This window comes from Weissella cibaria (assembly GCF_004521965.1).
Lineage (GTDB): Bacteria > Bacillota > Bacilli > Lactobacillales > Lactobacillaceae > Weissella > Weissella cibaria_A.
Genome location: NZ_SDGK01000008.1, coordinates 1 through 81,268 on the forward strand (window position 1 = coordinate 1; position 81,268 = coordinate 81,268).

An 81,268-nucleotide genomic window follows, 5' to 3' on the forward strand; every position below is an offset into this window, starting at 1 on the left:
CAAATCGCGTTAATTTTCAAATTCATTGTCGACCAACGCTATTTGGCATAGAGCCATAAAAAAACAAAAAACACCGACCAACAAGTCGGTGTTTAAATTATTCAACTGACATCAAGATTGGGTAAAGTAGTTGGCCACCATTGTGGATTTCAAATTCCAAATCCTCATCAAGTGATAAACCAGCTTCTTCAAGCTTTTTGGCGTCATCTTCGCTCGCTTCTTGACCGTAGTAAACCGTCACAAGCTCTGAGTCATCGTCAATCATCTTGCCCAACAAGTCAACCGCAGCTTGATGGATATCAGCATCTGGTACTGCCACAACAATTTCACCATCGAACAAACCAATAGCATCACCAGCATGAATCTCTAAGCCATTCAGCGTCGTGTCACGAACTGACGTCGTCACGGCACCAGACTTAACATCCCCCAAAGCTGCTGTCATCGCTTCAGCGTTGTCGTCAAGCGTTCCTTCTGGGTTGTATCCCAAAACCAACGCCGTCAAACCTTGTTGAATCGTACGCGTACGAACAACCTTAACTGGCACGTCTGAGATTTCAACTGCTTGATCTGCAGCCATAAAGATATTGCTATCGTTTGGCAAGATCAACGCTTCCTTCGCACCACTATCCTTAACCGCATTAACCAAGTCTTGCGTTGAAGGCGCTTGCTCAGAATCAATCACAACCGTCGCTCCTGAAGAAGCAAACAATTCCTTAATTCCTGCACCAGCCGCCGTTGTGATAACTGCCAAATCTACAGCAAGCTTTTCAGCCGCCGCTGCAGCATCAGCTTCACGTTGGGCTTCAGCCGCCGCTGCAGCATCAGATTGTTGGTCGCGCATGTTATCAACCTTAACCTTGCGCAATGAACCGAAGTGCGTTCCCCAGTTAATTACTTCACCAGGGTCTTCAGTGTGCACGTGCACCTTAACAACTTCGTCATCGTTGATAACCAACAATGAGTCACCCATTTCAGCTAAGTGTTGGTAGAACGTGTCGTAATCAAATTCTTGATCATATGTCGTTCCCTTGGCGATATCCACCATGATTTCTGTGCAGTAACCATAAGTAATTTCTTCAGGATTCAAATCACCTTGTACACCGGCATTGTGCAAAGCCATTACCATGGCATCCAAAGCCGCATTATCAATTTCAGTCGTCACTTCTTCACCAGACAAAACGGTGTAGAAGGCTTCCAAAACAATCACAAGACCCTGCCCGCCTGAATCAACAACACCTACTTCTTTCAAAACAGGCAATAAGTCGGGTGTTGATGCCAGAGCCTTCTCTGCTGCCTCTAGTGTTGCCTTCATCACAACAACTGCATCGTCAGACTCCTTAGCAGTCCGATTGGCGGCCGCAGCGGCTTCACGGATAACAGTTAGGATAGTTCCTTCAGTTGGCTTCATAACGGCCTTATACGCTGTCTCAGCACCGCCCATCAAGGCATCAGCCAAATCACGGGCCGTCAAAGTTTCCTTATCAGCAATTTTTCCCGCAAAACCGCGGAAGATTTGAGACAAGATAACCCCTGAGTTACCACGAGCACCCATCAACAAGCCCTTTGACGTTGCTTGCGCCAAAGCACCCAAGTGGGTATCCGTTTCGTTACGTTCGTACTCGGCACCACTGGCCATTGACAACGTCATGTTGGATCCCGTATCACCATCAGGTACTGGGAACACATTTAATTTATTAATCTTTTCCGCGTTATTCTTCAGCGCATCGGCTGCCGCGTTGATCATCTTACCAAACTCGACGTTGGTAATCGTCGTTACAACTTCCACAGTTCTCAACTCCTTATAACTAGGTTTTAGTCGCCTAGCATGCGCACACCTTGTACCGTCACATTTACTTCACTAGCCACGATACCAAGCATGACATTCAAATCGTTTTTTACACGAGCTTGCACGCTCTTTGAAATTTCAGAAATCTTCATACCATACCCGACAATAATGTGCACATCAACTGCCACACCATTCTCTTGTTGGCGAACAACAACTCCCTTAGCGAAGTTATCGCCATTCAAAATTTGGTTAACCCCATCGCGAAGTGGGTTTTGACTGGCCATACCAACAACACCATAGTTATCAGTAGCTGCACCCCCAACAATTGTCGCAATGACATCATTTTCGATCTCAATCGCACCTTGCATTGTTTGAATCTTAACTGCCATCTGTATGACCTCCGTATAAAACTATTTCCATTTTACCATAGGATAGGCCAGAAACAGTTTTTTTGAAGAACTTGTTTACTTTTCAACAAGTCCCGTAAAAAGAAAAAAGCCACCGTAGACGGTAGCTTTATCTATTAAACACGCTCAATTGAACCGTTCTTCAAACCAGCCTTCAAAGTACGAGCTGACAAGTACACCTTCTTAGGTGCTGAACCGTTAATCTTAACCGTCACCTTTTGCAAGTTTGGCTTCCAGCTACGACGGCTTGAGTTAAGGGCGTGTGAACGTTGGTTACCGAAGCGAGTACGCTTTCCGTTGACTGCATCAACTGCCATATGTTTACCCTCCAATCTTAAGCTCTTTAATTCAGTGCTTTTATTTACTTGAACAATAATATCAAACCCTTACTAGTTGTGCAAGGGTTTTGTGTAAAGTATTTTTACTTTACACGAATATCACAAGGTAATATTTTGGCAAACCCGCGACTTAATCGCTTGTCTGCCCATTTAAGTCACGACTTTGGATCACTGCGACCATGCCTGAAGTAAATTCGAAATGATTCACTTCTCCCGCAAATTCGTTTGATGAAAATGAAAAAGGGGGCCCTGACCAATCAGTCAAACGATATTTTTCATCAACTAACGTTAGCCCTGTGACTGGCGTCAACGGCATAAACCCCAGATAGGTCATACCCGGCGTATGCGTAATTGTGTGCTTGCCTGGCAGACAAAACGAAATTTCATTTGTCCGATCAATGAGCACAATTTTGGTGGCTAACGTTTGAAACCGTGGTTGCGTAAAAATCCAAATGTTTGACAGTAACTGATCAATCCGACCACCAGTGGCACCGTATATCTCAATTCGGTCCGGCTGATAGTCTTGTTCAATCAGTGATAGTAACAGCTCCGTGTCCGTCTCATCCTTTTCAGGTTGTGCACTCACGACCCGTGGCAACTTCGCCAAGGTAGTTTCACGTTCAGTCGCTGTCATCGAATCAAAGTCCCCCACCGTTAATAGCGGCACTTGATTCATGGCTAATAATCGTAATGCGCCTCGGTCAGCCGCTGCCCATGGGCCGTCTAACTGACCTGCGTGCAACGCATCCGGCCACTCTGATAGCGGGCCCCCGACTAACACACGCATCCGTTTCATTAGTCTGACGTTACTTCCTTCAAACGGGCAATCTTAGCCGCTGGGTCAACCTTGTCAAAGACGTATGAACCCGCAACGGCTACTGTTGCACCAGCTTCATAAGCTAGCTTCGTCGTTTCGTCATTAGCGCCACCATCGATTTCAATATCGAAGTCGTAGCCCTTTTCACGCTTAATTTCAGCCAAACGGGCAATCTTCTCCAACGTCTCTGGCAAGAACTTTTGACCACCGAAACCGGGGTTAACCGTCATGACCAAAACTTGATCAACCATGTGCAAAACTGGCTCAATTGCCGCAACTGAAGTACCAGGGTTAATAACAACCTCAGCCTTAATACCGTGGTTCTTAATTTGTTGCAAAGCACGGTGAATGTGTGGTGTGGCCTCATAGTGGACACCAATAATGTCTGAACCAGCCTCTGCAAATACGTCAATGTAACGTTCTGGTTGTTCCACCATCAAGTGGACATCCAAAACCATGTCGGTCACTGGGCGCAAGGCCTTTACCCAAGCTGGCCCGTATGAGATAGATGGCACAAACATACCATCCATTACGTCGATGTGAACAAATTCCGCACCTGCAGCTTCAATCAACTCAATATCCTTTTGCAAGTTGATGTAATCTGCAGACAAAATTGAAGGTGCTACCTTAATCGTCATGTCTAAACCTCTTTTGTCTAATCTCAAAAATTAGTGTTTCTTATCATGCTTATTATAAACCGGGCGTCGGCCTTCAATCAAATCGTAAAATAGCTTGTAGTTATCATAACGAGATTGCATGATTGTACCGGCTTCCAAAGCATCCTTCACAGCGCAACCTGGCTCGTTTAAGTGCACGCACCCACGGAAGCGGCAGTTAGGGGCTAAGGTATTAAATTCACGGAAGTAATGCGTTAAATCACGGGCTTCCATATCAAAGACTTCAAAAGCTGAAAATCCTGGCGTATCTGCCACAAAACCACCAAATAGTTGCACAAGCCCAACCTGGCGCGTCGTGTGGCGACCACGACTCAAAGCTTGTGACACCTCACCAGTAGCTAAATCTAATTCTGGGGCCAAATGATTCAACAAAGTGCTTTTTCCAGCCCCGGTCTGTCCCATCACAACCGATAATTTATCAGCTAACAAGTCCTTCACTGTCAGCAAGCTGGGTTCATCAAACGCAACCGCCGGCAAAATTACTTGGTAGCCAGCCGCGCGGTACCCGTCTTCAACTTTAACCATATCAGCCATTTCTGTAGCACTTAACAAATCAGTTTTTGTGAAATAAATAACTGGTTCAATGTCTTTCTCTTCCAACGCAACCAATTGACGATCAAGCAAATTACTTGACCAATCGGGCATTTTGACCGCCGTCACTACAATTGCTTGATCTACGTTTGCAACTGGTGGCCGTACTAAACTGTTCTCACGTTCGTCGATATCTAAGATATAACCTTCATCCTTGGTCTCGGCACTGAACGTTACCCAATCACCAACAAGGGGTTTCATATCGCGCTTGCGGAAATTACCACGTGCACGAGTTCGAAATAGTTCACCCTCGTCAGTCAGGACATCATAAAAGCCAGCTAAGGCTAATTGAATTTGTCCATGATAATCTGCCATATTTTCTCCTATTTAATTTGAGCTATTCTTGCTACTTGTCGCTGATGATTTGCTACTTGTCGCTGATGATTTGCTACTTGAGCTGCTTATTGACGTACTCGTAGAGCTACTTGGCACACTATCGTCACCGTCAACTGATGTGGTTGGCGTATTAGTGGCATTCTTGGCAGCTTCCTTTGCGGCCTTTGAGGCGGCTTCAGAGGCTTCCTTTTCAGATAGTGAGGTGGCTTCAGAATTGGCTATCGATTCTGACTCAGCAATTGCAGCTGAAACACTTGATTCACGTGCTAATTCGCTAGCAGCCTTTGCTTCAGGATTTTCGCCCTTTGAAAGGGTTACCATCAGCATATCGTTCGTCGTAATCTTCGATCCTGGCGTGATCGATTGTGATACCACTTCATCTACCGCGATACTATCTGAATAAACTAAATTGTATGTCACAGAAATACCGTTTTCGGCAGCCCAAGAGGCCACTTCTGAACGATCCTTGCCACTAAAATCAGGTACATCATAGCGTTTTGGTCCAGTGGACACCTTAAAGCGAACTGTTGTCTCACCTGCAATAACCCGGTCTTCAGCATCTAGATTCTGCGAAATAATATATCCCGCTGGGATTGAACTATTAGCCGTTTCAGTCTGCTCAACCGTAAAGCCCTTTGCCTTTAACTTATCAGCCACTGTCGTGTACTTCTCATTGACGTAATCCCCAAAACGGACTTTCGCAGGCCCCTTGGAAACAATCAATTCTACTTCGGTACCTGCCTTGATACTTTTGCCACGGGCTGGCGTTGTTCGAACAACCTTACCGCGGTCAATTACGATCGAGCTAGTCGCTGTCACATCCCCGACTTCTAATTTAAGCCGTTCCAAAGCCTGCGAGGCATTGGCTTGTGTCATCCCACTAACATCTGGCACCCGTACCAAAGCTGGTCGCGTTGCGCCGTACACACCTAACCCGATAATTAGGGCTGCGGCAACACCCAAGACTGCCCAAATCCAACGCCATTTCGACTTAGGATTATCAGGCATTGCCACCGCTGGTTCGGTCGTGATCTCTGGTGTTAACGTCGCCTCGCTAGCTGATTCCGTACTTGCCAACTCATGAATCGGTGCTAACGGAATAACCTTTGTCGCTGTATCATCAACAGCTTCGTTCGGATCTTCCCACCGCGCTTCATTGACGCGATTGGGTGATAACACGGTTGCTAAGTCGGCTACCATCTCATGCGCCGAGGCATACCGACTCATCGGATTTTTTGCTGTCGCTTTCAAAATAACATTTTCAAGCGCTTGTGGCATGCGCGGATCGATATCCCGGATTGACGGCATTGGATCTTGCGTATGCTTAACCGCAACCGCAACCGCCGTTTCACCATCAAATGGCACATGCCCGGTCAGCATCTCAAACAACATAACTCCCAATGAATAAATATCACTCCGGACAGTTGCTACCTCGCCCTTAACTTGCTCCGGAGCCATGTAGTGAACAGAACCGATTGCTGTGTTCGTTTGCGTCATACCAAATGACGTTTGCGCGCGTGCGATCCCGAAATCGGTAATTTTAGCCTCACCACTTTGGTTAATCAAAATATTTTGTGGCTTTAAATCTCGGTGGACAATCCCAGCCTTATGCGCTTCAACAACACCAGCTAAAATTTCGCTCATGATGTCAATGACACGTGTCACCGGAATTGGTTGTCGTTCAGCAATATACCGCTTCAAATCCATCCCAGAAACATATTCACTTATCAAATATTGCGACCCACCATCTTCACCATAGTCATAAATCTGAATGATATTCGGGTGAATTAAAGCCGACGTCGCCGCAATTTCATTTTCAAAACGTCTGCGCACTGACTCGTTATCACGCATATCTAAGCGCATTAACTTCAATGACACATCACGGTCCAAAATAATATCGTGTGCCCGATACACATTGGCCATACCACCTTCACCCAGTGGTTCAATAATGCAGTAACGATCGCCAATTAGTTGATTAATCTGCATTTAGCGATCCTCACTTTCTTGTTGGCCAATTAAAACAGTCACATTATCAGACCCACCCGCGTCATTCGTTTGGGCAATAAGTGACGCCACTGCATCTGTCAAATTTTCAGATGCTAAAATTGTTGCCAATACTTTGGCATCCGAGACATGCTTCGGCATACCATCTGTTGTTAATACTAATAAATCGCCCGCCCGAGTCGCAAATTCAAATACATCTGGATTCGCTTCTTCAGTCACACCCAGTTGTCGTGTAATTACATGACGACCTGGGTGTGCAACCGCCTCATCGGCCGTAATGGCACCGCGTTGCAATAGTTCGCTAGCTAAGTTGTGATCAACCGTGAGTTGTCGCATTTCGTCGTCACGAATTAAGTAGGCACGTGAGTCACCTAAATTCGCAATCACAACTTGTTCAGCCAAGATAACGGCCACAACCAGTGTTGTGGCCATACCACGCAGTGTCCGATAACGATTAGCTTTTTTTAAAATTGTTTCATTCTCTTGTGCCGTTTGCTGGAGCATCCAATCTTTGGCCGCCCAAATATCGTGAACATCAGTTTGCTGCCATTCATTACCGATATGTGAAACCGCCATAGTCGCCGCAACATCTCCACCGTTTTCACCACCGACACCGTCTGCGACAATCGCTAATTGCGCCCCTGTTTGGTTAATGAAAACACCCACGTAATCCTGATTGTCGGCACGAACACGTCCAGTATCTGACGAATACGCAATTTTCATAGGGTTGCCTTCCTTTCAGTTGTTACCGTCTGATTCTTAAGATTTCTTTTGCAACGTTGCAATAAAGAAACCATCTGACTCGAAATCATCTGGGAACATGTGCACCATACCGCGATCATCTTGTACCTCAAGATTATACGCCGTGTATGTTGGTACTAACTCAAAGTCAGGGTGTTCAGCCAAGAATTGATCAACCACATCTTCGTTTTCTGATTGCAGAATTGTGCAAGTACCATAAATCATGCGACCGCCAGCCTTCAACTTAGGTGCGGCAGCTTCCAGGATACCCAATTGTATCTTTTGCAAGCTTAAACTATCGGCCATTGTTTTATCATAGCGAATTTCAGGTTTACGACGTAGCAAACCAAATCCTGAACAAGGCGCATCAACCAAAATGCGATCAAATTGTTCATCCATAAAGGCTTCATCCAGCTTGCGAGCATCCAATGTGCGCGCATGAACGCGGTCAGCTACGTGAAGTCGTTCTGCATTTTGGTTAATCAATCCAACCTTATGATCATGAATATCTAATGCCTCAACAATACCACCTTCAGCTGCGTTCAAGTATGTCGCAATTTGTGTTGTCTTACCACCAGGGGCTGCAGCGGCATCAAGCACTTGCATGTCAGGATGAATATCAAGACTTGGCGCCATCAGCATTGCTGATTCATCTTGTAAGGTAACCAAGCCGTCCTTAAATGCTTGCGAACTCGCAACATGACCGCCCGACAACAATAAGGCATCTGGCGTAACCTTAGATGGCATAACTGTAAAGCCGTCTTCCTCCAGAATGTCTGTGGCTTCAGCAACCGTTGTGACAGCCAAGTTAACCCGGGCGGATTGGGCTGGCGCATCGTTAATCGCCATCGCAATTCGTGATGCCTTTTCCCAGCCTAATTCCGTTGTTAATTGATTAATCAACCACTCTGGCAATGATGCCTCAATTGACAAACGTTCAACCTTATCAGTAATTTCATCAAATGAGCGGACACCTTCACGATCGATTGCGTGTAAGACACCTGTAACGAACTTACGGACGCCATCGTGCCCACGACGCTTAGCAATATTAATCGCCTCATCAAAGATTGCGTGTGTTGGGACCTTGTCCAAGAACTTCATTTGAAAAAGTGAGATGTATAGCAATTCACGTACCCAAGCATCCAACTTTTCAGGCTTTTTCACAAATGGTGTCAACCAGTATTCCAAAGTCATCCGGCGCTGAATTACCCCATAAACCATCGTGGTCATCAAGTGCACATCACGCTCATCTAATTCCGCTTGCTTGACCGTATTGTTTAATTGCAAATTTGAGTACGCACCATTGCGAATTTTTTCCAACGTGCGGACTGCCATGGCACGTGCATTATGTAGTTCCCACTCAGCAACCTTATTGCTAGTTCCCTTGCTCATCGGTAATCACCATCTCTCCTTCTTCAAACTTAGCATGTCCATTCAAGTATGCCGTAACTGCCATCTTAGGCTTACCCGCCGGTTGTAACTCATCAATCGCAATAACATGACCATCACCAGCTGCCAACCACAAATCATGCTTGCCCTTTTTAACAACTGTTCCAGCAGGCGCATCGGTTGTTTCATCAACCAAGTGTGTTTGTTGAATCTTTGTCCGGACCCCGTTAATCGTCGTGTGCGCGATTGGGAATGGATATAAACCACGCACGTGATTATGAATCTCACGCGCAGAACGGCTAAAGTCCAACACCTCTTGTTCTGGCGTAATGTTTGGTGAGAACGTCACATCATTTTCATTCTGTGGCTCAGGCGTCACGGTCCCCGCAATTAAGTCTGGCAACGTTTCCAACAACAAGTCACGTCCCAACAGGCTTAACTTATCGAACAACGTTCCAGTATTATCATCATCCAAAATTGGCAACGTTGCCCGTGAAATAACATCGCCGGCGTCCATGGCCTTAATCATATACATAATTGAGACACCCGTTTCAGCATCACCGTTCAAGACAGCGTAGTGAATTGGTGCGCCACCTCGATACTTTGGTAGCAATGATGCGTGCACATTGATGGCTGCGATTTGCGCTGCTTGCAGCAACTTGGTTGGCAAGAATTGCCCATAGGCTGCCGTAATCAACAAATCCGGCGCCATCGCAATAACCTCGGCCATTTCATCCGAACCAGATAACTTTTCGGGTTGCAACACGCGAATACCTGCAGCAACCGCAGCTTCCTTAACCGGTGTTGGCGTCAATATACGCTTGCGACCAACTGGTCGGTCGGGCTGTGTCATAACTGCCAAGACATCATAGTTATCGTCGGCAATCAACGCATTCAAAATTGGTACTGAAAAATTTGGTGTTCCCATAAATACAATTTTCGTTGTCATGTTCCTGCTCCTCTTTTGTGCCTATGTATGGTCGCTATCGCTAGCGACCGTTATTTTAGATAAAGTTGACTGGGTCACGATCAATTGTCAGCACAACTCCTTGTTTCTGCAAACGTTGGCCGGCTGAAACTAGCTCTGTTAAAGCCTCTTCCAACCCATCATCGTGCTTAAATTTTATGACCATTCGGTAATAGTACTTGTTTTTCAAACGGGTAATTGCACCCGTTGACGGTCCCAACAACACAGAATCATATGCAAGATGATTCTTCAACCAGTTAGCGGTTTGATAAGCAACTTTAGCAGCCTCATCTTGTCGTTCATGAGCGACTTTAATCTGAACCGTGTAATAATACGGGGCATATTGCCAGGTGTGGCGTAAGTTCATTTCTTGCCGGTAAAATGCTTCGTAGTCCTGGTTTTTCGCTAATTGAATAGCATAGTGATCCGGATTGAAGGTCTGAATCACCACTTCCCCTTCTTTATCAGCACGACCGGCACGACCAGCAACCTGCGTTAGCAACTGGAACGTTCGTTCAGAGGCACGATAATCTGGTAGACCCAAGGTTGTATCGGCATTCAGCACGCCAACCAACGTAACATCTGGAAAATCGAGCCCTTTCGCAATCATCTGCGTCCCCAGCAAGATATCAGCTTTTTTGTCACCAAAATCTGCCAACATCTTGTCCGTTGCCCCCTTACGACGAGTAGTATCAACATCCATACGAATAATGCGGGCATCGGGCATCATGCGTTGTAACTCTTGTTCAACTTTTTGCGTCCCCGTACCGTAAGGACGGACACGGTCAGAACCACAGTTTGCACAAGTTGTTGGAATTGGTTCGCTATATCCACAATAGTGGCACTCCAATCGTCCCGTATCCTTGTGAACTGTCATTGCCAAGTCACAGTTCACGCAATGTGGCACGTAGCCACAATTGCGACACATCATAAAATTAGCGAACCCACGGCGGTTAAGCATCAAGACACTTTGCTCGTTCTTATCGAGTCGATCACGCAATTGATCAAGCATCTGTGGTGAGAAAATATCATCACCACCCGCCTTCATCGCTTCGCGCATATCAACTATTTCCGCTTTAGGTAGTGGATTATGTAGTGCGCGCTCCGTCAAAGTTAATAGCGTATACACGCCTCGTTGTGCACGCGCACGACTTTCGAGTGACGGTGTGGCCGATCCCAACACAAGTGTTGCTCCATGACGCTCTGCCCGCCATTGTGCAACATCACGTGCGTGGTAACGTGGATTTTCATCCTGCTTGTAGGTCGCCTCGTGCTCCTCATCAATCACAATCAGGCCAATGTTTTCCAAGGGCGCAAAAATAGCTGACCGCGCCCCGACCACAACATTAACCTCATGTCGTTCAACGCGACGCCACTCATCATAACGTTCACCTTCTGACAAGCCTGAATGCATAACGGCAACATCATCCCCAAACCGGCCTTTAACGCGACGTACCATTTGTGGGGTTAAAGTAATTTCCGGTACCAGCATAATTGCTGTCTTCCCCTGTTGCAAGGTCCGCGCAATCGCTTGCAAATACACTTCTGTTTTACCAGACCCCGTAATACCTTCGAGCAAAAATGTCGTAGCCTGGGGCTCACCTAAACTAGCCGCAATTGCGGTATAAGCTGTTTCCTGTTCTGTATTCAACGTCAATGGTGATGTTGATTCAATCGGACTGCTCAATCGTGGCAATCGATATTCTTCAATCTCCGCCCGTTCAATCCAACCTTGTTCAGCAGCTTTTTTTATCGTTGGATAGTCCAATCCCTGGCTATCTAATACCGTTTTTATCGGGACAAACTCCTGAGGCGCTGTCATCAAATAAGTCAAAAAGCGAGCTTGTTTAACCGCTGTCTTCCGCAAATTTTGACGCAGTTCATCATACTCGCTAGCTAACAAAAGGGACTTCATCGCTAAAACAGTTTTGGCGGTCGCTCGATTATCAACAACGTATCCAACCTGTAAAATCCCTGCCCGTTGTAAGCGTTGCAATTTTGGCAACAATTCTGGTGCGATTTCCGTTTCGTTGAACGGTATCTCTGAGCGATCAGCAAACAATACTTGCACATCCGGTTCGTCAGCTAGGCCATCAGGTTCAACTAACTGGAATGTCTTTGAGTACTTAGCACGCATGACGTTTGGTAACATGGTTTGCAGGACACTGATGCGAAACGCAAAATTGGTTTCGGCCAACCACTGGCCTAAATCAAGTAATTCTTCGTTTAAAACCGGTTCAAGTTCGACAACACTTTCAATTGCCTTTAACTCAGTTGCTTCTTTAACAGACGTCACAAAGCCAACTACGAAGCCTTGAATCAAACGATTACCACGACCAAACGGTACAACCACACGCATTCCCACGGCTAAGACCTCAGTCAAGGCTTCTGGGACAGTATACGTATATGGTTGATTCGTTTGCATCGCCGGCACATCAACAATCACTTGTGCATACATTTAAACATTTCCTTTCGTTAGACTCTATGTTCAAAAAGTATAAATTCATCCACTTTATTTTACCAAACTTAGGCAAATACCCCTAATTATGCCAGTAACGTTTTAAAGTTCCTTTGTGATTGCCTCAGCCAACACCGATAAATAAAAAAAGTTACGTACGATTCCTCATACGTAACTTTTGTATCGCTTCATTTGTTTACTTGTTATTCTTCAACAATTCAACGTCGCGTGCAATCATAATTTCTTCGTCAGTTGCAACCTTCAAAACCTTAGCGGCTGAATCATCAGTAGAAATAATCATTTCATCATCACGTTGCTTGTTTTGTTCTTCATTCATCTTAATGCCCATGAAGTTCAAACGGCTGATGATTTCTGAACGCAAGTCATCGGCATTTTCACCGATACCAGCAGTAAAGACGATTGCATCAAGGCCTTCAAGTTCCATGTAGTATTGACCGATGTAACGAACAACACGATCAACGAACATTTGGATAGCTAATTCAGCGTGTTCGTTCGTCTCACGAACAGCCTTCAAGTCACGCATGTCAGTTGACAAAGTTGAAACACCAAGCAAGCCTGACTTCTTGTTCAAGATGTTCAACATCTCATCATTCGTCAAGCCTTCACGTTCTTGGATGTAGTAAACCAAAGATGGATCCACATCACCTGAACGAGTTGCCATCATAACACCAGCCAATGGTGTGAATCCCATTGACGTGTCGTATGACTTACCATTCTTGATGGCCGTAATTGAAGCACCGGCACCTAAATGAAGTGTAATAATCTTCAAGTCTTCAAGAGGCTTGTTCAAGATTTCTGCCGTGCGGGCAGCCACGTAACGGTGTGACGTTCCGTGGGCACCATACTTACGAGCACCGTACTTCGTGTAGTACTCGTATGGCAAACCGTACAAGTAGTTTTTGCGTGGCATTGTTTGGTGGAACGCTGTGTCAAACACAGCGACCGAAGTTGCGTTAGGCAACAACTTTTGGAACACACGGATTCCCATAGCATTAGCTGGGTTGTGCAAAGGCGCATAAGCTGCCAAACGGTCAATCTTTTCCAAAACATCATCGTCAACAACGACTGAGTGGTTAAACCATTCTCCACCCGCAACCACACGGTGACCAACACCTGTGATTTCGCTCAAGTCAGCAATAACGTTGTTTTCCTTCAATTGTTCCAACAACAAGTTAATGGCAGCCTCGTGGTTGTCGATGCCTTGAATCAACTCAATCTTCTCACCGTCGTACTTCAACGTAAAAATTGAGTCACTCAAACCGATTCGTTCAACTTGTCCCTTTGCAATTACCTGCTCAGCTGGCATCTCAATCAATTGAAACTTCAATGATGAAGAGCCGGCGTTAATCGCCATAGTCTTAGCCATGTATACTTGTCTCCTCTTTTCCAAAACTGGAATTTGCTCAATATCTTTAAATAGTATAGCACAAAATTTGCTAACTGAATTGTCAAATGTTTCACACACGTATCACGTGTGACACTATGCGTGGCGCAATGAATTAGCAGTCATCCAGGCCGTAATTTCTGACACAAAATTCTTATTTTCTGCCACATTTGTCAATTCAGGGGTCCGTGCTAACATAACTGGCGTTGCCTGGATAGCATCGCCTCCTGCTCGTTGCAAAACCACGATTGCCTTGGCGGCTTTCTCATTAATAAAGAGCTTTTCTGGGAATTGGAGTAGTGCTTGGAAGAAAACATCTGGGCCTTGCAAATACTTCAAGATATTAGCCGCTTGTTCTGATTCGAACAAATTAGCCGGTACAATCAACGCTGCCAAACCACCCGGGCGCAATGCCTTAATAGCTTGCTCAATTAGCAAATGATGCACGTATGTCATCCCTTCATCAGCTTGCGTCGTCAAATCATTTGGCACAGTTGATGGGTAATAGCCAACTGGCAGGTCTGCTATGACAACATCTTGATTCACAGCTGGTTGAGTTGCGACTGCATCCGCCAAAGTTAGTTGCCAATCTAAGCCAAGCAAAGCTGCCATTCCTGAGGCAATCGTCAGCATAGTGTCGTCATTTTCAACCCCACTCGCTGTCATTTCATTCTTTTGTTGTCCCAAAACTTGCGCCACCGTTGCGAGCAAATTACCTGAACCAACTGTCAAATCAGTGACCTTTACTAACGCACCTTCAGCGACAAATTGTTCAACGACAAAGCCTACCCACATACCAATGGCATCTGGTGTTACTTGATAGTTTGCTTGCAACCCGTCTTCACGCATTGTTGCTACAAGCAATAGTTGTAGTACCTGACGTTTTAACTCTGGGGTCATACCATCAAAATCAGCTGCTTGGATGTCAGCTAGGATATTTGCCTGATCCGTCGCTGAAAGCGTTACCCACTCATCATCATCTTGCCCGAGCATCAACTCAAAAACAATCACAAGCGCTTCAATTGCAGCCATATCCAATGTTTCAACAAGCTTATTTTGTGCGGCTTGTAGTTGCTTAACCGCCTTCTCAATTGTTTCAAACATGTCTTTACCTCGTTTTTTCTGCTCCTTCCAGTGTAGCTAGTTTTTTAGTAAGTGACAAGGAAAGAGGCCGTTGAATTCACTTCGGAATAATGACCTGCCGATTCCAGTCAACCAAGACATAATCATGGAACTTGGAGTTTGCAATAATTCGAGGATACGGTTGCGTTGACTTGCCTTGGTCTTCAGGCGTCTGGCGCACATAAGCCAATGCCTGGCATTTACCCTGCCAATAAAACAACTCAGCCCGACGCAACTGTTGGGCGTGTGACTGCATCACACACCAGCCAGACAGTGCCCCCAGCAACACCCCACTCATACCCAACGTGTGCCCCAAAATATGCGCTGATCGTGTATGTTTCAATACAAACTCACCTCCTCATATACTTTTTGACCCGTCGTACAGAAAATCGTAATCCCAATGCGTCGGTCGCTAAGACGTTGAAACTTTGCTTGTTTGACTTGATTCAACAACACAATTTGCCCGCTATGCATCGTCGTCACAACCAAACGTTGACGCTTAACTAGGAGTAGGTATTCCTGTTGTTTCGTTTGACTTCGTAGGCGAACCACATCTGAATGACACGTCACCAATTGATAGGCCGCATCTGGCGATTCTAAAATAATCAAAGCCCGTAAAACACGCTGCGTTGTCATTGTTTGCACTGCCTGCGTTTGTGTTTGACGCAGTATTCGAGTGCCCATCGTTATTAGAGAGCCAAACATGATAATAATGCTTAAGGCTACCAATGTTTCTGCTAAGGTGAATGCTTTTCTTTTAACCACGTTCGAAGTTCCTGCTTATACGCTTGTTTAACGGCCACGATTCGAGCCTCTTCTTGTTGTCGTTGCTTCTGATAGCAACTTACCGTCATCATAATTAAAGTTGTTGTACTGGTCAAAATCAGTGCAGCCACCAATGCCTCAGCAAGAATTGTTCCGTTACGTTTGCAGCTCATACGTACCTCCACCAAATTGAAACACTAAGCGCACTGGTTTGGCCCGGTCTGCATGCCATATCATGATTGTGGCTGGTTTCACGTAGTGACGTCGACACTCAACCATACGATATCGTGCTAACCATCCCGCCGGAAGTGGTACACGTTCATTATCCACAAATACGGCATCACCTTGCGCAATCACAGCAAATGCTTGTCCCATATACAATTGGCGTTGACGTGCCTTTTCATAGGCCAAATCAAACTGTTGTTCAAACGTCACCCAGGCGTCTGCTGACTTGCTAAGCAACAACTGTTGTCCTGATAGACCAACCACACTGACAATGCATAACACCACGACCGCTTCAATTAATGTGAAAGCGGCCCGCTTATTTTGCACGGAACACCTGACTATCTTTAATATCAATTCCTGCAGCTTTCGCCTGTTTTACCTGATCTGCGGACAAATACTGGTTCGTTTGTAAATCGCCAAAATTTACGACCTTGTCTGGATTTTCACTCAAGTAAAGATCTACCTGTGTTTGAATCGTTTGCACCAGAGCTGTTTGCTGCTTCTGTTCAGCGAACTTACGTACATTATTCACATTAGGCAAGACCAATAAGATTAATAGACCAATAATAAAAATTGTTGTCACCACTTCAATCAACGTAAACCCGCGACGCTTTGTGCACTTTACCATGTCATTAATTCCCCCATATTTCGATACATTGGTAACAGCATAATACCATACAACCCGATAACAATTAGACCAATCACCGCAAAGCATACCGGCTGAATAATCATTAAATAACGTTGTATTTGGCGTTCTAATAGTTCAAATTTACGTTGTGCCAAAATTTGAAAATCTTCGCCAATTGCCTGTTCTGATTTCCCTTTTGCAAAGAGATGCTGACATTCCGACGGTAATAATGGCATCGACTGAATAACTTGCCGTAAATCTTGCCCTTCTCGTAAGCCACGTTCTGCTTGCGTGCCTAGTAGTCGAATTAATTCTGGACTATCCGCGGTTGCACTCCGCTTGATGATTGTCGCCAAACCAATCCCACTCGTCAAAAGCAACCCCAATTGCAAGCTCATCTGATACCCAATAGAAAGTTGCACCAGTGAACCGATAAACGGTATCCGCTGTAATAGCTGTAGTCGCTCCAGCCAATTACGTCGCCGCCATATTCGTTCACTAAGCCAGCAGATAGTGCAAATCGTCAAGACACCCACACTTAAACCAACGCCCCAGTGGGACAGTTGTGGCATAGTTGCACCCATTTGCTGTAATTGAGGCAATAGATACGTACAAAACAGCACCATTAAACCCGCTAGCATCACCAGTAGCACAACTGGATAGAGTAGTAATTGTCGTAACTTCTGACTTTGTTTCAAACGACGATGTTCCCGTCGGCCAATTTCCATCACCAGCTGTGATAGTCGACCATGGACACTGGCAAAAGCCAATTCGCGCGCAATTTCATGACGCACATATGGTGCCAGTAACTGATGCAGTGGTTGACCTTGATGTAACCCGGCCACAATCGTCATTAAGGCCGACCTTTGTTTGGGTAAAACACCTTGCACGGTCATCAAAGCCCGTTCTAACGCATACCCGTTCGCAATCAGTTGACCAAGCAACTCAAAAAAATCAGCTTGCGTTTTCAACGGCCACTGTTGCTTCTTCATCCCTCACCTCCTGGAATAATGTCGCTAACTTGTTTCCCTGTGCAACTTGCAAATCAGCCATTGGACCGTGCGTGTCATGCACCATTGTTTGATATCCCAAGCCAATCAAAACTTGGCGAAGAATGGCCGCTGGTATACCGAACGCCCGCAGTCGGTACCAAATGCCAGCTATTGACATGGCATGAACAGTACTTAAGATTAAATGGCCACTCAAGGCCGCTTCGACGACGATATGTGCCGTTTCAGCATCCCGAATCTCACCAATAATCATCACATCAGGGTGGTGACGTAGCGCCAATCGTAGCATGGTCGCATAATCCATTTCCGCCTCACGATTAACCTGTAATTGTAAGTACTCGCTCTGCACAATTTCGACTGGATCTTCGATTGTCAAAATCATCTGATTCTGAAGTACCTGTCCCGCCAAGTAATGCAAAGTCGTCGTTTTACCGGCGCCCATTTGCCCGGCAATTAAGACCAACCCCTGTCTGCGCGCTAACGTGGCCGTCAGTTCAGCCACTGGTGCCGTCTCTACCCATCGAATTTGGCGGTCAGTGGCCGCGGCGATTAACCGGACGACCACTGACTCACGATTCAGGAAATCACCAACACTGGATACCCGCAAATGAAGCGGCCGGTCACCAACTTGATAAGTCCATCGCCCCAATTGTGGCCGACGCATTTCACTGATATCCATTTGTGCCTCGAATTTAATATGGCGAATTAACGCCGCCCCTACCGCCGCTGTTAACACATCCAGTGGGACTATCCCACCCGCCGTATAACAAGACACCTGATAGCCGTCTTGTTTTGGCATAATGTAAATATCGCTCGCTTGGTGTTGCGCTGCCTCGAAAATAGCGTTACTAAATACCGCCTGAATTGTCGTCATATCTTACCTCCTCACAACTAATAAAGAGGCACGGCTTGACGATTTTTCCAAAAGTCGATAAGCCAATTTTTCAATTCACAAAAAACGCTCTTGCAACCACGAAAACCAGTTGCAAGAGCGTTTCAAAAGTTTTTTAATTAACTGCCAACGAGATGAAGTTCAACAAGAACAAAATCGTCACAATCCACAAGATTGGACTAATTTCAGTAAACTTTCGCTTCGCACTCTTAATAACAACGAAGAAAATAAAGCCAGCCGCAATACCGTACGAAATTGAGTACGAGAAGGCCATGAATGCCGACGTGAAGAAAGCGGGAATGGCAATTTCAATATCATCCCACTCGATTGCCTTAAACTCGTTCATCATCATGATACCAACAACGATCAGAATTGGTGCAGTTGCTGCCGTTGGAATGACATTAACCAGCGGAGCCGCAATAATTGCAAGTAAGAAACCAATCGCAACAACGACTGATGTCAAACCAGTACGGCCACCCGCCTTGATGCCGGCTGAGGCTTCAATGAACGTCGTTGTATTTGAGGTACCAAAGATACCGGCAAACATTGTCGCAAATGTATCTGCAACCAACCCGCGGTCCATCTTTGACTTGAAGCCCTTACCTTCGTAGAACTCCTTCTGGTCAGCTTCCGAGAAAATACCTGTTGTCATACCAGTACCAATGAACGTTCCAATTGCATCAAACAAACCTGACAAGCCCATTGAGAACACTGTTAATACCACAATCAAAATGTGCTTTGGTGACGTGAACATTGACCAAAGACCGTCTGGGCCAAGCGCTTGACCAAAGATACCACCAAAGTCCTTAAACGTTGATGTAAATGAGGCCATTGCATCAATGTGCGTATTCGTGACGCCCATTGGAATACCGATAATCGTCGTAATGAAAACTGACAATAAGAAAGCCCCCGGCACGTTGGCGACCACCAACAATACCAAAACCACCAAGCCGATTAGTCCCAACAAGACAGCGGGCTGGCTAAATGTGGCAATTTCTGGCGTCGTGCTACCGTTTGCCGTAATATTTTCAATTATCTTAGCCCCGCCACCCGTAAATGGCTTATTATTCAAGGTTAAAATGTTTTGCGGGTCAACTAAGAAATTTAAGAAACCGGCATTCTTAAGCCCAATATAGGCAATAAACAGCCCAATACCTGCGGCGATGGCGTGCTTAAGTTGATCCGGAATTGCTTTAACAATGGCTGATCGAATTTTCGTCAACGTGATAATCACATCAACTAGACCAACCAGGAATACCATTCCCAACGCTTGCTTCCATGTATACCCCAAACCGAAGACAATCGTGTACGTAAACATGGCTTGCATACCAATTGACGGTGCCAACGCGTAAGGCAAGTTTGCAAACAATCCTGTGATTAAAGTACCAACAACAGCTGTCAAAATTGTTGCTAAGAATACCCCTTGACTTGGCATCCCCGTTAACGACAACACTGACGGATTCAAGAAAATAATATACCCCATTGCCACGAAAGTTGTAATTCCGGCAATGACTTCTGTCCGCACGTTTGTGTGATTGTCAGACAGTTTGAAGAATCGTTCTAACATGTACCCATTTCACTCCTATAAAAAATTCCGCATCATCGACAGTTTCGCACAATGATACGGAAAAACAAATGACGCCAAGATAGACAAATATCCCGGCGTCGTTAACGGTATCATCGCAATCGAAATGATACCCAATTCCGAGTCTGTGGCAAAACACGTTAACGACTCAAATATTAATAATTACTTACAACTTTATCGTTTTTTATTCACAACGTCAACAGTTATATTTGGTAACAAAAAAAGAGACTGGAAAATCCACATCCCTTTTTTAACGAAAACTACTCAGCAGTCGTAAAGACAGCTTGTACGTCATCGTTTTCTTCAAGTTCATCAACCAAGCTGGCCAATGATGCTTGCTTATCCTCAGGCACTGCCATTGGGTTTTGGGCAACCATCGTGACTTCATCGTTGACCAACGTGTAACCTTTTGCTTCCAAAGCGTCACGTACTTCAGGGAATGACTTTGCATCCGTGTAGATTTCGAATTGGTCATCGTAAGTCTTCATATCTTCAGCACCAGCCTCCAACATGTCTTCGAACAATTGATCCTCATCAATATCGTTATCTTCGTTACGCTCGATTTCGATGTATCCCTTACGATCGAATTGGAATGAAACTGATCCAGTCGTTCCCAATTCACCACCGAAGTGCTTGAACGTTGAACGAACTGAGGCAGCCGTACGGTTAATGTTATCAGTCAACGCTTGGACCAAAACAGCTACACCAGCTGGTCCGTAACCTTCGTACGTCAACTCTTGGTAGTTAGCGCCACCGGCACCAGAAGCCTTATCCAAGGCACGTTGGATGTTATCCTTGGGCATGTTAGCTGCCTTAGCCTTGTCGACAACCAAACGCAAACCTGCGTTTGAATCTGGATCTACACCACCGGCCTTAGCTGCCGTGTACAAATCGCGGGCAAGCTTTTGGAAGATCTTACCACGCTTTGCGTCTTGGGCGTTCTTACGTCCTTGAATGTTATGCCACTTACTGTGTCCTGACATTTCAGAAACCCCTTTTCATTCGAAAATTTATCGATTAATTTTATCACACATTGTCTGTGCTTGACTAGTAGAATTATAGCATATTCTCGGCTGACATAAAGTCATACGGCGTTAAATCAGCCATGCCAATATTGGGATCAATTGTTTCAGCGGTAATTTGTGCAATTGTTAGGATATCATCCTCGGTGTCGGCAACTGCCTGAACAATTTCATTGACTGCCGGCGAATCATCGACCGTATTCTCTTCATCACCCACTTCCGCCGTTGGATCAACTGCCAGTGGCTGTTGATTTAGAGTTGCTATTGAGGCGTGGTCATCTAGCGTTTCAGGTAGTTGTCCCGCTTCGGCTTGTTGCAACCGTTCCTGCAAAGTCGTCTGCCGATTAACGCCTTCCGTCACAGCCGCACGCTGATAGGCACTCACATCCCCAATCAGCACCAATGACTCACTTGCTCGTGTTAATCCCGTATACAACAAATTACGTTGTAACATGCGGGAGAAAGCATTAACCAAAGGCATAATGACCAGCTTATACTCGGCACCCTGTGCCTTGTGAATGGTCGTTGCATACGCCAACGTCAATTGGTTCCAGTCCTGGCGCGTATACTCAACTTCCCCCGTGTCAAAAGCCACCGTAATATTATCCGTATTATCTTCATTCGCCTTATCCTTGGCCAACATAATACTAGTAATATATCCAATGTCACCGTTAAAGACATTGTGTTCCGGATCATTTGCCGTCTGCATCACTTTATCACCGACGCGGAAACTAAACGATAAATCACCTAATTTAATGTTGATTTCCCGCTTTTTAGGGGTCATCGGATTGAAGATTTCTTGGGCAACTGCATTCAAATTATACACGCCCGCTGGTGTTTTATACATCGGTGCCAAAATCTGCATATCTGCGACCGAATTGCCTTTTTCTTTCCAGCTCGTTGCAATCTGCTCAATTAGTCGTGGTACTTGCGTCGTTTGCGCTGGAAAGAATGACCGATCTGGTTGTCGCACCGTAAAATCTTCTGGCAACTGACCGGCACGAATGGCACTCGCCAATGCAACGATTGTTGACCCTTTACCCTGCCGGTGAATCGTCTCCAACTCACGGTAATTCAACAAGCCACTCGCTAACAAGTCATAAAAGACGCGACCGGGGCCAACAGACGGCAGCTGGTCTTTGTCCCCAACCAAAATAACTTGCATGCCGCCTGGGATACCGCGTAATAGTAAATCAAACAGCTGCGTATCCACCATCGACATCTCGTCAATGACTAACAAACAACCTGACAATTCTTCGATATCAATCTCATCCAAATCTTCACGACCATTAATCCCCAATAATCGGTGAATCGTTGATGCAGGCATCCCGGTTGATTCCGAGAGACGCTTCGCTGCCCGACCAGTTGGCGCGGCCAGACGAATACTGGTCTCAATCTCATCCCATTTCATCCCTTCGGCTTGCAGTAACTTCTTTAAAGTTGCCACAACACCATTAATAATGGTTGTTTTACCAGTTCCTGGTCCACCCGTTAAAATAAACAAATTACTGGTTAACGCAGCAATCATCGCTTCTCGTTGGACATCATCATATGGAAATGGATTCTCTTCTTCCACTTCAGTTAAGTACTGCACGACATCTTTACGGGCATACTCACCCGCTTTACGTTGCGTCAGGCGCACTAGCTTCTGCGCAATTTCACGCTCTGCTTCGAACAACGCTTTTACATATAAATTTTGTCCATCGGCAATAACCACCCCGTCTGAAGTAAGGGTTAACAACGCTCGCTTAATTAAAGCCACATCTACACGAGCATTCTGTGCCCGTTCCAAAATTTGTTGTGTTGCCTGCAATAACGCTTCAACTTGCATGTACGTATCACCAGAGTCGAACGTCGCTTGATTAATTGCCGCAATAACGCCCGCCTGAATGCGACGGGCGTCCAAGGCATCGATACCTTGTTGGGTAGCCAAACGATCAATACGAGCAAATGATACACCATCAATATCAATCACCATTTGGTAGGGATCTGTCTTTAAAATTTGCAGCGTTTGTTGCTGATACTTTTGATAAATAGCCGTAGACAACGCCGAACCAAATCCATAATCATTTAGCGCGATAATCGCTCGTTCCATGCCATCAGATTGTTGTAACTGATTCACAATGACTTCTTGCAGCTTCGTTGAAATCCCAGTTTGTGTCAGCACCGCAGGATCTTCTAGAATCAAATCAACCGCTTGTATGCCGAGTTCATCCACAATCTTTGTGGCCGTTGATTTACCAACACCTGGAAATTGGTCACCTGACAAATAGGCGACTAACCCTGACGTCGTGCTGGCTGCTTGTCGCTGATAATTTTGCGCTGCGAACTGCGTGCCATAACGGGCATGGGTTGTTAAACGCCCTTTAAATTCATAACTGGCACCAATTTGAATATCACCAAAGCTACCAGTGACCGTAATTTCAGTATCATCATAGTCAAAATTCAGGTCAGTAACTTCGACAATCATCACTTTATAAAATGAATCCTGAGCTGCGAAAAGAATATTCTTAACTTGGCCAGAAACGGTAGGTTGCTCATCCGTTGGATTTGGCCCGTCGAACAAACTAGTCTGATTCTCCATCTAATCGGCTCCCTGATAGTAATTGAACGATTTCATCTAATCGTTGTGCTTGTGCCTGATAGCGTTGCAAATCAATCATTTGAGCCGTTGACAACCATTGATTGTCTTGATCACCTTTGGCGGTTGCAATAACCCCACGGCCAAAATTTGCCTCAAAATTCATTGGATCAACGTGGATTGCCGCATCAAAGGCTTCGGCTGCTTTCGATTCATGTTGCAAGCCTAGCCAGATGTTACCTAATAAGACTTGCGCACCGGTATCTTCTGGCTGTTGCTCAACGGCTGTCAAAGCATAAACTAATGCCTTTTGGAATTGGTTTTGGGCGTACCAACCTTGTGCCTGCATCACAGTTGCATCATGCAAAATAGCTAAATCAGTAATTTTGCCAAAGAAATCATTTGCCCGTTGATAATCACCCGCGACGTAATACACATTGCCTGTGGCGTACAACAAGTTTTGCAAAGCTTCATCATTCGCCTGGAAGAGCCCCAAGCTTTTGAGGGCCAAATCCTCGGCTTCAATCAGGTTTTCGGTTGCAACCAAAACAGCCACCAAGTCTGCATAGGCTTGCCAGTTATTTGGGTTAGCGTTAATTTCGGCGACCAAGCGTGCCATATCCGCTTGTGCTGCATTTTCTGGTTGCGTCATCTATCTAGTTCCTTCGTCTCTTAAATTGTATTTGAGGCATCACTGCTGACACCCAAATAACTTGTATCGTTGCGTGATAATTCGGTAAATGTTTTACCATCCGCCGTCTCTAAAATTGAGGTACTAGTGTTACCTAAGCCCCCACGCGCCCGTAAGTCGGCCAATGGAATCCCCGTCAAGCCACCCATACCGGTCGTTAAGGCCGCACCGTGACTAAAGAAAACCAGGTTAACCCCTTCACCACCATATTCAGTTACCGCTGCTTCGACTGCCTGGCGGAAACGCGCTTGCACACTTTCAAATGATTCCGCCCCTGGCACCTGCGCAGCGTCAAACTTTTCCGGGTGATTGCGCGAAGCATCATACATGTCATACCAGCCAGCTTGGACGTCCGCAAATGTCTTGCCTTCCCAGACACCAAACGAAAACTCCTTCAAGCCATCCATAAACGTTAGCTCGGGCCTTTCATCTAAAAGAGCTAGTGTTTCTTCAGCTGTAATACGCGCCCGCTTGATTGGACTAGCAAAAGCGTGCGCAAATTTTACATCATGTAAGTGGCGACCCAGCATCATAATTTGGTCGTATGATTCTGGCAATAGAGGTGAATCACCACCTGCTCCTTGAAAACGTCCTTCGGCATTCCATTCTGTTTTACCGTGGCGGATGAAGTATAGCTTCGTCATGCTTTGGTCTCCTTGTCTTGAATTCGTTATGTATGTTAATTAGTGTTGTGTGTCGACGCGTTTCGTCGAGTGGCTGGTTTTTCTTTTGTCACGCTAAACGAGGTGTGTCAAAATAGTGGCGGGCGAAGTCCACGACTTTGCCGCGTACACCTTTACCCCTGGTAGCACTAAACGGTAAAACCGCTAAGTGCTACTACCACATGTTAGCGTGCCTGAAGAAGGAGCCAATCACTCCGTTTACTGGGGAGAACACATACACACCAAACTATATACCCTCCATTATAGACGTAAAAACGCCGAGAGACAAAATCTCTCGGCGTTTTCTGTTATCGATATAATTTTTGTTTAATCGTGAATTACTCCAAACCTTCAGTCAAAGCCTCAGGGAAGTTTTCGCGAACGATTTGTGCTTCGTGTGCTGACAACATTGGGAAGTCAGGATCGGCACCCAAATCAGTGTGGTACATCCGATCGCGTGGTGACTCTTCACCTTCTGCGTGAGCAACCGCAATCTTGTAACCATCAAAGTCAGTTGCATCATCAGCTTCCTCAGCTAATGCTACATGCAATTGAGAAACAAGCAACAAGACACGAACATCTTGTTCCAATGAATCCAACCAAGCCTTTTGGTCGTCAGTCAAGAACAACGTTACCGCTGCTTCGGCTGGCTTACCAATCAACTTCGCGTCACGGGCAACTTCCAAAGCCTTGTTAACGGCATCGCGTAACGTCATGAATTCTGACCACTTAGCCATCAATTCATCAGCATTTGCAATGTCTGCAACAACTGGCATCTCAGTCAAGTAAGCAAAGTCGTCATCTTCGTGCTCAAGGTACTCGAAGATTTCTTCAGCCGTGTGTGGCAAGATTGGCAACAACAACTTGTCCAAGTCAACCAAGACCTTGTACAAGACTGTTTGCAATGAACGACGAGCGTGTCCCTTAGGTGCTTCAACATACAAGATGTCCTTAGCAAAGTCCAAGTAGAACGCTGACAGGTCGACGTTAATAAAGTTGATAACCAACTTGTTGACTGCTTGGAAGTCGTACACGTCGTAGGCAGCCTTGATGTCAGCAACCAACTTGTTAAAGCGGGCGTAGAAGTATTGGTCAGCTGCGACCAAATCATCAAAGGCAATTGTATCAGTCTTTGGATCAAAGTCAGCTGTGTTAGCCAACAAGAAACGCATCGTGTTACGAATCTTACGGTATGTTTCAGATGTTTGTGACAACAAGTCCATTGACACGCGTACATCGGCTGATGAGTCAACTGACGTTACCCACAGACGGATAATTTCAGCTCCCATTTCCTTCACCACTTCGTTGGGTGAAATGATGTTGCCCAATGACTTAGACATCTTCTCGCCATTTCCGTCCAAGACAAATCCTTGTGACAAGACTGACTTGTATGGTGCCTTACCTGTTACAGCAACGCCTGTAATCAATGATGAGTTGAACCAACCACGGTATTGGTCAGAACCTTCCAAAACCAAATCTTCTGGGAAGCTTAGGTTTGGACGTGTGGCCATGACACCTTGGTGTGAAGTTCCTGAATCGAACCAAACGTCCATGATGTCCGTTTCCTTGGTAAATTCGCCATTTGGTGAGTGCTCGTTTGAGTAACCTTCTGGCAACAAGTCCTTAGCCTCACGTTCGAACCAAACGTTTGAACCATGCTCGGCTACCAAGTCAGCGATGTGGTCGATGATTTCAGGGTCAACAATGGCCGTACCATCTTCAGCATAGAAGATTGGCAATGGCACACCCCAAACACGTTGACGTGAAATAACCCAGTCGCCACGGTCGCGGATCATGTTGTACAAACGCTTCTTACCCCATTCTGGCTGGAACTTAACATTGTCCAATGCATCCAAAATATCTTGACGGAAGCTATCGATTGAAGCAAACCATTGTGGCACCGCACGGAAGATAACTGGCTTCTTAGTACGCCAGTCAAATGGGTAGCTGTGCACAACTGGTTCGTACAAGATCAACGCATCAGCTTCTTCAAGCTTTTGCAATGATACCTTGTCAGCATCTTGGTAGAAGACCCCTTCAAAGTCAGAACCAGCTTCGGCCGTCATCTTACCTTGGTCATCAACGTTCATGATAACTGGCAGGTTGTAACGTTGACCGGTAGCAAAGTCATCTTCACCAAACCCTGGGGCCGTGTGAACCGCACCAGTACCGGCGTCAGCCGTCACATAATCAGCGTTAACAACCAAAATTTCGCGGTCCATGAATGGGTGCTCAGTTGTCACCATTTCAAGGTCCTTACCGGTAAAGGTTGCGACAACTTCGTACTCGTCCCAGCCGAACTTAGACGCAACGGCAGCCAACAAAGCTGAAGCAACGATGTACTTCTTATCTGAACCCTTTGGTTGAATTTGTGAGTATTCGAAATCAGCGTTCAAAGCCAAAGCTTGTGAAGCTGGTACCGTCCAAGGAGTCGTCGTCCAGGCGATGAAGTACGTGTCGTTATCCAACAAGCCCTTACCGTCCTTAACGCGCTCTGAGAAGAACGCCGTGTCTGACTCGATGTCGTGGTACTCAATTTCTGCCATTGCCAAAGCAGACTCTGATGACCATGACCAGAAAACAGGCTTCTTACCACGGTAAATCAAGTTCTTCTTAGCCATCTCACCGAATACACGCAATTGGGCAGCTTCAAATTCAGGCAACAACGTCAAGTATGGGTTATCCCAGTCTGCTGAAATTCCCAAACGCTTGAAGTCGGCCATTTGTGTCTTAACTTGCTTACGCGCAAATTCTTCGGCCATCTTACGCCAGATAACTGGGCCAACTGCCTTGCGATCCTTACCAGCCTTCGTCAATTGTTGTTCAATTGGCAACCCGTGCGTATCCCAACCAGGAACAAATGGGGCGTAGAAACCATTCATTGACTTGTAACGAACAATGATATCCTTAGAAATTTTGTTCATGGCGTGTCCAATGTGAATATTTCCGTTCGCATATGGCGGACCATCGTGAAGCATAAATGATGGCTTACCTTCGTTCATCTTTTGACGTTGCTCATAGACCTTGTTCTCGAACCAGATGTTTTCACGTTGTAACTCAGTTTGTGGTAGGTTACCACGCATTGGAAACTTTGTCTTTCCTAGGTTCAAGGTTTGCTTCATCTTCATAAAAGCGCAATCCTTTCTTTTTCAATCCAAGTGCTACCGCGTTGACATGCGGCTTATCCTGAAACTAAAAAATCCCGCACCGGCTATCACTAGCCAATGCGGGACGTCATGTCAACGTGGTACCACCCGAATTCACGGCAAACTGCCGCCTCTTCTGTGTATTTGATTAAAAAACTTTCTTGCTGATAAGCAAAGTGCGTCACCATCCTAGACTCTCACCGGGTTAATTCTAGGTCGCTGTTTGGAATACACCTTACCGTTTGGTCAAGAAACCATGTTTACATGATAACGAAAAATTAGTCCTTATTCAAGAAGTTTTCGTTGTTTTCTGCTGATTCAGGGAAGATAACAACCGTTTCTACTTCTGAACTATCAGCGGCTGCTGATGTTGGTGCAACCGGAGCAGATGATGCTGATGGCACTTGGTCCGCGGCTGGCTTTTGGAACGCAGCCCAATCATCAGTCTTAATCAAATCCATTTGTGCCTGCAATAGACCTTCAATCTTGGTCTTAAAGGCACCCATGTCCTTGTCCAAAGCATCCTTTTCAGCAACCAACTTTTCGTTCTTAGTTTGTGACTCAGTCAACAAAGCATTGGCCTTCGCGTTTGCTTCCATAACAATCTTTTGTGCTTCAGCTTGAGCTTGTTGCAACGTTGCTTCAGCTTCAGCCTCTGTTTGCTTCTTCAAACGATCAGCGGCTTCTTGCGCAATCAAAATTGATGAGTTAACAGATTGCTTCATCTCTTCAACTTGCTTAGCGTTGGCATCTGCTTCAGCCAATTGTGTCTTCAACGTTTGATTCTCTTGCATCATACCATCGTAATCAGTTACGATACGGTCCAAAAATTCTGAAACTTCGGCCTTATCGTACCATTTGTTACTTTTTGTTGTGAATTCCTTCGCGTGAATCTCTTGTGGGGTCAATGCCATGTGCTTTCTCCAATCTATTTCTTCATCACAGCGAGTGACACTCGCCATTTATCTTTTTTTGTCATGCCGTTCTCGGCAACTAATTTCAGTCGACCAAAGTGGCGGACGGAAACCAAATCATTTACCGCTAAGACAAAGTCTGGACGGTCCACGTCAGTCCAGTTTACACGAACTTGACCACGTTCAATCAACTCTTTTGCATGCGTCCTAGAGACATTATACCCATTAGCTACCAGTGTATCTAGTCGTAAGGACGAAACTGTTGTATCAATTTCAGTCCATTCCTCAATTGGGGCACTAATATCTGTCAGAGAGGCCGTCTCAAAACGCACCTTTGTTTTGCCAATATAATCCATAGTGGCTTGAATGTAGGTCGCCATTGGCACTGTCGTCAAAAAGTGCCACGCTCCCTCTTCACCACTAATAATATCACCGATACTGTCACGTGTAATGCCATTATTCATTAACGTGCCCAAAATAGTACTGTGATGTAATTCAGCAAATTTTTGCGGATAATTAATTGCAATTACGGCAAGTCCAAAATCACTTTGCTGAATATCATAATACGCAGGTGCGATAACTGTTCGAGCACTTTCAGCATCCGCATAACCACCTTCGTGCTGCCATTTTAAGTCGTCGTTCTGATTAACTAGCGTCTCAATAATATATCTCTGCCTCGGGTTTAAAAAATTCGTCAGGACTGGACGATACTCATCCAGAGCCTGACGAATTAAGCCTTGCGCTACATCAAGAAACGCGGCTTCACTCGGGCGGAAATGCTGTGCTACATTATCTGCCATATCGTTTCTTCTTTTATATCATTCGTGCAATTGCTTGCAATCCAACTTGAGCTGCTTGCAAAAGCAATAACCCGGCCAAAGGTGTGAAATCAATAAATCCCGTGCGTGGAATAAAACGACGTAGTGGATCTAAAATAACTCCGGCAATCATACCCAAAAATTGACCCAGCGCAGATTGTTGTGCACCTGGCAACCAAGACATCAAAACCCAGATAAGAATCACAAATTCCAAGGCTCGTAGAATCAAACTCAAAAGTAAAAAGATTGCAACCATATTATCACCTATTAATTGAACTGTTGTCCTAAGTTTTGTGAGATGGTACCAGAAATCTCAAAATTATGTGGTGTCGCAAGGAAAATGCGTTCACCAACACGTTCGATAATACCATCAACCGCAAATGCCGTTCCACCAAGGTAGTCCAACACACGCTTACCAGTATTCTCATCAATCGATCCAAGGTTAACAATCACTGCTTCACCTGCCAACAGTTGCGTAGCAATCGTTTGGGCATCTGCATATGTGCGTGGCTCGTACAGTGCGATTTTTGACGTTTCGCTTCGTGAGCCATCCATCTTCAAAACATTAGGACGACGGGCAGCAGTCGGACGGGTTGCATTTGAAGTCGCTGTTGGTGCAGCAGACCCTTGTGCCGTATCCTCAGAATATTGCTCTTCAGGTACCTCTTCTTCGTAGTAGTTATCCACCCCGAAAAATTCCTTGAACTTAAATGCCATTGTCAGTCTCCTTACTTATCGCCACGCTTCATCCAGTTAAAGTAAGCAGGACGCTCGATTTCCTCTTCTGCTGCCGTTTGTTCTGAGGCTGCTTGAGGTTGTACTGGTTCAGCAGATACAGCTTGTTGTTGCGCTGGCTGTTGTTGTACAGACTGTTCTGGCTTAACATTCCAATCCGCAAACGGATCTGTGTTAACTGGTTGTGGTTGTACTGGTGCCGTTTGTTGTGGCTGTACCGGCTGTTGCACTGGTTGTTCAGTCACTGCTTCAAAAGGGCTCGCAGTATTCACCGTACCCAGGTTAATTTCGGGACGTGGCGTTGCTGGGCGGTCAATACCAGTTGCAATAACTGTCACAACCAAGTCACCCTCCATCTCCATGTCAATCGTCGTTCCAAAGATGATGTCAACATCCGTTCCGGCAGCTTGGGCAATTGTCTCTGAAGCTTCTTGTGCTTCGAACAATGACATGTCAGCGCCACCCTTAACAGAAAGCAAGACATTCGTTGCACCTTCGATCTTAGCTTCCAACAAAGGTGAAGCAATGGCCTTTCGCGTCGCTTCAGCGGCACGATTTTCACCAGAAGCCGACCCGATACCCATCAAAGCCGTTCCTTGACCAGCCATGGCTGTCTTCACATCAGCAAAGTCCAAGTTGATGATACCAGGCTTGGTAATCAAATCTGAAATACCAGACACACCTTGCAACAACACATCATCAACCATCTTAAAGGCTTCCATAATCGGTGCCTTCTTATCCACGATTTGAAGCAAGTTATTGTTAGCGATCACGATCAACGTATCAACGTTTTCCTTCAACTTAGCTAATCCTTCAGCGGCTGACTTGCCACGCTTCGGACCTTCAAATGAGAACGGACGTGTTACAACACCGATCGTCAAAGCACCTGAGTCCTTGGCAATCTTAGCAATAACCGGCGCAGCACCAGTACCGGTACCGCCACCCATTCCTGCCGTAACAAAGACCATGTCTGCTCCAGCAAGCGCTTCAGCAAGTTCTTGTTCACTTTCCTTTGCGGCCGCTTCACCAACTTCTGGACGGGCACCAGCACCAAGTCCACGAGTTGCCTTTGTTCCGATTTGAATTTTATTTTCAGCTGCTGAACGCTCAAGTGCTTGGGCATCAGTGTTGGCGACGATGAATTCAACGCCTTCAACACCATCGCTCACCATTTGGTTAACGGCGTTTCCACCACCGCCACCGACACCGATGACCTTAATCGTTGCGCCGTATTCTTGGTTCATATCCATTTGGAATTCCATAACGAGCTCCTTTTTCTACTCTGTATTTCTTTTATAATTAGTCGAAAAATTCCTTGAAGAAATTCCGAATGGGATTTTGCTTCTTTGGACTTTCATCGTTTTCTACTGACGTTTGCTCGTATTCTGATGCATCATCTGGTTCTGTCGTTTGAGGTTGCACTGCTTTCATCGCTTGCCGTGGCTCAGGTTGTACCGGCGTTGACATAACCTGACGCCCAAGAGTTGGTTGACCTAACACCGTCAATGGCAAGTCATACAAAGCTTCCTTCACAATCAACTGTACAGGTGTTTGTTGCGCCGCATAGTGCACAACGGCCCATGCCCCTGCATAGCCGGGATGGCGCAAACCAATATCACTTGGTACAAATGACTTTACCTGAACCTGATAGGCTGCCTTAACAGCCTCTGGCGCACCTCGCAATGCGGCACCCCCACCGGTTACAACAACACCACCAGGCAAATCAAATGCGCCGACTAGGTTCAGCTTTTCACCAAGCTTATCCAGAATTTGCATCAAGCGTGCCTCGATTATTTGTGCAACCATTAATTCAGATACTTGTTCAGGTGTCTCAGCCCCAATTTTTTGAATAACAAGTTTGTTCTCTGAATTGGCCATTTCTGACAATGCCAAACCAGCGTCCAATTTCAACATGTCTGCATCGTGCAAGCCAATCTCCAATACAGCGCTAATATCGCGAGAAATATTCTCGCTTCCCGCTGGGAAAGTAGTCAAAAACTTTAGCTGATTATCATGGACAACCGTTGCTGTTGTTTGTCCAGCCCCCATGTCCATTAGAATCGTGCCAAATTCTTGTTGGCCCTCTGCGAGCACCGTTTTGCTATAAGCAAGCGGCGCTAACACAAAATCACGTAGTTGCAAACCAGCCTTGTCAACCGCCATCCGCAAATTCGCCAGGATGTTTCGGGGCGCTGTGTAGGCGACCCCCTTCATTTCCAAACGCATCCCGACCATATCATTAGGATCTTGAATGCCATCAAAGTCATCAACGATAAACTCCGTTGGCAACAACTCAACAACTTCTCGATCAGCCGGTAATTGAATTTTAATTGCCTGTTTCACAGCAGCAGCGACGTCAGCATATGAAATATGCTGACTATCTTTAACCGTTACCATGCCATTGACATGTTGAATCTGAATGTTATTTGCTGGCAAACTAGCAACAACTTCTGTCACAGGGACGTCAGTCTGCTCATTCACCTGTGCAATTGCTTGTCGAATGTCGTTAGCAGTCGCATCAATATCAACAACGATACCGCGCTTTACGCCATGAGCAACTGAACGACCAACTGCAACGATATTAGCTTGTTGGTCTCGAACATCTGCAGCTAACACTTTAATGGTGCTCGTCCCGACATCGAGACCAACAATCAAACCATGGTTGGCCATCTTAATTCCTCCTTTGACTGCCAAACGATGTTGTTTAAATAAAGTAGACTGGTCACGTGGGGGGCAAATAGCGCCCGACGTGACCAATTCCGCTCTATCCGGTCGCGCTTTGCGCAATATTTTTGACTGAAATCAAAAATCTTAGACTAATTACTACCGGGATAAACAATTCTTTAAAAATAATACCATACTTTCAGGTGTTTCTTCCATACTTTCAAGCAGTTTTTCTTACTGATATGGTTTGAAATATGCCCCCACTTGTAGGTCTGCTTGACCTGGTTTGTCTAATTGCGCAACCATGCCTGGATAGTACCGCAACTTTTTCGATAAATCATCAGCGCTAATTAAGACCTGATTACCGTCATTCATGTACAACTTCAGGCGTTGCGCATTCTGCGCATCTGGTGACCAGACAATCTCCGAAACCGCATGACGAAGTGGCGTTGATAACTTACCAAATTCTGCCAACGTCAGCTTTAATTGTTTACCTAACGTAAAGCCGTCATACAGTGGCAGTCCCCCGACTGGGTGCGAGGCAGACCCATGTTTAAGCATTGTCCCGTTCGCCAAAATTGGGTAATAACGACTACCTGCCTTCACGTAGCCAACCTGGACAATTTCTTTAACTTTCACTTCAACCGTATTCGTTCCAACCAACCGTAACTTTAAACTAGCAACCTGTGGATCGTTTTTCTGCGCTAATTTATTAAAATAACTACTTTGATGCACGGTAGAAAACAGTGGTTGCCCCAGTTGCAATCCGGCCGCCTTTAGGACCGCCTTGTCAGACAGATCTTGGGTACCAACAACATTGAACTTCCGAATCTGACCGAAAGGCGAGATGAGGTAGCCCAAGAATGCAGCTGCGACGCCAAGAACGGCAAGTGTTTTTAATGTACTTCGTTCGTGTTGATACAATCGACGCGTCGATGGATCTAATCGTGGCTTAGCCCGCAATAAATTCGCTTCAACGTCATCGTAATCATAACCATCTACCGAAAAATTAGCGGTATCGGTAACTTCATCGGCACCGCTTTTACCAGCGCGTCGTGTCGGTAACGATGACCAATCCTCCTCGGATAGCAACGCATCCAAATGCGCTTGAATATCTGACGAAGACTTATCATTTTGAGTTGTTTTATCGGCCATCATTACCTCCTTTCGCCACGTAATATCCTGGCTTTCTCAGCTACATTAGTTTTTAATAACCGACTTAATTAACTTGATAAATTGGTCAGCAGCATCTGGAACACCCAGTTTTGTCGCTGCTGTCGCCATCGCTTGGCGTTCGGCTTGATTCGTCATCAATTGATCAATTGTTCCAAACAACGTCGTACCTGTTAGCGATTCTTCGGTAATCATGTCCGCTGCGCCCGCTTCAACCAAGCTACGTGCGTTCTTGGTTTGGTGGTCATTCGTGACGTACGGACTTGGAATCAAAATCATTGGCTTACCCAATGCCGTTTGTTCAGCAAGGCTAGTCGCCCCAGCGCGGCCAACAACCAAATCAACTGCTGGCATCAACTGTGGCATGTTGCCAATATAAGGCACCACCGCAACATTCGCAGCCGCCGTCACGCCAGCCGTCTGCATGTCCGCTTGCACTTCATCAAAACGCTTGCCACCAGTCACAAAAATAACTTGGTACGGACGATTGGCAAACTTTGGTAAGGCTGCCACCATAGCTTTGTTCAGCTTCAGTGCACCTTGCGAACCACCAAAAATTAATACCGTTGGCACAGTTGCTGATAGGTTCAAGTCGACCCAATCGAAGCTACCTTCACCATCAACGACTTCTTGGGCGCGTGGATTACCAACTACCGTTGCCAATCCGGGCTTAAACGCTGGAATAGCTGCTGGAAAGGCAACTCCCACCTTGGTCACTTTACGTGCCAAAAACTTATTAGTGACACCAACAACTGAATTTTGTTCGTGAATGACCGTTGGAATCTGTAGTTGCTGAGCCGCGTACAACACTGGCCCCGATACGTATCCGCCCGTTCCGACAACGACGTCTGGCTTAAAGTCCAATAGCATCTGCTTAGCCTTACGCGTCGCACTTAAGAACAGGTAAATCGTTTTAAAATTATCCACTGACAGTGACCGCTTAAATCCCTGAACAGCCAATGCTTTAAAGGCAAAACCAGCATCAGGTACGATAGTCTTCTCTAACCCACGTTCGCCACCAATGTAGAGCACCTGGGTACTTGGATCTTGTTTTTTTAACTGCTTAACAGTGGCCAAGGCCGGATAAATGTGTCCACCAGTACCACCACCAGATACAACAATACGCATAATTGTTAATTCCTCTTTATTAGTCTTTCGTAGCGTGTGCTTGTACAGCCTCTACAAATAAATCACCACGGGTTTCGAAGTTTGGGAATTGATCCCACGACGCCGCCGCTGGTGATAGTAGGACGACATCACCAGTTTCACTAAGTTCAAAAGCTGGTTCAACCGCTGCTGGGGCGTCTGTGGCGTGGACGACGGGAATCGCCAACGCCTCCCCGACTGCCGCAACCTTGTCCGCTGTTTGACCAAACACAATCAATGCCTTGACGTGCGCCTTCATTGCTTGAAGTAAGCGCATCTGATCATCGCCACGGTCTAAACCACCCGCTAGCAATACAACAGGTGCTGTAAAGCCAGACAAAGCCATTTCAGTTGCTTCGATATCTGTCGCCTTAGAGTCATTATATACTTGACGTCCGTCAAACGTACCAACAAACTGCAAACGGTGTTCAACACCCGTAAAGCGTCGCAACGCCTCGGCAATATCGTTAGTTGGCACATGGCGTAACTTACCGACTGCGATTGCTACCAGCGCATTTTCTACGTTGTGATCACCCGGCACGCCAAGCTCGGTTGCAGCCATGACCAACTCGCCTTGATAGTATAACTGACCATCATGCTCGTAGGCGCCGTATTCACTGTTGTCCAATCGTGAGACTGGTATAACAGTTGCAGCGGTTTGTTGCGCCAATTCACGCCACTCAGCGCGATCGTAATTAATCACTAAATAGTCATCCGCCGTTTGATGTTTGGTAATCCCCATTTTAGCAGCCACGTAATTTTCACGTGAGCCATGGTAATCCAAGTGCGATGCAAAAATATTCGTAATAATCGCAATATTAGGCTTGGCTTCAGGCATCCCCATCAATTGGAATGATGATAATTCAGTGACTAAAGTATCTGTATCGCTCAAACTAGGTGCCACTTCACTTACCGGTGTCCCAATATTGCCAGCAACAACAACTTGATGGTCGGACTTCGCTTGCGTACGCAATACAGCTGCAATCATCTCAGTTGTCGTTGTCTTACCATTCGAACCAGTTAATGCAACCCATTCACCACGAATATATTTTTGCGCCACGGCAACTTCGACCACAATTGGAATACCTGCATCTTCGGCTGCCATAAGAACTGGAATCGTGTACGGAATACCTGGATTTTTAACAACTAAGTCAACACCCGCTAATAGTTCCTTGGTTTGTTCAGTTGTAAACGTTGCCCCACGCGCTTGTAGCGCCACAACGTCCTCGTTTGTCACATCCATCTTTGGGTCTGAAACCGTCACTTGCGCACCTTCGTTTAATAACAACGACGCAACGGCTGCTCCAGAACGTGCAAAGCCAATTACCAAAACATGCTTATTCATGATCAGATCCCCTTAAATAAAATATGTACACGGGCAAGCCCGCAGGGCATTTTGCTGTTAACAAAATGCGATATGTCAGTGTTTCCGCTTTAATTAAATAGTTATTTACTTAAACAAGATAAAATATAGAACGGCAACAATCGAACCAACCGCCCAGAAGAATAAGTCCACTTGCCATTCATTCCATGGCTTGTCAGTGTTTCCCATCAAGCCACCCTTTTCGAAGCTGTGGTGAATAGGCGTCATCAAGAATACGCGCTTCTTGAAAAAGTGATAACTGGTTACTTGAATCATAACGGTTAACGTCTCAACCATAAAGACAAAGCCAATCAAAATCAATGACCATTCCCGGTGAAGGACTAATGCGTTCATTGCCAGTCCAGCCCCTAACGCAAGGGATCCCGTATCGCCCATGAAGATTGTTGCTGGATAATGGTTAAAGACCAAGAATCCCAGTAAAGCGCCGATCATCAAAGCGTCTAACAAAACCATACTCATATCGCCTTGCATCAAGGCGATAATTAGATAGGCGACATAAGCGATAATGGCCGTCCCAGATGCTAAACCATCTAACCCGTCTGTCAGGTTTGTCGCATTAGACCACCCAACAAGCCAAAAAATAGTAAACAGGGCATAAACCACAACACTGTTGATTTCACCCAACCCAAATGGCAAGGCGAGCACAAAGTCAAATTTTCCCAAGTAAAGCACTGTCATTGCCAGTAAAGCAGCAACGATTTGTGCTGTCAGCTTTGGCAAAAAACGGAAACCTTCATCACGGTGATTGAAGATTTTGATACTGTCATCAAAACCGCCAACCAAAGCAAACACAATAATGGCAATTAGTGTTGCCCAACCCGTTGGCGTTGCGTGTCCGGTTGCTAACGCGAGAATCACGAATCCCAACACAACAACTGGGATAAACCCAGCCCCACCCATCGTGGGTGTGCCGGCTTTGGCTGCGTGATCAGGTCCATTTCCCCCTGTACGCATCACCAGTTGTTGCACCTTAATCTTTTTAAACCAATCTCGCAAGCGGGGCACAACTAGCACCGATGCAATTAGACCTACTAATAAGCCTAGTAACAAAGTCGTCATCTCGACGTCTCCTCTCAATCATTAATCTCTAATTTGTTTTGGGTTCCTTAAATTCAACCGTAATGTCGTGATACCCATCCGCTAACTTGGTATCAGGCAAAATTGATTGCGTGCTAACGAAACCGTCGCCCTTGATGACAACATTAATATCCGCTAACTTTGCCCACGCTAACACATCACTTTTTGCCCAACCACCCATATCTGGCACGGCGATGTCATGACCCGTATTTAAGAATACACGTTGGCCAACCAGCGACTTTTGTCCGCCAATTGGGCTTTGCGATTTAACCGTCTTTCCATCACCCATAACAATTGGGGTTAAATTAGCGGCAGTCACTTCACGTTTTGCTTCGGCAGTTGATCCACCGACAACAGTTGGAATTTTCACCTCTTGATCCGCGCTAACAACCACCTTATTATCATCCTCCGACATTTGCAGGGCCTGTTGCATCACACTAACGAACACGTCAGACATATCGGTTGCAATATTGGCAGTATTTTGTTGCGGTTCTTTCGTCACCACATACATCAGGTAACGTGGGTTCTTAGCAGGTGCCATCCCCATCCAAGAATGGATCTCATGCGTGTTATCACCTGGTGCTGAATAACCAGTCGCCGTGGCAACCTGTGCTGTACCAGACTTACCCGTTGTCTTAACCCCTGGGATAGCATACATCTTGCCGAGACCGTATTCGGAATAAATAACATCCTCTAATTGTTCACGGGTCGCTTTCGCTGTTGATGCCTTAATCGGCTTAGCAACAACTTCACGCTTGGCTTGATAAACCACTTTTTTGGTATTTGGATCAACAATTTTCTCAACAACATGCGGTTTCAATTCTTCACCATTACCAGCAATGGCTGAGTAAGCCTGCATCATCTGCAACGGTGTAATTGAAATCGCCTGTCCAAAAGCTGTGTTAGCTTGCTCGATTGGATACTTAAATTGCATTGTTCCAGCAGCTTCGCCGTCCAGCCCAGAGTCAGTTGACTTCAAAAAGCGGAACCGGTGAATATACTTTTCCCATGTATCCGCTCCCATCTTTTGCTCTGTCAGAGCCATCGCGACGTTTGACGATTCTGCAATACCACGGGCATACGTAATTTCACCCCAACCCTCACCATTGTTCCAATCAGTAACCGCCCGGTCGCCAATTTTTAATGTACCGGATTGGTAAGTTGCATCGCCATTCCAATTGTCCGTATCGATGGCAGCCGCTAACGTGATTCCTTTCATAACCGAGCCTGGCTCAAATGTCGTTGATGACAACTCGTTATTCCAATACGTACCAACCCCTTTACGGGTCGTTGCATTAAACGTTGGCCGTTGCGTTGTTGCTACGATATTTCCCGTCTTCGTATCCATCACAACCGCGATGGCCGACTTAGGTTTCATATCCTCATCCAACGCGTCCATTTTCTTTTCCAGCGTCGTTTGCAACTTCGTATTCAACGTTGTATAGATATCATAACCATTTTCGGCCGGTTGATTATGTTTTGAAACAGCCAGATCTCCGTCATCGACGCTGGTATTTTTAACACCATTTTTCCCAGTCAATTGCTTGTTATACGCCTGTTCCAATCCCATCATCCCTGTTAACGTCTGTTTACCCGTCTTATCGTTCACTTTCTCACTGGTCATTCCCACCAAATCCGAAGCGAATTTACCATTAGGATAAAAACGTGACGTCCCTGGTGTAAAAATAATCCCCGGGATTTTCAAGGCCTTAACCTTCTTGTACGTCGTGACATCCATTTTCAGCCCGCGTTGGCCAAACTGAACTTGATTCAAATCTTGCTTTCGGGCATTAGCTAGCACCTTTTGATATTCCACCGGTTTACCACCTAAAACCCCAGCCAATTGCTTCGCAACCTTTTTATCTTGGCTAGGCTTTACGTAAGCAGGTTTACCATCCGCATCAATTTGCGATTTATCTAACACAGCCGCGGCCGTGTAAGTTGATGAATTTTCAGCCAAAACATTTCCAACCGAATCAAAGATTTCACCACGCTTGGCTTGCACCTCGTTTTGACTCTGATAAATGAGTTGAGCGGCCTTGTCCAACTTATGTCCCTTTACCTCTTTGGCAACGGCAACATAAGAAAAACGGACCCCCAACACAACCAATACCAGTATCATCGACCCAAGCAAAATGCGCCCAGAGTTGCGACTATATTTATCCGATTGGTTACGTTTTGGCATCCGTTGTTTCTTTACCATGCTACTTCACGTTCCTTATGTTTTGATTCTGTAAACTCAAACCATGCTTTTCAGCAACTTTACCCAAGCGATCTGGACTAGATAAGCTGCTAACTTCTTGCTTCAAATCGTTATTTTTGTCACGTAATTGTTCGAGCTGCGTCGTTGTTGACTGGAGTTGCTTATTAGCTGAAGCACCCTTACTTGCCATGAACATGACCAAAAACGCCATAAAGGCAACCGTTACAACCGCGGCAGCCGCCATTGTCAAATCCATTGCATTCCAAACGGGCTTCTCATAAGGGCGACGCACCGTCTTAGTCTTAACCCGGCGTTGCGGCTTATTAACTTTTTTTGGCGCTGTATTGCCAGCGTACTTTGGCATTGCATCCATGACTTTCAGATCCTTCCTTACACGTTCTTATTTAGGTAAGAACAGTTTTCATTAACGTAGTCTTTCAATAACACGTAACTTGGCAGAATGTGCCCGGTGATTTTCCGCCATTTCTTCTTCAGATGGCAAAATTGGCTTACGTGACACCAATTTAAAATCAGGTTGCATCTCATCTGGAATGATTGGCAGCCCCGCTGGCACTTCCGGTAACGCCGTCTTTTCTTTAAACATTGTCTTTACTAGACGATCTTCCAACGAGTGGAACGTAATAACTGAAATCCGGCCCCCAACTTTTAACATGTCAATCGCTTGGGCTAAAGATTCTTCTACCACCCCAAGTTCATCATTAACTGCGATACGAATCGCTTGAAATGATCGCTTAGCTGGATGTCCACCTGTACGGCGAGCCGCAGCCGGAATAGCTGACTTAATCACTTCTACCAATTCAAAAGTTGTTTCAATTGGTTTAATCGCACGTTGCCGTTCAACAGCGCGTGCAATTTGCTTGGCAAACTTTTCCTCACCATAACGAGACAAAATACGAAATAAGTCGTGGAAATCCCACTCATTAACAACCGTCCGGGCATTCAACTCTTGGGATTGATCCATCCGCATGTCAAGTGGCGCATCGTAGTTGTATGAGAAGCCACGTTGCCCATCATCGAACTGTGGTGATGACACGCCAAGATCGTAAACAATCCCATCGATTTCAGTCACACCGACTTCAGCCAAAGCAGCTTTCAAATTACGAAAATTATTTTGAATAAAAGCTATCTTACCAGCTGCTAACTCAGCTGCTAGGTGCTCCTTGTTGTAGTTGATTGCCGTAATGTCTTGATCAAACGACCAGAGCTTACCCGTTATCAAACGGCTGGCCAACAATTGTGAGTGACCACCGCCACCTAAGGTTGCATCCACATAGACACCATCTGGCTTAACATTTAAATTATCGATTGCTTCATTAAGCAAGACTGTCACGTGATTAAATTCCGTCATGGCTTAAACCGTTTGACCTTTCATCTTAGTTAACCGGCATAACCCAGTTTGTTTTATTTTTTAGAAACCGAGGTCTTCCAAACCATCGGCAATATCATCAAAATTCTCAGCTGTTTCTTCTTCGTAGGCTCGCCACTTTTCAGCACTCCACAACTCAAAAGTATCATCACCAAGGCCAAACACTGTCACATCCTTATCAAGGTTGGCATATTCACGCAAAGTCTGTGACAAATTCACGCGACCTTGCTTGTCAAATTCGACTTCCAATGCGCCACCAAAAACAAATCGCTTAAATTGGCGTGCCTTAGCATTGGTTTCCGGCAAAGCATTAATCTTGGCAGAAAAATATTGCCAACCGCTCATTGTATAAGCACGCAGTGAATGATCCATCCAACGTGTGATAACAAAGGCATCACCTAATTGACTGCGAAATTTTGCAGGGATAATCAACCGGTTCTTCGTATCCAGCGTGTGCTGGTATGTACCCATGAACATCGGCGTTACCCCCTTTCAATTTAACCAACTAGGTCTACCAGTTGCGAATGTTAAGAAAAGTCGAAAATTCAATACATTTAATTTACCACAATCTCCCACATCTCACCACCTTCCCCCACACGTCACCACAAGAATATAGCTTGATTTTAGAGACAGAAATGTTGATATACCGGTCTGGAGTAACCTTTTTAACAGTCACTTTACAAGTTTTCGAAGAACTTTAGAATTTGAAGAATTCTTTAACTTTCCAGGCGAAAAAGCTTGATATAACAACCTTTTAAGTTAATGATAAGCCAGTGGTGAATGGTGGTACGTGGTGGGAGGCGGTGACACTGTTTCGCAAAAAAAAAGAGGTTAGAACAGATTACTCTGTTCTAACCTCTTAGGACGTAAAACTCCATGACAAGTCAATCACGATGTCATTATATTTCGCGGAAACCGCCATCCACTGGGATTTGATTCTCTACATCAACCTCCTCCTCTTGTCCGCGCGTAAACGCAAACAACTCAATGACGAAGTACAGTGCGGCTAAGTAATAACCGTAGATATGTGAATTTAACCCTAACCAAATTGAAGCCAAGAAAAAAATGGGCCAAATAAATAGCAAATACCAAAATGCACCATGTTTCCGTAAGAACGCACCTGCGATAATGCTAAAAATCATATTCACAATAAATAATGAAAAGACAATTTTAAAATTAACGCTCAATGCCGTTTTATTAATAACGAAAGGTACTAAGAGTGCCAGAATTGGTACCCAACCCCAAAAACGCCAATCAAACGCTTCCTTTAATCGCTTCATGTTCCTTACCTCTTTTTTGTTACCACACTAATCTTTCCTAACGTTCTAACTCGAGCGCAAAACTCAGAGCGCTAAGCGCATAAAGCGGCGCTGTTTCAGCGCGTAAAATGCGTGGGCCAAGTCCTGCCGCTACAAACCCAAACTTTTCCGTTAGTAATTCTAACTCAGCTTCCTTTAAGCCACCTTCAGGCCCAACCAAAAAGGCTACTTCGTCACCTGAATGTAATCGGGCGAACTGTTGGGCAAGCATTGCTGCTTCCCCTTGCTTTGCGCTTTCTTCCCAAGCCACAATTTTGATCATTGCTTCCGGTAGCGTCAGCGCTTGCAAATTTGGCAAATACTGAACATCCGGAACAGTTAATCGGTGGGATTGTTCAGCAGCGCCTTGTGCAATCTTGGCGAGACGAGCAATTTTTTTATCTGCCTTCATGCCCCAATGTACGACCGACCAATCAGTTTCAACAAAGATAATATGATGCACCCCTAATTCAGTCGCTTTCTGCACCACAAGCTCAGGCTTATCGCCCTTTGCCAGTCCTAAAATCAAAGTCGCCTGCACAGGAAGTTCAACATTAGTTTCAACATGTTCCACCACCGTCATCCGTGTCACATCACCATCAATCTTGCTAACCTTAGCAACAACCATCGTTTCATGATCGGGATAGACAAACTCAGCCATTGTGCCAACTTTACCACGTAAAACCGTCATCAAATGATGCGCAATGTCATACGGCAAATCAAACTCGTCAATCTCTGGCGTTTCCGTCAAAAAATAACGTTGCATTACTTTTCATCCTCACTCGCTCGGTGCGCAATCAAGCCGTACCACTCACCAAGCTTCATTTTCTCGTCCATGATGTATCCTGAGGTCTCTAACTTGGCAACGATGACGTCCGCCTTATCTTGGTAGATACCTGACAACAAGAATTTTCCACCTGGTCGTAAAACAGATTCAACTTGTGGAATCAATGGTACCAGTACCTCTGCCAACATATTAGCAACCACGATATCAAACTCCTGTGCTGGCACGTCCTGCAATAGGTCGCTCGCCATCACCTTGATATTTGATGCAATTGGGTTCAAATCCAAGTTACCTTGGGCAGAACGAACCGCAACTTCATCAATATCCGTGCCAAGCACTGAGCTAGCTCCCAACAACTTGGCGGCAATACCAAGGACACCTGAACCAGTGCCGACATCCAACAAACGTTCACCACCACGAATCACAATTTCAAGTGCTTGCATCATCAACCGCGTCGTGGGGTGAGTACCGGTACCGAATGCCATGCCTGGATCAAGCACAATAACTTGTTCATCCTTTTGTGCTGGAACATACTCTTCCCACTTCGGTACAACGGTCAAATGACGCGTAACCCGAACTGGGTGGTAATACTTTTGCCATTCCGTCGCCCAGTCATCGTCCTTAACAGCCGTCGTCGTCACGGTACCAGGCGTTGCATCCAATCCGAAATCAGCTAATTGATTAACGCGCATTTGTACACCATTAATCACCTCAGGCAAGTTGATATTTTCTGGGAAGTACCCTGCCACCACGGCACCAAATTCCCGGTGTTCAACAACATCCCAGTCAACCCACACGGTTGCATCGGCTGGTTCGTAACTATCTACATCAGCGGCGTCATCAATTTGAATTCCTTCGGCGCCGGCTTCCATCAAAATATTGCTTACCGCTTCGACCGCTTCACTTTGGGTCTCGACGATTACTTCTTGCCAACTCATCAGCTTTTCCTCATCAATTCGTATTAGTATTACCTAAAGAATAACATAAAAAAAGAACGGGAGATAACAAGTATCTCTCGTTCTTAATTAACAACTAACTAATTAGTCGACCGTAACGATCGTCATCAAGTTAGTCGTACCTGAAGTCGTTACAGGAATACCCGCAGTAACGATGATAGTATCACCCTTTTCTGCCAAACCTGCAGCAACAACTTCCTTCTTAGCCAAGTCGATCAAAGCATCAGTGTTGTCCACTGCTTCTGAGATAACTGGTTGCACACCCCAGTAAACCGTCAATGAACGTTGTACACGCTCGTCGAAAGTCAACGCCAAGATGTCGGCGTTAGGACGGTACTTTGAAATCATCTTTGCAGTGTAACCTGAAGTCGTTGCGGCAACGATAGCCTTAACGTTCAAGTTTGCTGCAGCCGTAGCAACAGCAGCAGCAACTGATTCAGTAACGTCAGTAGCGTCAAAGTTGTTTACGTGACGACCGTTCAATGCCAAAGCAGTTTCTGCCTTTTCATCGATGCGGGCCATCGTAGCAACAGCAGCAACTGGGTATGCACCGTTAGCTGACTCACCTGACAACATCGTAGCGTCAGTTCCGTCAAATACAGCGTTGGCAACGTCAGAAGCTTCGGCACGTGTAGGACGTGGGTTTTCTTGCATTGAATCCAACATGTCAGTAGCCGTAATAACTGGCTTACCAGCAGCGTTCATCATGCGGATCAAGTCCTTTTGTACCAAAGGCACGTTTTCTGCTGGAATTTCAACACCCATGTCTCCACGAGCAATCATCAAACCATCAGAAACCTTTAAGATTTCAGCAAAGTTGTCGATACCTTCTTGAGATTCGATCTTAGGGAAGATCATAACATCTTCCTTACCAGCTTCTACCAACAAAGCACGGATGTCTTCAACGTCTGAAGGCTTACGTACGAATGAAGCGGCGATGTATTGGATACCTTGTTCCAAACCGAAGCGGATGTCATCGGCATCCTTTTCAGTGATACCTGGCAAGTTGATTGAAACACCAGGTGCGTTAACACCCTTACGTGATCCCAACAAACCGTGGTTTTGAACTTCAGTAACCAATTCGCGGTTAGCTTCATCCTTTTCAGTGATCAACATGTCAATCTTACCGTCGTCGAACAACACGTGTCCGCCAACCTTAACATCGTCGAACAAACCTGGGTAAGTTACGGCAACCTTTTCCTTAGTACCTTCAAGAGATGAATCCATTGAGATGCGGACAACATCACCGATGTTGAACTCAATCTTACCTGGCTCTTGAACAGTCGTACGGATTTCAGCACCCTTAGTGTCTAACAAGAACCCTACAGTGTTACCTGAAATCTTCTCGGCTTCGCGCACAGCGTTCATACGACCCAAGTGTTCCTCGTGGTCTCCGTGTGAGAAGTTGAAACGTACAACGTTGGCACCTGACTCGATTAACTTCGTAATAGTCTCGACGTCAGAACTAGCTGGTCCAAGCGTTGAAACAATCTTGGTCTTCTTCATGATCTGAAAAATCTCCTTCGTTTTGTGTTGATAGTGTATCTACCTACTGTTACTTATTGTACTATTTTTCACTTTTTTTGTACACATTTTTTGTTCGAATCATGTTGCAAATAATAGACACCAATTATACAAAGAAAAACCACCTAGCATGCTTTGAAACATACTAGGTGGTTCGGAACTTATTTATGATTGACGTGCGTCCGTATCCAAATCAACCTCAGTTAGCTTACGCAACTTTGTCTTGTGCTTAATCTTGTAGCCAAAGTATAGCGCCAAGAACAATGGCACTGACATATACGTCGTGATAATACCGGACCAATTCCAGTGTGAAATCATTCCTTGGAATGATGCCAAATCTTGACCAACAACAACGACAATTGACAATACCAAGGCCAAAATTGGTCCCACTGGGAACCACTTTGCATGATAACGCAACTTCTTAATGTCTCGTCCTTGTGCAACGAAAGCCCGACGGAAACGATAGTGTGAAATAGCAATACCGATCCAGGCAATGAAACCAGTCAACCCAGAAGCGGCGACCAAGTAGTAGTAGATACCTGGTCCAAAGACCGATGTGACGAATGTTAGTAAGCCGACCGCAACTGTCGCTAACAATGCTGGTACTGGGATACCCGTGTTACTGTTCACCCGACCGAAAATCTTTGGTGCCTTACCTTCTTGGGCCATTGCATACAGCATTCGCGTTGACGCATAAACACCCGAATTGGCTGATGAAATCACTGAGGTCAAAATCACGGCATTCATCAATGAAGCCGCCCCAGCAAGACCTGCTTGCTTAAAGACCAATGTAAACGGTGACACGGCAATATTCGTTTCACTTGAGTGCAACAAAGCTGGATTCTTGTAGAAAAGCAATGCCCCAATAATGAAAATTGCCAAGATATAGAACAACAGAATACGCCAGAACACTTGCTTAATCGCCGTTGGCACTGACGTTTCTGGTGTTTCCGACTCACCAGCCGTAATCCCGACCATTTCCGTTCCTTGGAACGAGAAGCCAGCAACCATGAATACAGCCAGCATACCACCGAAGCCACCCACGAAACCGTGGTTACCGCCGGCAGACAAGTTTCGTGCCACATCAGGATGATAAGACATGATACCGAAAATCGTCGCAACTCCAATAATCAAGAACGCAATAACTGCAACAACCTTAATTGTTGCCATCCAAAACTCAGTTTCAGCATATGACTTAGCCGACATTAGATTAATCACTGTAATCAAAGCTAGGACAATAGCTGACCAAATCCAGGTTGGTACGTGAGGCAACCAGTAGCCCATTACCACGCCAACTGTTGCTGCTTCAACGGCAACGGTAATGGCCCAATTGAACCAGTAGTTCCAGCCCATGGCAAACCCGAAGGCAGGATCAACAAAGCGATCTGCATAAGTTGAAAATGAGCCTGATACCGGCATATACGTCGCCATCTCACCCAAACTTGTCATTAGGAAGTAAACCATCAAGCCGATTACGGCGTATGAGGTTAAGGCACCAAACGGACCTGCTTGTGCAACCGTCGCACCTGAGGCAACGAACAGGCCGGTACCGATGGTTCCACCTAAGGCAATCATCGACAGGTGACGCGTCTTCATTGTTCGCTTCAACGCACCTGGCTGTTGTGTTTCTTCTGACATAACTCCTCCTAAATGAGAGGCCTAATCGCACTAATAACAAAAAATCCCTAGCTTATACCATCGCATAAACTAGGGACCATAATTGGTAGTCTTTAGTGTTGTCGATAGCGCTCCGCAGCCGACAGATTTTGCTGCGACAGTCTAACCGTTGTTCACGTCTAGACCAACATGTTTTATTACCACAAAACACATTTCGGCAACCTCCCCTTTCCTTAACCGCACTGTCTGCCGACTTAGCTAAGTACTTTTGTTGGTTGCGACCTCTATGTCATATTTAATTTACGGAATAACTATAGCCAATTTTAAGCATGTCGTCAAGGGACCTTTTTGTGAAGCATGTTAGAATGAAAACAATTATATCCTAAAGGAGCCCCTATGACATTCGACTTAATGCCTTGGCAACTGGCTGATTTTCCAGCTTATCAAGCACTCATTACGATGCCCCCAATTGCCGCAGCAATTGGGATTGATACAAAATCCGTGGCTAGTCAACAACAAGCATTCGAAAATGATATCTATCAAACATACCAAGTTGCAATTCTCATCGATGGCACGCCACAAGGTAGTATTGTTGCCTACCAACGGGCAAATGAGCTGGGTGATCCACTTACTACTGAAGCTGACCTTGCTTACTTCTTAGCCCCTGATTTCTGGGGACACGGTATTATGACGGATGTCGTAACAGCCTTCATCACGCAATTGCCTCCTCATTTTACACTTTGGGCTGATGTCCTAGCAGATAACATTGGATCTCTTAGGGTTCTTGAAAAGGTCGGTTTTACCAATCAAGGGACTTACATAGATTTATTTGGCCGTCAAATTATCCAATTCCATCTATATCGATAAATAAAGGGGTTGGCGATTTTTACGCCAACCTCTTTTTAACATATTTCGACATCCAAAGCAGCTTAATCATAGGCTCGGGTCTCGGGATCAAATACATATTGTATACCACTTTGACGGTTGCAACGGTCTTGAAACGCGCTGTAATCCACCAATCAGCCCAGGCAAACCAGCCCGCACGCCAAACAAAACGGTTTGATAATCCCTTGTGTCGCCGATAATTAATCGCAACAAGTAGTTGCATCATACCGACGATAAATTGGACAAACAACAAAACCGCACCACTTGTGGCCACAACATAGATAATTTCAGACGTATGAATGGTAAGTAATAAATATATTCCCCATAAAATTAGTGCTGTCATATACCATGACCGAGCCAGCATATTCCACTCGCCAAGCCACAAACAAACGACACGACGATACCGAATTGGTTGAAAAACAATCTCACGACTTTGGGCAAATAAGTTTTCAATATCGGCTTCATTCCAAATAAACCGTTCTGAAGTCGAACCACGTAAACGCGTTGGTGTCACCCGTGTACTTGTTGCAAAGGTGTTGTACCGAACGACCCAAGCACGCAACTATAACCGCCAGAACAAATCTATTTCAGTGCCAACGCGATTTGAACGGCAAAACCCAATTGCCAATAGCGCCGTGCGATGGTACATAATCGCCTCTTTTTTGACACGAATCATCACGTCATGCCACGCCTGTTTACGGCGATCGGCAGCCAGTTCAACGGCCGCATCCATTTGAGATTGTTGCAGCAAAGCCATTATCTTGTTGTGGTAGCGTTTCAAGCATAACGGCAACGACGCGCGATGCTGAGGTGTCGTTAATGTCCGTCATAAACAAAAAAACTCAGCCCAAAGACTGAGTTTTTATCCCACCACTAGAACAGTCCGGTAATCCGGCCGTTTTCATCAATATCAATATCATAAGCAGCTGGATGACTTGGTAACCCTGGCATGGTTAGCACAGTACCAGTCATGACAACTAAGAAGCCAGCGCCCAACTTCGGAATAAATTCGCGCACGTGAATCTTAAAGTCCTTTGGCGCACCTAATTTCCTAGCGTCATCAGACAAAGAATACTGCGTCTTCGCCATAATGACGGGCAATTTATTCCAACCATGCTTGGCAAATTTGCGTAACTGCTTTGCTGCCTTATCCGACAATTCAACACCCGTACCACCATAAATGGTTTGCACGATTTTTTCAATCTTTACGACGGCATCGTCATCAGCTTCGTACAAGGGCTTAAAATCACTCGCGACTTGCGCTGCTTCAGTGACCGCACCAGCTAGCTCGGTAGCCCCAGCACCGCCCTTAGCCCAGACATCAGCAACATACGCTTGCACACCAAAGTCTCGTGCGTAGGCTTCAACCATCGCAATTTCTTCAGGCGTATCCGTCACAAAACGATTTACAGCTACGATGACGGGCACCCCGTAACGGGTCATGCTCTGCAAATGTTGTCCAAGGTTTGCCAAACCTGCGGCCAACGCCCGCTCATCCGGCTCCGTTAACGCAGTTTTAGGCAACCCGCCATGCATCTTGAGTGCTCGGACCGTCGCCACAACCACGATGACATCAGGATGCTTACCGAGCAATGGTGTTTTAAAGTCCAAGAACTTTTCACCACCCAAGTCAGCCCCAAAGCCAGCTTCAGTCACCACATAGTCTGCTAACTGTAGCGCCGTCTTAGTCGCACGAATTGAATTGGTACCTTGGGCAATATTAGCAAATGGGCCACCGTGAATTAAGGCTGGTGTATGCGCTAACGTTTGGACCAAATTTGGCTTAATGGCATCCTTCAACAAAGTCGTCAACGCACCTGCAACACCCAAGTCCTTAACTGTGACCGGCTCTTTGGCATAGGTATAACCAATGACAATGCGTTCAATACGTACTTTCATGTCCATCAGGTCGCGTGACAAAGTCAAAATAGCCATCAACTCTGATGCAACCGTAATATCAAAGCCATCTTCACGTGGCACACCTGAAGTTGGTCCACCCAAGCCAATTGTCACATGACGCAAAGCACGATCGTTAACATCCAAAGCACGCCTCCAAAGTAACCGGCGTGGGTCAATGTTCAACGGATTTCCTTGATAAATACTATTATCAATGACGGCCGCCAACGTATTGTGAGCACTCGTCAAGGCGTGAAAATCGCCGGTAAAATGCAAATTAATATCAGCCATCGGCACAACTTGGGCATAGCCACCGCCAGTTGCACCGCCCTTAAGTCCCATTACCGGGCCTAAAGAAGGTTCACGAAGCGCCACCATTGTTTGCTGGCCAATTTCATTCAAAGCATCAGCTAGTCCGACCGTCACCGTTGACTTACCTTCACCAGCTGGAGTTGGATTAATTGACGTCACCAAGACCAACTTACCAAGTTCAGCCTTGTGAGCCGTTTCGTCAACTGAAATTTTGGCCTTATCACGACCGTACGGTTCCCATTCTGCTGGCGTTAAACCAGTCCTTTCAGCAATTTTTTCAATGGGCCACACTTCTGCAGCTTGTGCAATTTCAATATCTGTTTGCATCCCCAGACACCACCTTATTTTCTTTTTCAACTGCTTGATAACCGATATCATGACGATATTGTAGCTTAGTTGTCAACGCATCAAGGACCGTGTATACCTGTGCTTGAGCCCTTGTCGCGCTCGTTGCCGATGCCACAATTGTTACCACTCGGCCACCACTTGTTATAAGTTTATCATCATTTTCCCCAACCCCGGCATAAAATGAACTTATTTTAGGCATTGAAATTGTAGGAACGATAGCGCCAGCTTCTGGGGCAACTGGATAACCTTGTGCAGCGAGTACAACTCCTAAAAAAACAGCCGTGGTTTGCCACTGGACAACTGGTTGGCGACCATTGCTCAGCTCGTGCACCAGTTCATAAAAATCACTCTGAAGCTGTGGCAAAACCACTTGTGTTTCAGGGTCGCCGAAACGGACATTGTATTCAATTACCTTTGGACCATCGGCAGTCAACATCACCCCGGTGTATAGCACACCCGTGAATGGGGTACTGTTAGTCGCCATTTCACGCAGCAATGGTCCAACCAATCGATCAATCGCGTCTGACACGATGTCGTCAGTTAACCAGCGGACCGGACTGTACGCTCCCATGCCACCAGTATTTGGCCCCCAATCGCCATCTAATAATCGTTTGTGATCTTGGGCAACTGGCGTGTGAACAATGCCGTTTGGCCCCACCAAACTAAAGATTGAAAACTCAACACCCCTTAAAAAGGCCTCAATGACTAGTTTGGCCTGCTGATTGCCCCGATAAAGTTCCTGTACCGCTCTCAACGCGGCTTGACGGGTTGGATAAATCATCACACCTTTACCAGCTGCCAAACCATCCTGTTTCACTACCACCGGTTCTTCACTTGTCATAATGGCACGTTCTGCTGCTGGCCGAGACGTTACAGTTACCGACGCAGCTGTCGGAATACCTTCAGCTACTAAGCGATCCTTGGCAAATGATTTCGACCCTTCAAGCTGTGCTGCGGCCTTCGTTGGACCGAAAATTGGCAAGCCAGCGGCTTGAAAGTCATCAACAATTCCTGCAATTAAGGGTTCTTCAGACCCAACAAACGTCAAATCGATCGCCGTCATTGTTGCAAAATCACGCAATGCATCGATATCCGTCATCGGAATACCCACTGGGTGAATCTTATCAGCCTGCATGCCAACATTGCCTGGCGCCACATAGACCATTGTCACTTGATCGCTTTTTGCAAACGCTTGTGCCAAAGCATGCTCACGTGCACCTGAGCCAATCACAAGTACTGTTGCCATATTGTCCTCCATTAATGCTTAAAGTGGCGTACGCCGGAAAATACCAACGCAATACCGAGCTCGTTCGCTTTATCGATTAAGGCCTGATCCTTAATTGATCCACCTGGTTCAACAATCGCTTTAATACCGTGACTAGCTGCGTAGCTCACCGAATCATCCATTGGGAAAAAGGCATCTGATGCCAAAACAGCCTCATCATACCCCGGCTTACTTTCTGCCTTGTTAATTGCCAATTTGACTGAGTCAATGCGATTTGGTTGCCCTGATCCAACGCCTAATGTTTGACCATCACGTGCGACCACAATTGCATTCGACTTAACGTGTTTGACAGACTTTTGCGCAAAGACCATCGCTGCCAGCTGAGCCTCAGTCGGCTGGACCTGACTAACAACTGTGAAATCGATGATCGTTTCAGTGGTTAAGTCGCGTTCCTGCATGACCATGCCACCCAAAATTGCAGTGGCTTCAATCTGTTGAGGCAAATCCGTCGTAAACGGTAACGTCAACAGTCGTAAATTCTTTTTCTTAGCTAAAACAGCATACGCGTCATCAGTAAAAGATGGTGCAATAATAATTTCCAAGAAAATTTGATGCATCTTTTCGGCTGTTACCAAGTCAACTTCACGATTCAAAGCCACGATGCCACCAAAAATGGAGATATCATCAGCTGCAAAGGCCGCATCCCACGCTGCTTCAATCGTTGCTCCCTGACCAATACCGGCCGGATTCATGTGTTTCACCGTCACCACTGTTGGCGCAGCAAACTCCGAGATAATTCGCAACGCCGCATCTGTATCACGAATGTTGTTGTATGACAATTGCTTGCCATGCAAAATATCTGCGCTTAACACTGAATAGTTACTCCTTAACGCATCGCGATAAGCAGCAGCTTGTTCATGAGCATTTTCCCCATACCGTAGCGTGTCAAATCGATCGTAGGTCATCGTTTGCTGCGTTGGAAATTCTTCGGTTGTCAGATATGTCGCAATAAGCGCATCATAGGCGGCTGTGTGGCGGAACACTTTCGCCGCCATTGCTTGACGAAAATCAGCTTCATCATCTGTTCCTGATTGTAGCCGGTCAAGTACGATTTGGTAATCTGCCGGATCTACCACCGGTAACACACCCGCATAATTTTTAGCCGCCGATCGTAACATTGACGGGCCACCGATGTCAATGTTTTCAATGGCGTCTGATTGCGTGACACCTGGCTTTTGAATTGTCGCTTTGAACGGATACAAATTGACGACCACCAAATCAATCGGGGTGATACCATACGTGGCTAAGGTAGCCATATGCGCCTCATCATCACGCCGTGCTAACAAGCCAGCATGAATACGTGGGTGTAAAGTTTTAACCCGTCCATCCAGCATTTCGGGGAAATCAGTTACCGTATCAACCGGCGCAACTGTTAAGCCGGCTGCTTCAAGCACGGCCAACGTCCCACCAGTTGAAACTAATTCAAACCCCAATGTCTGTAGCGTCGTCGCGAATGGGACAAGGCCGGTCTTATCTGAAACACTTAGTAATGCCCGCGTCATTTTACAAATACTCCTTTTTTAATCAACATAGCAACCGTGGCTGGATACAACGTATGCTCAACCGCATGAATTTTAGTTGTTAGCTGCACCAAATCATCTGTTGCGGTAAGTATAACCGCCTCTTGCGCAATAATTTCACCCGAATCAACCCCATCATCGACATAATGAATGGTCACACCGGTCACTTTAACACCAGACTGCCACGCATCCGCAATCGCGGAATTGCCAGGGAAACTGGGCAACAGCGCCGGATGAATATTCACAATGCGTTGATGAAAGGCATTGACCAACTTGGGGGTCAAAATTCGCATATACCCCGCTAATAAGATGCCCACCACACCATCCGATGCCAAGACCGTTAACATGACGTCTTCTGCCAATTCGCGTGTCGCGTGATCTTTATAGTTAATCCGCAACACCGGAATACCCGCTCTTTCAGCAAGTTGCTGGGCCCCGGTATTACGGCGATCAACCACCACACGAACAATTTCGGCTGGCACCTCACCAGTCTGAGTCGCCTGAATAAGCGCTGACAAATTAGTACCAGTTCCTGATGCAAACACGGCTAACTTTGGATGGGTTATGACCATGGTTGCTTACCTCGCCAATTGAGTTTCTCTGACACGGCAGGCGTCACCGTGCCGACTTGATACGCAGCTTGACCTTCATCCGCTAGCATGGCCAACACACGCGCAACATGGGTTGGCTTCACAATCAGAATCATCCCCAACCCCAAATTAAACGTTGCCAGCATGTCTGCCAACGACAGCTGACCGAGGCGTTGCAATTCCATAAAAATCGGTAAAATTGGCCAACTGTCCCACTCTATACTGGCCGATAGATCCGCAGGTAGGGCACGGGGCAAGTTACCGACGATACCGCCACCGGTGATGTGGGCCATGCTCACGACCAACCGTTCTGATAGTAGCGGTAAAACCGCCTGAGCATACAAGGTGGTTGGCGTTAAAAGGGACTTCTGTAATGTCATTGGTAACGTCGTAAAATCAGCTGTCTGTTCTAGTCCCAACACTGTACGTACAAGTGAATACCCATTGGAATGAATGCCACTAGACGCTAACCCAATCAACACATCACCAGTAGCCACACGATCAACTGTTAGCATCTCATCTCGTTCAACAACGCCAACACCAAAGGCTGCCAAGTCATAATGGTCTGGCGCATACATCCCAGGCAATTCAGCCGATTCACCACCAATTAAGGCTGCTCCCGTCGCTTGGGTTGCTTGCGCAATGCCACGAACAATTATTGCTACCTGTTCGGGTACCATTTTGGCAATTGCTAAATAATCAAGTAAAAATAATGGTTTTGCTCCTTGCGCCACAATGTCGTTCATCACCATAGCAACTAAGTCCTGGCCAATTGATTCGTGTCGTTCGGCCATGATGGCCAATAATAATTTTGTGCCCACACCGTCAGTGCCTGAAATCAAAACCGGATCTCGGTATTGCGTGCCTAACGCAAACGCTGCACCGAAACCGCCAACTCCAGCAAGAACGTCTGGTGTATAGGTAGCCGCTACATCCGCTTGCATCATGTCCACTGCCTTTTCACCGGCTGCGATGTCTACACCAGCCCCTGCGTACGCATTAGCTTCTATCATGTCTCCCCCTTTTTTAGCTCACCGTTTGACCGGCAACTAGTTGTTGATCACTAATTGATGGCACTTGGCTCGGATGATAAGTTGTCGTTGGTTCAGTTTTAAAATCAACTTCACCAGCAGTTATCGCCGCCGTCAACGTTTTTTTATAGTCGTAAATTGGCGATGGATAATGCCCATCAAAGTAAGCCGTCGTTAAGCCAGTTCCATTACCTGTGTATGGCAAATCAATCGCTTGCACTAAACCTGGCACGGATAGAAAAGCCAACGAATCAGCTCCCAACATGGCCGTCATTTCAGCCAATGTATGGTTCGCCGCTAAAAGTTCCGCCGTTGTTTGCATATCAACGCCAAAAAATGACGGATATTTGAAGGCTGGTGACGCAATTCGCACATGAACTTCCTTAGCACTGGCTTCGCGTAACATTTTGACAATGTAACTTGATGTTGTGCCACGCACGATTGAATCATCCACTAGCACGACGCGTTTACCGGCAACCACCGACGGTACTACACTTAGCTTCATACGCACCGCTCGCTCACGTCGCTCCTGCGTTGGCTCAATAAACGTCCGTGCAATATATTGATTTTTAACCAGCCCCATTTCATTAGGCAAGCCCGTTGCCTCGGCATAGCCCATGGCGGCCGATAATGAAGAATTCGGCACACCAACTACCAAGTCACCGGTTGCCGGCTGTTCAAGCGCTAATTGCCGACCCATCCGTTTACGAGCAGCATGCACGTTAACACCATAAATATCAGAGTCAGGCCGTGCAAAGTAGATATACTCCATCGCATCAATATGTAAATCCGTTTTGCTCGTGTAGTGATCAATTCGTAAGCCGGCCTGGTCAATCGTTAATAGCTCCCCTGGTTGGACATCCCGAATAAACGTTGCCCCAACCGCATTTAACGCAGCTGTTTCACTAGTCACAACATACTGACCATCCGGCAACTGTCCAACCACAAAGGGACGAAAACCGTGTGGATCAAGGGCTGCATACATGGCGGTTGACGTAAGAAGCAAAAACGCGAACCCGCCCCGCAATTGTTGCAAAGCATCTTTTAAGTGATCATAAAGTGTTGTCGACGTTGAACGCCGAATTAAATGCAATAACACTTCTGTATCCGATGATGATTGAAAAATTGCCCCTTGCATCTCAAGGCTTTGTCGCAAAGATTGTGCATTCGTGATATTTCCATTGTGTGCTAAGGATAATTGCATATCGGAAAAGTTCACCATCAACGGTTGAATATTTTCAATCCCTGCTGAACCAGCCGTCGCATATCGAACGTGACCAATCGCTGCTTGTCCCTGCAAATGCGCTAACAGCGCCGGGTCACGAAAAACATCATGTAGTAGGCCCAGACCACGTTCTTGCCATAAATGACCTTTCTGATTGGCAACAATCCCTGCGCCTTCTTGGCCCCGGTGCTGTAAAGCGTGTAAGCCATAGTAAGTCAAATTAGCTGCCGTTTGATGGCCCCAAACCCCAAAAATACCGCATTCTTCATTTAATGACCGAGTTTGTTCATTTAATTGCATTGCCATGTGATTGCTCCTTCATACGCTTGTTGCAGGCGGACCTTATCTAAGTTGACGGTCCCATTAGCTGTTGTGACAACCAACTGATCATTATTTGTGACCGTGCCCAGTCGCAGATATGCTGTGTCCAGGCGTGCTTCAAAGGTGGCCACATCTTTCGCTGGCACAGTTACCAAAAAGCGTCCTGGCGTCTCACTAAATAACCAGCTGGCAGTCCAAGGCACTATTACATCAAAACCAAACGGCGTGTTAAAGGCACTTTCTGCCAAGCACACCGCTAAGCCACCTTCCGCCAGGTCGTGGGCACTGGCAATCATCCCCTGCTGAATCCCCGTTAACACACTTTGCTGGGTGGCTGACAATTTATCACGATTTAAACTAGGCAACCGGCCTGCAATGGCTCCAGTCTGTAGTTGTTGCAACTCAGAACCATTAAAGTCAGCTGTGGTATCACCAAGCAAATAGATGACATCATCTGGCTGCTTAAACGAAATCGTTGTGATATCAGCAGTATCAGTATGTAACCCGACCATGCCAATCATTGGGGTCGGATATATCGCAGCACCGTCGGTCTCGTTATACAACGACACATTACCGGAAATAATCGGCGTATTAATCTGTCGCGCCATCTCGTTAATCCCGGCTACCGATTGTGCCAATTCGTAATAAATTGTCGGATCATCCGGATTACCGAAATTCAAGCAATCTGTAATGCCGATTGGCAACGCACCAGTTGCAATAATGTTACCAGCTGCCTCAGCGACTGCGCGTTGCCCACCAATATAAGGATCAAGGTAGGTAAATCGTGCGTTCACATCCGTTGTCATAGCTAATGTCTTTTTGGTGCCACGTAAACGAACAACAGCCGCATCACCACCCGGCTTAATCACCGTATTAGTTCGGACCATACTATCGAAATGTCTGAACAAACTCTCTTTCGAAGCAACCGTTGGCTGTGCCAATATATCCTGCCAAACTGTCGTCAAATCAGTCACACGTGGTGTAAAATCTGGTGCTGAGTCTTGCAGACGTGCTGGTTTCACCTGCTTCATGATTTGTTTAGGGGCCTGTGTCAAAAAATTGACTGGTAAATCAGCTACGGTCTCGCCATGCCAGGTTAATTCATACCGTCCTGTTGCCGTAACTTCGCCAATCACAACTGCCTCTAAGTTAGCTTGCTGAAAGACTGCCTGCACGGCTGCTTCATGTCCTTTTGTCACAACTAACAGCATGCGTTCTTGCGATTCAGATAACATGAGTTCATAAGGTGTCATGCCCGTCTCACGTTGTGGTACATTGTCTAATTGCAAGTGAATGCCCATTCCTGCTTTGCCAGCCATTTCAGCTGACGAGGATACCAAACCAGCTGCGCCCATATCCTGCACCCCAACAATGACCTCGCCAAATTGCTGAATTGCTGTCAAAGTTGCATCCATCACTAGCTTTTCTAAAAACGGATCCCCCACTTGGACAGCTGAACGATCTTGTTCGGCATCTGATGAAAATTCCGCGGACGCAAAAGTAGCACCATGAATGCCGTCACGACCAGTTTTTGCCCCGACATACATAACCGTATTACCACTACCATCGGCGCGCCCGACCTGAATCCGTTCCCGATCCAGTACGCCAACAGCCATTACATTAACAAGTGGATTGCCTTGATAAACCGGATCAAAGCCAATCTCGCCACCAACGGTTGGAATACCAATCGCATTGCCATACCCAGCAATTCCATCAATCACACCGGTTAACAGATGTTGCGTACGTGCATCTGTTAACTCGCCGAAACGTAAACTATCAAGCACCGCGATTGGTTGCGCGCCCATTGAAAAAATATCCCGTAAGATACCACCAACTCCCGTCGTAGCACCTTCATATGGTTCAACCGCTGAAGGGTGATTGTGAGATTCAGCTTTAAATACAACGGCCTGACCATCACCGATATCCAAAATTCCAGCACCCTCACCCGGTCCTTGTAAGACACGCTCATTGGTTGACCAAAATGTCCGGAGCACCGGCTTAGATTTCTTGTAGGAAACGTGTTCTGACCACATGGCTGCAAACAACCCAGTTTCCGTATAATTAGGCAAGCGTCCCAATGTTTGCTTAATTAACGTGTATTCATCGTCCGTTAATCCCCACGCCTGATATGGTTTCGTGGCGGCAATTTCTGCCGGTGTGGGTTCATGCGTTGTTGCCAACAATGCTGTCATACTTTTACAGTCTCCTTCGTCATAATGGTTGCTAGTAAACTTTCAAAAAATGGTCGTCCATCCGTATTACCAATCAACGTCTCAACTGCGCGTTCTGGATGTGGCATCAATCCAATCACATTCCCACTGCGGTTCGTAATCCCAGCAATCCGATCAACGGAACCATTAACATCAGTCGCATACGTTAAGACAACCTGCCCATTTTCATGCAACATCCGCACCGTTACATCGTCAGCAACATACCGGCCCTCGCCGTGCGCAATCGGTAATTTAATCGTTGTCGTGGCATCAGTATATTGGTTTGTGAAGGCCGTTTGTCGATTAGTAATCGTTAGCTTAACCTCATCACAGATGAACACCGGTGTCTGATTCATCATCAATTGCCCAGGTAGCATCCCCGCCTCCGTTAAAATCTGAAAGCCATTGCACACTCCCACCACTAGTTTCCCGGTTGCAGCCATGTTTTTCACAGCTGTCATTACGGGCGCGAAACGTGCTACCGCTCCTGTGCGTAAGTAATCACCATACGAAAAGCCCCCCGGTAGGAACACCGCATCGTACGCCGACAGGTCAGTCGACTTTTCGGTCACAAACTGGACATCCGCGCCAAAGTCCTGTAACGCATAATACATATCAAAATCACAATTTGATCCTGGAAATTGAATAACCGCTGCTTTCATCTTAAGCCTCTACTTCCGCTAACACCGTGATGCGATACGTTTCTGTGTTTGGATTAATTAGTAGCGCTTCAGCCAGGCTGGTGGCCTCATCATACGCACTTTGTTCATCAATCGCCGCTAACTTAACTTCAAAATATTTCCCTTGCGTCACTGACGTTATCCCTTGATAATTAAGACGCGCAAGAGCATCCTTAATTACTTCACCCTGAGGGTCCAAAATTGATGGCTTATAAGTAACTGTAATCTGTGCAGTGTACATGCTTACTCTCCTAAATATGTCGTTAATCTGTGCAAAACTGTTGTGTATCCATCACGTAAGTCGCCCGTCCCCCGACGAAAAACGTCTTTATCTAAGGATTGGCCAGTGGCTTGATCAATCAGGCGCATATTATCTGGTGACAGTTCATCGCCTAACGTCAACACACCCGTAGCATCCAGGCCAAATTCCAATTTAAAATCAATTAACGTAATACCCATAGATTCAAACAATTGGCGGAGTTGCCGATTAACTGTTTGAGCAACTGCCTCGATTTGGGTTAACTGACTTGGCGTCGCTAAGTTGAGAGCAAATATTTGCGATTGATTCAATGGTGGATCATCAAGGGCATCGTTTTTGAAGTAATATTCTTGCACCGTGGGTGAAAGGGGCGTCAACATTTGCACCGCATAACGCGTTGCAAAATGGCCCGCCGCATAATTACGAATCACAACTTCAATTGGCAACATGTCCAGTGCTGTTACCAACACATCACGTTCGCCGACTGCCTGTTGAAAGTGTGTCACAATGCCTTGCGCCTTTAAAAAGCAAAACAATTGCTGACTGATTTGGGTCGTTAGCCGTCCCTTATCGCTAATTTCGGCTTTTTGTTTGCCATTAAGCGCTGTCGCTTGGTCCAAGCTATGCAACCACAACACATTAGGATCGTCCGTGGCATACACTGCCTTTGCTTTGCCTGTTGTTAATAAAACCCCTTGTACAATCGTCATAACTTTGTCCCCCATTCGCGCAAATCTTTCATGGCTGCCATACCGGTGGCTGTAATGTGACCCATCTTCCGTCCCGGCTTCACTTCACGTTTACCGTAGTCGTGAAAGTGCCACCCCTCATGTGTCGCTATATCTTGGCGTGCCTGTATAATCTGATCCCCTAATAAATTCAACATGATAGCTGGTGCATATTGGGTAATCACCGGAATCGGCAAGCCCATAATACTTCGAATATGGCCTTCAAATTGTGAAACATTCGTCGCCTCGATGGTTAAATGCGCAGAATTGTGGGGACGTGGGGATAATTCATTGATATACACACGTTCACCCACCACAAATAATTCAATTCCTAAAACTCCCACAAGTTGCATTGCATTGGCAATGGTCGTCGCAATGGTCTCAATTTGTTTGGCAATCTGTGGCGATAACATTGCTGGTGCCGCGGAAACTCGTAAGATATGGTGCTGATGCTCATTGACCGTCACCGGCCAAGTCCGAATTTCACCACGATCATCGCGAGTTACCATCACGCTCAATTCTCGATCAAACGCTAACTTTTTTCCAAAACAAGGGTGATATCGGTCGGTTGTTGCCAATGTGCTAACAAATTTGCTAATGCATCGGTATTTGGAATATCCCATTGGCCATGACCGTCATATCCCCCCGTTGCCGTTTTCAAAATTGCTGGCAACGATACTTCATGGCATCGGGCGTCCAACTCCACCAAGTTATCCACTGCTGCAAATGGGGCAACTGGTAATCCCAACGCTGCCACGAATTGCTTCTCACGCAATCGGTTCGCTGTGATGTTTAATAACGCCACCCCTTGGGGTAACTTTTCAGCTGGTACGGTAGCCTGTAATGCCGTCTGATTCACATTTTCAAATTCATATGTCACAACATCCGCTTGATTAGCAAGATTACGTAGGGCCGAAACATCATCATAGTTCGCAACAATTTGTTGATCTGCAACCAAGGCTGCCGGCGCATCAACCTGCGGATCCAAGACAATGACTCGGTACCCCATTGGTTTAGCGGCTAAGGCTAACATTTGCCCCAATTGACCGCCACCAACGATACCGATAGTGGCTGGTGGCAAAATTTGTTTAGTCATGTAACAACTCCTCACTCTCAATCGATTGTTGGCGTTGCTCTTCTCGGAATAGGGCTATTTTATCGGTCAGTGCTGGCTCCGCAATTCCCAACATTTGGATTGCCAAATAAGCAGCATTCTTAGCTCCCGCCGTCCCAATGGCCACCGTCGCAACTGGTACACCGGCTGGCATCTGAACGATACTTAGCAATGAATCCATCCCCTGCAAAGCATGCGATTGAATTGGGACCCCAATTACCGGTAGCGTTGTCTGTGCCGCCAACATGCCAGGCAAGTGGGCGGCACCACCAGCGCCAGCAATAATGATACCTACGCCATTGTCCCGAGCATTTCGAGCAAACGTCATCATTTCCTCGGGCATTCGATGCGCCGAAATAATATGTGTCTCAACTGCGACATCAAACGTTTTTAAGACAGCGACCGTTTCTTTCATTGTTGACCAATCTGAAATCGATCCCATTACCACCGCAACACGTACCATTTAGCTTCCACCTCGTTTTTAGTTCGTCTTTACAACTATATATAACCACCATGAGAATTGAATGTACAGTTTTGCCGGTTGAAGTAATTAAAATGCAACATATTAGTTCGCGTTTAACCGTTTTTGCATCTTTGTAAAACGAACAAAAACATATTTAACTAAGAACTTTCTCATAAAACCGTTATCATTTTAAATAATGACAAAAAAATCCCATCTCAATACCAGGCACTACACCTAGATTGATATGGGATACTTTTTTAATTACATAACCGGCGTAGCTAGATACTCTGAAATTTGGGCAATCGTAATAAATGGCAAATCCAAGCAATCAGCTAATTCAAACAAATCATCGCGGCGGGCCATCGTGCCATCTACTTTCAGGACTTCAATAATAACGGCGGCTGGTTCTGAACCAGCTAGACGCGCCAAATCAACGGCCGCTTCAGTATGTCCAACGCGCTCAGTCAGCCCACCAGCTAAGGCTGTTAATGGCTGTGTGTGGCCTGGCGCATTGAAATCCGTCCGAACGGCGGTCGGATTCGCCATGTGCCGAATTGTCGCTGCCCGATCAGCTGCTGAAACTCCCGTCGTAACCCCGGTTGCCGCTTCGGTCCCATCAACTGTATACGTAAAAGGCGTCTGATGAGGATCTGTTGAATCAGCCACCATATCAGTTAATCCAAGCCGTGCGGCAATTTCTGGTCCAACAGGCGTGCACATCAATCCGGCCGCTTCACGAAGCATCATATGCACCGTTTCTGGTGTGATATCAGCAGCCAATGCCACTAAATCACCTTCATTTTCGCGACTCTCATCATCTGCCAAGATAATAACGCCCCCTTGAAGCAACGTTTGCAAAGCGTCTGGTACAGTGTCAAATGCAGTCTTCATGTTAAATATCTCCTTTATGCTGATCCATATGTTCCCGATTACAAACTTTAGCTTATCGAGATACTAGTCAAACGCAACCCACGTCAACCATCAATTTCCATAAACCCGACGAACGTTCGCGTTTCAAACGTTAACCTACCTCGCTTTCAGTTAGCAAATCGTTTCAAAAAACACCACCAAACTGCATCAATATTTTAATGCTTAAAAATGTTCGGCATATTTGAGCAGTCAGGATCCACAAAAATAAACGTCAAACAAAAGGTCGCAAATTCGTCGATTCTAATTCAGCGGATTTGCGACCTTAGCAAGTAGGACATAAACTGCCATCCCACCCTTATTTCTTAATCATTATTTTTGGTGCCAAAGTAACGTTCAGAAACTTTATCCAACGTACCGTCCTTCTTAAAGCTCGTTAAGACCTGATTGACCTTTTCTCGTAAGGTCACATCTCCCTTACGGAACCCCACACCATACGCGTCTTCACCATAGCCTGTCTTAATAATCTCAAAATCAGCTGGGTTAGGTTCGTGGGCCACATAATAACGGGCGTAGTCCATATCAATCAAAACTGCGCTCACACGGTCAACTTGCAAATCATTCAAAGCTTTATCTAACGTATCATATTGTACCGGTGCTGACCCCAAAAAGTCCTTTAATACCTTGGGTTTCTCGTTGAAGACCGTCAAACCGGCTGAACCAGTCTGAACAGCTAGCGTCTTACCAGCCATCTGTTTAATCGTATCGATTTGGTTACGCTTTAACGTGACCAGCACTTGTGAATCGTTGTGATATGGCACCGAAAAGGCGACCTTCTTTGCTCGAGCCGGCGTCATTGTATAACCATTCCAAATCATGTCAATGTGCCCAGTATCCAACTCCGTTTCCTTCATTGACCAGTCAACGGCCTGAAACTTTACCCGCAACCCCAATTTTTTGAAGGTTGCCCGGGCCAGATCCACATCAAACCCAACTAACTTACCAGACTTGTCCCGATAGCCCATCGGCACAAAGGTATCGTCTAGTCCAACAACAACAGTCTTGTCCGCAGTCACTTTGCGCCAAGTATCATTTGCATGTGACGTTCGATACCAAACAAAGCCAACCAGCAAAGCCAGTACAACGAGCACAATCCCATTCCCAATAATTTGGCGACGCCAATTAATCTTCTTTTTCATACGCAGCCCCCTAGCGTTCTACATCTGTCCCAAAATCAAATGTCTTATCCGCGACCGCTTCCGCAAACGGCAAATCGTGCGTAACTACCAACTGCGTTACCCCTTGTGCTTGCAATTGCTTAATGACCGCAATCACGCGTTCTGTTGATTCGGCATCCAAGCCAGATGTTGGTTCATCATATGCCAAAATGCCCGGCTTCATCGCCAAAGCTCGTGCAATTGCCACACGTTGCTTCTGGCCACCAGATAATTGGAATGGATATTGAGCAGCCTGGGCTGTTAAGCCCAAATCTTGCAACAAACGATCTGCATTCTCAGCTGCCTCAGCCTTTGTTTCATGGTGAACCAATTGCGGTGCCAACATCACATTTTCTTTTACGGTGTATTGCGGAAACAAATTAAAATCTTGGAAAATGACCCCTACTTGGGCACCTGTGCGTTCACCTGTTAAATCAAGGGCCTCACCATTTAAAATCATCTCACCGTCATTCGCAGGCAATAGCCCAGCCACAATGCGTAGAAAGGTCGTTTTACCAATTCCAGATGGGCCAATGATACTCAGGACCTCACCATCATTAACTGTTAAATTCATATTTTTGAAAATCGTCCGCGTATCGTACGACTTCGCTAAGTTTTTAATTTCAAGCATGGCTCTCTCCTTAACAGTAATAGTTCATCTTCGTCTCAACACGCCGTTGAATAACGGTTGCCAAAGCTGTCAGTAGCAAATATAGCAGTCCCACTAACAAATAAGGCATCAATGTGACGTCTCGTGATGCCGCAATATTACCTGCTCGCATCAAATCACCAAGTCCAATGACGTAAACCAGTGACGAATCCTTGACCAGGGTCACCACTTCGTTACCAACGGAAGGCATCACAATCTTGACCACTTGTGGCAATACAATTTTACGCATTGTTTGCCAACGCGTCAGACCAAGTACCTTGGCACCATCAAATTGACCTTGTGAGACGCTTTGAAGCCCACCACGGAAAATTTCAGCAAAGTAGGCCGCATAGTTCAAAATAAATGTGAACACCGCCGCCTCAAAACGAGGTAGTGTGATAATGTGGGCCAAACTTAATCCGTAGTAAACAAAGACGATTTGCAATAGCAATGGCGTACCACGCATCACCCAAATATAGGCATTCGTCACCCAGCGTAGTAAATAAATATCTGATTTTAACGCTAAAGCAACTAAAATACCAAGCGGTACTGACCCAATCAGCGTCAGTGCAAAGACACCAAATGTCATTTTCAATCCGCTTAGCAGACTTGGCATAATCTGCAACATGTACTCCATAGCTTTCTCCTTAACTAAACAAAAAAGCCCTCAAGCAACCTAAATAAAGGTTACTTGAGGACGACTAATTTCGTGGTTCCACCTCAATTTTGCTATTTGTTACCAAATAGCACTCAGACCCCTGCTCAAAACAGGCGTGCGTCGATAACGAGACGAATCGGGTACAGTTTTGACTTGTACCGATAATCATGGGTGTGGTTCATTTAGGCCATTGGTTGCTTCCCAGCTTCCGCGCAACTCTCTAAGCAACGACGTTAAACTACTCGTCCAATCAAATCTTTATGAGATTACTTTAATTGACTTTGTACTTTAAGTCAACACCTTTGATTACCGACTTATAATCGAGTTGACCGTGACTTCCCTGTCATTCGCATATTCAAATCGCGCTGATCAACATTGTACGCCGACACATCAGGCTGGCGCGTCGCATGGTATAGATAATTCATGATGCCATAAATGACGACCAAAATTAATAAATTGACAATCAACGTTGGAAACATGTGGAACATGATAAATTCGCTAAAGTTCAAATTCGTCAAATTGATAATACCAAATGCTGCATAATCAAAGACCAGGTACAAGCTCATCGAGACAAACCAAACCGCCATTGCAGACAAAAAGTTATGTGATAAATAAGCTTGGAGCTTACTTGCTGCCCAAACAGTCAGCGGGAAACCAATCATTGAAATACCAATGATACCACTATAAAAAATATCAAACAGTAGGCCGCCAAGGAATGCAGCTATATACAGCCAACGTCCCTTCATTTGCGAATCAGTGCCGGTCAAAATTGGCATCATAATAATAATCAATGAGAGATATGGGCTCGCCGACATCGGCGTTTTAAATAGGACTGGTGCAAAATGCAATGCAATGCCACCATCTAACATAACCGCCAGGTACACCAACACAAAATGTAGCCATGACGTGTGAACATATTTCAACATATTAATTCTCCATTTAGTGGTTACCATCATCGTAACTAATTCATAGTAGCGCCAACCGCATTTTACGTCAACGTCTTCCGCCGAACCTGATCGAAAAATAAAGATTTAGTAGCCTGTTTTCCGGACTAATGATAAACTAAACTATTCTGAGGAGAGAGAAAAACTTCAGAAGGAGGCCAAGTGCCATGCAAAAGCTCAACTATGATGCGCAGGAATCGTGGTCAATAACATCAGGTCGCATGCAATCACCAATCGCTATTCGCACTGCGGAGACTGATCTGATTGACTACCCTGCGTCATTAAATTTGGCGTATGATTTCACCGGACAATATGTCCACGATACCGGTCAAGGTGTCGAAATTGGGTTAACTGGAACAGCGGTAATCGCTAACCGTCCCTTCCAGTTACAACAGTTCCATATTCACGCCCCCAGTGAACACACGCTTGATGGCAAACAATTTGATGCAGAAGTTCATTTTGTTCATCAAGCACCCGATGGTCGTCAAGCGGTCATTGGGGTGTTCTTACAAATCGGCCCGGCGTCGACAACTTTTGCCACTATTTTAAGTCGCATCAATGATGATCAATCATTCAAATGTGATGTTACTGACATTCTACCCACAAACCGATCGTACTACCATTATATTGGTTCATTAACGACGCCACCGTTGTCAGAGAATGTTGAGTGGTATATTTTAGCCCAACCAATGACAATATCAGCTGATCAATTAGCAGCCTTCCATGTGCATTACGATTACAATAATCGCCACATCCAGCCACTAAATGGTCGACCAGTATTATATTACAATGAATAAAAATAAAACGACCGCAAGTTGCGGTCGTTTTATTTTTATTGTTGTGGAATTGCCACGCTGACAACAGGCACGTTATTAAAATCTGTCGCCGGCTTAATGTAAATCTTCTTTGACAAGCCGTAATTGTCCTTACCAAGGCTTGCAACCCTACCAACGTACAAACCAGCCGGTGTAACACCGCCCAAACCGCTTGTGGTAACCAAATCACCTTTCTTGACGTCAACGTCAGATGTAATTTGTCCCATCACAATTAGGTTCTTTGACTGATTGAAACTGGTAACAATTCCGTCAATTACTTCGCGGTTACTGTTCGTAATCCGAATAGCGAAACGGTCCGCAACTTTACTATCATCAGACAACAATTCAACCTTAGCATTCGTTGTATTAACTTGGGTGATGCGACCGATCAAACCACCTGATCCCATCACTGACAAGCCCTTCTTAAGGCCAGCATTCGTTCCTTTATTGATAATCAACTGAGATTGCCAATTACTTGGGGAGCGTGAAATGACAACTGCATTCACAACCTTATAGTCGGTTAGCGTGCCATCAATTTTTAATTGATCTTTCAAAGCACGGTTTTCAGCTTGCAACGTTTGTAATTGCACCTTAGATTGCGCTAAATCATCAATTTTTGTTGTTAACTTTTCATTTTCGTTATACGTGTTCAACAAATCTGTAATTGCAGCATAACTGCCACTCAATGCTTTGACGGGTGAACTCACAACACCTGACACCCATCCCGACACGTCTGACACAACACGCGTTGGCAATGCTGGCTCTTTTTGAGAACTACGTGCACGCGAACTAAGTGTAATCACACCAATCGTCACAACTGCGACAATCACTGTGACGACCAAACGGCGTGATGTAAAGATATTTTTCATCTTCCGATTGCCTTTCGTTTGATTAAAATAAACAGCGCCACACCGAATGGTGCGGCGTTATCGTCTATCTTGCTTAGTTGTTCTTCAAAACATCAATTGACTTCAATGCTTCACCAGTACCAATCACAACTGCATCCAATGGCTCAGACGCAACGAAAACAGGCACCTTCGTCGCTTCAGCAATTACTTCATCGAGGTGTTGCAACATAGCACCACCACCCGTCAAAACGATACCATGATCGATGACATCGGCCGCAATTTCTGGTGACGTCTCTTCTAACGTTTCCTTAATTGCAATAATGATTTCTGAAATGACATCCTTAATCGCATCAGCAACGTCAACCGCTTCAATATCAATCGTCTTTGGCAAACCAGTTACCAAATCACGACCTCGCGCAGAAGTACCTTCCGCACTCTTAGCAGCTTCAACATCAGCTGAACCGATTTCCATCTTCAAGCGTTCTGCCGTTTGCTCACCAATCAAAACAGAATACTTTTGGCGAATGTATGACATGATTGCTTCGTCAATCTTGTCACCGGCCATACGAATTGAACGTGATGAGACAATGCCACCTAATGAAATTGTGGCAACATCAGTCGTTCCACCACCAAGGTCAACAACCATTGATCCTGTTGGCTCCATCACTGGCAAGCCAGCCCCAACAGCAGCAGCAAATGGTTCCTCGATAACGTAGGCATCACGCGCCCCAGCGACACGTGCCGCATCAATAACCGCACGACGTTCAACAGCCGTAACACCTGATGGTACACCAATGGTGACGTATGGTTTAGCACCGCGACCACCCAAGGCCTTACCCAGGTAATACTTCAACATAGCAACCGTCGTCTCGTAATCGGCGATAACACCATCGCGCATTGGACGGATTGCCTTAATTGAGCCTGGCGTACGTCCAAGCATATCCTTCGCAGCCGATCCAACTGCGACAACTTCATTTGTCTTTGTGTTACGAGCCACAACTGATGGCTCACGAAGCACAATTCCCTTACCTTCAATGTATACCAACGTGTTGGCAGTTCCTAAGTCGATTCCGACATTACGAGTTCCAAATGAAAACACGGCTTCTATCCCTTTTCTTTACAATATTTTATAGTTAATTTTTCTATGGCCTGACATAAGCAGTCTGGGCACGTCAGCAGTTATCACCGTAACCTAGTCATCCTTATCAGCTGCATAAACAATCTCACTCCCAGATAAACTTCAAGGCTCAAGATTAATAATTGCTACGATAAAACACCACACTAATTTCTTATTAAGTTTATCACACCTTATCGTTTTTCGTCCATAAGTCATACAACGTTTCAACGCTTATTTCAGTCAGCCAATGTTGTGACCTTAAACTCGTATAACCACGACTTGAAATTACCATAAAGTCAAGAAAATGGAATTGCATAACACCGCTACACATTGCCAATTGGGTCATTAGTTTGTGATCTGCTTGTGAGAGTCGTAAACTACCACTCGGATGATTATGAACCATAATAAAGCCGTAAGCATTCAGTGCAACTAGGCGTCGAAAAATATCACGTGGATGCACGGTCACACTGTCCAAGGTTCCAATTGCAATCCGATTAACTTCTAGCACCCGCATTTGCGTATTGACTGCCAGTATCCAACAGGTCTCTTGCGGCGCCTGCCCAAACTGCTGCACCATAGCATCACCAACTTTTTGCACCGAATCTGCAATTTTTAGCATTTGTGCACCTCCATCTAGCAATACAGACGCGTAAATCAGTTGATTATCCATTTTCCATCGTGTACCACCCATGAGAAAGGCGTATAATGGACACACATTAAGAGTCAAATGAGGTTTATTATGCGAGTTCGTAAATTTGCTCCACTGCGCATTCCAACCACGAATGTCGCACGAGCTGTCCGTTTTTACCGTGAAGTTTTTGATTTGCCAACTGAATTTGGTGAGGATGAATCTCGGCACTTGTACTTTGATCAGCAATCAATCGTGTTTGAAGAAGATCCGGAAGCCGAGCCAATTGTTGTCCAGGTCACCGTTCGTGATCACAAGGAAACCGTTGAAAATCACTTTATTAATTACTATGTCACCCAGGCCAAACCTGCTACCGAGAGTGAAGATCGTCGGCATATCATTTTCCATTTAGATGATTTTGAAGGTAACCACATCGAAGTCATTGCTAATAAATAGTTAATAGCCCCAACACGACTAAATTTGGTCGTGTTGGGGCTATTTTAATCATCATATATTTCTGCTCGCTTGTACCAAGCGTCAATCAAAGCACTTGATAACTCAGCCATTTCAGTCATACCTAACTCGGTTGCCTGGTTCGCCAGTTTCCGAGCGTCATCCCAATTATGGTATTCCAATTGAGATACCAGTCGAGCCCACCACGCGAAGCTCATTGCAATCTTCGGCTCATTAACAATCCAATCTGCCACGATTTTAAAACTGGCTAAATCAAAATCATCACGGCCCAACAAAACCGTCATATAACGCACAGTCATTGCATTCAATCGCTCCATCGTACTATGTGGCCAGCTCTTGGTCCAGATTTCTGACAGATATTGTTGTGCCATCGCCTTATCAACTTCTGCAATCACCGGATACAACAACGCCACATCCATGGCACGCCAAATTTTAACCGCTTCAAATGAATCAATCAAAATTTGTTGGGCAATTTGAGCGTGTTCATCGGGAATCAATCGCGCGTGAAGCACATCTGCTAAACTCGCGACACGCAAAAAACCGCGAGCCATTGTATTTCGGAATAGCTGATAACTGCGGCGACTCACCTCTTTGATGGTTTCTGTATCTTGGGCTTGATTTGCTGCCAACAACTCGCCCATTAGTCCTTCAACTGTGTCATGCCCGTTAACCAATTCACTATTGATTTCCGCACCTGTTAAAAGTAAGTGACTCATCAACGAGATGAACCCCTCGGCAGGCAAATCATTTTCTTCATTCAAGTACCGGTAATAGCGATTACGGCTAATGCCAATATTCGCTAATTCACGAACCGGGATGTCATTTGCTTGTCGAATCTCATTGATTCGATCACGATTAATTAAACTCATGCGTTACACCTTCCAACATCTATTCTCTCTGGATTTTTGCGCGTGTTAGCGCATGTGCCTTTTTTCTTTACTGAGTGTACCACCGGCAAAACAGTCATTCAACTATATTACCTTACATTTTTTATACTTGAATTTACAATTCAAGTGCAACACTAAGCTAAATAAAAACTGACTCATAATGAACCAGCGTAAAATGTAGTTTGTCTAGAACATACAGAACGCGAGGAAACATTATGAGTCATTATCATCAGCTTACCGCATTTGATCGCGGACGTATAGAAGTTTTACTCAGAGAAGGGTTGTCAATGCGTAGCATTGCAAAAGAAATTGGTAGAAGCGCTTCGACAATCTCTCGTGAGATTGCCCGCTGTGTTGGCTCAACTTATGAAGCTGAGGATGCCGATCAAAAGCACATGCTTGCTCGAACGAAGTCGCATAAACGCCGAAAGTTAGATAACACTGAACTGCGAGAACTAGTTATATATGGAATCAATCAAAAACATTGGTCGCCTGAACAGATAGCTGGTCGACTAAAGATTTCAAGAGGTCATACGATTATTAGCGCAAATACAATCTACCGAGCGATTTATAGAGATAACTTGGGCCAGCCGGTGAAAAGTCACAAAGCTCGGGGCATTGCTCGTGCGCTTCGGCATAGAGGAAAAACTCGACATACTAAAGGTCATGTCGAACGTCGAGGTAAGATTAGAATTCCAAATACGATTGACGAGCGACCTGCAGAAGCAGGTTGTCGCTCTCGAATTGGAGATTGGGAACTGGACACTGTTATTGGCCGTAAAGGCGGTCAAGTATTGGTCACAATGGTTGATAGGAAGACCAGAATATTACTTTCAAAACGAGCGGCATCAAAGAAGACCGTCGATGTTATGAGAATCATAGGTTCAATGCTAGATTCCCTTCCAACCAGTCAGATACAGACTTTAACTCCAGACCGCGGAAATGAATTCAGTGCGCAAGATGAGATAACAAAGAAATTCGATGTCCAGTTTTACTTTCCTGATCCCCACGCTCCATGGCAACGCGGGACCAACGAAAATACAAATGGGCTAATCCGTGAGTACGTCCCTAAAGGGACTGCAATCGAAGATTATTCAGACGAATACATTGAACAAATGGTTGAGCAAATTAATAGCCGACCTCGAAAGCTTTTCGGCTGGAGATCGGCTAAAGAATATTATTTATCTCAAGTGTTCCGGTTGAATTGACAATTCACCTACATAAAAAGGCCAGAGCACGATAACCCGCTCTGACCTTTTGTGTGTCTATTTAACTTGGATGGTATCAGCTGTCTGCAAATCAGCGACTGCCAACCAGTCGATTGTTACCCCTAGCCCTGGGGCACTCGGCACCGGTAATTGTCCGGCCACAATTTCAGGTTGCACTAACACGATATCTCGTTCGAAGTATCGTGAGGCACTTGAGCTATCCGCTGGCACTCGGCGGGTCACTGGCAATGAAGCCAACGCTAGGTCGACTGCCCGGCCGACACCAGAACTCAGCATGCCACTAATCCAGGGGATCTTATCAACTACTGAAATCTGATGAATCGCCTGTAGCGTTGGCCAAATCCCACCAATTTTTGCTTGCTTAAGCGTAAACGCATCAGCGACCGCCAACCCTTGCGTAACGTCCTTCAAATCATTCAACGATTCATCCAAACTAATATGCATCTGTGTTAACTGTTGTTGTGCAATTTGATGCGCCTGCCAAGCATCGGTCGTAAATGGTTGCTCCATCATGAAAACTCCCGCTTGTTCAAGCGTCCATAATCGGTCCATCATCGCTGGTTGCCAGCCGGCATTCGCATCAACCGAAAATAGTTGGTTCGGAAACGTCGCTAAAACGCTCTGCAATTGTTGTAAGTCCGTATCGACAGCTAGTTTCAACTTAATTCGTTGATATCCTTGAGCGACTGCCGCTGCAATGGCCCGTTGCGTAGCTTGGGCATCAGTCTGAATACCAATCGCAATTCCTACCGGCACCGTCGGACCGACCCCGCCAATCATTTGCTGTAATGATTGGCCCTGTTGTTTACCCTGAATATCCCATGTCGCCATTTCAAGTGCGGCCTTAGCAAAGGAATGACAGCTTTGCGCTTGTAGCCAATTACTAAGTATCGTTGCGGAATCAAATGTCTGTCCTAACATCAAGTGACTTAGTCGTTGCACCTCCGCTAGCGATTCAGCTTGAGATTCTGGCGCATAGGCATGATCAATAAACGACTGGATATCGCCAAAGCCCGTTATACCATCGGTCGTGGTGACAGCCACCAAAGTTAATGGCCGATCATAGGTCACATCATGAGCCGTTTTAAATGGTGATTTCAAACGTAACTGCAATGGGTACAGGGTGATTGTTGCAATTTGCATGGTTACACCTCGGCTTGCAAGGCAGCCACGACGGCAGCACTGTTTTCGAAATGCACGTTATGCCCCGCGCCAGGCACAATTACCCGGCGGACATTGGGCAACCGAGTCGCCATATCAGTGTTCAGACGGTTAAACTTTTGATCATTTCCGCCGGTAATCAGTGTCACTGGTACTAACAAGGCTGCCAAATCATTCCAATAATTCGGCATTGCCCCCGTGCCAAAATAACGCAGTGAATTGGCAACATTAGCTGCCGTTTGATTAACACGTTGCTCGTGCATAAATTGCTGTTGCGTCAGTGACAGCTGTCGTTGACTCGCAAACAATGGTAACTGTTCCCAATCCGCCACAAATTTCGCCATACCGTCTGTTTCAATCCGCTGGGCTTTTTCAGCGTCTGCCGCCACACGTGCCTGTCGCGCATCAATCTCAGCCAGCCCGGCCGTACCACTTTCAAGATACAAATGGGACACATAAGTCGGTTGCATCATCGCAAAAGCCAACGCTAACCGCGCACCCATTGAGTAACCAACTAACCGAATATCATGGAAATCAAATAAATCGAACAAGGCAACGAGGTCTTTGACTTGATTATCAGCTGAAAAACGTCGCGCATCCGCAACAACCGGGGCCTGATTCCCAAATCCTAACAAGTCAATGTAAATCCGGGTGCCTTGCGGGTCAATTTGCTCATATTCAGCATAACTACCCATGAAGCCGTGGAAGAACCCCCAGATTGGATTCCCTTCACCTAAAATCCGAACGTGATAAGGATAATCATTAATAATGGCTGTCTTATCCATGAAAAGCCTCGCGTAGTTTTGCCAATAATGCGTCGTGCTCTGCGACGTTAGCTTCGCGGTTACTCTTAATTTCAAGCAAACGTAATCCTTGAGCAGGTTGGGCTAACAATTCGCGTAATCGTGCCTGGTCCGCAACCAATTCATAATCCGCGTGATAAAGTTTAGCCACATTCGCAATCTCAAATGGCAACGGCGTTCCAAACATTGGTTCGAAAAAGGCCTTCGCTGCTGCTTGTGGCAAGAATGAGAAGATACCGCCACCTTGATTGTTAACCACTACAATGGTCAAATCTAATTGTGCCTGGTGTGCCATCATCATCCCATTCATATCATGGAATAACGTCAAATCACCTGTCAAGAACGTTGTTGGCTTGCCGGTCATTGCCATCCCAAAAGCTGTTGAGACTGTCCCATCAATGCCGTTCGCCCCACGGTTTGCCATCACTCGAATTGCTTGCGTTGGCATAAAGTAATTATCCATATCCCGAATTGGCATTGAATTGGCCACGAACAATTGACTATCGGCCGGCAAACTCGTCATCGCTAATGGCAAGGCCACTTCCGTCATGTCAGTTGAGGCAATTGTCTTCGTTAACGTGGTCTTTACGGTTTGCCAGCGAGCTAAGAAGGCAACGCTGTCGCTACCCGGTTCAGCCAACAAATCAGCAATCAAGCCCATCTCATCAACAGCAATTGTGATTTCAGTTTGCCGAGAGTGATCATGGCCAGCCGCATTTTGACCAGCTTGAATAACTTGCACGTCGTTGGCACGCAGCCAAGCGATAACTCGTGCAGATACCGGTGTGCCACCAAAACGGATAACCACTTCTGGCACCAAATCATCAGCCAACACATCGGCCTCAAGCAATGCATCGATGCCATTTATCGCATGATCACTTGGGCGAACCCCGCTCAACACATCAGCCAAAATGGGTAACTTAAAGTGATCCGCGAATCGTTCAAATTGCGTGGCATCCCAACTCATTTCATCTGGTCCTGCCAAAACCATCGCCCGCTTGTCACGAAGTAAGGCCGCAATGCCTTGCACCGTTTGCCAGTCGGCTCGCATTTGACCGGTAATGATATGCTGGGACACCACTGCTGGCCAAGTTGCGCCCAAGTCCGGCATCAAGGGTTTACGCAACGGCAAATTAATCTGTACCGGACCTGCTGGTGCAGTCACTGCCGTCACCACCAGCTGTTGCACACGATAATCAATATAACGTGTCACATCAGCATGCGCATCTTGCATCTCAATGGCTACGAAATCCTTGATATTATCACCATATAGATTCGTTTGGTTGACCGTTTGCGGTGCACCAATCGCCTGTAACTCAGCTGGGCGATCGGTTGTCAACGCAACCAATGGTACGTGCGACACGTGGGCTTCCATCATGGCTGGCAAATAGTTAGCCGTTGCCGTCCCTGATGTCGCTAATAATGCGACCGGTTGGTGCATCGTCTTTGCCATCCCTAAAGCGAAGAAGGCTGCTGACCGTTCATCAACATCGACAGTGACACGCATGTCATCGCGAACATGTTGCATCTCAGCTAACAACAAGGCAAATGGCGTCGTTCGCGATCCTGGCGATACCACAAACTCATGAACACCTTGTGCAACCAAACTACCTAACAGGTGTTTAATATTCGTCGTCAAAACTTCATTTGCCATCTACTTATCTTGCTCCTTCAATAAATTCATCATTGGGGTCATCTTCAACCCCGTTTCTTCAAATTCAGCTTGTACATCTGAGTCCACTAAAATGCCTGCACCTGCAAATAACGTCACTGTTCGTTGCTTCAGCCACATCGACCGAATACCAACAATCATTTCGCCATCACCGTCCGGCTTCACCACGCCAATTGGACCGGCAAACAAGCCACGGGGGTGTTGCTCAATCGTCTGAATCGTTGACATTGCCCAGTCAATAGGCTTACCACCAAGCGCTGGTGTTGGGTGCAAACGTTCAGCAAGGGCCAATACCATGTTGCCACCATTTAATTGCCCCGAAATCGGCGTGTACAAGTGTTGTACCTGTGGGTTCTTCATGATTTGTGGTCCATCTGGTAACGTCAAAGTAGCCACATCTCGCAAACGCGACACAATCGTTTCAACCACATATGCATGTTCTTGCAAATTCTTAGGGTCTTGTAAGAGCTCAGTCGCCAAACGCGCATCCTCTGCTTCATCAGCGCCTCGGCGAATTGTTCCCGCAACACCGGCCGTTTCAAACTGTCCCCGGTTAACTTTTGCCAGGCGTTCAGGGGTCGCTGACACAAACACCTCATCCCCCCGCTTTAACACAAAGTGGTAACTATTAGGTTGTTGCGTTGCAAGGTCCGCTAGCAATGTCGCTAAATTAAGCTGGCCCGTTAACCTAACTTGTCGTTGCCGTCCTAGAACCACTTTTTGGTGGCTGGGATTTTGCTGCATGTCATCAACTGCTGTTTGGACCCGATCTGGCCAATCGTGTTCATCCGTTTGGTTTGTAATCGCTGGGCCAGCTATGGGGTTTGGTGCCCCGAAGGGATCCGTTTCACGTCCCCATAAATGCTGGTCCGTAATGTCGTATAGAACTTCCGGCAACACGAAATAGCCATTCATTAACGCGCTATCCGCAACGGATTGTTCATCGAATGAAAAACCACCAAAGACCGGGTAACGTTGTTCACGTGTCCATGCTGCCACGGTTTGAAAATCCGCCCCAAACTTCTCTTCACGGACACCAAAACCGTAGTAGCGTGTTCGCTTATCAGCCGTCGCAAAATAGACGGCATGTTCAGACCGATCAAACCGATCGCGTAACTGTTTTTCAGTTGGAAAGCTCATCTCAAACACCTCACTGTTTTTCGCTTATTCCAGTATATCCTACCTAGCAAGGGTGCAACACCCAAAATAAAAAGACCAACTGCAACTGCAATTGATCTAATTAATTATTTTGTCGCGAATCCCTTATCATGCAAATGTTGCGTTGCTAGGCTGTTGTCCTTCGCAGTTGTCGCAACCATTTTCATATTATGCTCCGTCCAGTCTTCATCGATGCCCCGACCAGCAAAGTACTCACGCATGGTTTTGTTATACGTTGCCACCGCACCTTCCAACTCCGCTTGATCATACTTGTCTGTCATCCAGAAACCACCTTTAACTGGTAACTTGGGCTTCACCCCAGGTTCCTGGTCAGGATATCCTAGCGACAAGCCCATCACCGGCTTCACAAACTTTGGCAACTGTAACGCGTCCTGTAGGAAATCCAGTGGACGGACTGCCCCAGCCATTGTCACTGCGCCAAGACCCACCGCGTTAGCTGCCAAAACAGCATTCTCTAAGGCAATCCCCGCTGAAATCAAAGCACCCTCGGTCATGTTATACCACGCCAAGTTTTCGGCCATTACAGCAGCTTGTTCTGGCGTTGCACCAACAAACAACTTGTTGTAATCAATCGCCAAGACGAAGAACCGTGGTGCGCCAGCAATGTGACGTATCCCCACGCGTTCAGTAATTTCATCCTTCACAGCTTGATCAGTAATCTCAATGAACGTCACTGGTTGAAAGTTATTCATATTTGGACCTGAAGCAGCGGCTGATAAGACTGTCATCACCAGATCATCTGAAACGGGTTCATCTTTAAAAGCCCGAATTGATGCGCGATTCGACAAAATTTTAAATACATCGTTTTCCATGGTTGACCTCAATATCTCAAATTATTACCTTAATAGCCTACCATACTTTGAAAACGATCTTATAATGACTTACTCAAACTGCGCATCATATAACGTCTTATAAACACCATTTTGGGCAAGCAACTCATCGTGTGAACCGCGTTCTACAATTTGTCCTTCATTCAATACAACGATTTGATCAGCGTTGTACACTGTACTCAAACGGTGCGCAATCACAATTGCTGTTTTGTGTGTCATTAAATTATCCAAGGCGTGCTGAATAATTTTTTCTGACTCGTTATCCAAAGCCGCCGTTGCTTCATCAAGAATAGTGATTTCAGCATCCTTAACCAAAGCACGCGCAATTGACAATCGTTGCTTTTGACCACCAGACAACTTCACGCCACGCTCACCGACAGTCGTTGCCATACCATCTGGCAAGCCACGAATGAAGTCCGCAATCGCGGCTCGTACAGCAGCATCCCACAACTTGTCATCAGTCACTTCACCTGAGCCATAACGAATATTGTCCGCAATCGTCCCATCGACAATCGTCACATCCTGGCTGACAATTGAAATGTGTTGTCGCAAATCGCGAATATCAATTGCTTCAATTTTCGTATTATCAAACAGGATGTCACCACCCGTTCGTTCATAAAAACGGGTTAATAATCGAATCAACGTTGACTTACCAGCACCAGAACGGCCAACAACAGCCGTTGTCTTGCCCGCTGGAATTAACAAATTAATACCGTTAAGTGATGCCACTCGTTCTTGATCATAACTGAATGACACATTTTGTAAATCGATACCAGTTTGCAAGGGACCTGGGAACGCGACCGGTTTAGGCGCATTCTTAATTTTCTCCTCAGCACCCATAATGTCTTTGATACGATCATATGAGACTTGCGCCGTCTGGAGCATATTTAATAGTCGCGAAAATGACCGAATTGGATCTTGCAATAATGATAGGTAACTCAAGTAGGCCACTAATTGACCAACCGTCATGTGCCCCTTAATGACTAGCCATCCACCAAATGCCAACACAATCGCTGTGCCAACCGTGTTAATAAAATTAACTAAGGGTTGGAAGATTGCTTGCCACCGGGTTGCTTCTAATTGGTAGCCATTTTGTGCTTCAACGACATCTCGGAACCGAGCAGTTTCTTCATCTTCTGTTGTATAGCTCTTAATCAGCTCAATCTCTGTGATTGTGCCCTGCAACTGATTGGAAATTTGTGAACTCGCAGCGCGTACCTTTGTGTAGGCTGCACGAATCTTACTGCGGAAGTAACGAATCGTCACAAAAAGCACCGGAAAGGTCACGGTCACCATCAAGGCTAGTTGCCAGTCTTGCATAAACAAGAATGTTAAGACAGCGACGAACGTAAAAATATTGCCAATAATGCCAAAACTATCTGAACTAATTAGGCTTTGTAAATTACTAATATCGCTGGTTAATCGCACCATCAAATCACCCGTCTTGGCGCTTTGAAAATAGTCATAATCCTGCTTCAAGATACGGTTATAAGTTTGCAACCGTAAATCCGTAATTGACCGTTGTGACAGCATCTGCATCAAATAGGTCGACACGAACGTCACGACGCCCAACACTAGCGTTGTCAAAATCAGCAACCGAACCTGGACCGCCAACGAGTGGATGTTCTTCAGTGCCACGGCGTGATCAATCACATGTTGTGTAAACTGCGGCACTACAAAATTAAGACCGGCAATAATTACCAGCAAGGCCACGTTCAAAACAAGCAATGATTTGCGCTTCAATACACTGCAAAAAACAAACTTTAACATCTCACCAAGGGTGGTATCCGATTCCTTCAGATATGCTTTAACCTCAGCTGGACTCATGCGTCCACGATTCATCATATATCTCACCTCACTTATTCCAGCAACCATCTTACCACTTACAAAAAGTGCAGGCGTAAAAAAGAACTTATTTAAGCTAAGCTGAAGGTAAAGCGCTTATAATTTAACTATACAAAAAGTGAACAACAACCTTGGAGGTACGATTATGATTCGAACTATTGGTAACCGTGTAATGGCATCTTTCATGGCTGTAAAGGCCAGCTTGCTGACATTTGCTCTTTTCGCAATTTAACTAATCTTTAGCCCGTCCTGACGCACAGCGTAGGGCGGTTTTTTATTTATCAGGTTGTTGGGTTTGTGCGTGTCGTGCTAGCGCACGAGGCATGGCATGGGTGTGGGGAATTGACTTCGACAAAGGTGCCAGCTGGGAAACTCCGCCGGTGCTTGGCTGAACTTGTGAGTTCCCCGCCGGTCATCGCTACGCCAATTCCCCACACCTATGCCAGCAACCGAGATACTCTCGATTTGTTTGATAGCCATCGTTAGGTCGACCGGGTCAACTTATGATCACATCAATATTTTAGTAGCCATTTGACAACTTTAGACATCAGAGAACGTCTTGACTGTCGCAACCAAATTCAACGACAATACCAATACAAAAAACCGCCGGCTCGTTGGCCCGCGGTAACTTTCACAATGCTTGGCGACACATC

Annotated in this window: 77 protein-coding genes, 1 pseudogene and 1 riboswitch; of the genes and pseudogenes, 4 read left to right on the forward strand and 74 right to left on the reverse strand. The window is 45.8% G+C overall.

Annotation, left to right across the window (positions count from 1 at the left end; translation table 11 throughout):
* Positions 1 to 97: 97 nt before the first annotated feature.
* The 45 genes from EST42_RS00695 to EST42_RS00915 all read right to left on the reverse strand — a co-directional run bounded on the left by EST42_RS00695 (position 98) and on the right by EST42_RS00915 (position 47,946).
* On the reverse strand, positions 98 to 1,786 hold the full coding sequence (locus EST42_RS00695) for a DAK2 domain-containing protein (RefSeq protein WP_134643766.1): 1,689 nt from the start codon (positions 1,784 to 1,786) through the stop codon (positions 98 to 100).
* Positions 1,787 to 1,812: 26 nt separating this feature from the next.
* Positions 1,813 to 2,175 (reverse strand): Asp23/Gls24 family envelope stress response protein, encoded by a 363-nt coding sequence (locus EST42_RS00700; RefSeq protein WP_134643767.1) that lies wholly within the window; start codon positions 2,173 to 2,175, stop codon positions 1,813 to 1,815.
* A 134-nt stretch (positions 2,176 to 2,309) separates the two neighbouring features.
* Positions 2,310 to 2,510, reverse strand: a complete 201-nt coding sequence (gene rpmB, locus EST42_RS00705; protein ID WP_003609111.1) for a 50S ribosomal protein L28 — start codon at positions 2,508 to 2,510, stop codon at positions 2,310 to 2,312.
* Positions 2,511 to 2,661: 151 nt separating this feature from the next.
* Positions 2,662 to 3,327 (reverse strand): thiamine diphosphokinase, encoded by a 666-nt coding sequence (locus EST42_RS00710; RefSeq protein WP_134643768.1) that lies wholly within the window; start codon positions 3,325 to 3,327, stop codon positions 2,662 to 2,664.
* Positions 3,327 to 3,986 carry a ribulose-phosphate 3-epimerase gene (gene rpe / locus EST42_RS00715; RefSeq protein ID WP_134643769.1) on the reverse strand — a complete coding sequence of 220 codons (660 nt, stop codon included), beginning with the start codon at positions 3,984 to 3,986 and terminating at the stop codon, positions 3,327 to 3,329. Before rpe ends, EST42_RS00710 begins: the two co-directional genes overlap by 1 nt.
* A gap of 30 nt (positions 3,987 to 4,016) precedes the next feature.
* Entirely contained in the window at positions 4,017 to 4,931 is a 915-nt protein-coding gene (gene rsgA, locus EST42_RS00720; RefSeq protein WP_134643770.1) for a ribosome small subunit-dependent GTPase A, read from the reverse strand.
* A 12-nt stretch (positions 4,932 to 4,943) separates the two neighbouring features.
* Positions 4,944 to 6,938, reverse strand: a complete 1,995-nt coding sequence (gene pknB / locus EST42_RS00725) for a Stk1 family PASTA domain-containing Ser/Thr kinase (protein WP_134643771.1) — start codon at positions 6,936 to 6,938, stop codon at positions 4,944 to 4,946.
* Entirely contained in the window at positions 6,939 to 7,679 is a 741-nt protein-coding gene (locus EST42_RS00730) for a Stp1/IreP family PP2C-type Ser/Thr phosphatase (protein ID WP_134643772.1), read from the reverse strand.
* A gap of 36 nt (positions 7,680 to 7,715) precedes the next feature.
* Complete coding sequence (rsmB, locus tag EST42_RS00735; protein WP_134643773.1) at positions 7,716 to 9,089, reverse strand: 16S rRNA (cytosine(967)-C(5))-methyltransferase RsmB; 1,374 nt, start codon at positions 9,087 to 9,089, stop codon at positions 7,716 to 7,718.
* Entirely contained in the window at positions 9,073 to 10,035 is a 963-nt protein-coding gene (gene fmt / locus EST42_RS00740; protein WP_134643774.1) for a methionyl-tRNA formyltransferase, read from the reverse strand. Before fmt ends, rsmB begins: the two co-directional genes overlap by 17 nt.
* Positions 10,036 to 10,090: 55 nt before the next feature.
* Positions 10,091 to 12,511, reverse strand: a complete 2,421-nt coding sequence (gene priA / locus EST42_RS00745; RefSeq protein WP_134643775.1) for a primosomal protein N' — start codon at positions 12,509 to 12,511, stop codon at positions 10,091 to 10,093.
* Positions 12,512 to 12,707: 196 nt separating this feature from the next.
* Positions 12,708 to 13,898, reverse strand: coding sequence for an acetate/propionate family kinase (locus tag EST42_RS00750; RefSeq protein ID WP_134643776.1), 1,191 nt, complete (start codon positions 13,896 to 13,898; stop codon positions 12,708 to 12,710).
* Positions 13,899 to 14,012: 114 nt separating this feature from the next.
* Positions 14,013 to 15,020, reverse strand: coding sequence for a class I SAM-dependent methyltransferase (locus EST42_RS00755; protein ID WP_134643777.1), 1,008 nt, complete (start codon positions 15,018 to 15,020; stop codon positions 14,013 to 14,015).
* 76 nt (positions 15,021 to 15,096) lie between these two features.
* Entirely contained in the window at positions 15,097 to 15,381 is a 285-nt protein-coding gene (locus EST42_RS00760; protein WP_134643778.1) for a hypothetical protein, read from the reverse strand.
* Positions 15,378 to 15,803: a hypothetical protein gene (locus EST42_RS00765; protein ID WP_167711013.1), complete on the reverse strand. Its 426-nt coding sequence runs from the start codon at positions 15,801 to 15,803 to the stop codon at positions 15,378 to 15,380. The genes EST42_RS00760 and EST42_RS00765 overlap by 4 nt, the downstream gene beginning before the upstream one ends.
* Positions 15,776 to 15,976, reverse strand: a complete 201-nt coding sequence (locus EST42_RS00770) for a hypothetical protein (RefSeq protein WP_134643780.1) — start codon at positions 15,974 to 15,976, stop codon at positions 15,776 to 15,778. The genes EST42_RS00765 and EST42_RS00770 overlap by 28 nt, the downstream gene beginning before the upstream one ends.
* A complete protein-coding gene (locus EST42_RS00775; protein ID WP_134643781.1) occupies positions 15,960 to 16,355 on the reverse strand; it encodes a hypothetical protein in 396 nt (131 codons plus the stop codon). The genes EST42_RS00770 and EST42_RS00775 overlap by 17 nt, the downstream gene beginning before the upstream one ends.
* Complete coding sequence (locus EST42_RS00780) at positions 16,345 to 16,656, reverse strand: prepilin-type N-terminal cleavage/methylation domain-containing protein (protein WP_134643782.1); 312 nt, start codon at positions 16,654 to 16,656, stop codon at positions 16,345 to 16,347. Before EST42_RS00780 ends, EST42_RS00775 begins: the two co-directional genes overlap by 11 nt.
* Positions 16,650 to 17,648, reverse strand: coding sequence for a type II secretion system F family protein (locus EST42_RS00785; RefSeq protein WP_134643783.1), 999 nt, complete (start codon positions 17,646 to 17,648; stop codon positions 16,650 to 16,652). The genes EST42_RS00780 and EST42_RS00785 overlap by 7 nt, the downstream gene beginning before the upstream one ends.
* Complete coding sequence (gene comGA, locus EST42_RS00790) at positions 17,611 to 18,540, reverse strand: competence type IV pilus ATPase ComGA (protein ID WP_134643784.1); 930 nt, start codon at positions 18,538 to 18,540, stop codon at positions 17,611 to 17,613. The genes EST42_RS00785 and comGA overlap by 38 nt, the downstream gene beginning before the upstream one ends.
* Positions 18,541 to 18,673: 133 nt before the next feature.
* Positions 18,674 to 20,125 (reverse strand): NCS2 family permease, encoded by a 1,452-nt coding sequence (locus EST42_RS00795; RefSeq protein WP_134643785.1) that lies wholly within the window; start codon positions 20,123 to 20,125, stop codon positions 18,674 to 18,676.
* Positions 20,126 to 20,403: 278 nt separating this feature from the next.
* On the reverse strand, positions 20,404 to 21,126 hold the full coding sequence (locus EST42_RS00800) for a YebC/PmpR family DNA-binding transcriptional regulator (protein ID WP_134643786.1): 723 nt from the start codon (positions 21,124 to 21,126) through the stop codon (positions 20,404 to 20,406).
* Positions 21,127 to 21,199: 73 nt separating this feature from the next.
* The gene (gene recD2, locus EST42_RS00805) at positions 21,200 to 23,749 is read right to left on the reverse strand and encodes an SF1B family DNA helicase RecD2 (RefSeq protein ID WP_134643787.1); all 2,550 of its coding nucleotides are present in this window, start codon (positions 23,747 to 23,749) and stop codon (positions 21,200 to 21,202) included.
* Positions 23,733 to 24,398 (reverse strand): tetratricopeptide repeat protein, encoded by a 666-nt coding sequence (locus EST42_RS00810; RefSeq protein ID WP_134643788.1) that lies wholly within the window; start codon positions 24,396 to 24,398, stop codon positions 23,733 to 23,735. The genes recD2 and EST42_RS00810 overlap by 17 nt, the downstream gene beginning before the upstream one ends.
* Before the next feature lie 20 nt (positions 24,399 to 24,418).
* The gene (locus tag EST42_RS00815) at positions 24,419 to 25,081 is read right to left on the reverse strand and encodes a histidine phosphatase family protein (RefSeq protein WP_134643789.1); all 663 of its coding nucleotides are present in this window, start codon (positions 25,079 to 25,081) and stop codon (positions 24,419 to 24,421) included.
* Between the two features lie 356 nt (positions 25,082 to 25,437).
* The gene (ileS, locus tag EST42_RS00820) at positions 25,438 to 28,227 is read right to left on the reverse strand and encodes an isoleucine--tRNA ligase (RefSeq protein ID WP_134643790.1); all 2,790 of its coding nucleotides are present in this window, start codon (positions 28,225 to 28,227) and stop codon (positions 25,438 to 25,440) included.
* Between the two features lie 296 nt (positions 28,228 to 28,523).
* Positions 28,524 to 29,159: a DivIVA domain-containing protein gene (locus EST42_RS00825; RefSeq protein ID WP_134643791.1), complete on the reverse strand. Its 636-nt coding sequence runs from the start codon at positions 29,157 to 29,159 to the stop codon at positions 28,524 to 28,526.
* Between the two features lie 14 nt (positions 29,160 to 29,173).
* A complete protein-coding gene (locus tag EST42_RS00830) occupies positions 29,174 to 29,959 on the reverse strand; it encodes a YlmH family RNA-binding protein (RefSeq protein ID WP_134643792.1) in 786 nt (261 codons plus the stop codon).
* Between the two features lie 13 nt (positions 29,960 to 29,972).
* On the reverse strand, positions 29,973 to 30,233 hold the full coding sequence (locus tag EST42_RS00835) for a YggT family protein (RefSeq protein WP_099087535.1): 261 nt from the start codon (positions 30,231 to 30,233) through the stop codon (positions 29,973 to 29,975).
* Positions 30,234 to 30,244: 11 nt separating this feature from the next.
* Positions 30,245 to 30,694 carry a cell division protein SepF gene (locus EST42_RS00840; protein ID WP_134643793.1) on the reverse strand — a complete coding sequence of 150 codons (450 nt, stop codon included), beginning with the start codon at positions 30,692 to 30,694 and terminating at the stop codon, positions 30,245 to 30,247.
* Positions 30,695 to 30,705: 11 nt separating this feature from the next.
* Positions 30,706 to 31,974, reverse strand: a complete 1,269-nt coding sequence (gene ftsZ, locus EST42_RS00845) for a cell division protein FtsZ (RefSeq protein ID WP_134643794.1) — start codon at positions 31,972 to 31,974, stop codon at positions 30,706 to 30,708.
* Positions 31,975 to 32,011: 37 nt separating this feature from the next.
* Positions 32,012 to 33,382 (reverse strand): cell division protein FtsA, encoded by a 1,371-nt coding sequence (ftsA, locus tag EST42_RS00850; protein WP_134643795.1) that lies wholly within the window; start codon positions 33,380 to 33,382, stop codon positions 32,012 to 32,014.
* Between the two features lie 228 nt (positions 33,383 to 33,610).
* A complete protein-coding gene (locus tag EST42_RS00855) occupies positions 33,611 to 34,534 on the reverse strand; it encodes a cell division protein FtsQ/DivIB (protein ID WP_245150312.1) in 924 nt (307 codons plus the stop codon).
* 42 nt (positions 34,535 to 34,576) lie between these two features.
* A complete protein-coding gene (gene murG / locus EST42_RS00860; protein ID WP_134643796.1) occupies positions 34,577 to 35,677 on the reverse strand; it encodes an undecaprenyldiphospho-muramoylpentapeptide beta-N-acetylglucosaminyltransferase in 1,101 nt (366 codons plus the stop codon).
* A gap of 19 nt (positions 35,678 to 35,696) precedes the next feature.
* Positions 35,697 to 37,040, reverse strand: a complete 1,344-nt coding sequence (gene murD, locus EST42_RS00865; protein WP_134643797.1) for a UDP-N-acetylmuramoyl-L-alanine--D-glutamate ligase — start codon at positions 37,038 to 37,040, stop codon at positions 35,697 to 35,699.
* 105 nt (positions 37,041 to 37,145) lie between these two features.
* Entirely contained in the window at positions 37,146 to 38,138 is a 993-nt protein-coding gene (gene mraY / locus EST42_RS00870; protein WP_134643798.1) for a phospho-N-acetylmuramoyl-pentapeptide-transferase, read from the reverse strand.
* A 28-nt stretch (positions 38,139 to 38,166) separates the two neighbouring features.
* Complete coding sequence (locus EST42_RS00875; protein ID WP_209019462.1) at positions 38,167 to 40,359, reverse strand: penicillin-binding protein; 2,193 nt, start codon at positions 40,357 to 40,359, stop codon at positions 38,167 to 38,169.
* A 1-nt stretch (position 40,360) separates the two neighbouring features.
* Positions 40,361 to 40,732, reverse strand: coding sequence for a cell division protein FtsL (gene ftsL / locus EST42_RS00880; RefSeq protein WP_134643799.1), 372 nt, complete (start codon positions 40,730 to 40,732; stop codon positions 40,361 to 40,363).
* A gap of 51 nt (positions 40,733 to 40,783) precedes the next feature.
* Entirely contained in the window at positions 40,784 to 41,728 is a 945-nt protein-coding gene (rsmH, locus tag EST42_RS00885) for a 16S rRNA (cytosine(1402)-N(4))-methyltransferase RsmH (protein WP_134643800.1), read from the reverse strand.
* A 60-nt stretch (positions 41,729 to 41,788) separates the two neighbouring features.
* Positions 41,789 to 42,223: a division/cell wall cluster transcriptional repressor MraZ gene (mraZ, locus tag EST42_RS00890; RefSeq protein WP_134643801.1), complete on the reverse strand. Its 435-nt coding sequence runs from the start codon at positions 42,221 to 42,223 to the stop codon at positions 41,789 to 41,791.
* A gap of 422 nt (positions 42,224 to 42,645) precedes the next feature.
* The gene (locus EST42_RS00895; protein ID WP_134643802.1) at positions 42,646 to 43,026 is read right to left on the reverse strand and encodes a hypothetical protein; all 381 of its coding nucleotides are present in this window, start codon (positions 43,024 to 43,026) and stop codon (positions 42,646 to 42,648) included.
* 37 nt (positions 43,027 to 43,063) lie between these two features.
* Entirely contained in the window at positions 43,064 to 43,810 is a 747-nt protein-coding gene (locus tag EST42_RS00900; RefSeq protein ID WP_134643803.1) for an RsmE family RNA methyltransferase, read from the reverse strand.
* Positions 43,810 to 44,766, reverse strand: coding sequence for a 50S ribosomal protein L11 methyltransferase (prmA, locus tag EST42_RS00905; protein WP_134643804.1), 957 nt, complete (start codon positions 44,764 to 44,766; stop codon positions 43,810 to 43,812). The genes EST42_RS00900 and prmA overlap by 1 nt, the downstream gene beginning before the upstream one ends.
* Positions 44,767 to 44,868: 102 nt before the next feature.
* Entirely contained in the window at positions 44,869 to 46,290 is a 1,422-nt protein-coding gene (gene pyk / locus EST42_RS00910) for a pyruvate kinase (RefSeq protein ID WP_134643805.1), read from the reverse strand.
* A 183-nt stretch (positions 46,291 to 46,473) separates the two neighbouring features.
* Positions 46,474 to 47,946, reverse strand: a complete 1,473-nt coding sequence (locus tag EST42_RS00915; RefSeq protein WP_134643806.1) for an amino acid permease — start codon at positions 47,944 to 47,946, stop codon at positions 46,474 to 46,476.
* Positions 47,947 to 48,043: 97 nt separating this feature from the next.
* Positions 48,044 to 48,220: riboswitch (Lysine riboswitch) on the reverse strand.
* A 101-nt stretch (positions 48,221 to 48,321) separates the two neighbouring features.
* On the opposite strand from EST42_RS00915, the gene EST42_RS00920 reads away from it, so the two are divergent.
* Positions 48,322 to 48,792, forward strand: a complete 471-nt coding sequence (locus EST42_RS00920) for a GNAT family N-acetyltransferase (RefSeq protein WP_134643807.1) — start codon at positions 48,322 to 48,324, stop codon at positions 48,790 to 48,792.
* Between the two features lie 19 nt (positions 48,793 to 48,811).
* Here the strand turns inward: EST42_RS00920 and EST42_RS00925 are convergent, their stop codons facing one another.
* The 19 genes and pseudogenes from EST42_RS00925 to mreD all read right to left on the reverse strand — a co-directional run bounded on the left by EST42_RS00925 (position 48,812) and on the right by mreD (position 67,109).
* Complete coding sequence (locus EST42_RS00925) at positions 48,812 to 49,372, reverse strand: hypothetical protein (protein WP_134643808.1); 561 nt, start codon at positions 49,370 to 49,372, stop codon at positions 48,812 to 48,814.
* Positions 49,373 to 49,567 carry a hypothetical protein gene (locus EST42_RS00930; RefSeq protein WP_134643809.1) on the reverse strand — a complete coding sequence of 65 codons (195 nt, stop codon included), beginning with the start codon at positions 49,565 to 49,567 and terminating at the stop codon, positions 49,373 to 49,375.
* Between the two features lie 116 nt (positions 49,568 to 49,683).
* On the reverse strand, positions 49,684 to 51,345 hold the full coding sequence (locus EST42_RS00935; protein WP_134643810.1) for a formate--tetrahydrofolate ligase: 1,662 nt from the start codon (positions 51,343 to 51,345) through the stop codon (positions 49,684 to 49,686).
* Positions 51,329 to 52,612, reverse strand: coding sequence for a phosphoribosylamine--glycine ligase (purD, locus tag EST42_RS00940; protein WP_134643811.1), 1,284 nt, complete (start codon positions 52,610 to 52,612; stop codon positions 51,329 to 51,331). The genes EST42_RS00935 and purD overlap by 17 nt, the downstream gene beginning before the upstream one ends.
* Before the next feature lie 11 nt (positions 52,613 to 52,623).
* The gene (gene purH, locus EST42_RS00945; protein WP_134643812.1) at positions 52,624 to 54,153 is read right to left on the reverse strand and encodes a bifunctional phosphoribosylaminoimidazolecarboxamide formyltransferase/IMP cyclohydrolase; all 1,530 of its coding nucleotides are present in this window, start codon (positions 54,151 to 54,153) and stop codon (positions 52,624 to 52,626) included.
* Positions 54,150 to 54,743 (reverse strand): phosphoribosylglycinamide formyltransferase, encoded by a 594-nt coding sequence (purN, locus tag EST42_RS00950; RefSeq protein ID WP_134643813.1) that lies wholly within the window; start codon positions 54,741 to 54,743, stop codon positions 54,150 to 54,152. Before purN ends, purH begins: the two co-directional genes overlap by 4 nt.
* Positions 54,734 to 55,774, reverse strand: coding sequence for a phosphoribosylformylglycinamidine cyclo-ligase (gene purM / locus EST42_RS00955; RefSeq protein ID WP_134643814.1), 1,041 nt, complete (start codon positions 55,772 to 55,774; stop codon positions 54,734 to 54,736). The genes purN and purM overlap by 10 nt, the downstream gene beginning before the upstream one ends.
* A gap of 13 nt (positions 55,775 to 55,787) precedes the next feature.
* The gene (gene purF, locus EST42_RS00960; protein ID WP_134643815.1) at positions 55,788 to 57,323 is read right to left on the reverse strand and encodes an amidophosphoribosyltransferase; all 1,536 of its coding nucleotides are present in this window, start codon (positions 57,321 to 57,323) and stop codon (positions 55,788 to 55,790) included.
* A complete protein-coding gene (gene purL, locus EST42_RS00965) occupies positions 57,308 to 59,530 on the reverse strand; it encodes a phosphoribosylformylglycinamidine synthase subunit PurL (protein WP_134643816.1) in 2,223 nt (740 codons plus the stop codon). Before purL ends, purF begins: the two co-directional genes overlap by 16 nt.
* Positions 59,527 to 60,210 (reverse strand): phosphoribosylformylglycinamidine synthase subunit PurQ, encoded by a 684-nt coding sequence (purQ, locus tag EST42_RS00970; protein ID WP_134643817.1) that lies wholly within the window; start codon positions 60,208 to 60,210, stop codon positions 59,527 to 59,529. The genes purL and purQ overlap by 4 nt, the downstream gene beginning before the upstream one ends.
* A 1-nt stretch (position 60,211) precedes the next feature.
* Positions 60,212 to 60,469: a phosphoribosylformylglycinamidine synthase subunit PurS gene (purS, locus tag EST42_RS00975; protein ID WP_134643818.1), complete on the reverse strand. Its 258-nt coding sequence runs from the start codon at positions 60,467 to 60,469 to the stop codon at positions 60,212 to 60,214.
* A gap of 2 nt (positions 60,470 to 60,471) precedes the next feature.
* On the reverse strand, positions 60,472 to 61,197 hold the full coding sequence (locus tag EST42_RS00980; RefSeq protein ID WP_134643819.1) for a phosphoribosylaminoimidazolesuccinocarboxamide synthase: 726 nt from the start codon (positions 61,195 to 61,197) through the stop codon (positions 60,472 to 60,474).
* Positions 61,194 to 62,311: pseudogene (gene purK / locus EST42_RS11485) on the reverse strand (5-(carboxyamino)imidazole ribonucleotide synthase). Before purK ends, EST42_RS00980 begins: the two are co-directional and overlap by 4 nt.
* Positions 62,304 to 62,792, reverse strand: coding sequence for a 5-(carboxyamino)imidazole ribonucleotide mutase (gene purE, locus EST42_RS00990; protein ID WP_134643820.1), 489 nt, complete (start codon positions 62,790 to 62,792; stop codon positions 62,304 to 62,306). Before purE ends, purK begins: the two are co-directional and overlap by 8 nt.
* Before the next feature lie 261 nt (positions 62,793 to 63,053).
* Complete coding sequence (ribB, locus tag EST42_RS00995) at positions 63,054 to 63,683, reverse strand: 3,4-dihydroxy-2-butanone-4-phosphate synthase (protein WP_134643821.1); 630 nt, start codon at positions 63,681 to 63,683, stop codon at positions 63,054 to 63,056.
* 341 nt (positions 63,684 to 64,024) lie between these two features.
* Complete coding sequence (locus tag EST42_RS01000) at positions 64,025 to 64,858, reverse strand: amino acid ABC transporter substrate-binding protein (RefSeq protein ID WP_134643822.1); 834 nt, start codon at positions 64,856 to 64,858, stop codon at positions 64,025 to 64,027.
* Between the two features lie 10 nt (positions 64,859 to 64,868).
* Entirely contained in the window at positions 64,869 to 65,507 is a 639-nt protein-coding gene (locus tag EST42_RS01005; RefSeq protein WP_134643823.1) for an amino acid ABC transporter ATP-binding protein, read from the reverse strand.
* A gap of 10 nt (positions 65,508 to 65,517) precedes the next feature.
* A complete protein-coding gene (locus tag EST42_RS01010) occupies positions 65,518 to 66,162 on the reverse strand; it encodes an amino acid ABC transporter permease (protein ID WP_134643824.1) in 645 nt (214 codons plus the stop codon).
* 335 nt (positions 66,163 to 66,497) lie between these two features.
* Complete coding sequence (mreD, locus tag EST42_RS01015; RefSeq protein WP_134643825.1) at positions 66,498 to 67,109, reverse strand: rod shape-determining protein MreD; 612 nt, start codon at positions 67,107 to 67,109, stop codon at positions 66,498 to 66,500.
* 185 nt (positions 67,110 to 67,294) lie between these two features.
* Here mreD and EST42_RS01020 point away from each other — a divergent pair, with 185 nt between their 5' ends.
* A complete protein-coding gene (locus EST42_RS01020; RefSeq protein WP_134643826.1) occupies positions 67,295 to 67,924 on the forward strand; it encodes a carbonic anhydrase family protein in 630 nt (209 codons plus the stop codon).
* 35 nt (positions 67,925 to 67,959) lie between these two features.
* Here the strand turns inward: EST42_RS01020 and mreC are convergent, their stop codons facing one another.
* From mreC to EST42_RS01035, 3 genes are all read right to left on the reverse strand, one after another.
* Positions 67,960 to 68,811, reverse strand: a complete 852-nt coding sequence (mreC, locus tag EST42_RS01025; protein WP_134643827.1) for a rod shape-determining protein MreC — start codon at positions 68,809 to 68,811, stop codon at positions 67,960 to 67,962.
* A gap of 73 nt (positions 68,812 to 68,884) precedes the next feature.
* Positions 68,885 to 69,889: a rod shape-determining protein gene (locus EST42_RS01030; protein WP_134643828.1), complete on the reverse strand. Its 1,005-nt coding sequence runs from the start codon at positions 69,887 to 69,889 to the stop codon at positions 68,885 to 68,887.
* A gap of 202 nt (positions 69,890 to 70,091) precedes the next feature.
* Complete coding sequence (locus EST42_RS01035) at positions 70,092 to 70,526, reverse strand: JAB domain-containing protein (protein ID WP_134643829.1); 435 nt, start codon at positions 70,524 to 70,526, stop codon at positions 70,092 to 70,094.
* A 120-nt stretch (positions 70,527 to 70,646) separates the two neighbouring features.
* Between EST42_RS01035 and EST42_RS01040 the strand changes: the two genes are divergently transcribed.
* Positions 70,647 to 70,991, forward strand: coding sequence for a VOC family protein (locus EST42_RS01040; protein ID WP_134643830.1), 345 nt, complete (start codon positions 70,647 to 70,649; stop codon positions 70,989 to 70,991).
* Between the two features lie 44 nt (positions 70,992 to 71,035).
* On the opposite strand, the gene EST42_RS01045 is transcribed toward EST42_RS01040, so the two are convergent.
* On the reverse strand, positions 71,036 to 71,878 hold the full coding sequence (locus EST42_RS01045) for a hypothetical protein (protein WP_134643831.1): 843 nt from the start codon (positions 71,876 to 71,878) through the stop codon (positions 71,036 to 71,038).
* Positions 71,879 to 72,111: 233 nt separating this feature from the next.
* On the opposite strand from EST42_RS01045, the gene EST42_RS01050 reads away from it, so the two are divergent.
* Positions 72,112 to 73,104 carry an IS30 family transposase gene (locus EST42_RS01050; protein WP_134643832.1) on the forward strand — a complete coding sequence of 331 codons (993 nt, stop codon included), beginning with the start codon at positions 72,112 to 72,114 and terminating at the stop codon, positions 73,102 to 73,104.
* Between the two features lie 57 nt (positions 73,105 to 73,161).
* Here EST42_RS01050 and EST42_RS01055 read toward each other — a convergent pair whose 3' ends face one another.
* From EST42_RS01055 to EST42_RS01080, 6 genes are all read right to left on the reverse strand, one after another.
* A complete protein-coding gene (locus EST42_RS01055; protein ID WP_134643833.1) occupies positions 73,162 to 74,268 on the reverse strand; it encodes an enolase C-terminal domain-like protein in 1,107 nt (368 codons plus the stop codon).
* A gap of 2 nt (positions 74,269 to 74,270) precedes the next feature.
* Positions 74,271 to 75,071 carry a 2-succinyl-6-hydroxy-2,4-cyclohexadiene-1-carboxylate synthase gene (gene menH, locus EST42_RS01060; RefSeq protein ID WP_134643834.1) on the reverse strand — a complete coding sequence of 267 codons (801 nt, stop codon included), beginning with the start codon at positions 75,069 to 75,071 and terminating at the stop codon, positions 74,271 to 74,273.
* Positions 75,064 to 76,743 carry a 2-succinyl-5-enolpyruvyl-6-hydroxy-3-cyclohexene-1-carboxylic-acid synthase gene (gene menD / locus EST42_RS01065; protein ID WP_134643835.1) on the reverse strand — a complete coding sequence of 560 codons (1,680 nt, stop codon included), beginning with the start codon at positions 76,741 to 76,743 and terminating at the stop codon, positions 75,064 to 75,066. Before menD ends, menH begins: the two co-directional genes overlap by 8 nt.
* Entirely contained in the window at positions 76,744 to 77,901 is a 1,158-nt protein-coding gene (locus EST42_RS01070; protein ID WP_134643836.1) for an isochorismate synthase, read from the reverse strand.
* A gap of 104 nt (positions 77,902 to 78,005) precedes the next feature.
* Entirely contained in the window at positions 78,006 to 78,752 is a 747-nt protein-coding gene (locus EST42_RS01075) for a nitroreductase family protein (protein ID WP_134643837.1), read from the reverse strand.
* A gap of 69 nt (positions 78,753 to 78,821) precedes the next feature.
* On the reverse strand, positions 78,822 to 80,615 hold the full coding sequence (locus EST42_RS01080) for an ABC transporter ATP-binding protein (protein WP_134643838.1): 1,794 nt from the start codon (positions 80,613 to 80,615) through the stop codon (positions 78,822 to 78,824).
* Between the last annotated feature and the right edge of the window lie 653 nt (positions 80,616 to 81,268).

Excerpts from the sequence above, each read along its gene's own strand:
- EST42_RS00795 (WP_134643785.1), bottom strand. The coding sequence starts at position 20,125 with ATGTTAGAACGATTCTTCAAACTGTCTGACAATCACACAAACGTGCGG.
- mreC (WP_134643827.1), bottom strand. The coding sequence starts at position 68,811 with ATGAAAAATATCTTTACATCACGCCGTTTGGTCGTCACAGTGATTGTC.
- rsgA (WP_134643770.1), bottom strand. The coding sequence starts at position 4,931 with ATGGCAGATTATCATGGACAAATTCAATTAGCCTTAGCTGGCTTTTAT.
- EST42_RS00800 (WP_134643786.1), bottom strand. The coding sequence starts at position 21,126 with ATGTCAGGACACAGTAAGTGGCATAACATTCAAGGACGTAAGAACGCC.
- EST42_RS00810 (WP_134643788.1), bottom strand. The coding sequence starts at position 24,398 with ATGACGCAACCAGAAAATGCAGCACAAGCGGATATGGCACGCTTGGTC.
- ftsZ (WP_134643794.1), bottom strand. The coding sequence starts at position 31,974 with ATGGAATTCCAAATGGATATGAACCAAGAATACGGCGCAACGATTAAG.
- ileS (WP_134643790.1), bottom strand. The coding sequence starts at position 28,227 with ATGAAGATGAAGCAAACCTTGAACCTAGGAAAGACAAAGTTTCCAATG.
- EST42_RS01000 (WP_134643822.1), bottom strand. The coding sequence starts at position 64,858 with ATGAAAAAGAAGATTAATTGGCGTCGCCAAATTATTGGGAATGGGATT.
- EST42_RS01050 (WP_134643832.1), top strand. The coding sequence starts at position 72,112 with ATGAGTCATTATCATCAGCTTACCGCATTTGATCGCGGACGTATAGAA.
- ftsA (WP_134643795.1), bottom strand. The coding sequence starts at position 33,382 with ATGGCCAACCATGGTTTGATTGTTGGTCTCGATGTCGGGACGAGCACC.
- EST42_RS00930 (WP_134643809.1), bottom strand. The coding sequence starts at position 49,567 with ATGGCTTTGCTGCAACAATCTCAAATGGATGCGGCCGTTGAACTGGCT.
- pyk (WP_134643805.1), bottom strand. The coding sequence starts at position 46,290 with ATGAAGAAGACCAAGATTGTTTCAACGCTTGGACCAGCTAGTTCTGAC.
- mraY (WP_134643798.1), bottom strand. The coding sequence starts at position 38,138 with ATGACGACTTTGTTACTAGGCTTATTAGTAGGTCTAATTGCATCGGTG.
- murD (WP_134643797.1), bottom strand. The coding sequence starts at position 37,040 with ATGAATAAGCATGTTTTGGTAATTGGCTTTGCACGTTCTGGAGCAGCC.
- purQ (WP_134643817.1), bottom strand. The coding sequence starts at position 60,210 with ATGAAAGCAGCGGTTATTCAATTTCCAGGATCAAATTGTGATTTTGAT.
- prmA (WP_134643804.1), bottom strand. The coding sequence starts at position 44,766 with ATGAGTTGGCAAGAAGTAATCGTCGAGACCCAAAGTGAAGCGGTCGAA.
- EST42_RS01035 (WP_134643829.1), bottom strand. The coding sequence starts at position 70,526 with ATGCTAAAAATTGCAGATTCGGTGCAAAAAGTTGGTGATGCTATGGTG.
- EST42_RS01075 (WP_134643837.1), bottom strand. The coding sequence starts at position 78,752 with ATGGAAAACGATGTATTTAAAATTTTGTCGAATCGCGCATCAATTCGG.
- EST42_RS00780 (WP_134643782.1), bottom strand. The coding sequence starts at position 16,656 with ATGGTAAAGTGCACAAAGCGTCGCGGGTTTACGTTGATTGAAGTGGTG.
- EST42_RS01055 (WP_134643833.1), bottom strand. The coding sequence starts at position 74,268 with ATGCAAATTGCAACAATCACCCTGTACCCATTGCAGTTACGTTTGAAA.
- EST42_RS00825 (WP_134643791.1), bottom strand. The coding sequence starts at position 29,159 with ATGGCATTGACCCCACAAGAGATTCACGCGAAGGAATTCACAACAAAA.
- rpmB (WP_003609111.1), bottom strand. The coding sequence starts at position 2,510 with ATGGCAGTTGATGCAGTCAACGGAAAGCGTACTCGCTTCGGTAACCAA.
- EST42_RS00915 (WP_134643806.1), bottom strand. The coding sequence starts at position 47,946 with ATGTCAGAAGAAACACAACAGCCAGGTGCGTTGAAGCGAACAATGAAG.
- EST42_RS00785 (WP_134643783.1), bottom strand. The coding sequence starts at position 17,648 with ATGAAGAAGCAACAGTGGCCGTTGAAAACGCAAGCTGATTTTTTTGAG.
- EST42_RS00750 (WP_134643776.1), bottom strand. The coding sequence starts at position 13,898 with ATGGCTAAGACTATGGCGATTAACGCCGGCTCTTCATCATTGAAGTTT.
- EST42_RS01040 (WP_134643830.1), top strand. The coding sequence starts at position 70,647 with ATGCGAGTTCGTAAATTTGCTCCACTGCGCATTCCAACCACGAATGTC.
- menD (WP_134643835.1), bottom strand. The coding sequence starts at position 76,743 with ATGGCAAATGAAGTTTTGACGACGAATATTAAACACCTGTTAGGTAGT.
- EST42_RS00730 (WP_134643772.1), bottom strand. The coding sequence starts at position 7,679 with ATGAAAATTGCGTATTCGTCAGATACTGGACGTGTTCGTGCCGACAAT.
- EST42_RS00700 (WP_134643767.1), bottom strand. The coding sequence starts at position 2,175 with ATGGCAGTTAAGATTCAAACAATGCAAGGTGCGATTGAGATCGAAAAT.
- EST42_RS00875 (WP_209019462.1), bottom strand. The coding sequence starts at position 40,359 with ATGGTAAAGAAACAACGGATGCCAAAACGTAACCAATCGGATAAATAT.
- rsmB (WP_134643773.1), bottom strand. The coding sequence starts at position 9,089 with ATGAGCAAGGGAACTAGCAATAAGGTTGCTGAGTGGGAACTACATAAT.
- EST42_RS00770 (WP_134643780.1), bottom strand. The coding sequence starts at position 15,976 with ATGAGCTGCAAACGTAACGGAACAATTCTTGCTGAGGCATTGGTGGCT.
- ftsL (WP_134643799.1), bottom strand. The coding sequence starts at position 40,732 with ATGGATGCAATGCCAAAGTACGCTGGCAATACAGCGCCAAAAAAAGTT.
- priA (WP_134643775.1), bottom strand. The coding sequence starts at position 12,511 with ATGTATGCACAAGTGATTGTTGATGTGCCGGCGATGCAAACGAATCAA.
- EST42_RS00980 (WP_134643819.1), bottom strand. The coding sequence starts at position 61,197 with ATGACGATTGTACAAGGGGTTTTATTAACAACAGGCAAAGCAAAGGCA.
- EST42_RS00920 (WP_134643807.1), top strand. The coding sequence starts at position 48,322 with ATGACATTCGACTTAATGCCTTGGCAACTGGCTGATTTTCCAGCTTAT.
- EST42_RS01070 (WP_134643836.1), bottom strand. The coding sequence starts at position 77,901 with ATGAGCTTTCCAACTGAAAAACAGTTACGCGATCGGTTTGATCGGTCT.
- mreD (WP_134643825.1), bottom strand. The coding sequence starts at position 67,109 with ATGTTGAAATATGTTCACACGTCATGGCTACATTTTGTGTTGGTGTAC.
- EST42_RS00710 (WP_134643768.1), bottom strand. The coding sequence starts at position 3,327 with ATGAAACGGATGCGTGTGTTAGTCGGGGGCCCGCTATCAGAGTGGCCG.
- EST42_RS01010 (WP_134643824.1), bottom strand. The coding sequence starts at position 66,162 with ATGGAGTACATGTTGCAGATTATGCCAAGTCTGCTAAGCGGATTGAAA.
- purL (WP_134643816.1), bottom strand. The coding sequence starts at position 59,530 with ATGACAGCATTGTTGGCAACAACGCATGAACCCACACCGGCAGAAATT.
- comGA (WP_134643784.1), bottom strand. The coding sequence starts at position 18,540 with ATGACGACAATTCAGGCGGTATTTAGTAACGCTATTTTCGAGGCAGCG.
- pknB (WP_134643771.1), bottom strand. The coding sequence starts at position 6,938 with ATGCAGATTAATCAACTAATTGGCGATCGTTACTGCATTATTGAACCA.
- rpe (WP_134643769.1), bottom strand. The coding sequence starts at position 3,986 with ATGACGATTAAGGTAGCACCTTCAATTTTGTCTGCAGATTACATCAAC.
- EST42_RS00835 (WP_099087535.1), bottom strand. The coding sequence starts at position 30,233 with ATGGTTGCAATCTTTTTACTTTTGAGTTTGATTCTACGAGCCTTGGAA.
- EST42_RS00935 (WP_134643810.1), bottom strand. The coding sequence starts at position 51,345 with ATGCAAACAGATATTGAAATTGCACAAGCTGCAGAAGTGTGGCCCATT.
- purD (WP_134643811.1), bottom strand. The coding sequence starts at position 52,612 with ATGGCAACAGTACTTGTGATTGGCTCAGGTGCACGTGAGCATGCTTTG.
- EST42_RS01080 (WP_134643838.1), bottom strand. The coding sequence starts at position 80,615 with ATGATGAATCGTGGACGCATGAGTCCAGCTGAGGTTAAAGCATATCTG.
- ribB (WP_134643821.1), bottom strand. The coding sequence starts at position 63,683 with ATGAAGACTGCATTTGACACTGTACCAGACGCTTTGCAAACGTTGCTT.
- purE (WP_134643820.1), bottom strand. The coding sequence starts at position 62,792 with ATGGTACGTGTTGCGGTGGTAATGGGATCGATTTCAGATTGGTCAACA.
- purH (WP_134643812.1), bottom strand. The coding sequence starts at position 54,153 with ATGACGCGGGCATTACTAAGTGTTTCAGATAAGACCGGCCTTGTCCCA.
- EST42_RS00830 (WP_134643792.1), bottom strand. The coding sequence starts at position 29,959 with ATGGCAGATAATGTAGCACAGCATTTCCGCCCGAGTGAAGCCGCGTTT.
- purF (WP_134643815.1), bottom strand. The coding sequence starts at position 57,323 with ATGGCAATGCAATTAAATGAACAAACTCGGTCATTAAATGAAGAATGC.
- EST42_RS00755 (WP_134643777.1), bottom strand. The coding sequence starts at position 15,020 with ATGTTTGAAACAATTGAGAAGGCGGTTAAGCAACTACAAGCCGCACAA.
- EST42_RS01020 (WP_134643826.1), top strand. The coding sequence starts at position 67,295 with ATGCAAAAGCTCAACTATGATGCGCAGGAATCGTGGTCAATAACATCA.
- EST42_RS01005 (WP_134643823.1), bottom strand. The coding sequence starts at position 65,507 with ATGCTTGAAATTAAAAACTTAGCGAAGTCGTACGATACGCGGACGATT.
- EST42_RS00840 (WP_134643793.1), bottom strand. The coding sequence starts at position 30,694 with ATGGCATTTAAGTTCAAGGAATTTTTCGGGGTGGATAACTACTACGAA.
- recD2 (WP_134643787.1), bottom strand. The coding sequence starts at position 23,749 with ATGGAGAATCAGACTAGTTTGTTCGACGGGCCAAATCCAACGGATGAG.
- fmt (WP_134643774.1), bottom strand. The coding sequence starts at position 10,035 with ATGACAACGAAAATTGTATTTATGGGAACACCAAATTTTTCAGTACCA.
- purS (WP_134643818.1), bottom strand. The coding sequence starts at position 60,469 with ATGTACACTGCACAGATTACAGTTACTTATAAGCCATCAATTTTGGAC.
- EST42_RS00855 (WP_245150312.1), bottom strand. The coding sequence starts at position 34,534 with ATGATGGCCGATAAAACAACTCAAAATGATAAGTCTTCGTCAGATATT.
- menH (WP_134643834.1), bottom strand. The coding sequence starts at position 75,071 with ATGGATAAGACAGCCATTATTAATGATTATCCTTATCACGTTCGGATT.
- EST42_RS00895 (WP_134643802.1), bottom strand. The coding sequence starts at position 43,026 with ATGAAGCGATTAAAGGAAGCGTTTGATTGGCGTTTTTGGGGTTGGGTA.
- EST42_RS00900 (WP_134643803.1), bottom strand. The coding sequence starts at position 43,810 with ATGCAACGTTATTTTTTGACGGAAACGCCAGAGATTGACGAGTTTGAT.
- mraZ (WP_134643801.1), bottom strand. The coding sequence starts at position 42,223 with ATGTTCATGGGTACATACCAGCACACGCTGGATACGAAGAACCGGTTG.
- murG (WP_134643796.1), bottom strand. The coding sequence starts at position 35,677 with ATGCGTATTGTTGTATCTGGTGGTGGTACTGGTGGACACATTTATCCG.
- rsmH (WP_134643800.1), bottom strand. The coding sequence starts at position 41,728 with ATGACGGAATTTAATCACGTGACAGTCTTGCTTAATGAAGCAATCGAT.
- purN (WP_134643813.1), bottom strand. The coding sequence starts at position 54,743 with ATGGTCATAACCCATCCAAAGTTAGCCGTGTTTGCATCAGGAACTGGT.
- EST42_RS00815 (WP_134643789.1), bottom strand. The coding sequence starts at position 25,081 with ATGACGAAGCTATACTTCATCCGCCACGGTAAAACAGAATGGAATGCC.
- EST42_RS01045 (WP_134643831.1), bottom strand. The coding sequence starts at position 71,878 with ATGAGTTTAATTAATCGTGATCGAATCAATGAGATTCGACAAGCAAAT.
- purM (WP_134643814.1), bottom strand. The coding sequence starts at position 55,774 with ATGATAGAAGCTAATGCGTACGCAGGGGCTGGTGTAGACATCGCAGCC.